Annotated in this window: 111 protein-coding genes (2 of these 111 only partly in view); 86 read left to right on the top strand and 25 right to left on the bottom strand. The window is 48.5% G+C overall.

The genetic code is table 11. The annotated features are described in order from the left end of the window. The 3 genes in view from dxs to xseB are tightly spaced (at most 21 nt apart) and all read right to left on the bottom strand, a layout consistent with a single transcriptional unit that may run on beyond the window. Positions 1-284 carry the 5' end (the start) of a 1-deoxy-D-xylulose-5-phosphate synthase gene (gene dxs / locus MTO69_RS09670; RefSeq protein WP_248328733.1) on the bottom strand. Its footprint begins 1582 nt before the window's first position, so only the first 284 of its 1866 coding nucleotides appear in the window; it begins with the start codon at positions 282-284; its stop codon lies beyond the left edge, outside the window. 20 nt (positions 285-304) lie between these two features. Then, positions 305-1189, bottom strand: coding sequence for a (2E,6E)-farnesyl diphosphate synthase (ispA, locus tag MTO69_RS09665; RefSeq protein ID WP_248334454.1), 885 nt, complete (start codon positions 1187-1189; stop codon positions 305-307). Between the two features lie 21 nt (positions 1190-1210). Continuing rightward, positions 1211-1453, bottom strand: coding sequence for an exodeoxyribonuclease VII small subunit (gene xseB, locus MTO69_RS09660; protein ID WP_248328731.1), 243 nt, complete (start codon positions 1451-1453; stop codon positions 1211-1213). Between the two features lie 262 nt (positions 1454-1715). Between xseB and pomA the strand changes: the two genes are divergently transcribed. The 7 genes from pomA to rlmM all read left to right on the top strand — a co-directional run bounded on the left by pomA (position 1716) and on the right by rlmM (position 8449). Beyond that, the gene (gene pomA / locus MTO69_RS09655) at positions 1716-2480 is read left to right on the top strand and encodes a flagellar motor protein PomA (protein ID WP_248328729.1); all 765 of its coding nucleotides are present in this window, start codon (positions 1716-1718) and stop codon (positions 2478-2480) included. A 9-nt stretch (positions 2481-2489) separates the two neighbouring features. After that, positions 2490-3440, top strand: a complete 951-nt coding sequence (locus tag MTO69_RS09650) for a flagellar motor protein MotB (protein ID WP_176287278.1) — start codon at positions 2490-2492, stop codon at positions 3438-3440. Positions 3441-3607: 167 nt separating this feature from the next. Then, a complete protein-coding gene (gene thiI, locus MTO69_RS09645) occupies positions 3608-5056 on the top strand; it encodes a tRNA uracil 4-sulfurtransferase ThiI (protein WP_248328727.1) in 1449 nt (482 codons plus the stop codon). Positions 5057-5442: 386 nt separating this feature from the next. Beyond that, positions 5443-6351 carry a transcriptional regulator GcvA gene (locus MTO69_RS09640; RefSeq protein ID WP_248328725.1) on the top strand — a complete coding sequence of 303 codons (909 nt, stop codon included), beginning with the start codon at positions 5443-5445 and terminating at the stop codon, positions 6349-6351. Beyond that, positions 6344-6973: an alpha/beta fold hydrolase gene (locus MTO69_RS09635; protein WP_248328723.1), complete on the top strand. Its 630-nt coding sequence runs from the start codon at positions 6344-6346 to the stop codon at positions 6971-6973. The genes MTO69_RS09640 and MTO69_RS09635 overlap by 8 nt, the downstream gene beginning before the upstream one ends. Beyond that, the gene (locus MTO69_RS09630) at positions 6963-7361 is read left to right on the top strand and encodes a DUF423 domain-containing protein (protein WP_248334453.1); all 399 of its coding nucleotides are present in this window, start codon (positions 6963-6965) and stop codon (positions 7359-7361) included. The genes MTO69_RS09635 and MTO69_RS09630 overlap by 11 nt, the downstream gene beginning before the upstream one ends. Continuing rightward, positions 7358-8449 carry a 23S rRNA (cytidine(2498)-2'-O)-methyltransferase RlmM gene (rlmM, locus tag MTO69_RS09625; RefSeq protein WP_248328721.1) on the top strand — a complete coding sequence of 364 codons (1092 nt, stop codon included), beginning with the start codon at positions 7358-7360 and terminating at the stop codon, positions 8447-8449. Before MTO69_RS09630 ends, rlmM begins: the two co-directional genes overlap by 4 nt. 196 nt (positions 8450-8645) lie before the next feature. Here rlmM and MTO69_RS18875 read toward each other — a convergent pair whose 3' ends face one another. From MTO69_RS18875 to queF, 6 genes are all read right to left on the bottom strand, one after another. Beyond that, positions 8646-8774 carry a hypothetical protein gene (locus tag MTO69_RS18875; RefSeq protein WP_282567521.1) on the bottom strand — a complete coding sequence of 43 codons (129 nt, stop codon included), beginning with the start codon at positions 8772-8774 and terminating at the stop codon, positions 8646-8648. Next, the gene (gene xni / locus MTO69_RS09620; protein ID WP_248328719.1) at positions 8767-9543 is read right to left on the bottom strand and encodes a flap endonuclease Xni; all 777 of its coding nucleotides are present in this window, start codon (positions 9541-9543) and stop codon (positions 8767-8769) included. The genes MTO69_RS18875 and xni overlap by 8 nt, the downstream gene beginning before the upstream one ends. Before the next feature lie 60 nt (positions 9544-9603). Continuing rightward, positions 9604-10962: a nucleotide 5'-monophosphate nucleosidase PpnN gene (gene ppnN, locus MTO69_RS09615; protein ID WP_248328717.1), complete on the bottom strand. Its 1359-nt coding sequence runs from the start codon at positions 10960-10962 to the stop codon at positions 9604-9606. Between the two features lie 193 nt (positions 10963-11155). Further along, a complete protein-coding gene (locus MTO69_RS09610; RefSeq protein WP_248328715.1) occupies positions 11156-12721 on the bottom strand; it encodes a GGDEF domain-containing protein in 1566 nt (521 codons plus the stop codon). Between the two features lie 99 nt (positions 12722-12820). Continuing rightward, positions 12821-15091, bottom strand: a complete 2271-nt coding sequence (locus tag MTO69_RS09605) for a tetratricopeptide repeat protein (protein ID WP_248328713.1) — start codon at positions 15089-15091, stop codon at positions 12821-12823. 12 nt (positions 15092-15103) lie between these two features. Further along, on the bottom strand, positions 15104-15949 hold the full coding sequence (gene queF / locus MTO69_RS09600) for an NADPH-dependent 7-cyano-7-deazaguanine reductase QueF (RefSeq protein ID WP_248328711.1): 846 nt from the start codon (positions 15947-15949) through the stop codon (positions 15104-15106). Between the two features lie 82 nt (positions 15950-16031). On the opposite strand from queF, the gene syd reads away from it, so the two are divergent. Together syd and MTO69_RS09590 are read left to right on the top strand one after the other, a co-directional pair. After that, on the top strand, positions 16032-16580 hold the full coding sequence (gene syd / locus MTO69_RS09595) for a SecY-interacting protein (RefSeq protein ID WP_248328709.1): 549 nt from the start codon (positions 16032-16034) through the stop codon (positions 16578-16580). Further along, entirely contained in the window at positions 16580-17356 is a 777-nt protein-coding gene (locus tag MTO69_RS09590; RefSeq protein WP_248328707.1) for a Zn-ribbon-containing protein, read from the top strand. The genes syd and MTO69_RS09590 overlap by 1 nt, the downstream gene beginning before the upstream one ends. A 29-nt stretch (positions 17357-17385) precedes the next feature. Here the strand turns inward: MTO69_RS09590 and MTO69_RS09585 are convergent, their stop codons facing one another. Genes MTO69_RS09585 through MTO69_RS09570 form a run of 4 tightly spaced genes read right to left on the bottom strand, consistent with a single transcriptional unit; the run spans position 17386 to position 19753 of the window. Beyond that, positions 17386-17565: a DUF2897 family protein gene (locus MTO69_RS09585; protein WP_248328705.1), complete on the bottom strand. Its 180-nt coding sequence runs from the start codon at positions 17563-17565 to the stop codon at positions 17386-17388. An 8-nt stretch (positions 17566-17573) separates the two neighbouring features. Further along, positions 17574-18248: a M15 family metallopeptidase gene (locus tag MTO69_RS09580; protein WP_248328703.1), complete on the bottom strand. Its 675-nt coding sequence runs from the start codon at positions 18246-18248 to the stop codon at positions 17574-17576. A 2-nt stretch (positions 18249-18250) separates the two neighbouring features. Beyond that, a complete protein-coding gene (dapE, locus tag MTO69_RS09575) occupies positions 18251-19384 on the bottom strand; it encodes a succinyl-diaminopimelate desuccinylase (RefSeq protein WP_248328701.1) in 1134 nt (377 codons plus the stop codon). Between the two features lie 21 nt (positions 19385-19405). After that, positions 19406-19753 (bottom strand): ArsC family reductase, encoded by a 348-nt coding sequence (locus tag MTO69_RS09570; protein ID WP_248328699.1) that lies wholly within the window; start codon positions 19751-19753, stop codon positions 19406-19408. A 205-nt stretch (positions 19754-19958) separates the two neighbouring features. Between MTO69_RS09570 and MTO69_RS09565 the strand changes: the two genes are divergently transcribed. Further along, entirely contained in the window at positions 19959-20246 is a 288-nt protein-coding gene (locus MTO69_RS09565; RefSeq protein ID WP_176287294.1) for a winged helix-turn-helix domain-containing protein, read from the top strand. A gap of 108 nt (positions 20247-20354) precedes the next feature. Here the strand turns inward: MTO69_RS09565 and MTO69_RS09560 are convergent, their stop codons facing one another. After that, complete coding sequence (locus MTO69_RS09560; protein WP_248328697.1) at positions 20355-20705, bottom strand: DUF2956 domain-containing protein; 351 nt, start codon at positions 20703-20705, stop codon at positions 20355-20357. 82 nt (positions 20706-20787) lie between these two features. On the opposite strand from MTO69_RS09560, the gene MTO69_RS09555 reads away from it, so the two are divergent. After that, positions 20788-21327, top strand: coding sequence for a tetratricopeptide repeat protein (locus MTO69_RS09555; protein WP_248328695.1), 540 nt, complete (start codon positions 20788-20790; stop codon positions 21325-21327). Positions 21328-21366: 39 nt separating this feature from the next. Here MTO69_RS09555 and nrfA read toward each other — a convergent pair whose 3' ends face one another. Continuing rightward, a complete protein-coding gene (gene nrfA, locus MTO69_RS09550) occupies positions 21367-22794 on the bottom strand; it encodes an ammonia-forming nitrite reductase cytochrome c552 subunit (RefSeq protein WP_248328694.1) in 1428 nt (475 codons plus the stop codon). A gap of 475 nt (positions 22795-23269) precedes the next feature. Here nrfA and nrfB point away from each other — a divergent pair, with 475 nt between their 5' ends. The 33 genes from nrfB to flhB all read left to right on the top strand — a co-directional run bounded on the left by nrfB (position 23270) and on the right by flhB (position 55049). Then, the gene (nrfB, locus tag MTO69_RS09545) at positions 23270-23857 is read left to right on the top strand and encodes a cytochrome c nitrite reductase pentaheme subunit (RefSeq protein ID WP_248328692.1); all 588 of its coding nucleotides are present in this window, start codon (positions 23270-23272) and stop codon (positions 23855-23857) included. Position 23858: 1 nt separating this feature from the next. Then, on the top strand, positions 23859-24545 hold the full coding sequence (gene nrfC / locus MTO69_RS09540; protein ID WP_248328690.1) for a cytochrome c nitrite reductase Fe-S protein: 687 nt from the start codon (positions 23859-23861) through the stop codon (positions 24543-24545). Positions 24546-24547: 2 nt separating this feature from the next. Then, entirely contained in the window at positions 24548-25519 is a 972-nt protein-coding gene (gene nrfD / locus MTO69_RS09535; protein ID WP_248328688.1) for a cytochrome c nitrite reductase subunit NrfD, read from the top strand. Positions 25520-25521: 2 nt separating this feature from the next. Then, complete coding sequence (locus MTO69_RS09530) at positions 25522-27417, top strand: heme lyase CcmF/NrfE family subunit (protein WP_248328686.1); 1896 nt, start codon at positions 25522-25524, stop codon at positions 27415-27417. Beyond that, positions 27395-27934, top strand: coding sequence for a DsbE family thiol:disulfide interchange protein (locus tag MTO69_RS09525; protein WP_248328684.1), 540 nt, complete (start codon positions 27395-27397; stop codon positions 27932-27934). The genes MTO69_RS09530 and MTO69_RS09525 overlap by 23 nt, the downstream gene beginning before the upstream one ends. Further along, a complete protein-coding gene (nrfF, locus tag MTO69_RS09520; RefSeq protein ID WP_248328682.1) occupies positions 27931-28374 on the top strand; it encodes a heme lyase NrfEFG subunit NrfF in 444 nt (147 codons plus the stop codon). Before MTO69_RS09525 ends, nrfF begins: the two co-directional genes overlap by 4 nt. Before the next feature lie 94 nt (positions 28375-28468). Next, positions 28469-28927 (top strand): DUF2919 domain-containing protein, encoded by a 459-nt coding sequence (locus MTO69_RS09515; protein WP_248328680.1) that lies wholly within the window; start codon positions 28469-28471, stop codon positions 28925-28927. An 80-nt stretch (positions 28928-29007) separates the two neighbouring features. Then, positions 29008-29910 carry a Dyp-type peroxidase gene (locus tag MTO69_RS09510; RefSeq protein WP_248328678.1) on the top strand — a complete coding sequence of 301 codons (903 nt, stop codon included), beginning with the start codon at positions 29008-29010 and terminating at the stop codon, positions 29908-29910. A gap of 124 nt (positions 29911-30034) precedes the next feature. Then, on the top strand, positions 30035-31168 hold the full coding sequence (locus MTO69_RS09505; protein WP_248328675.1) for a flagellin: 1134 nt from the start codon (positions 30035-30037) through the stop codon (positions 31166-31168). Positions 31169-31414: 246 nt separating this feature from the next. Continuing rightward, a complete protein-coding gene (locus MTO69_RS09500; protein WP_248328673.1) occupies positions 31415-32548 on the top strand; it encodes a flagellin in 1134 nt (377 codons plus the stop codon). Positions 32549-32776: 228 nt separating this feature from the next. Next, the gene (locus MTO69_RS09495; RefSeq protein ID WP_248328671.1) at positions 32777-33910 is read left to right on the top strand and encodes a flagellin; all 1134 of its coding nucleotides are present in this window, start codon (positions 32777-32779) and stop codon (positions 33908-33910) included. Positions 33911-33981: 71 nt separating this feature from the next. Continuing rightward, complete coding sequence (flaG, locus tag MTO69_RS09490; protein ID WP_248328669.1) at positions 33982-34410, top strand: flagellar protein FlaG; 429 nt, start codon at positions 33982-33984, stop codon at positions 34408-34410. A gap of 19 nt (positions 34411-34429) precedes the next feature. Beyond that, the gene (fliD, locus tag MTO69_RS09485; RefSeq protein WP_248328667.1) at positions 34430-36451 is read left to right on the top strand and encodes a flagellar filament capping protein FliD; all 2022 of its coding nucleotides are present in this window, start codon (positions 34430-34432) and stop codon (positions 36449-36451) included. Further along, positions 36438-36761 carry a flagellar protein FliT gene (locus tag MTO69_RS09480; protein ID WP_248328665.1) on the top strand — a complete coding sequence of 108 codons (324 nt, stop codon included), beginning with the start codon at positions 36438-36440 and terminating at the stop codon, positions 36759-36761. Before fliD ends, MTO69_RS09480 begins: the two co-directional genes overlap by 14 nt. Positions 36762-36776: 15 nt before the next feature. Next, positions 36777-37187, top strand: a complete 411-nt coding sequence (gene fliS, locus MTO69_RS09475) for a flagellar export chaperone FliS (protein ID WP_248328663.1) — start codon at positions 36777-36779, stop codon at positions 37185-37187. Positions 37188-37451: 264 nt separating this feature from the next. Continuing rightward, complete coding sequence (locus MTO69_RS09470) at positions 37452-38918, top strand: sigma-54 dependent transcriptional regulator (protein WP_248328661.1); 1467 nt, start codon at positions 37452-37454, stop codon at positions 38916-38918. A gap of 120 nt (positions 38919-39038) precedes the next feature. Then, entirely contained in the window at positions 39039-40097 is a 1059-nt protein-coding gene (locus MTO69_RS09465) for a sensor histidine kinase (RefSeq protein WP_248328659.1), read from the top strand. Positions 40098-40099: 2 nt separating this feature from the next. After that, the gene (locus MTO69_RS09460; protein ID WP_248328657.1) at positions 40100-41503 is read left to right on the top strand and encodes a sigma-54-dependent transcriptional regulator; all 1404 of its coding nucleotides are present in this window, start codon (positions 40100-40102) and stop codon (positions 41501-41503) included. A gap of 95 nt (positions 41504-41598) precedes the next feature. Beyond that, positions 41599-41910 (top strand): flagellar hook-basal body complex protein FliE, encoded by a 312-nt coding sequence (gene fliE / locus MTO69_RS09455; RefSeq protein ID WP_248328655.1) that lies wholly within the window; start codon positions 41599-41601, stop codon positions 41908-41910. Between the two features lie 17 nt (positions 41911-41927). Continuing rightward, a complete protein-coding gene (gene fliF / locus MTO69_RS09450; protein ID WP_248328653.1) occupies positions 41928-43673 on the top strand; it encodes a flagellar basal-body MS-ring/collar protein FliF in 1746 nt (581 codons plus the stop codon). Then, complete coding sequence (gene fliG / locus MTO69_RS09445) at positions 43666-44721, top strand: flagellar motor switch protein FliG (protein WP_248328651.1); 1056 nt, start codon at positions 43666-43668, stop codon at positions 44719-44721. Before fliF ends, fliG begins: the two co-directional genes overlap by 8 nt. Before the next feature lie 20 nt (positions 44722-44741). Then, on the top strand, positions 44742-45542 hold the full coding sequence (gene fliH, locus MTO69_RS09440) for a flagellar assembly protein FliH (protein ID WP_248328649.1): 801 nt from the start codon (positions 44742-44744) through the stop codon (positions 45540-45542). Continuing rightward, complete coding sequence (fliI, locus tag MTO69_RS09435) at positions 45542-46867, top strand: flagellar protein export ATPase FliI (protein ID WP_248328647.1); 1326 nt, start codon at positions 45542-45544, stop codon at positions 46865-46867. Before fliH ends, fliI begins: the two co-directional genes overlap by 1 nt. 3 nt (positions 46868-46870) lie before the next feature. Next, entirely contained in the window at positions 46871-47311 is a 441-nt protein-coding gene (gene fliJ / locus MTO69_RS09430; protein ID WP_248328645.1) for a flagellar export protein FliJ, read from the top strand. Positions 47312-47490: 179 nt separating this feature from the next. After that, positions 47491-49539, top strand: coding sequence for a flagellar hook-length control protein FliK (locus tag MTO69_RS09425; RefSeq protein ID WP_248328643.1), 2049 nt, complete (start codon positions 47491-47493; stop codon positions 49537-49539). A 34-nt stretch (positions 49540-49573) separates the two neighbouring features. Then, on the top strand, positions 49574-50071 hold the full coding sequence (gene fliL, locus MTO69_RS09420) for a flagellar basal body-associated protein FliL (RefSeq protein ID WP_248328641.1): 498 nt from the start codon (positions 49574-49576) through the stop codon (positions 50069-50071). A gap of 7 nt (positions 50072-50078) precedes the next feature. Then, positions 50079-51128, top strand: coding sequence for a flagellar motor switch protein FliM (gene fliM, locus MTO69_RS09415; RefSeq protein WP_248328639.1), 1050 nt, complete (start codon positions 50079-50081; stop codon positions 51126-51128). A gap of 20 nt (positions 51129-51148) precedes the next feature. After that, positions 51149-51559 (top strand): flagellar motor switch protein FliN, encoded by a 411-nt coding sequence (fliN, locus tag MTO69_RS09410; RefSeq protein WP_248328637.1) that lies wholly within the window; start codon positions 51149-51151, stop codon positions 51557-51559. Positions 51560-51572: 13 nt separating this feature from the next. Continuing rightward, on the top strand, positions 51573-51977 hold the full coding sequence (gene fliO / locus MTO69_RS09405) for a flagellar biosynthetic protein FliO (RefSeq protein ID WP_248328635.1): 405 nt from the start codon (positions 51573-51575) through the stop codon (positions 51975-51977). Continuing rightward, positions 51961-52836 carry a flagellar type III secretion system pore protein FliP gene (fliP, locus tag MTO69_RS09400; RefSeq protein WP_248328633.1) on the top strand — a complete coding sequence of 292 codons (876 nt, stop codon included), beginning with the start codon at positions 51961-51963 and terminating at the stop codon, positions 52834-52836. The genes fliO and fliP overlap by 17 nt, the downstream gene beginning before the upstream one ends. A 13-nt stretch (positions 52837-52849) precedes the next feature. Then, a complete protein-coding gene (fliQ, locus tag MTO69_RS09395; protein WP_248328631.1) occupies positions 52850-53119 on the top strand; it encodes a flagellar biosynthesis protein FliQ in 270 nt (89 codons plus the stop codon). Positions 53120-53127: 8 nt separating this feature from the next. Then, entirely contained in the window at positions 53128-53910 is a 783-nt protein-coding gene (gene fliR / locus MTO69_RS09390) for a flagellar biosynthetic protein FliR (RefSeq protein ID WP_248328629.1), read from the top strand. An 8-nt stretch (positions 53911-53918) separates the two neighbouring features. After that, on the top strand, positions 53919-55049 hold the full coding sequence (flhB, locus tag MTO69_RS09385) for a flagellar biosynthesis protein FlhB (protein WP_248328627.1): 1131 nt from the start codon (positions 53919-53921) through the stop codon (positions 55047-55049). 9 nt (positions 55050-55058) lie between these two features. Here flhB and smrB read toward each other — a convergent pair whose 3' ends face one another. Continuing rightward, positions 55059-55589 (bottom strand): endonuclease SmrB, encoded by a 531-nt coding sequence (gene smrB, locus MTO69_RS09380; protein ID WP_248328625.1) that lies wholly within the window; start codon positions 55587-55589, stop codon positions 55059-55061. 62 nt (positions 55590-55651) lie between these two features. Here smrB and prmB point away from each other — a divergent pair, with 62 nt between their 5' ends. Together prmB and aroC are read left to right on the top strand one after the other, a co-directional pair. After that, positions 55652-56584 (top strand): 50S ribosomal protein L3 N(5)-glutamine methyltransferase, encoded by a 933-nt coding sequence (prmB, locus tag MTO69_RS09375; protein WP_248328623.1) that lies wholly within the window; start codon positions 55652-55654, stop codon positions 56582-56584. Between the two features lie 191 nt (positions 56585-56775). Next, entirely contained in the window at positions 56776-57861 is a 1086-nt protein-coding gene (aroC, locus tag MTO69_RS09370) for a chorismate synthase (RefSeq protein WP_248328621.1), read from the top strand. 215 nt (positions 57862-58076) lie between these two features. On the opposite strand, the gene MTO69_RS09365 is transcribed toward aroC, so the two are convergent. Then, entirely contained in the window at positions 58077-58700 is a 624-nt protein-coding gene (locus MTO69_RS09365) for a trimeric intracellular cation channel family protein (protein ID WP_248328619.1), read from the bottom strand. A gap of 219 nt (positions 58701-58919) precedes the next feature. On the opposite strand from MTO69_RS09365, the gene MTO69_RS09360 reads away from it, so the two are divergent. Further along, the gene (locus MTO69_RS09360) at positions 58920-59450 is read left to right on the top strand and encodes an elongation factor P hydroxylase (protein WP_248328617.1); all 531 of its coding nucleotides are present in this window, start codon (positions 58920-58922) and stop codon (positions 59448-59450) included. A gap of 35 nt (positions 59451-59485) precedes the next feature. On the opposite strand, the gene MTO69_RS09355 is transcribed toward MTO69_RS09360, so the two are convergent. Together MTO69_RS09355 and MTO69_RS09350 are read right to left on the bottom strand one after the other, a co-directional pair. Then, a complete protein-coding gene (locus MTO69_RS09355) occupies positions 59486-59974 on the bottom strand; it encodes a hypothetical protein (RefSeq protein WP_248328615.1) in 489 nt (162 codons plus the stop codon). A gap of 13 nt (positions 59975-59987) precedes the next feature. Beyond that, complete coding sequence (locus tag MTO69_RS09350) at positions 59988-62123, bottom strand: LruC domain-containing protein (protein WP_432715635.1); 2136 nt, start codon at positions 62121-62123, stop codon at positions 59988-59990. A 158-nt stretch (positions 62124-62281) separates the two neighbouring features. Between MTO69_RS09350 and MTO69_RS09345 the strand changes: the two genes are divergently transcribed. Then, positions 62282-62545, top strand: coding sequence for a YfcL family protein (locus MTO69_RS09345; protein ID WP_248328613.1), 264 nt, complete (start codon positions 62282-62284; stop codon positions 62543-62545). 50 nt (positions 62546-62595) lie between these two features. Here the strand turns inward: MTO69_RS09345 and mnmC are convergent, their stop codons facing one another. Further along, positions 62596-64611 carry a bifunctional tRNA (5-methylaminomethyl-2-thiouridine)(34)-methyltransferase MnmD/FAD-dependent 5-carboxymethylaminomethyl-2-thiouridine(34) oxidoreductase MnmC gene (mnmC, locus tag MTO69_RS09340; protein ID WP_248328611.1) on the bottom strand — a complete coding sequence of 672 codons (2016 nt, stop codon included), beginning with the start codon at positions 64609-64611 and terminating at the stop codon, positions 62596-62598. Positions 64612-64739: 128 nt separating this feature from the next. Between mnmC and fabB the strand changes: the two genes are divergently transcribed. The 10 genes from fabB to purF all read left to right on the top strand — a co-directional run bounded on the left by fabB (position 64740) and on the right by purF (position 79702). Continuing rightward, entirely contained in the window at positions 64740-65951 is a 1212-nt protein-coding gene (gene fabB, locus MTO69_RS09335) for a beta-ketoacyl-ACP synthase I (protein ID WP_248328609.1), read from the top strand. Positions 65952-66198: 247 nt separating this feature from the next. Beyond that, a complete protein-coding gene (locus MTO69_RS09330; RefSeq protein WP_248328607.1) occupies positions 66199-67332 on the top strand; it encodes a 4-phosphoerythronate dehydrogenase in 1134 nt (377 codons plus the stop codon). Continuing rightward, positions 67329-68342, top strand: a complete 1014-nt coding sequence (locus tag MTO69_RS09325) for an aspartate-semialdehyde dehydrogenase (RefSeq protein WP_248328605.1) — start codon at positions 67329-67331, stop codon at positions 68340-68342. The genes MTO69_RS09330 and MTO69_RS09325 overlap by 4 nt, the downstream gene beginning before the upstream one ends. Before the next feature lie 204 nt (positions 68343-68546). Beyond that, positions 68547-73757, top strand: coding sequence for a FimV/HubP family polar landmark protein (locus tag MTO69_RS09320; protein ID WP_248328603.1), 5211 nt, complete (start codon positions 68547-68549; stop codon positions 73755-73757). Between the two features lie 101 nt (positions 73758-73858). After that, positions 73859-74653, top strand: coding sequence for a tRNA pseudouridine(38-40) synthase TruA (gene truA / locus MTO69_RS09315; RefSeq protein WP_248328601.1), 795 nt, complete (start codon positions 73859-73861; stop codon positions 74651-74653). A 175-nt stretch (positions 74654-74828) separates the two neighbouring features. After that, positions 74829-75755 carry an acetyl-CoA carboxylase, carboxyltransferase subunit beta gene (accD, locus tag MTO69_RS09310; protein ID WP_248328599.1) on the top strand — a complete coding sequence of 309 codons (927 nt, stop codon included), beginning with the start codon at positions 74829-74831 and terminating at the stop codon, positions 75753-75755. 44 nt (positions 75756-75799) lie between these two features. Continuing rightward, positions 75800-77065 carry a bifunctional tetrahydrofolate synthase/dihydrofolate synthase gene (gene folC, locus MTO69_RS09305; RefSeq protein ID WP_248328597.1) on the top strand — a complete coding sequence of 422 codons (1266 nt, stop codon included), beginning with the start codon at positions 75800-75802 and terminating at the stop codon, positions 77063-77065. Further along, positions 77066-77599, top strand: coding sequence for an SPOR domain-containing protein (locus tag MTO69_RS09300; protein WP_248328595.1), 534 nt, complete (start codon positions 77066-77068; stop codon positions 77597-77599). A gap of 63 nt (positions 77600-77662) precedes the next feature. Continuing rightward, positions 77663-78154, top strand: coding sequence for a CvpA family protein (locus tag MTO69_RS09295; RefSeq protein ID WP_248334451.1), 492 nt, complete (start codon positions 77663-77665; stop codon positions 78152-78154). Positions 78155-78187: 33 nt separating this feature from the next. Further along, on the top strand, positions 78188-79702 hold the full coding sequence (purF, locus tag MTO69_RS09290; RefSeq protein ID WP_248328593.1) for an amidophosphoribosyltransferase: 1515 nt from the start codon (positions 78188-78190) through the stop codon (positions 79700-79702). 248 nt (positions 79703-79950) lie between these two features. Here the strand turns inward: purF and znuB are convergent, their stop codons facing one another. After that, on the bottom strand, positions 79951-80736 hold the full coding sequence (gene znuB / locus MTO69_RS09285) for a zinc ABC transporter permease subunit ZnuB (RefSeq protein ID WP_248328591.1): 786 nt from the start codon (positions 80734-80736) through the stop codon (positions 79951-79953). Next, positions 80729-81514, bottom strand: coding sequence for a zinc ABC transporter ATP-binding protein ZnuC (gene znuC / locus MTO69_RS09280; protein ID WP_248328589.1), 786 nt, complete (start codon positions 81512-81514; stop codon positions 80729-80731). Before znuC ends, znuB begins: the two co-directional genes overlap by 8 nt. A gap of 78 nt (positions 81515-81592) precedes the next feature. On the opposite strand from znuC, the gene znuA reads away from it, so the two are divergent. From znuA to MTO69_RS09255, 5 genes are all read left to right on the top strand, one after another. Next, positions 81593-82474 (top strand): zinc ABC transporter substrate-binding protein ZnuA, encoded by an 882-nt coding sequence (znuA, locus tag MTO69_RS09275; protein ID WP_248328587.1) that lies wholly within the window; start codon positions 81593-81595, stop codon positions 82472-82474. Between the two features lie 199 nt (positions 82475-82673). After that, positions 82674-85979, top strand: coding sequence for an AraC family transcriptional regulator (locus MTO69_RS09270; RefSeq protein WP_348983332.1), 3306 nt, complete (start codon positions 82674-82676; stop codon positions 85977-85979). A 763-nt stretch (positions 85980-86742) separates the two neighbouring features. Beyond that, positions 86743-86970 carry a FeoA family protein gene (locus MTO69_RS09265; protein ID WP_248334449.1) on the top strand — a complete coding sequence of 76 codons (228 nt, stop codon included), beginning with the start codon at positions 86743-86745 and terminating at the stop codon, positions 86968-86970. Next, the gene (gene feoB / locus MTO69_RS09260) at positions 86970-89246 is read left to right on the top strand and encodes a Fe(2+) transporter permease subunit FeoB (protein ID WP_248328585.1); all 2277 of its coding nucleotides are present in this window, start codon (positions 86970-86972) and stop codon (positions 89244-89246) included. The genes MTO69_RS09265 and feoB overlap by 1 nt, the downstream gene beginning before the upstream one ends. After that, entirely contained in the window at positions 89243-89473 is a 231-nt protein-coding gene (locus MTO69_RS09255) for a FeoC-like transcriptional regulator (RefSeq protein ID WP_248328583.1), read from the top strand. The genes feoB and MTO69_RS09255 overlap by 4 nt, the downstream gene beginning before the upstream one ends. Positions 89474-89500: 27 nt before the next feature. Here the strand turns inward: MTO69_RS09255 and MTO69_RS09250 are convergent, their stop codons facing one another. Together MTO69_RS09250 and argS are read right to left on the bottom strand one after the other, a co-directional pair. Next, positions 89501-89929 carry an HIT family protein gene (locus MTO69_RS09250; protein ID WP_248328581.1) on the bottom strand — a complete coding sequence of 143 codons (429 nt, stop codon included), beginning with the start codon at positions 89927-89929 and terminating at the stop codon, positions 89501-89503. A 173-nt stretch (positions 89930-90102) separates the two neighbouring features. Beyond that, the gene (gene argS / locus MTO69_RS09245) at positions 90103-91836 is read right to left on the bottom strand and encodes an arginine--tRNA ligase (protein ID WP_248328579.1); all 1734 of its coding nucleotides are present in this window, start codon (positions 91834-91836) and stop codon (positions 90103-90105) included. A 245-nt stretch (positions 91837-92081) separates the two neighbouring features. On the opposite strand from argS, the gene MTO69_RS09240 reads away from it, so the two are divergent. Further along, positions 92082-92681, top strand: coding sequence for a VOC family protein (locus MTO69_RS09240; RefSeq protein WP_248328577.1), 600 nt, complete (start codon positions 92082-92084; stop codon positions 92679-92681). Here MTO69_RS09240 and MTO69_RS09235 read toward each other — a convergent pair. After that, positions 92673-95447 (bottom strand): insulinase family protein, encoded by a 2775-nt coding sequence (locus MTO69_RS09235; RefSeq protein ID WP_248328575.1) that lies wholly within the window; start codon positions 95445-95447, stop codon positions 92673-92675. The two genes, MTO69_RS09240 and MTO69_RS09235, sit on opposite strands and share 9 nt — an antisense overlap. A 361-nt stretch (positions 95448-95808) precedes the next feature. Between MTO69_RS09235 and sixA the strand changes: the two genes are divergently transcribed. The 22 genes from sixA to ccmI all read left to right on the top strand — a co-directional run. Beyond that, the gene (sixA, locus tag MTO69_RS09230) at positions 95809-96273 is read left to right on the top strand and encodes a phosphohistidine phosphatase SixA (protein ID WP_248328573.1); all 465 of its coding nucleotides are present in this window, start codon (positions 95809-95811) and stop codon (positions 96271-96273) included. Between the two features lie 171 nt (positions 96274-96444). Continuing rightward, positions 96445-98538: a flagellar biosynthesis protein FlhA gene (gene flhA, locus MTO69_RS09225; protein ID WP_248328571.1), complete on the top strand. Its 2094-nt coding sequence runs from the start codon at positions 96445-96447 to the stop codon at positions 98536-98538. 30 nt (positions 98539-98568) lie between these two features. Beyond that, positions 98569-100047 carry a flagellar biosynthesis protein FlhF gene (gene flhF / locus MTO69_RS09220; protein WP_248328569.1) on the top strand — a complete coding sequence of 493 codons (1479 nt, stop codon included), beginning with the start codon at positions 98569-98571 and terminating at the stop codon, positions 100045-100047. A gap of 13 nt (positions 100048-100060) precedes the next feature. After that, positions 100061-100948, top strand: a complete 888-nt coding sequence (locus MTO69_RS09215; protein WP_248328567.1) for a MinD/ParA family protein — start codon at positions 100061-100063, stop codon at positions 100946-100948. Further along, positions 100941-101669: an RNA polymerase sigma factor FliA gene (locus tag MTO69_RS09210; protein WP_248328565.1), complete on the top strand. Its 729-nt coding sequence runs from the start codon at positions 100941-100943 to the stop codon at positions 101667-101669. Before MTO69_RS09215 ends, MTO69_RS09210 begins: the two co-directional genes overlap by 8 nt. Before the next feature lie 52 nt (positions 101670-101721). After that, the gene (gene cheY / locus MTO69_RS09205) at positions 101722-102090 is read left to right on the top strand and encodes a chemotaxis response regulator CheY (protein WP_017635949.1); all 369 of its coding nucleotides are present in this window, start codon (positions 101722-101724) and stop codon (positions 102088-102090) included. Positions 102091-102129: 39 nt separating this feature from the next. Further along, the gene (locus MTO69_RS09200) at positions 102130-102849 is read left to right on the top strand and encodes a protein phosphatase CheZ (protein WP_248328563.1); all 720 of its coding nucleotides are present in this window, start codon (positions 102130-102132) and stop codon (positions 102847-102849) included. A 9-nt stretch (positions 102850-102858) separates the two neighbouring features. Continuing rightward, positions 102859-105066 (top strand): chemotaxis protein CheA, encoded by a 2208-nt coding sequence (locus MTO69_RS09195; RefSeq protein ID WP_248328561.1) that lies wholly within the window; start codon positions 102859-102861, stop codon positions 105064-105066. A gap of 24 nt (positions 105067-105090) precedes the next feature. After that, the gene (locus MTO69_RS09190; protein WP_248328559.1) at positions 105091-106206 is read left to right on the top strand and encodes a protein-glutamate methylesterase/protein-glutamine glutaminase; all 1116 of its coding nucleotides are present in this window, start codon (positions 105091-105093) and stop codon (positions 106204-106206) included. Between the two features lie 9 nt (positions 106207-106215). Next, on the top strand, positions 106216-106992 hold the full coding sequence (locus MTO69_RS09185; protein WP_248328557.1) for a ParA family protein: 777 nt from the start codon (positions 106216-106218) through the stop codon (positions 106990-106992). Beyond that, complete coding sequence (locus tag MTO69_RS09180; protein WP_248328555.1) at positions 106985-108007, top strand: chemotaxis protein CheW; 1023 nt, start codon at positions 106985-106987, stop codon at positions 108005-108007. Before MTO69_RS09185 ends, MTO69_RS09180 begins: the two co-directional genes overlap by 8 nt. 37 nt (positions 108008-108044) lie before the next feature. Continuing rightward, positions 108045-108539 (top strand): chemotaxis protein CheW, encoded by a 495-nt coding sequence (locus MTO69_RS09175; RefSeq protein WP_248328553.1) that lies wholly within the window; start codon positions 108045-108047, stop codon positions 108537-108539. After that, positions 108539-109033, top strand: a complete 495-nt coding sequence (locus tag MTO69_RS09170; RefSeq protein ID WP_248328551.1) for a DUF2802 domain-containing protein — start codon at positions 108539-108541, stop codon at positions 109031-109033. The genes MTO69_RS09175 and MTO69_RS09170 overlap by 1 nt, the downstream gene beginning before the upstream one ends. 183 nt (positions 109034-109216) lie before the next feature. Beyond that, positions 109217-109837 (top strand): cytochrome c biogenesis heme-transporting ATPase CcmA, encoded by a 621-nt coding sequence (gene ccmA, locus MTO69_RS09165; protein WP_248328549.1) that lies wholly within the window; start codon positions 109217-109219, stop codon positions 109835-109837. 1 nt (position 109838) lies between these two features. Then, positions 109839-110507 (top strand): heme exporter protein CcmB, encoded by a 669-nt coding sequence (ccmB, locus tag MTO69_RS09160; RefSeq protein ID WP_248328547.1) that lies wholly within the window; start codon positions 109839-109841, stop codon positions 110505-110507. Between the two features lie 101 nt (positions 110508-110608). Beyond that, positions 110609-111361 carry a heme ABC transporter permease gene (locus MTO69_RS09155; protein WP_248328545.1) on the top strand — a complete coding sequence of 251 codons (753 nt, stop codon included), beginning with the start codon at positions 110609-110611 and terminating at the stop codon, positions 111359-111361. Positions 111362-111363: 2 nt separating this feature from the next. Then, complete coding sequence (ccmD, locus tag MTO69_RS09150) at positions 111364-111570, top strand: heme exporter protein CcmD (RefSeq protein ID WP_248328543.1); 207 nt, start codon at positions 111364-111366, stop codon at positions 111568-111570. Next, positions 111567-112052 (top strand): cytochrome c maturation protein CcmE, encoded by a 486-nt coding sequence (ccmE, locus tag MTO69_RS09145; RefSeq protein WP_248328541.1) that lies wholly within the window; start codon positions 111567-111569, stop codon positions 112050-112052. The genes ccmD and ccmE overlap by 4 nt, the downstream gene beginning before the upstream one ends. After that, positions 112049-114007, top strand: a complete 1959-nt coding sequence (locus tag MTO69_RS09140; protein WP_248328539.1) for a heme lyase CcmF/NrfE family subunit — start codon at positions 112049-112051, stop codon at positions 114005-114007. Before ccmE ends, MTO69_RS09140 begins: the two co-directional genes overlap by 4 nt. Continuing rightward, positions 114007-114558 carry a DsbE family thiol:disulfide interchange protein gene (locus tag MTO69_RS09135; protein ID WP_248328537.1) on the top strand — a complete coding sequence of 184 codons (552 nt, stop codon included), beginning with the start codon at positions 114007-114009 and terminating at the stop codon, positions 114556-114558. The genes MTO69_RS09140 and MTO69_RS09135 overlap by 1 nt, the downstream gene beginning before the upstream one ends. Further along, positions 114558-115040, top strand: a complete 483-nt coding sequence (locus MTO69_RS09130; protein ID WP_248334448.1) for a cytochrome c-type biogenesis protein — start codon at positions 114558-114560, stop codon at positions 115038-115040. Before MTO69_RS09135 ends, MTO69_RS09130 begins: the two co-directional genes overlap by 1 nt. Then, positions 115040-115343, top strand: the beginning of a protein-coding gene (ccmI, locus tag MTO69_RS09125) for a c-type cytochrome biogenesis protein CcmI (protein ID WP_248328535.1). 914 nt of this gene lie beyond the right edge of the window; 304 of the gene's 1218 nt are visible here — the first part of the coding sequence; its start codon is at positions 115040-115042; the stop codon falls past the right edge of the window. Before MTO69_RS09130 ends, ccmI begins: the two co-directional genes overlap by 1 nt.

Genomic DNA, 115343 nt, shown 5'->3' with positions numbered 1-115343 from the left:
ATCTGATCGCGACGGCCAGTCAGAATCTTGTGTGGGTAAGCCTGATGACCGACATCCCAAACAAGTTGGTCGAACGGCGTGTTGTAGACGTAATGCAGAGCAACGGTGAGTTCAACGGTGCCTAAGCCTGACGCTAGGTGACCGCTGGACTGGCTAACAGAGTTGAGCAAATAGGTGCGTAATTCGTCACACAGTTTTGGCAGCACTTCCTTTGGAAGGCTGCGTAGCTCCTGCGGAGTGTCTGCTAGAGCCAGTGTTGGATACTTTGAAATATCAAGAGTCATAGTTTTGCGCGCTTATAGTGTTAGTTCTTGCGCTCGATGACATATCGGGCGAACTCTTCGAGTAACTCTGTATTGTATGGGATTGCTTGCAATGCTTGAAGCGCTTCATCTAACAGAGTGTGAGCTTTGTTAATCGCACCCTCTAAACCAAGTAGACTTGGGTAGGTGCTTTTGTTTAATTCTTGGTCAGAGCCTTGTGGCTTACCTAAAGTTTCGGTGTCACCGATGATATCCAGAATGTCATCTTGAACCTGGAATGCCAATCCGATGGCATCGGCGTACTTATCTAGGTGTGGCATCACTTCGACACCTTTTTCACCACTGGCCAACGCGCCGAGGCGAATTGCGGCTTTGATCAATGCACCGGTTTTATTGCGATGGATGAGCTTCAGCTCATCCAGTGTCACCTGACGATTTTCCGCAGCAAGGTCGAGCGCCTGACCCATACACATGCCGTTGGCACCCGATGCGTCTGCCAGTACCTTCACCATACTTATACGCTGGTTTTCGGCGCTTGAGTGCAATGGTCCTTCCGCCAAAATCGTAAAAGCGAGGGTCTGCAAAGCATCCCCAGTAAGGATCGCCGTTGCTTCGTCAAATTGAATATGACAAGTGGGTTGACCACGGCGCAGCTCATCATCATCCATAGCGGGCAGGTCGTCATGGATTAACGAGTAGGCGTGAATGCATTCTACGGCAGAGGCGGGGGTGTCGAGATCATCCAGCGTGCAGCCAAGCATTTGCCCAGTGATATAGACCAGAAAAGGGCGAGCGCGCTTCCCACCCAACAACAAGCCATAACGCATAGCCTCGACCAGCGGTAGATGTTGGTGTGGTAGTGATTGTAGCCACAGCTCTAACTGAGCGTTGTTTCGTTGTTGAAGTGAGGTCAGTGCCTCATGCATAACAGACATAGGTGCGATCCGTTAATCCGTCGTAGTGTCAAAGCTGCTAAGAGGGGCGTCATCATCATTTTGCAACAGAATACTGACACGCTGTTCCGCATCACTTAGCTTTGCTTGACCAGCACGTGCGAGTGAAATGCCTCGCTCAAATTTCTTCAGTGCATCATCTAGCGCTAAATCACCATTTTCGAGGTTTTCGACAATCTTATCGAGTTCTTCGATGGTCGCCTCAAAAGTCATGTTTTCTGGTTTTTTGCTCGCCATAGCTGTTCTACCTAGATAAAGATGGACGAAAGTTACCTTAGCGGATAATGATGGTCAAATTTAACCGAGTAAATTTGTCAGAAAAATCGAGATAAAGCGGTCTGGAATAGGACATAACCAACAGGTAACGCTAAAGTCTAGTAATGTGTCTTGTGCCAAACATCTATATTTATGTGAATGTGGTATCAATAAAATACTAAAGATCTGAAGATGTTGCCGATATAATTTGAGAGAAGCTTATAGATAGCATGAGGAGTGCTTTGTGGATTTAGCGACGCTGCTAGGACTGATTGGCGGAATGGCTTTCGTTATCATGGCGATGATACTTGGCGGAAGCATCATGATGTTTGTCGACGTAACGTCGATACTTATCGTGGTTGGCGGCTCGACGTTCGTGGTGCTGATGAAGTTCACAATGGGGCAATTTTTTGGTGCCGCCAAAATCGCCGGCAAAGCCTTTATGTTCAAGTCTGATGAGCCGGAAGATTTAATCGCCAAAGTGGTTGAAATGGCGGATGCCGCGCGTAAAGGCGGTTTCCTCGCCCTAGAGGAGATGGAAATCTCCAACAGTTTTATGCAAAAAGGCATTGATTTGCTGGTGGACGGTCACGACGCAGACGTAGTACGTGCCGCGCTGCAAAAAGATATCGCCTTGACCGACGAGCGCCATGAGTTTGGTGGTGCGGTTTTTCGCGCCTTTGGTGACGTAGCCCCAGCGATGGGGATGATAGGTACCCTAGTGGGTCTTGTTGCCATGCTTTCTAACATGGACGATCCTAAAGCCATCGGTCCGGCCATGGCGGTAGCACTTTTGACCACCTTATATGGTGCCATTCTATCAAACATGGTGTTTTTCCCGATTGCGGACAAACTATCGCTGCGCCGTGAGCAAGAAAAACTGAATCGTCGTCTGATTATGGACGGTGTACTGGCGATTCAAGATGGCCAGAACCCTCGCGTTATCGACAGCTATCTGAAGAACTACCTCAATGAAGGTAAACGCGCCCTCGATGTAGATAACGAGTAAGGAAGCGAGATGGAAGAAGAGAACGATTGCAAATGTCCACCACCAGGGCTGCCCTTGTGGATGGGGACGTTTGCTGACTTGATGTCTCTACTGATGTGTTTCTTCGTGTTGCTGCTGTCGTTTTCTGAGATGGACGTGCTTAAGTTTAAGCAGATTGCCGGCTCGATGAAGTTTGCCTTCGGTGTGCAAAATCGATTGGAAGTCAAAGATATCCCCAAAGGGACCAGTATCATCGCCCAAGAGTTCAGACCTGGGCGCCCTGAGCCAACTCCGATCGATGTGATCATGCAGCAAACCATAGATATCACCCAGCAAACGCTTGAGTTTCATGAAGGTGAATCAGACCGTGCTGGGGGGACTCAGCGCGACCAAGGTAAGTTGACCGGCGGTCAATCACCAGAAACGTCAACCCAAAACAACCAAAACTCCGAATCCGACAATCAGCAGCAACAGGCCGCACAAATGTCTGAAGAGCTTGAAACTGTGATGGAGAGTATTAAAAAGGCGTTGGAGCGAGAGATCGAACAAGGTGCGGTTGAGGTCGAGAATCTTGGCCAGCAAATTGACATTCGGATTCGCGAAAAAGGCGCTTTCCCAGAAGGCTCGGCATTCTTACAACCTAAGTTCCGTCCCTTGGTTCGTCAAATCGCAGACTTGGTTAAAGACATTCCTGGCATCGTGCGTGTATCGGGCCATACGGATAACCAACGACTAGACTCACAGCTCTATCGCTCCAATTGGGATCTATCCGCCCAACGTGCGGTCTCGGTGGCACAAGAGATGGAGAAGGTACGCGGCTTTAATCATGAGCGTCTTCGTGTACGTGGTATGGCCGATACCGAACCACTCGGCCCGAATGACACCGAAGCGCAGCGCTCGCGTAACCGTCGAGTCGAGATAAGCATTATGCAAGGTGAGCCACTACTGAGCGACGAAGTGCCGGTGTTGCCATCGCCTTAACCTCAGTGAAAACGACCCACAAAAAAGACGAGCTTAAACGCTCGTCTTTTTTATGGTCATTGCTTCATGTATAATCTTGCGCCCTTAGAGGCAGCTTAACTTCAGCGCAAGCTGCTAAGCTCAATAATGTAGTGACATCTGCCAAACTGTAACTTGTGAAGTGAATTATGAAATTTATCGTCAAGCCCCATCCAGAAATTTTTGTAAAAAGTGAGTCTGTGCGTAAGCGCTTCACAAAGATTCTTGAATGTAATATCCGCAACATCATTAAGAGTCGTGCAGAGTCTGTCGCTGTATTTAACCGTCGCGATCATATTGAGGTCACCTCTGAGTCCGATCAATATCGCGAAGCCGTGCTTGAGGTGCTGACGCACACTCCAGGTATACACCACGTACTGGAAGTGCAGCAATCTCAGTTCACTGACTTGCACGACATCTTTGAGCAAGTTCTTGAGCTTAACCGAGCTCGTCTTGAGGGTAAGACCTTTGTTGTGCGCGCTAAGCGCCGCGGAAAGCACGACTTTACCTCGATTGAGCTCGAGCGTTACGTCGGTGGTGGTATCAATCAAGCGATTGAGAGTGCTCGTGTTAAACTGCGCAACCCAGATGAAACCGTCGCGCTAGAGGTGGTTAACGAAACGCTGAACCTAGTGATCGCTCGCCATAAAGGCCTTGGTGGTTTTCCTCTGGGAACTCAAGAAGATGTGCTTAGCCTTATTTCTGGCGGGTTTGACTCAGGCGTTTCCAGCTACCTGCACATTAAACGCGGCTCAAAAGTGCATTACTGTTTCTTTAACCTAGGTGGCCCTGCTCATGAGATCGGAGTTAAGCAGGTGTCTTACTATTTATGGAACAAGTACGGCTCGTCAGCCAAAGTTCGCTTCATTTCGGTCGACTTTGAACCTGTAGTGGCTGAGATCTTAGAGAAGATCGATGATGGGCAAATGGGCGTTGTGCTCAAGCGTATGTTTATGCGCGCAGCGGGTATGATTGCCGAGAAATTTGGTATTCAAGCGTTGGTGACGGGTGAGGCATTAGGCCAGGTCTCTAGCCAGACGCTGACCAATTTGCGTCACATTGACGGTGTGACTGACACACTTATCCTGCGTCCGCTGATTAACTGGGACAAAGAAGACATCATTAACTTAGCGCGTGATATTGGTACCGAAGACTTTGCTAAGACCATGCCTGAGTACTGCGGTGTCATTTCGAAAAAGCCGACCGTGAAGGCGGTGAAGGCCAAACTTGAAGCAGAAGAAGAGAAGTTCGATTTCTCCGTTCTTGAGCAAGTGGTTTACGATGCGCGTTTAATGGATATTCGTGACATTGCCAAAGAGACCGAACAGGCTGCCCCTGAAGTCGAACAGGTGCAAGCGGTTGAAGAGCATGCGGTGGTCCTCGATATTCGCAGTGCCGAAGAAGAAGATGAAAACCCACTTGAGATAGAAGGCGTGGAAGTGAAGCACATTCCTTTCTTCAAGCTTGGGACTCAGTTCGGCGACCTAGATCAGTCAAAAACTTATCTACTCTATTGTGACCGTGGTGTGATGAGCCGCCTGCAGGCGCTGTATCTGCAAGAACAAGGCTTTAATAATGTTAAGGTTTATCGCCCTTAACTTAGGATAATTTATCCACTTTGGTATAAAGCGCAAATCGTTGGTTCGGTTTGCGCTTTTTTATTGCACTAGATTCTGCTGAACGCGGAACATAAAAAAACACCGCCTATTAAGGCGGTGCTAAAAAATTTGACAGACAGGTCAAAATAAATACAGGAAGTATATGTTTCGTTTCTTCATGAAACAAAACTGGTAGAAACCTACCGAACTCGAAATACGAGTTTGCAAACACAACATCGCAAAGAGTGGTCAATTGATTCCAACGGAATCAAGCCGTTCTGACTTCTCTTTGCGGGGTGAAATATAGAATTTCTCTGGTCCTCAAGCAACGGACATTTTATAATGTTTCAGATAAAAAAAACTAATCCAATGTATAGAGGGCGACTATGTCCAGAAGATTGCCTCCGTTGAACTCTTTAAAAGTGTTCGAAGCCGCGGCGCGTCATTTGAGCTTTACTCGTGCAGCTGAGGAGTTATTTGTCACTCAAGCTGCTGTTAGCCATCAGATCAAAGCACTCGAAGAATTTCTCGGTTTGAAGCTGTTTAGGCGCCGAAATCGTTCTTTATTACTGACCGAGGAGGGGCAAAGCTACTTTCTCGATATCAAAGATATTTTCTCTTCACTAGCAGAAGCCACTGACAAAGTTCTAGAACGTAGTGAAAAAGGCGCGTTAACCATCAGTTTGCCGCCTAGTTTTGCTATCCAGTGGTTAGTGCCACGTTTGGCCGACTTTAATCAGCAAGAGCCTGATATTGATGTGCGAATTAAAGCCGTTGATATGGATGAAGGTTCGTTGACCGATGATGTCGATGTGGCTATTTACTATGGTCGCGGAAACTGGCCAGGGCTAAGAGCCGATAAACTCTACCAAGAATTTTTAATTCCACTTTGTTCACCCTCGTTACTTTTAGGTAACAAACCATTAGAAACTCTAAGTGACCTCAAGCAGCACACTTTGCTGCATGACACCTCGCGCAAAGATTGGAAGCAGTTTGCCAAACAAAATGGCATCGACGGCCTCAACGTGAATCACGGCCCTATTTTTAGCCACTCCACCATGGTGTTACAAGCCGCCGCCCACGGACAAGGCGTAGCATTAGGTAATAACGTTCTTGCCCAGCCAGAGCTGGAAGCAGGGCGATTGATTGCGCCATTTGATGAAGTGTTGCTATCGAAAAATGCGTTCTACGTGGTGTGTCATGAAAAGCAAGCGGATATGGGGCGTATTGCCACTTTCCGTGATTGGATGTTAGCCAAAGCGCAAAGTGAGCAAGAGGAGTTACTCGATGAGTGATTACTTAATTGATGGTCAGCCTGATCAACCGGTATTTGTCTTTGCGCATGGCGCCGGAGCGGGGATGGATCATGCGTTTATGCAGGCGGTCGCGTCTGGGCTGGCGAACAAGGGGATTCAAGTCGTGCGCTTTAATTTCCCTTACATGGTGAAACGCAGCGAAGATGGCAAAAAGCGACCACCAGATCGCGCGCCGAAACTACTCGAAGCTTACACTGAGGTGATTGAGCACTTCGCTCAGCGCGGTCCGATTGTGATCGGTGGTAAGTCAATGGGCGGACGGATGGCGAGCTTGCTTGCCGACCACCCAAGTGTGGCGGGCGTGGCGTGTTTGGGCTTCCCTTTCCACCCGCCGGGTAAGCCTGAAAACTACAAAGGCGACCATTTAGCTCGGTTGACCAAACCTTGCCTTATTCTCCAGGGCGAGCGAGATACATTCGGCAAGCGTGAGGAGTTCACCGAGTTTGAGCTCTCGCAGCAGGTCACTACGTCGTTTTTACCTGACGGCGACCACAGCTTCAAACCACGTAAAGCTTCGGGGCACACCGAGGCGGAGAATATTGAACGAGCCGTCGAGCAGTTAGCCGCGTTCATTGATGAGGTTTACCATGGTGCAAAGTAAAACCCTGTTAGCCATGGGCGGGGTTTTCGCCGCTACTGGCGTTGCGCTCGGTGCTTTTGCCGCTCACGGACTAAAGAAAGTCTTGTCGCCTTACTTCATTGAGGTATTTAACACCGCGGTTTTGTATCAAATGCTGCATGCTATTGCGTTGGTCTTGTGTGGCATAGTGCTGCTAATAAAACTGCCGGCTAAGGCGGAAAAATATTTCGCCCTCGCGGCAATTTGCTTTATCATCGGCATCCTTTGTTTTAGCGGCAGCCTCTACGCACTTGCGTTAACCGGAATTAAGTGGTTTGGACCCATCACGCCATTGGGCGGTGTGAGTTTTATGGCGGGTTGGGGGCTGTTTGTCTATGCAGCATTGCAAGTTAAAGAGGTGAAACAGTGAAACAGTTAATGCTCTACTGCCGTAGCGGATTTGAAAAAGAGTGTGCAGGAGAAATTCAAGATCGCGCCACTCAACTCGAAGTGTTTGGTTTCCCTCGTCTCAAAAAGAACAGTGGCTTCGTCATTTTCGAATGTTACCAAGACGGTGATGCTGAAAAGCTGGTCAAGGATCTTGACTTCAAATCGCTGATATTTGCTCGCCAGATGTTTGCTGTTGCAACCGAAATCGAGGAACTGCCACGCGAAGACCGAATCTCGCCGATTTTGCAGCAGTTGTCGCAAGTAGAGGCGATGCCGCGCTGTGGTGATTTGCGTATTGAAACGCCAGACACCAACGAAGCTAAAGAGTTGCTCAAGTTCTGTCGCAAGTTCACTGTGCCTATGCGTCAAGCCCTGCGTGGCAAAGGCATTTTGTTTGCCAAAGAGAGCCCGAAAAAACCGGTGCTGCATATCTGTTTTGTTGCGCCTGGTCACTGCTTTATAGGTTACTCGCTCACCAGTAATAACTCACAGTTCTTCATGGGTATCCCACGCCTGAAGTTCCCTGCCGATGCGCCGAGCCGATCGACGCTAAAGCTCGAAGAAGCCTTTCATGTGTTCATTCCACGTGAAGAGTGGGACCAACGTTTGGCTCCGGGAATGTGGGGCGTTGACCTAGGGGCGTGTCCTGGTGGTTGGACGTACCAATTGGTGAAACGTTCGATGTTTGTTCACTCGGTGGACAATGGACTGATGGCCGACAGCTTGATGGAGACGGGCCAGGTAAAGCATCATCAAGAAGATGGCTTTAAGTTTGAGCCTGCGCGCAAAAACGTCACTTGGTTGGTGTGCGATATGATTGAAAAGCCTTCTCGCGTTGCTCAGTTAATGGGCGAGTGGATTATCAGTGGCTGGGCCAAAGAGGCGATTTTTAACCTTAAGCTGCCGATGAAAGGTCGCTACGATGAAGTGTTAGAAGATATTGAAAACCTCAAAATTTTCCTTCGTGAGCACGATGTAAAGTTTAAGCTGCAAGCGAAGCATCTTTATCATGACCGCGAAGAGATAACGGTACATATTCAGTGCTTATCGAACATCTCACCGAGATAACAATCGAGACCGGACTTCGTCCTGCGAGAGTTCAGAACGGACTGCGTCCTTGGAGATGCTAGTGCGCTTCGCTCCGAGATCGGACTTCGAGAGGAGTTTGTGATGAGCGAGTCGAAAGTTGCTGGCAGTATTGGCTAATATTTAAGTTTAATTGTTTGAATTTAAAAGAAAAGGATTGACGCCCTGTGTCAATCCTTTAAGAATTTCTCGCTTCTCGCTTCTCGCTTCTCGCTTCTCGCTTCTCGCTTCTCGCTTCTCGCTTCTCGCTTCTCGCTTCTCGCTTCTCGCTTCTCGCTTCTCGCTTCTCGCTTCTCGCTCTACTCATTCGCCCCGGTAAAGCGGATATCTTGCAGGTTAAATCCGAGCTCGATATCGGTTTTGAGCGCCGCAATTTGCTTGCAACGTCTTGCTGAGTCGATATGCTCGTCCAACTTGGTTCGATATTTGGTCGGCAAATTGTCACTGGAGTAAGCCTGTTCAATATCCTCAAACTGATTGAGGATCTCCTTGGCCGCTTTTGGCCCTATACCGGGAACCCCGGGCACTTGGCTCGAACTGACTCCGGTTAACCCCCAATAGTCTGCTAGCTGGCTCGGTTTTACCCCAAACTCCTTGTCAATAAAAGGCTCATCTAACCAACGGTGCTGAAAGTAGTCGCGGATCTGCAAAGTGGGCGACAACAGTTGGCAATAGCCTTTGTCGGTAGAAACTATGGTGACCTTTTGGTTGTGGCTAGCGACTTTCATAGCCAGAGTGGCCACTAAATCATCCGCTTCATCGCCATCTGAAAGCAGGGAGTCGATGCCCATCTTCCACCACGCATCTTGAATTGCATCGAGCCCATTTAACAAAGGCTCTGGCATTGGCTTACGGTTTTGTTTGTATTCGGGCAAGATCTCAGCCCGCCAGCCTCTCTCCTGCAAGTGGTGATCAAACACCGCGATAATATGGGTCGGCTGCGCTTCATTAATGATGCGATTTAGAGTGCGTGAAGTGGTAGCGATGGTACGGTCTATATCGGTTGGATCAGGCTGCGCGGAGTGGACTCGGCGAATCAAATTTAACGCGTCAATAATGACCAAGTGAATAGACATAACAAGCAAAAAAATAAGGGCATCAAGCCCTTATTGTATCGAATGAACAGCGTTTTATCACTAGGTTTTGATTTGATAACAAGGCTCGTAAGCGGTACCACCTGGTAACTTCATACGATCTTGAGCAACAAAGTCTTTGAGTAACTTGTCCATTTTCGCCATTAAGCTGCGATCACCATCGAGTTGGTATGGACCGTGTTTTTCGATCTCGCAAATTCCTTCCGACTTCACATTACCAGCGACGATACCTGAAAAGGCTCGGCGCAGTGCAGCGGCCAGTGCTTCTGGTGGCTGATCTAAATGCAAGTCTAAGCTAGCCATATTCTCGTGCGTTGGTTCAAACGGCATTTGGAACTCAGGCTCAATATTGAGCGACCAGCTAAAGCTGTAGGCATCGCCATTTTCTTTGCGATGTTGACGAATATCGACCATGCCTTGCTTCATGATTTGCGCCACTTTCGCTGGGTCATCAATGACGATTTGGTAATGCTGCTGGGCTTGTTCACCCAAGGTGTCTGCGATAAATCGGTCAATCGAGCGGAAGTACTCTTCACTCTCTTTCGGACCGGTCAAAACGATTTTAAGCGGCTGATCTCTGTTTTCTGGGTGCATCATGATGCCGAGAATATACAACAGCTCTTCGGCCGTCCCAGCGCCGCCAGGGAAAATAACAATGCCATGAGCCATGCGCACGAAGGCCTCCAAACGTTTTTCGATGTCGGGCATGATGACCAGCTCGTTGACGATTGGGTTAGGCGGCTCAGCGGCAATAATGGATGGCTCTGTTAAGCCAAGGTAACGTTGGTCATAGTAGCGCTGCTTGGCATGACCGATGGCCGCGCCTTTCATTGGCCCTTCCATCGCACCCGGTCCACAGCCAGTACAGATGTTCATTTCGCGCAGACCCAGTTCATTGCCAACTTCTCGAGTGTACTGATACTCAGTGGCATTGATAGAGTGTCCGCCCCAGCAGACCACGAGGTTAGGTTCTATTCCTGGGGTGAGGGCACCCGCATTGCGTAAAATGCCGAATACTAGGTTAGTGATATGGGCAGGGTTAGTTAAATTTAAGCGCTGGTTGTCAGCGAGATGCATGTTGACGTACACGATGTCACGCAGTACCGAGAACAGGTGCTCTTGAATCCCTTTGATGATTTCGCCATCGACAAAAGCGTGTTCGGGGGCATTGATCAATTCAAGCTTAATTCCGCGCTCGCGGCGCATGACATTGACGTCGAAGTCTTGATATTTATCGAGTAGCTCTTTGGAGTTATCGGTATGTGCGCCTGAGTTGAGCACGGCGAGGGTACAATTTCGGTAAAGCTGATACAAGTCGCTGGTAGCGGTTTTCTTAAGACGCTCAACTTCAAGTTGAGAGAGTAAGTCCATACTACCAGCCGGACTGATATGAGTGATCATAAAGACCTCCTAGGCGATGTGCATAAGCTTGGCTCACCGCTGTGATTATTATCGTTATACGTCGCTCTTGGCTGTTTAGCTTTGAGTTAACATAACTCAAGTTTAGCAGTTGTTACGAGATAATAAAGGTAACTGATTGATATATATAGATCAATAAGCAAGATTGAGTGATAACAAGGGGAGGTGTGAGAGCTTAGCGCCAAACCAGTTGGCTGCTACCGAGCGCTTTGGCTTCGTTTAGGCACAGATTGAGGCGTTCAAGGATCTCTTCTGGTGTGTCGGAGTCTTTAAATGCGGTACTGGCAGCGGATAAAGTGATGCTCAGATGGCGGTCGCGGAACTTAAATGGCAATTGGGCCACTTGCTTCTGGATAGTCTGAATCACATTGAACGCGTCGTTGTCACTGATTTCTGGAAGCAGCAGAATAAATTCTTCACCAGAGAAGCGGGCGACGGTATCGGTTTCTTGCAGCTGTTTCTTGATCGTGCGAGCAATAATTTTAAGCGCCTTATCTCCGGCAGTATAGCCAAAGCTATCGTTAATGGATTTAAAACCATCAATATCAAGAATCACCACTCGAAGCGTGTGTTGGGCACGAATCCAACGCCTGTACTCGAGTTCGAGACGGTCGCCAAATGCGGCGCGATTGTACACTTTAGTCAGTGGGTCGAGCAGCATTCGCTGGGCTTGATCTTCCAAGCGGCGTCGATAGTCTTGCGTCACTTCATACAGGGCTTCGAGCTGGTTTTTGCCGTAGCTCATGCGATCGAGCAAAGCTTGTTCACGCTGTTCGGCATGCTTTAGCCGCTCGGAAAGAGAACTGATCTGACTGAGAAGAGGATTGACTTGCTGTTTCAGTTCATCGAGTGATTTGGCGTTCGAAACTTTATTTTGTGTGCTATCAAGTAGCTCAACCAACTCACCATTCATCTCTTGTCGATGTTCAAAATAGCTTTGTGATTGCTGGACGTTTTGCGCTGAACTCTTAAGCGATGACGAAAGGCTGGCATTGACTTGCTCAAGGAACTGCTCTGAGGTTTTACGCTCATAGTTGGTCCCCTCGATAACCAGTTTGAGTGTTTGTAAAGTCAGTTCGAGTAGCACATGGCTATTGACGCCAATCAGCAGTTTGGCACGAATATCAGCCAGCAACTCACCCGATTCGCCTTCGAAGTCGAGTTCAGTAATTAAGTGTTGCAGTTCATCGGACAGTCTCAGTAGCAGTTCTCGGTCAGAGCTATTGGCGATTTGATTGATGGTGTGTTCGGGGTTGGAGGTGATAATTTTAACAGAACGTTCATAAAGGCTGAGAAGGCGCATCGCTTGTTCGGCTTTAGGATGCTTTAAGCCATTAGAATAGCTCAGCAAATCACGCAGATCGCGTTTGATTTTTGCTGGCAATCCCGTCAGCCGCAATAAGGTTTCGCCGCTGTGCTTGATTTGAGAATCGAGATGTTCTGTTTGTTTATCCATAGCCAAGCCTTGTTGTTTAAGCAAACGCTCCAATACCGCAAGTTTTGGTATGAGAGTACTGACGTCTTGTTGCTGCTCGATAGCTTGCTTTAGTTCTATTAACCCTGCGTTTAATCTTGGGTTTTCGCTTTTATAGGCGCTACTTAGCGACGCAATGATGCGCTGTAGGACCTTCTGTTCTCTTTTAAATTTGAACGAGGTATCCCGCTGTGTCAATCGAACTTGTTCCAATTGAGATTTCAGCTTGTGAAGCTGTGACTGAAGATCTTGCTCAAGAACGCCCATGAATAAACTTAAGGAGGAATCTACTGCTACTTAGTAATCTGTCGATAATATCAAATAAATCGAGGCCGTCACGAGTTTGTGAGTTCGATTGCCGAGCTTTTACTCATCTTTTAATAGTTTTTTGATGCTGTCCTCATTCTTGAAAGAAGAGTGAACTTTAATTAAGCCCTGATTAATCGAGTGTTTGCATGCTTTGCGGATATTTCCGGTTGCCAAACTAGCGGCCGGGGCGTTCTCAATCGCACGTAAATAGACCCATTGGCTCGAATGCTCTTTCATACTCAGTGTTCGAGCTGTACTGGTCGACATTAGGAGTACATCGATCAGTTCTTTGTCATTGACCGCGGTATAGGCGCGTGGCAAAAACGGATAATCGGCCATGCCAATGCGAATGATGCGATTAATACGTCGATCCGGTTCGAACTCCAAGATCCATTGTTGGATTTTTTCGAACAACTGCTCGGGCTGCGTGTTTTGCTCACTATTGGGTTCAATATAGAGCAAGTTGGCATCGGAGAAGTGGTAAATACGCGCAGGGTGTTGAACACGTTGTTTGAGAAAATCGCCGAACGCACGCTCAAGTTTAAGTCCCTCTTGATAACCATGTTGCAGATACATGTTACGCAAGAAGGGCACATCAATCATGACGAAACGTAGCCGATCGTTGAGTGGTTCGTGGATAAGCTCACCCACATGCCACTTTTCAAACTTGTGATTGCTCTCTTCCAATGAGGCTGGCAGCCGGGCATTTAGCATGCGTAAGTTCTTTAACCCTGAGCGAGAATGGGTATAGAGATCTTCATTGAGTGCATCCAGCTCTTCATTTTGCAGGCCGATGACGTGCCCTCGGCGCAGCAGGAACAAAAAAAGAATCGCACATAAAATGAACAGAGTCAGAGTGATATTCTGAAACTTACGATAGTCGGTTTGCGTCTGATCCAGTTCTTGTTTCTGGCTATTTAGATGTAGAGTCTGTTCGACAAACTCTTTTTGCTGACGAAACGCATCTTCACTGAGTAAGTCGGTTTGTTGCTGTTCAATGGCGGCCAACGAGTTGTAGTGCTTTAAGCTCTCTAAAGCTCGTTGGTATTGGTTGTCCATTTCATAGCCTAAATAGAGCAGTTGATAAGCGAACTTTTCTATATTGATGTCTTGCTGGTTTTGCGCGATCTCCAGCGCCCGTTCAGCCGCCGCAATGGCTTGTTTGGGGCGGCGCTGAAAACGGGCCAGTTCAGCTTCCAGTAATAGGGCGTGGGATTGCGAACGTGGAATGTCTGCGTATTGCAGCAGCTCTTGCGCGCGCTCTAGGTATTGTTCAGCCAGCGGGTAGTTGACCAGTTTAAGGTAGGTAGAAGCTAGTGCAATGTGCAGATCGATAATATTTTCGATGTTGTTGTGCAGCCGATCATGGTCCATGGCATTGAAGTAATGAACCAAGGCTAAATTGTACTTACCCTGTTGGTAGTAGATGTCGCCCATGCTTTTTAGAATCGGAGGAAGGGCGGGCGAACCTTGATAATTATCGTAGTAGTCCGCCGCTTGAGAGTAATGGTTGTTGGCTTTATCAAGAACCTTACGCTCAAAAAAGAGCTGACCTAACAAGCGGTTTACCTGAGCCAGTTGGTTGGCGGAGTCTTTTTCTATCGCTTTCCAATAGCTGATCAGAAGCTCTGACAGGGCGCGATTGTACTGTTTATTGGCCAGTAGATGCTGGCCTACTGTGGTGTGATAGTCGATAAATATCGCGGTCGATTCTGTGCTATCGACATACGCTTTGGCCTCTGCATATAACTGGTCGGCACGGCTGATATCGCCTTCGCGAGAGGCGATTTGCGCTTGAAACATCAAGATTCGATAGCCAAGGCCACGAACCAATTGTTGTGGATTGTCTATGGCAGCAAAGCGCTGTTCTAACTGGCTGAGTTTAGTTCGCGCTTTGCTGTGGTCTTGGTCTATCAGCCAGATCAGCTGCGTCTCTTCCAACACGACACTAATCAGCAGGTAAGGAAGATTGTAGCGTTCAGCGATACTGCGTGCGTCACGCAAGTGCTTAAGGGCTTGTGGTGTGTTGCCCAAGTTGTACTCGGCTTGAGCAAGAATACGCAAAGCGTCTATGGTGCTACCGGGAGTGCGAATACGGCTGTCTGCATCATCGCGCGACATCGCTGCCGGACTTTGCTCTGTATTGTCAGACAGGGTGCGCTGTTCTAAGTAGTCGTTGACTAACTGTTTCGCCTGATGGGGAACCACATCGACCAAATTGTTGGCTTCATTTAAACTTGCAGAGGCGTAGATGGTATTGGCCATCGACGGCAAAGCAAGCAATAATAGCCAAGCGCACAGCCATCGCTTCCAGCATACATTCACCATAGACCGCTTTCCTTATTGTCGTGCCATACGTTGATTATGGTTTGGCTGGTGGTTGATGTTCGAGCGGTAAGGGTTGATGTCTAGCCCGCCACGTCGGGTGTATCTGGCATATACAGTCAACGACTGAGGTTGGCAGAAATGCATCAGGTCAGTGAAAATGCGCTCCACGCACTGTTCGTGAAATTCATTATGCTCACGGAATGAGACCAAATAGCGCAGCAGGGCTTCACGATCTATTTGCTGGCCCGTGTATTGGATTTCGACGCTGCCCCAGTCCGGTTGGTTGGTGATTAAGCAGTTTGATTTCAATAAATGGCTGTGCAGACTTTCGCTCACCACCTCGCCTTTGGCCGCACCAGACAATAGATTGCGGTCAAAATCGTAGCTGGTGATCTCGATATCTTGATTGTCGATACACTCACCTTCCATCGAGACAATCACCGTATCTGTGTAATCCTCTACGCCACGAAGCGTAACATCAACACTCTCTCCAGCGCAGCGAGACAGATCTTTGATTAAAGTTTGCTCAACTTGGTCCCAGCTTGCAAAACGGGTTTGGTTGAAGCTGTTTAAGTAGAGCTTGAATGACTTCGATTCGATCAGGTTGGCGCTGGTGGCTGGGATAGAGACTTCGCCGACGGCCACTTGCGGCAGTCCTTTTTTATTCAGCCACGATAGCTCATACAGAGTCCAAATATCACAACCGTTAAAAGGCAGCGTCTCACCCAGCTCTAAGTCGTCTCGATTTAGGCTGCGTGGTACAGGTTGCAGTAAGCTCGGGTCGTATTGATTGGCGTATTCAGTCTTCTGTCCAAGGGTTAGGCCAGTTAGCTCTTTCGCATCAGAATATTTGCTCATACTTTTGTTCGTTTTCTATTAGAATGGCGAGAATTTTACGCAATCCTGCGGTCAAAAGCGAATATTGATGTTGGAGAATCTAATGGCTGATAATGCCTTACAAGCGTTGCGATCATTCAGTGAAAAATACCGTCAAGCCCATCTTGAAGCGTTAGGGCACTTACCAACCAGCACAGAGTTGGTCGACTTGGTCTCGCCATGTGTGGAGCGAAAAACTGCGCAACATGTTGAGTGGCAAGCGTGCCCGCGAGAGGTGTTTGCAGATTTTACCAATGTTGAAAACGGTATTGAGCTGACTTTGCACGACGACATCAAAACCTTTTACGGTGCCCAATACAGTGCGGATATGGAAGCCACTTGGCAAGGTAATCCGTTGACTCTTCTGCAAGTGTGGAGCGATGAAGATTTTGTCCGTTTACAAGAAAATATCTTAGGGCATCTAGTGACTCAGCGCCGTTTGAAGTTAAAGCCAACGGTGTTTATTGCCGCCACCGATACTGAGCTGGATGTCATTTCGATTTGTAACCTCACTGGCAACGTGATTCTAGAGCGTCTGGGTACCGATAAGCGCGACATTCTGGCTCAAGATCTGGCCGAGTTTTTAACACAAATTGAAGTTGTGGTTGAGTAATGCACGTCGTTGAATTGCAGTTTGAATGCTTTGACAACACCACTGTCTCGGCGGTAGACAAAGCGATTAATGGCTTGATGGATGCTTTACGGTATAACGGCCAAGTGCTCGGGCGTGAGTTCCCGATTGTGATGGGAGAAGGCGAGTTTTTTGTGCGGGTCGTGTGCCCTGAGCAAGACAGCTTGCATCCCAATTATCACTCCGATTTTGTCAAAGTATGTTTGAACCGTCTCTCTGATGCCAGTTTACTCGCGCCGAAAATGCGTCTGTTGGGCCGTGATTTGAACTCTGAGCAAGCAGCAGAAGAGGAGTCACCAAGCTGGCAAGTGCTTTATACCACCTATGTGCATACTTGTTCTCCACTGCGAAGTGGCGATACCCTGTTACCTATCCCCCTGTATCGCAATCAACCGACGTTAAACGGCGACCACAAGGCAGTGATCAAATGGCAAACTGAGTGGCAAGCGTGTGATGAAATCCAGATGGCGGGCGGATGTCGCGCCGAACATGCCGCGCTGCATGAAATATGTGATGCGGACAGTGTGCTGTTTAAGCGTGGTTGGGATTTGCGTGGCCGAATTGAGTATCTGACCAAGATTCCGACTTACTATTATCAGTACCGAGTGGGCGGTCAGAGCCTTGCGGATGAGAGAGCCCGAAAGTGCCCTAAGTGCGGTGGAGAGTGGCTACTCGATCAGCCACTACATGATATCTTTCACTTTAAATGCGACACCTGCCGACTGGTGTCCAACATTTCTTGGGATCACTTAAAGTGATCTGAGCCAGGCAAACGCAAAAGACCCGCTCAATGCAGGTCTTTATCTTTCTGGTTTTGTTCGTCTTTTTCACTGTTTTCAGTGGGAGGGGACTTTTTATCCATCTGACCAAATTTCATATTGGCCGTGTACTTAAGCGCGGCGATGTTACCGATGACAACGCTGAGTACAATAAAACTAATCACCCACGGGTTTGTCAGTAGTTCCATCACAGCCCTTATCGAGAGATATTGCTAATAAACTGATTGTAGATCTTTTCTAGCAGGACTGACACTGTTTGCTTGCCTAAAATAGGCAGAGTCGTCAGTTGTTGCTGGAGAATGTCGAGATTCAGTTGCTGCAAACAGCGCTCGGCCGTGATGCGATGGCTAATGTGCCAAGGCTCCACCGCGACACCGCCTAAATCTTCGGCGTAAGGACAGAAAAAGCCAAACTGACCAAGATTTGCCTTTAACCAGTCATAGAACTCGCGTTGATGGCCAGTGAGATATTCCCATGGTTCGAGTTTCAGTGAGGTATCGTGCGGTAGGCGGTCGCGGGCAAACACATCAAAGTCAGTACCCCAGTGATGGCGACTTGCGCCAGGGAGCGCAGACCAGCGCAATACGGCAAACACCAGCTGCTCTTCACTCAATGAGTGAATGTCTAACGGCTGGCTGTCATTATCGAGAACCGCGCTTTGTCCTGATAGTTTATTGTTCCAGATCCGCAGCTGACGCTCGAAATCACGAAAGCCACTGGCGATGTTTAAATCAAACCCCGCTTGGGCTGCTGCCTGCTTGAGCGCCAACAACTCTTGGCTCACTTGAGGGTGAACCAAGAAGCTTTTTTGTCCGACCATGGTCTCGATTAAGTGGTCGGTCCTTTGTCCGGTCAGTTGCTCGGGTGTCATGGTTAAACCAGCAGGTTTTCCAACGTCTGTTGGTACATTTGGGTGAGCTTTTCCAAGTCAGCAACACTGACACATTCGTTAACTTTGTGAATGGTGGCGTTGACTGGCCCCAGCTCAACGACTTGCCCTCCCATTCGAGCGATAAAACGACCGTCTGAGGTGCCACCCGTGGTGAGCAGGGCGGGCTTGGTTTGGTTGACTCTATCAACCGCGTCTACCACTGCATCTAACAGCGCGCCAGTGTCGGTTAAGAATGGGTCGCCGTTGAATGTCCACTTGAGCTGGTAATCTAAGTCGTGTTTGTCGAGCGTCTCTGTTACGCGTTGAACAATCACTTCGTTGTTTAACTCAGTACTAAAACGAAGATTGAACTGGACGTTAAACTCACCTGGGATCACATTGGACGCGCCGGTACCCGCATGAAGGTTAGGAATTTGGAAACTGGTCGGTGGAAAATAGTCGTTGCCTTGGTCCCATTCGGTGGTCGCCAACTCGTGAATGGCCAGCAGCGATTGGTGGACTGGGTTTTTCGCCAAGTGCGGATACGCCACATGACCTTGAATGCCCTTAACCGTAAGATCGCCGGTGATTGAGCCACGGCGACCGTTTTTTACCACGTCACCGACCACTTCGGTACTCGATGGCTCACCGACAATACACATGTCGATGTTCTCTCCGCGCGCCATCAAGGTTTCAACCACACGCACAGTCCCATTGATAAATGGGCCTTCCTCATCGGAGGTAATTAAGAAGCCAATAGAGCCTTTGTGATCAGGATGCGCCGCAATAAACTGCTCGACGGCCACCACCATACTGGCCAGTGAACCTTTCATGTCTGCGGCGCCGCGACCATACAACAGGCCATCTTTTATCGTTGGCTCGAATGGGGCTGTATGCCAATGATCTAGGTTGCCCGCAGGAACAACGTCAGTGTGGCCAGCAAACGCAAACAGCGGCGATTCTGTACCACGGCGGGCCCAGAAGTTAGTGGTATCTTCAAATACCATGACTTCCACTTCAAAGCCGAGCGCTTTAAGTCGGTCAATCATCACCTCTTGGCAACCGGCATCTTCAGGTGTCACTGATTGACGGCTGATTAAATCTTTTGCGAGAGCCAGAGTAGGGCTGTCTGTCATCCTTGAAATCCTTACTAAATATTATGAAAAAATGGTGGCGTATTGGTCGGCCTTAAAGCCGATGTGGTAGTCATCGCCGACAACCAAAATAGGGCGTTTTATCATGGCTGGTTGTTCCACCAACAGTGCAATGGCATTGGTTTCATTGAGCGCTTCTTTTTGCTCTGCGCTCAATTGACGATAGGTGGTGCCACGTTTGTTGAGTACATTCTCCCAACCAAGTTGCTGACAGAACTGCTTGACCAAGGCGGTGTCGATTCCTTGCTTGCGGTAATCGTGAAATTGGTATTCCACTCCCTCTGCTTCGAGCCACTTTTTGGCCTTTTTAATCGTGTCGCAGTTAGCAATGCCATACATGGTGATTGTCATAGTAAAACCTTTGGAAGTGACTTTTGTAATGTTGTTTGACGCATCCTAGCAGGAAGTGTACGGCGAGACAAAAGTGTGATGGATATATTTCAATGAGTAAAAAAAAGCCGCTTTGGTGGTGAGCGATCGTAGAGTTTTTGATCAAACGCAACACATGACAGTGCAAAACAGAAATAATGACTCTAGAAATTTATAGGAGGTATCAATGGAGTTGAGTCCTGTTTTTGCGAGGCGCTTGTATCTTGCCCTGCTAGTGGAAAACTTAGACAGGCCAAATGTGCCTAAACTCATCGAGCAAACAGGTTGGCCACGCCGCACTATTCAAGACGTGATTAAAGCCCTGCCCGGTATTGGCATTGAGCTAATGTTTGTTCAAGATGGACGCCGCCATAATGACGGTTATTATCAACTGTCAGATTGGGGACCGTTCGACAGCCAATGGGTCATAGAGAGGCAATCTGACATTGCCGCCAGTTTGGGCTTTCAGGCATAAAAATGGAATCCAAATTCAAAAAACCTAGCACCTGGTGGCTAGGTTTTTTTGTATCTTTAGTCTGCGTCGGTACAAGAATAGGCGCTGATGTGCAGCAAACACAGTGATTTATTGTTGGCTGACATAGGCGATAAATCCCAGCCAACTTATCATGAGTAATCCCCAGGCGATTTTGGCGCTATTCGACGACGTTGGAGTGACGGATTCTGACGATGTCGATGGGGGAGAGGGCTCTCCTACCGTTGACGGCGCTTGTTTGGCTTTCTGCGCTTTTTTCTTGGCTTTATCTGCTGCTCGAGCGCGCTCTTTTTGTTGCTTCTTATACAGTGCGATGCCTTTTTCAATCCCTTGAGCGATTAAGCGAGTTTGTTCTTTGGTTTGTCCTGGCTTTTGTGTTGCCTTGGCGATTTTAAGCGCCTCTTGTTGAGTCTCTAAGGAGGGAACGTTTTTATTCTTCATTGAGATAGGTCTGGCTGGATCAAAGATACGCTTATCGTAACACGTTATAGTAAAGTGGAAAGGGAGTGCATAAGGGATAGCAATGAAACGAGCGTTTATCGCAAGCGTGTTGGTTATGTTGCCGACGTACGTGTGGTTGCAAGGGGACAAACCGCCAGCGTTACAAACCGACGTGGCACCGACCCACCATGAGTGGATGAACTCAATCCAGCAGCAGCTAACTCAAGATCCGAATCAAGCCGAGTTATGGTTTCAACTCGGGCACGGGTATCTCAATCAACAAGATTTCTCTTCTGCGTTGACTTGCTTTGATTATGCGCTGCGCTTGAGTGACACACCAACCGCCAATCAGCTGGCAGCAAAAGCAACGTCGCTCTACTATCTAAGTAATCAAACCATGACAACTGAGGTTCAGCAACTGTTAAAACAGGCATTGGATAGAGACCCCTATAACTGGACAGCTCTGGCCTTGATCGCCGGTGATCATTTTATCAGTTTGCGGTATCAAGAGGCGATTGATGCTTGGACCTTGATGTTAGATAACGCTGGCCCCAGTCAGGATAGAGTCGGGGTAATTCAATCTCTAAATCAAGCTAAGTCGCTGGTTTCAAATGCCCAATAACAAACCGGCGCATTGAGCGCCGGTTTGGGTTTGTGGTGATTAGTAGTTTGACTCCCGTTGCTTCGCTTGCTCTTCCCAGTCTGGGACCACGGTTTTTAGGAACTCTGCTTTTTCGGCCTTCATTTGCTCCATGTCCATACCAAGCGCTTGCTGTGCGGCTGCTTTGGTTGAAATATCAGGTAGCTCAATTGGGTCAGTGATACCTTTTTTCGCCAATAGGCGCACGAGTTTTGTTCTCGCGTCGGCTGCTTTATCGACAGCGGTTCCTAGTACTTCAAGCGCGACTTCTGGTGCGTGCATATGAACACCGTGCGAAGCGATTGCGTAGTCCCAGCGCCATTGAGCGTGACGAATATCCTGTAAAATATCGCTCATCTCCTCTTGTGTAGCGCCTGCGTCCCAAGCGGCGCCAGCTTCAAAATGGGCTGCAACGATTTGTTTTTCCGCGGTCAGTTTCATGTTGAGCACCTGAGCCTTACGGGTTGAGACGACTTCTCTTAACTGGTCTTTGGACTGGGTATGACAGTTGGCACAGGTATCTTCAAAACGGTCGAAAGGATTGCCGACTTTGTGGTCTGTATATACGCTGCCGTCTTCCTTGGTGACTTTAGGCATGTGACAATCGACACAGACCACTTTGTTTTTTCCATGGATGCCATCACGCCACGTTTCGTACCCCGGGTGCTGGGCTTTGAGCATCGGGGCTTTAGAGACTTTGTGCGTCCAGTCTGCGAAGCCTAGCGCATCATAGTATTTCTCCATGTCATCGACAGTGGTCCCCATATCCCAAGGAAATTTGACCGACTTGTTTGGTCCAGTGAAGTAATACTCAACATGACACTGACCACAGACAGACGCTTGTTGATCAAGTCGAGATTGTTGGTCAAATGGCTTGTTAATCGCTTTAAAAGCTCGGTCTACATAGGGTTTGGCAAGTGCCAAGGCTGGCTCGCCATTTTTAAAGGCTTGGCTTCGAGTATCGTGACAGTCTGCACAGCCAATAGGATTCGCAATTTCAGCCCCTAGTCGCGCCCACTTGCCTTGAAAGTATCCATCTTCACCACGTTCATCGATCACGCGGCCTACATCCGGGCTTTTACAGCTCCAGCAAGCCATCGGCATTGGGCCTGAGTTTTCGTCTTGCGGTGCACCTGTACGCAACGTTTGACGAACATCGTCAAGCGCATAAAAGTGGCCGCGAGCCTTGTTGTAATCCTTGGCGAAACCATAGCCAGCCCACATGATGACCATGTTAGGGTCTTCCGCTAATGCGTCTTCGATGTGTTCACTTTCAGAGGTCGCCTTCCAAGAATGGTATTGATCGGGGTGCTGCTGCTGGTACGCGTCATTGCGTGGGTCGATCAGTGTATTTGGCTCAGTTGCAGCAAAGCTCAGTGCGCTGGCTAGGGCGCCTGCTACTATTGCTAACACTGCGGTGGACTTTGTTATCCAATGCAATTTGTTCACAGTGATATCTCCATATTCTGTTTTTATTAGCAGCGTTGTGAACTGGCTAGATTCCAAACTAAGAATTGGAGAAACTGAATCCAATTGTAGTAAATAGAAACAAATAGAGTAGCGTTGTGGTTAGCCTTTATTGTTCTAGATCAATTTTGAATAGTGATCGAGTTCATGTTGATTTATATATACCCCTTAAGGGGTAGGGTTGGGCTCTAAATTAAATAATGAAACTTATTATCATCAGAGGCTTAGCGGATTTTTATCGTTTTTATTTAGGGTGACAGAGGTCGAAAAATAATCACAATTCTCTACCTATATGGGACGAGGGGAGTACTATTTAATCGATAGCGTTGTGGCTTTTCCAAAATAAGAATTGATCTCGTTTGATCGGATTATACCGATCAATGGGTTTTAATTTTTCCCGTCAAAATCATTTATTGTTAAAACCAGTAAATTAGGGCGGGTACAAGGAAGGAATAATATGGGCAATATTAAGTTGGCCATAGTCATAATGCTAAAATCCCTTTTTGCGTTGTGCCTCTATGGTTATTCTCTTCATGCCGTTGCCGATACTTCAACATTGCAGTCTGAAGGCACATCAGCTCGCCATGAAGTTACGCTTTTCCGTGACAAGGACTACAAGTGTATCCAGTGTCATAAAGACGCCAAAAAAACATTGATGGGGTCTCATGGGGAAGAAGCACACAAGATACTCGGCCGTGAAGTCAACTGTACCGAATGTCACAACAACATAGGTCCGGATCACCGCGAAGGTGCGCCATTAGTGACTAAGTACTCAAGTGCACAGTCACAACCGGGTACTGAAAAACAGTTCCTCGATCCACAAGCCATTCTCAAAGCGAACAGTCAATGTACGGATTGCCATCAACCCAAGTATCTGCGAGATGATAGTTGGACCCACGATGTGCATGCCAAAAACCTAACCTGTTCGAACTGTCATGACGTTCACGCTAGTAAAACCAAGGTGTTAGGGCTTGAGCGTAAACAACGGATCAAGATGTGCGTCGACTGCCATTCAGATTTCAACCAGCAAAAAGAGGAGAAGTAGTATGAGTTGCTCGAGACGAAACTTCTTAACTGGTGCAGGGGCGGTCATTTTCACCACAGGAACCGCAGGTGTCTCGGTGTTTAACAGCCGAAAAACGCTCGCCAATGTCGAGGCAGATGGGACCAAGTTATATGGTATGGTCCACGACGAAACCGCCTGTATAGGATGTACTGCTTGTACTGATGCCTGTCGCGAAGTGAACAAGGTGCCGCAAGGGGTATCGCGCCTAGAGATCATTCGCAGTGAACCTCAAGGAGAGTTTCCCAATGTTGATTACCGTTTTACTCGCAAATCTTGCCAACATTGTGAAAACCCACCCTGTGTCTATGTCTGTCCAACAGGCGCGGCCTACAAAGATGAAAAAACAGGCATTGTTGACGTCCACAAAGAGAAATGTGTTGGTTGTGGCTACTGTTTAGCTGCTTGCCCATACCAAGTACGATTCTTCAACCCAGAAGACCATTCGGCCGACAAGTGTAATTTTTGTCGCGATACTAATTTGGCCGCTGGCAAGCAACCTGCTTGTGTCGAATCTTGTCCAACAAAAGCGCTGATTTTTGGCGATCTTAATGATCCAAACGGCGAGATAAACCAGGTTCTGCAAACGGAAGTGGTTTATCGCGACAAAGTGCATTTAGGTACTAAACCTAAATTGTACAAAGTGCCTCATCAAAAAGGGGAGATCTAATCATGACTGGTTTTGAAAACGCTTTTCAGTTTGACTCTTTGGTGTGGGACTGGATTATCGCTGTTTATCTATTTCTCGCCGGTATGTCCGCTGGAGCGGTGATGATTGCTTTGTATCTAAAGCGTAATGTCATTCAAGGCGATCCCGCAACTAATGGCATTATCAAAGCGATGGCTTGGCTTGCCCCGTTTGGCATTGTGTCTGGTTTAACGATCTTGATTTTCCATCTCACTAAACCACTAGAGTTTTGGAAAATCATGATTTATTACAACCCAAGTTCAGTCATGTCGATGGGGGTGATTTTATTCCAAGTGTATATGCTAGTGCTGTTTGTTTGGATTGGTGTGCTATTCCGTCACGCGATCATTCAGTTCTGTGAAGGGTTATTGCCGAACAAACTGTTGGATTTTGTAGATGGTTTGTTACTCAAATCGGGTAAGTTTACCAATGCGATTGAACTGTTCTTGGGTTTCCTAGCGATTGTGCTCGCTGCCTACACAGGGTTTCTACTTTCGGCATTGAAAACCTATCCAATGCTCAACAACCCAGTACTACCGATACTATTTTTATTCTCAAGCCTCTCTTCTGGCGCCGCCGCATGTTTAATGTTCGGTATTTTGCTGTTTAAAGAGTCCGCGTCTAGTCCGAGTGTGGCGTGGGTGCACAAGTTCGAGCGACCGGTAGTGATGTTTGAGTTGTTCGTGCTGGTGACCTTCTTCACTGGGTTGATTTTTAGCGGTGGTCAGAATGAAGCGGCTGCTTGGAACGCGATAGGTGGCGGATTTTGGTCTAACTGGTTTTGGTTTGGTGTTGTACTGATTGGCATGATATTACCGCTCACGTTGAACGCGGTGACTCCTCAACAGACGCGTCACAATAGTGGCTATATTCTAGTCGTAACCACGTTGAGCTTGGTCGGAGTGTTAATGCTGCGTACCTTCATTCTTTATGCTGGACAGATGACGGTCGTTTAACCATGGTTGGGGAGTTAGGCCATCTTGCTTTAATTTGGGTTGCGGTTTCGAGCACGATCACAAGCGTGATCTACGCATGGCAAAAGTGGCACCAGCAGCAATATCCTGGCTCTCTATCCATTGTGGCAAAACTCAACGCAGTCGCTGCACTGCTGAGTTTAGTGGCATTGGGCTACTTGTTTACTTTCGATCAGTTTCATTTTTATTACGTAGCGGCGCATTCCAATTCTGCGTTGCCTCTATTATTTAAAGTCGCGGCAGTATGGGGTGGCCATGAAGGCTCGATGCTGTTTTGGGTCTTTACCTTGGCTCTTTGGTCGGCTTTGATCAGCCAGATAGGAAACATGCCGTGCGCATATCGACAAGACGTGTTATGGCTGATGGGCCTGCTGGTAGCCGCTTTTGCTTGGTTTACACTCCTCACTTCTAATCCGTTTCTCTATTCAGAACAATGGTTGGAACAGGGCAGGGATCTCAATCCGATGTTGCAAGATATCGGCTTGATCTTTCATCCTCCGCTTCTCTATCTCGGATACATTGGCTTTTCGACCGTGTTGACTTTTGCCATAGCCGCCTTGATGCAATCTGAAGTAGAGGAGGCTTGGGTGGCGTTGGCAAGACCATGGGCCACCTTAGCGTGGATGTTTTTGACGCTCGGCATCTTGGTTGGGTCTTGGTGGGCATACAATGAACTCGGTTGGGGTGGCTGGTGGTTTTGGGATCCGGTTGAAAATGCTTCACTGTTGCCATGGCTCACCGGTACCGCGCTCATGCACAGTCTATTGGCTGCCGACAAACATAAACAACAAACGCACACGGCTCTGGCTTTGGCATTGGTGACGTTTAGTTTGAGTATTCTTGGCACTTTTGTTGTTCGCTCGGGCGTGCTGACATCTGTCCATGCGTTTGCAGTAGATCCTGGCAAAGGTGTGGCCCTGCTAGCCATTTTAGCCGTGGTGTTGCTAACGGGTTTTGGTCTGCTACTTGTTCGCTCCGAAAGCGTGCTATCTCATCGTGTTCAGTCGCTCTTTGGAAGGGGTTACTTGGCAGTGTTGGCCGTTGGTCTGCTTTCGATTGCCAGCTTTACTGTGATTCTTGGTACTTTCTATCCCATGGGGTACCAACTGATTACGAGAGGATCGATTTCGGTCGGCGCCCCCTACTTTAACACCCTATTTATGCCGCTTTCGATTATCGCGTTAATGCTACTTGGAATCGCTCCTGTGTTGAAATGGCATCAGGGGAGTGAGGTCAACAGGAACAAAGCTTTGCTCGGTTTTGTTATCAGTACTCTGCTTGGTGTTGTGTGTTATTGGCTTCAAGTTGAGGTCATCTCTTTGGCTGTGGCAGCAGTGTGGGCGTTGGCAATGTGGGTGGCACTGAGTCATTTATGGTTGTCGTTTAGAGTCGGCAAGCTGACCTTTATGATCGCCGCGCATATCGGCTTTGCGATAAGCTGTGTGGGTGCAGTGATGAACGCAGAACACTCATACGAATTGAACAAAAAAATGGCCGCGGGTACACGAGTTGAAATCCCCGATGGCTGGTTAACTTACCGCACTACCGATTGGGTGATTGGCCCCAATTACACTGCTGAGCAAGGCGTGATTGATTTAGTACATCAGGGTCGTCACTACCAACTCACTCCAGAACGCCGCTATTATCCAGTACGTGTGATGAACATGAGTGAGCCTGCGATCAAATCATTTTGGCATGGCGACTACTATCTGACTTTGGCTAGTAAGGTCGACCAGCACTCCTATGCAGTCAAGATACAATATAAGTCGTATATCAGTTGGATATGGGGAGGAGGTCTACTGGCAATGATCGGTGGTCTGCTTTCATTCACGTTCAGACCACGAGAAAAGGTAAGGCATGGTGCTTGCGAGCAAGTTTAGATTGGTGTTACTCATGGTCGGCGTGCTGTGTTTTGTTGCCTTGTTGGTTGCAGGCTTGAACTCGCAAACCAGTGAGGCAGGCGCGATACCTGTGGTGCGCCAGTTTCCTAGCATGGCTGTTGAACAGCTGGAACCTGCACGTGAGGTTAACAGCCTGCAGCTGTTTGATGCTCCATATCAACTGGTTAATGTTTGGGCATCGTGGTGTTCAGTCTGCCGTCAAGAGCATGCTTTTCTGATTCAACTTGCACAAAATAACGTGCCTATCATTGGTTTGAACTATCGAGACCGGGCATCAAGCGCACGTCAGTATCTGGCCAAACTAGGTACGCCTTATCATCGGACCTTGTTTGACCCGGATGGTCGTTTGGCCTTGGACTTGGGGGTGGTGGGGACACCTGAAACCTATCTTGTTAGTCAATCTGGACAGATTGTCTATAAGCATCTTGGTGTGATGAATGAGACGGTATGGCAAAAGCACTTCGCGCGATATTTTTCGCTAGGAGAGAAAAGATGACCTCAAGTCGAGTCAAACGTTATTGGGTATGTTGGTTGTTGTGTATTTGGTCATCATACTCTGTTGCCAATGAGCCATCATTGTTTGTTGCTGCCAGTGCCGAGCCGCAAGTTCGTGTTGAATTATTTGAGTTTCAATCCCTCGATAAGCAAAAACAGGCGATTGAGCTTGCGAAATCCCTCCGTTGTCCTCAGTGTCAAAATCAAAACTTAGTTGAGTCCAACTCACCCATCGCAAAAGATTTGCGCTTAATTGTTTACCAAATGATTGACCAAGGCAGCAGCGAGAAACAAGTCATCGATTTTATGACACAACGTTATGGTGAGTTTGTCCGCTACAAGCCTGAATTTAATCCAAGCAATGCGTTACTTTGGCTATTACCGCTCGCATTGCTGCTAGTGTTCGTTGTGCTTTCTGCCCGTCGAATCAGGCGCAACTAATCCCTCTATTTTGTTGACCACCAAGCTAAAAATTTGATCAACAATTGCGTATTTAGGGTAAAGTGACCAGACCCTAACGAGTAAAGAAAGTTTAATGCGCTACGCAATCGAACAATATGACAAGCATGGTTATTTGAAAGCGCCAAAGCTATTGTGGTTAGGATGGCTGTTACTGGCCAAAGCTTGGGTGGTGTTTGTGGTCGCAGGAGCCAGCCGCGAAAGTGGCAGCAAAATACTGGCGATCATCTATCCCGACCAGAGCATGCTTTACTTGGGCTTAGCCATGGGCGTACCAAGCATACTATTAATGTGGTTATTTGGTCTGCGCGGGCCTGAGCGGCGTGCAATTAATCGTCTTGTTGAGTGGGGCCGTCCGATTACACTCGTCACTGCCTGTGCGCAACTGTCGCAATCGGCCTATCATGTCTACTTGACCCATGGCGCTTTCAGCTGGGCCAATGGTGTGGTGATGTTGCTGCTGCTGTGGTTTATTCTCTACACCATGAATAGTCGCAGTGTCAGAGACAGTTTTATTTCACCGCCAATCGAGTGACAACGCAAGCGATGATCGGCATCAATATACGGATTGCCAAACCTAATACACTGAGCCAAAACAATAAATGAGGAGTAATCATGTCACAGTTTCAAAGCGCCATTCTCCCAGAAGCTGGCCCTTTTGCGCACTATACCTTGCTCAAGGTGACTCAAAACCCACATCAGGTTCTAGAACAACTGCAGGCACTGCCTGCCTTAGTGGATGAGCTGAATGGTCAGCAGCCAGGAGCAGAGTTGACGGTATCTATCGCCTTTAGCAAAGCGTTTTGGCAACAGTTCGAACAAGCCATGCCCAGTGAGTTGATTGATTTCCCTACCTTAGGTGATGGCGAGGTCGTGGCTCCGAGCACTGAGGTAGATGTGCTCATTCATTGTCACTCGAATCGTCACGATTTACATTTTTATTTGCTGCGCAAGTTGATGGAAAGCGTCAGTGAGAGCGTAGCAGTGGTGGATGAAACTTACGGCTACCGCTACCTAGACTCTCGTGACTTAACCGACTTTGTCGATGGTACCGAGAACCCTAAAGCCGAGCAGAGACAGCAGGTGGCGATGGTAGCTGAAGGAGAGTTTGCCGGAGGCAGCTATGTTATGGTGCAGCGTTTTGTGCACAATTTGCCTGCCTGGAATCGCCTTAACGTCTCTGCACAAGAGAAAGTCATTGGCCGCACTAAGCCAGACTCGATTGAACTTGACGATGTACCTGCCGCGTCGCACGTTGGGCGCGTAGATATTAAACAAGAAGGCAAAGGGCTCAAGATTGTTCGCCACAGTTTGCCATACGGCAGTGTCTCTGGAGAGCATGGTCTGCTGTTTATTGCGTATTGCCACACCCTGCACAACTTCACCGCGATGCTCGAGAGTATGTATGGTGTGACCGATGGCAAAACCGATCAGTTACTGCGTTTCACTAAAGCGGTGACAGGGGCCTACTTCTTTGCCCCTTCAGCGCCGATGTTGCAGGCATTAAAACTGAAATAACGAACGCATTGTTAGTCATTTATATTTATGCCGAGCCTGAGTGCTCGGCTTTTTTGTATTTGTGATTAAAGTAATCGCGTTGATGCCGATAAAGAGGGTAACCCTTTGGAGGATCGTTTTATCTATGGCTATTACTGTAAATACCAATGTTTCGGCAATGACTGCGCAGCGACACTTGAGCAATGCGACCGACTTGTTGAATCAATCTCTGGAGAGACTCTCTTCTGGGAATCGGATTAACAGCGCCAAAGATGATGCAGCGGGGCTGCAGATCTCGAATCGTCTTGAGTCGCAAATGAGTGGTCTTGATGTCGCCATGAGAAATGCAAACGACGGCATTTCAATCATGCAGACTGCGGAAGGGGCGATGCAAGAGAGTACTAATATTCTTCAACGAATGCGCGATCTCTCCTTGCAGTCTGCCAATGGTGCCAATAGCCGGGCAGAGCGTGATGCATTACAAGAAGAAATGGCGGCTTTAAACGATGAATTGAACAGAATTGCCGAAACCACCTCTTTTGGTGGTCGAAAACTGCTCAATGGTTCGTTTGCATCCTCTTCTTTTCAGATTGGCGCGAGCTCAGGCGAAGCGGTGCAAGTGTCATTGAAAAACATGCGTTCAGACAGTCTGGATATGGGTGGCTTTAGCTATGTGGCAGCAAACGCGGCAGACAGCGATTGGCAAGTGAGCCAAGACAACCGGATGCTGATGATGCAGTACACCAATGCTCAAGGCCAGCAAGAGACGATCAAGATTGAAGCTAAAGTTGGGGACGACATCGAAGAGTTGGCGACCTACATCAATGGCCAAACCGATAAGGTCTCAGCTTCGGTCAATCAAGATGGCCAGCTGCAAATCTTTATGGCCGGTAAGGAAACGTCGGGGACACTCTCTTTTTCTGGCAGCTTGGCCAATGCGCTGAATATGAATCTAGAGGGGTACGAAGCGGTTGATAATCTGAACATTTCAGATGTTGGCGGTGCGCAGCGAGCAGTGTCTGTTATCGATACTGCACTTAAGTATGTCGACAGTCACCGCGCCGAGCTTGGGGCGATGCAAAACCGCTTTAACCATGCGATCACCAACCTGTCTAATGTCAATGAGAACTTGTCTGCTTCCAATAGCCGTATCAAAGACACCGACTACGCCAAAGAGACGACGCAACTGGTCAAACAGCAAATTCTACAGCAAGTCAGCACTTCGATTTTGGCTCAAGCCAAGCAACAGCCGAACCTGGCCTTAACTTTATTAGGTTAATTCTCAAAAAAGAGAAAGGTATCGACAAGCGTCGGCAAAGCTTTAGCAAAAAAATCGCTTTTTTAATGATTTTTATTTGTTGGTCACGCTTTCTCTTCTAAACCAATTTTTTTCAAAAAATTCTCAAAAAAATACTCAAGGTTTCGAAAATCGTGCCGTTAATAAAAGTAACTTTTGAGAGAACTAGCTTGGTTTTCCGAGACGTCGGAAACCGGAAACATCGGAAAATCAAACGGAGAAATCACCATGGCAGTGAATGTAAATACTAACGTAGCAGCAATGACAGCACAGCGTTACCTAAACAGCGCGAGCAACGCTCAACAAGCTTCAATGGAGCGTTTGTCATCTGGCTTTAAGATCAACAGTGCAAAAGACGATGCAGCGGGTCTACAAATTTCGAACCGCTTGAACGTGCAAAGCCGCGGTCTTGACGTTGCAGTGCGTAACGCGAACGACGGTATCTCTATCGCGCAGACTGCTGAAGGTGCGATGAACGAGACAACTAACATTCTTCAACGTATGCGTGACCTATCGCTACAATCCGCAAACGGTTCAAACTCTAAGTCTGAGCGTGTGGCGATTCAAGAAGAAGTGACAGCACTGAACGATGAACTGAACCGTATCGCAGAAACAACCTCTTTCGGTGGTAACAAACTGCTTAACGGTACGTTCTCGACTAAGTCTTTCCAAATCGGTGCAGACAATGGTGAGGCGGTAATGCTTTCACTTAACGATATGCGCTCTGACAACGTAGGCATGGGTGGTACAAGCTACCAAGCAGCGGAAGGCAAAGACAAAAACTGGACAGTGTCTGCAGGTTCTAACGACCTAGCGATCACTTTGACTGACAAAAACGGTCAAGAGCAAACCATCAATATCAATGCTAAAGAAGGCGACGACATTGAAGAGCTAGCCACTTACATCAACGGTCAAACAGATATGGTGAAAGCCTCTGTCAACGAAGATGGTCAGCTACAAGTGTTTGCTGGTGCGAACAAAGTTGATGGCGCAGTCTCATTCGCTGGTGGTCTAGCAGGTGAGTTGAACATGGGTGAAGGTAAAGCAGTCACTGTAGATACCATCGATGTCACGTCTGTGGGTGGTGCTCAAGAGTCTGTGGCTATCGTTGATGCAGCGCTACAATACGTAGACAGCCACCGCGCGGAGCTGGGTGCATTCCAAAACCGCTTCAACCACGCAATCAACAACTTAGACAACATCAACGAGAATGTGAACGCATCGAAGAGCCGTATCAAAGATACCGACTTCGCGAAAGAGACAACGGCATTGACCAAGTCGCAAATCCTTTCTCAAGCGTCAAGTTCTATCCTTGCGCAAGCCAAACAGGCGCCAAACTCAGCATTGAGCCTACTTGGTTAATCAAAACCCTAAGAAAAAAATCCAGCTTCGGCTGGATTTTTTTGTTTTTAATAACTGATTGATTTTTATTGCAATATTGAGGCTTGAGTAAAAAAGTTGCGAAAAAGTTTAATTTTTCTCTAAAGGTATTTCTCTAGGGGCCGTTACAGGACTGAGAGAAATGAGATGTGTTGATGCGAGGTGAGAGACGCAGAGGCACATCGCCCCAAATGCCTAAGGAGATCAAATATGGCAATTAACGTAAACACGAACGTGTCTGCGATGACTGCTCAGCGCTACCTTAACGGTGCGACTGATGGCATGCAGAAATCGATGGAGCGTCTATCTTCGGGTTACAAAATCAACAGTGCCCGAGATGATGCTGCAGGCCTCCAAATCTCGAATCGCTTAAACTCACAAAGCCGTGGTTTAGACATGGCGGTAAAAAATGCCAACGATGGTATTTCTATCGCTCAAACCGCTGAGGGTGCGATGAATGAAACCACCAACATCCTGCAACGTATGCGCGACTTGGCGTTGCAATCTTCTAACGGCTCTAACTCTCGTTCCGAACGTATTGCTATCCAAGAGGAAGTGACTGCGTTAAATGACGAGCTCAACCGTATTGCTGAAACCACATCGTTTGGTGGTAACAAACTACTTAACGGCACCTTCGGCAGCCAATCTTTCCAAATTGGTGCCAGTTCGGGTGAGGCGGTTCAGCTTTCTATGGGGAACATGCGTTCTGACACCATGGAGATGGGCGGTAAGGCGTACATTGCGCAAGAAGGCAAATCACCAGACTGGACAGTCTCTGAAGGCACGACAGACCTGACTCTAAGCTATACTGATGTACATGGTGAGGCGAAAGAGTTAACGATCAATGCCAAAGCTGGCGACGATATGGAGCAGCTTGCTACCTACATTAACGGTCAAAGTGATGACGTTAAGGCTTCTGTTGGCGAAGAGGGCAAACTTCAGCTGTTTGCAGCCTCAAACAAGGTTGCGACAGAGGTGGCGATCGGTGGTGGACTTGGCGGTGAAATCGGTTTCGGTGCAGCGCAAGATAGAACCGTGGCAGATGTTGATGTGACATCGGTAGCAGGCTCGCAACTTGCAGTGTCTGTCATTGATGGTGCGTTAAAAACGGTCGACAGTCAGCGCGCTGAGTTAGGTGCATTCCAAAACCGTTTTGGGCACGCAATCAGCAACCTGGACAACATCAACGAGAACGTGAATGCGTCTCGTAGCCGAATCGTGGATACTGACTACGCGAAAGAAACCACCGCGATGACTAAATCGCAGATTCTTCAGCAGGCCAGTACCTCTGTTCTAGCGCAAGCTAAGCAGTCTCCGTCGGCAGCTCTTAGCTTATTAGGTTAATCGATAGGTTCGATTGGAGCTTATTGGTACAACGTTATGTTGTGACCTGCTAAGGTGGAAGGGAGATCGTTATGGAAATACCATCCTACACATCGAACATCCAGCCTTATGGCTCAGAAAGTGGCACTAAACTTGCTTCAAAGTACGATGGTGTACAGCAAGTTTCCTCACCAAAGGAACAGGTCTCTACTGCGGAGATAAGCGAGAAAGCAACTCAGACCGTTGAAAAAGCGATAGAAGCCTCGAAAGAGCGTGAAAAGCTAAATCGGGAAGAGCGCGAAAGGATCGTACAACAGATGAATGATTTCATCTCGTCGATCAACAAGGGCTTATCATTTCGCGTCGACGAAGAGTCGGGCAGAGATGTTGTGACAATTTATGAGGCGGATACTGGCGATATTATTCGACAGATTCCCGATGAGGAAATGTTGGAGATCCTAAGACGACTGCGAGAGCAAACGGCTCGTTACTCGTCTGGACTGGTCAACCAAATGGTGTAATCGTACTTGGAGTGAATGAATGAGTTTTGGGCCAATAGGCATGAATTCTGGCATGGATATCAATTCTATGGTCAGCAAAATTGTTGATGCGGAGCGTGTTCCTAAACAGCAACGCATTGACAATGAGCGGACTGAAATTGATTCCAGTATCAGTGCCTATGGACGACTCAGAGAGTCGCTGGATACGATGAAAAACTTAATGGCAAGCTTTCGACAAGAGAAAGCTTTTGCCGCGAGAACCGTGGAATCTACCGATGAAGCGGTCGTGTCCGCGACAGCAACCACTGAAGCTATCGCTGGTCGATATGCTATCGATGTGTTGCAGCTTGCCCAAAGTCATAAAATTGCGTCTGATGTTCTACCAGAAGACGCGAAATTTGGCCCGGGCAAGCTGCAGATTTCACTTGGCAGCAAAGACTTTTCCGTCAATATTCAAGATAACTCGAAACTGATCGACATTGTTCGAGGTATCAATAACAGCAAATCAAATCCAGGGGTTCGCGCCGCTGTCATCAATGACGTCGACGGCCCTCGTCTCATCGTTGCTTCTAATGTGTCAGGGTCAGACAACGACATCTCTGTGCGTGTTGAGGCTCAGCCAGGCGACGCACTCAAAAATCTAGAATACAAAACACTGGAGCAACGAGTAAAAGATCTCGAGCGCGCGCGCGCCGCGGCTCAAGAACTGATCGCTCCTTTAAATCCCGCTGAGAAAAAAGTTGCCGATAAGATCGCGCAGAAAATCATCGATGCGGCAAAGGTTGTCGATCAAGAAATCGCTCAAACGTCAAAACAGGCGGCAATGGATGTCGATCCGAATGCCGCTAAAGACGCAACGCCGGGCAACGATATTTCAAATGCCGCTACCGCGGCCGCCGCGAAAGCGGGTATTGAAGCCAACAAATACCTTAAACCTTCAGAAAGAATTCCTGGCTGGACCGAGACGGCATCGGGCACCTTGTTAGACTCGTACTGGGAACCAGAACCGGAGCTTGACGGGAAAGCGCTGGAAAAAGCGCCGGATGTGCCGGGGTGGACCAATACAGCGTCGGGTACATTAACGGACTCTTATGTCACGCCAAAAGAAGCGCAAGCTAAGCTAGAGGCTGCTAAAGCCCGTCTCGAACAGCAAGTGGCAAAAGAGCAGGAGATACTCGCTAAGCGTGTTGAATCTGGTGAGCTGACTCCTGAGCAAGCGAAACAGCTTGAGCGGGCAAAACTGCCGCCCGAGGAGCGAGAGTACCTGGATCGAATCGATCAAGCTCAACGCGATCTCGAAGCGGCGCAGCAGTCGTTTGACACATATCGCGGCATGACTGAAGTGCAATCGGCGCAAGATGCCAAAGTGTTGCTCGATGGCGTCGCGCAGCTTTCCAGTAGCAACAATATTATTGAAGACGCCATTGATGGCGTTGACTTAACTCTCAAAGGCCGTTCCGAACCAGGTAAAGCCCCGTCTGAGATTGATATCGAATATGACCGTCAAGGTGTACGTGAAGACATTGAACAGTTTGTCGCAGCGTACAATCAGTTCTATCGAGTCAGTAAAGAGCTGTCTGGGGTCGACCCTCGCACCGGGATGGCGGGGCCATTGGCGGGTGATAGTATCGTCCGCAGCGCAGACTCCCGACTAAAAGCGGTGTTTTCTCAACGAGTAGAGCCCGCACCGGAAGATCTTAAAACCTTGACTGAGTTTGGTATTACTACGACTCGTCAAGGGGATCTGGAAATCAACTACGATATGCTCGATAAGCAGCTCAACAACAACTTCAATAAGCTGGCCGATTTCTTTGGCGGCAACCAAGGCTTTGCGAAAAAGGTTGAGGATGCGATACAGGGTTTAACCGGCGTCACCGGGTCGATTCGAAACCGCGAGCGTAGTATGGTGGAGCGTAACTACCGTCTTCAAGATGATCAGGCGGCACTGGATCGCCGTATGGACAACTTAGAAAAGCGTACTCACGCCAAATTTACGGCGATGCAGGATGCAACGAGTAAAATGCAATCACAGCTGGCGGGAATGATGAATGCCCTTGGATAAGGAGATTGCGGGTCAACTTGATGCTTTGAGTGATGTAGATCACGAAATTGAGCTCGCTTTGGCCGCAACGGAGCTAAGCGTTGAAGATATCGCGCGCCTAGTCGATATAAGGGAACAGATATTGCAAAGTTTACTGGAAGCGCTACAGGCGCATCCAGAGCTGAGTTGCTCACAACAGTGGCAAGATGCCGTTCAACGAACGCAAACTGTTGTGGCGACGATGCAGGATAAGACTGCTGAATTTGGTCAAGCGTTACAGAAATACCGTCATGGTAAACGTTCGGTTCAGCAGTATCAGAAGTTTTTATAAATTAAGAGGTTTGTTATGCGTGGTTCACTACAGGCTTACAAGAAGGTATCGGTTGATAGCCAGCTCAGTGCGGCCTCCCCGCATAAAATTGTTCAAATGCTAATGGCTGGGGCCATCGAACGTTTGATTCAAGGCAAAGCGGCGATGCTTGCAGGGAACATTCCTGTCAAAGGTGAGCGTCTTGGCAAAGCGCTCGATATTGTGATCAGTCTTCGCAGCTGCCTGTCGATGGATGATGGTGGTGATATCGCTCAAAATCTTGATCAGTTATACGAGTTCATGATTACTCAAATTACCGAAGCGAATCACCAAAATGATCCACAACCGATCGACGACGTGATAGAAATTATTCGTGAAATAAAATCTGCATGGGATCAAATTCCAAGCGAATACCATAATTTGACCGCCGCGGATGTGGGCTTATAAGTAAAACCTAATAAAGTGGTTAATTATTGAACTGTGGGGCTTTTTAGTCACGGATCGCTTTTGGGCTAACATCACATCAAGCAATCGCTTGGTTGCCATATTTTTTTTATCAAATAGAATAGAAGCCACTAACTAGCCTAGTGGCTTTTTTTGTTGCTGAATTTTTATCCATTGTCTAGCGAGCTTTCTCAACTATAGTTATCTGTAACGCTAGAAACATAAACCAGCCACAACGTTGAATAATAAAGGCAAACTATCTCACCTATGCAAGGTTTAGCAAAACTACTTGTGATTGAAGATGATGCACAAGCTCGTACCAATCTCAGTACTATTTTAGAATTTGTTGGAGAACAATGTGAGGCGGTCTGCTCGGATCAGCTGGCCAGTATCGATTGGTCGCAAGTATGGGCTGGATGTATCCTGGGTTCCCTTAATGGCGAGCAGCTTCCTGTCGAATTGAGCCAACAACTCGCCCAAGCCAACCATATTCCTTTGTTGATTGCGGGTAAGCATTCTTATCCTGTTGAAGAGCTGACAAACTATGTCGGTGATCTTGAGTACCCTCTTAACTATCCGCAATTAAGTGAAGCGCTCCGTCATTGTAAGGATTTCCTTGGCCGCAAAGGGGTCAATGTCCTTTCCTCTTCACGTAAAAATACCCTGTTTCGCAGTTTGGTGGGGCAGAGTCTTGGCATTAAAGATGTTCGCCATCTTATCGAACAGGTGTCTGGTACCGAAGCCAATGTTCTTATCCTTGGTGAATCAGGAACGGGTAAAGAGGTTGTGGCACGCAATATCCATTATCATTCCGCGCGCCGCAATGGTCCATTTGTACCAATCAACTGTGGAGCGATACCTGCGGATTTGCTTGAAAGTGAACTGTTTGGTCACGAAAAAGGGGCGTTTACTGGGGCGATCACCTCGCGTAAAGGGCGCTTTGAGTTGGCCGAAGGTGGCACACTGTTTTTGGATGAAATTGGCGATATGCCAATGCCGATGCAAGTGAAGCTGCTGCGTGTGTTGCAAGAGCGCTGTTTTGAACGCGTCGGGGGTAATACCACTATTCGTGTCAACGTACGCGTGATTGCGGCGACTCACCGAAATCTTGAGTCTATGATTGACGACGAATCATTCCGTGAAGACTTATACTACCGACTGAATGTGTTCCCGATAGAGATGCCGGCACTGCGTGAGCGTAAAGAAGACATTCCGCTGCTGCTTCAAGAGTTGATGACCAGAATGGAGTCGGAAGGGGCACAGCCAATCTGCTTTACACCTCGCTCGATAAACTCCCTAATGGAGCACGAGTGGCCGGGCAACGTCCGTGAACTGGCCAACCTAGTTGAGCGGATGATCATTCTTTATCCCAACAGTCTGGTTGATGTGAATCATTTACCGACTAAGTATCGTTATAGTGATATTCCTGAATTCCAGCCTGAGTATCACAGCCGCGAATCGGTTGAAGAACAAGAGCGTGACGCTCTGCAAGACATCTTCTCTGAGGATTTCAGTTTTGAGTCGAATGACGTATTTGAGCAACATGAAAATGCGCCGCAAAGCCTGCCTCCTGAAGGGGTTAACTTGAAAGAGATGTTAGCCGAGTTGGAAGTGAATATGATCAATCAAGCATTAGACGCCCAAGGGGGCGTGGTGGCGCGGGCCGCTGATATGTTGGGTATGCGTCGTACCACTTTGGTTGAGAAGATGCGCAAGTACAATTTGCAGCGGTAAGTGTTCAAATATTGACTGTCAATTTACCGACTTAAGATTAAGTGATTGAAAAATAACAACAATAGCCTGGCGTGCTTTTTGCATTACAGGCTATTGTAGTTTTTAAGGCAGAAATACGTCATGCATTCAACACCACCTACAGATAACCCAACACCACTCGGTACTCTGGAGCAACAAGTCGAACGTTACCAACAGGTATTGGATGTGATGCCTGCTGGCGTTATTTTGCTTGATACTCAGGGCACGGTGCAGGAAGCTAACCCAGAAGCACAGCGTTTGTTGGAGTTGCCTCTGGTGGGAGACAAATGGTTTGAAGTCATTCAACAAGCGTTTGCGCCGCGTGAAGACGATGGCCATGAGATTTCCCTGCGCAATGGGCGAAAAGTTCGTTTGGCTATCTCTGCATCAACCACAGGGCAGTTAATTCTGATCACTGACCTGACAGAAACTCGATTGTTGCAATCTCGGATCAGTGACTTGCAGCGCTTGTCTTCGCTCGGACGTATGGTAGCGTCACTCGCTCACCAAGTGCGCACCCCTTTGTCGAGTGCGATGTTGTATGCCTCAAACCTCGCTGCGCCCAATTTGCCCGCCGCAACCAAAGACCGCTTTCAAACCAAGTTGATGGATCGCTTGCACGATCTTGAAAAACAGGTCAACGACATGCTGTTGTTTGCCAAAGGAGGCGATAACAAAGTGGTTAAGCCTTTCACCGTCGAGGCGTTGATTGCTGAGTTCTCTCCGATGATTGAAACCGCCTTAAAAACCAACCAAATTGATTATCACCTCGAAGTCGAACAGGAGCAGACACAACTGCTTGGTAATGCCAATGCGATTGCTTCTGCACTGAGCAATTTGGTGATGAATGCAATTCAAATCGCCGGTAAAGGGTCGCAACTGGACGTGTTTTGTCGTCCGGTCAATGGCGAGCTGCGAATTTCGGTCCAAGATAGCGGACCTGGCGTACCACCTGAGTTGCAAAACAAAATTATGGAACCTTTCTTCACCACTCGTTCTCAAGGCACGGGGCTGGGACTCGCGGTCGTACAAATGGTATGTCGCGCCCATGAAGGTAGGTTAGAACTGATTTCAGAACAGGGAGAAGGGGCGTGCTTTACTATGTGCCTACCGCTAGAACGTCGCCCTGATGTTGAACAAGAACCAATCACTGGAGAATGACAATGGCTCAAAGTAAGGTCCTAATAGTAGAAGATGATGAAGGTCTACGTGAGGCTCTGGTCGATACATTAGCGCTGGCGGGTTACGAGTGGCTCGAAGCTGATAGCGCTGAAGATGCCTTAGTCAAACTCAAATCAAACAGTGTCGACATTGTTGTTTCTGACGTGCAAATGGCAGGTATGGGCGGCTTAGCTCTGCTGCGCAGCATTAAGCAACATTGGCCTAACTTACCTGTATTGCTGATGACGGCGTACGCCAACATCGAAGATGCGGTATCAGCGATGAAAGATGGAGCGATTGACTACATGGCCAAGCCGTTTGCGCCAGAAGTGTTGCTTAATATGGTCAGCCGCTATGCCCCAGTAAAATCCGATGATAACGGCGACGCGGTCGTGGCCGATGAAAAAAGTATTAAGTTATTGGCGCTGGCCGACAAAGTTGCCAAAACCGATGCCAGTGTGATGGTGTTGGGTCCAAGCGGTTCGGGAAAAGAGGTGATGTCTCGCTACATCCACAACGCATCGAATCGCAAAGATGGACCATTTGTGGCGATCAACTGTGCTGCCATTCCTGACAACATGCTCGAAGCGACCCTGTTTGGCTACGAAAAAGGGGCGTTCACGGGAGCGGTACAAGCGTGCCCAGGTAAGTTCGAGCAAGCGCAAGGGGGGACCATTTTGTTGGACGAAATCAGCGAAATGGACCTGAACCTACAAGCAAAATTATTGCGCGTTTTGCAAGAGCGTGAGGTTGAGCGCTTAGGCAGTAGAAAAAGCGTTAAGCTTGATGTGCGGGTATTGGCGACCAGTAACCGCGATCTTAAGCAGTACGTTCAAGAAGGCAATTTCCGCGAAGATTTATACTACCGACTCAATGTTTTCCCAATTACATGGCCGGCGCTGAGTGAGCGTCAGGGTGATATCGAACCATTGGCTAATCACTTAGTTGAGCGCCATTGCCAAAAACTGGGTCTACCCGTTCCGACGCTATCACCACAAGCGGTGGCTAAACTTTTGGCGTATCCATGGCCAGGTAACGTTCGCGAGCTCGACAATGTGGTACAGCGCGCGTTGATCCTCAGTGAAAATGGCCACATTGAGGCCGGACATATCCTACTTGAAGGACTGGATTGGCAAGACGCCTCAGGCTTACAAGTGGCGGTAGAAAACAGCGACAGCGCCGTGGCGCCTGACGTTAAGCCAATCGCAGAAGCGACAAAAAATGTGACCTCAGGCAGTGGCCTTGGCGGTGAGCTCAGAGACCAAGAATTTGCCATCATCCTCGAAACGCTAGAGGAGTGTAATGGTCGCCGCAAAGAGATGGCCGAAAAACTCGGCATAAGTCCACGAACTTTGCGCTACAAGTTAGCAAAAATGCGTGATGCTGGGATTGATATTCCAAACTAACGTGTTATTTTCCCTATCAACCGACGTGGCACGAGGATTGCAGCGTCATAAGTCCAGCACATGAATATGTCAAAGAGTTGACAACCGAGGTTTTGATGAGAGTTGATGGTTTTCAAAGTGAAATGCAAGCAATGATGTTCGAAGCAAGCGGTACTAAACCAGCGGCGACAGGACAAGCTGTCGGTGCCGACTTTGGTCAGCTGCTCAACAATGCCATCAATAACGTCAATAGTCTTTCAAAAACCTCGAGTGATCTGCAAATGCGTTTTGATCGCGGTGATGCCGATGTCTCTCTTTCTGACGTGATGATCGCGAGAAACAAATCCAGTGTCGCTTTTGAAGCAACAATTCAAGTACGCAACAAGCTGGTGGAAGCGTACAAAGAATTGATGAACATGCCGGTTTAAGTAGTTAGGTAAAGTCTGTGGCAGAGCAAAATCAATCAACGGATCTGGCAGTTGCCGATGGCGGCGCAGATAGCGCAATGCTGGCAACAACCGATCTCGACACCAATGTCCAGAATCCTGATCTGGACGAAAAGAGCAGTTCGAAGTTTGACATGGCCGTCGGTGATCTCGACTTGCTGCGTCAAGTGGTATTGGTTCTGTCTATCTCCATCTGTGTTGCGCTTATTGTAATGCTGTTTTTCTGGGTTAAAGAGCCAGAGATGCGCCCATTGGGTGCCTATGAAACAGAAGAGCTGATCCCTATTCTTGACTACCTTGACCAGCAAAAACTCGAATACAAACTTGATGGCAACACCATTTTGGTCCCTGCCAGTGATTACAACAGCCTGAAACTCGACATGGTGCGTGCAGGCTTGAATCAGGAGCGACAAGCCGGCGACGAAATTCTGTTGCAAGATATGGGATTCGGTGTGTCTCAGCGTCTAGAGCAAGAACGCTTGAAGTTGAGCCGTGAGCGCCAGTTGTCGAAAGCAATTGAAGAGATGAAGCAAGTGCGTAAAGCGCGCGTGCTGCTTGCGCTACCTAAACAGAGTGTGTTCGTTCGTCATAACCAAGAAGCGTCTGCTTCGGTATTTTTAACCCTCAAAACTGGCACTAACTTAAAGCAAGAAGAAGTCGACTCTGTGGTTGATATGGTGGCCAGTGCGGTGCCGGGCATGAAACCCAATCGCATCACAGTGACTGACCAACACGGTCGTTTACTCAGCTCAGGCTCGCAAGACCCAGCCTCTGCGGCTCGCCGCAAAGAGCACGAATTGGAGCGCAAACAAGAGCAAGCGCTGCGTGAAAAAATCGACTCAGTATTGATTCCTATTTTGGGCTTTGGCAACTATACCGCGCAAGTGGACATTGAGCTTGATTTCAGTGCGGTCGAGCAAACACGCAAAAGCTTTGACCCAAATACCCCTGCCACACGTAGTGAATACACGCTCGAAGACTACAACAACGGCAATGTGGTTGCAGGTGTGCCAGGCGCGCTGAGTAACCAGCCGCCAGCGGATGCGTCTATCCCTCAAGATGTGGCGCAAATGAAAGATGGAAGTCTTCTCGGGCAAGGTTCGGTGCACAAAGAGGCAACGCGTAACTTTGAACTCGACACCACCATCAGTCATGAACGTCGACAAACCGGTATCGTCAATCGTCAAACTGTTGCTGTAGCGGTGAAGAACCGTGCCATGGTTAACCCTGATACCGGCGAAACCAGCTATGAGCCGATTTCTGATGCTGAGCTAAACTCTATTAAACAGCTGTTGGTGGGTACTGTCGGTTTCAATGAAGCTCGTGGCGATTTGCTCAACGTGCTTAGCATGCAGTTCGCAGAGCCGGAAGTTGAGGTTCTGGCGGATGTGCCAATTTGGGAACATCCAAACTTCAACGATTGGATTCGTTGGTTTGCGAGTGCGCTAGTGATTATCGTGGTGGTGTTAGTCTTGGTTCGCCCAGCAATGAAGAAACTGCTCAACCCTGCTTCAGATGAAGACGAGCAGCTGTACGGCCCTGATGGCTTGCCAATCGGTGTTGATGGTGAAACAAGCTTAATCGGCGGTGATTTAGATGGTGGCGAGTTGTTTGAGTTTGGCTCAAGTATTGACTTGCCTAATTTACACAAAGATGAAGACGTGCTGAAAGCGGTTCGTGCGCTGGTTGCTAATGAACCAGAACTTGCAGCACAAGTTGTGAAGAATTGGATGCAAGATGCCTAACGAAATAGTCCCCCAGGGTGAAGGCGGTGAAGTGATCGAAAACACCGTCGATATTGCCAGTATTCCGGGCGAAGAGCGCGCGGCGATCTTATTATTGAGTCTCAACGAAGAAGATGCAGCGGGCATTATTCGTCACCTAGAGCCGAAACAGGTGCAACGTGTGGGTAGTGCCATGGCACGTGCGGCGGATTTGAGCCAAGAGAAAGTGGGCGCTGTCCACCGTGCCTTTTTGGAAGATATCCAGAAATACACCAACATCGGTATGGGTAGCGAAGACTTTATGCGTAATGCCCTAGTCGCGGCGTTAGGTGAAGATAAAGCCAACAACCTGGTTGACCAAATCCTACTGGGTACTGGCTCGAAAGGTCTGGACTCTTTGAAATGGATGGACCCACGTCAGGTGGCGAGTATCATCATTAACGAGCACCCACAGATTCAAACCATCGTGCTTTCCTACTTGGAGCCCGATCAATCCGCAGAAATTCTCTCGCAGTTTGCTGAGCGTGATCGTTTAGACCTGATGATGCGTATCGCCAACCTTGAAGAAGTTCAACCGTCAGCACTGGCTGAGCTGAACGAGATCATGGAGAAGCAGTTCGCCGGTCAAGCGGGTGCTCAAGCAGCGAAAATTGGTGGCCTGAAAGCGGCCGCCGAGATCATGAACTATATGGACAACAACGTCGAAGGCATCTTGATGGAGCAAATCCGCGATCAAGACGAAGACATGGCGACCCAGATTCAGGATCTGATGTTCGTGTTCGAAAACTTGATCGAGGTCGACGACCAAGGTATCCAGAAGCTGCTGCGCGATGTGCCACAAGACGCCTTGCAGCGTGCACTGAAAGGCGCGGACGATGCACTGCGCGACAAGATCTTCAAGAACATGTCCAAGCGTGCAGCTGAGATGATGCGTGATGACCTAGAAGCCATGCCGCCAATTAAAGTATCGGACGTTGAAGCAGCGCAGAAAGAAGTATTGGCTGTGGCACGTCGTATGGCGGATTCTGGTGAAATCATGCTGGGCGGCGGCGCAGATGAATTCCTGTAAGCTAAGTAACTAAGGTCTGTATGTCTTTGGAAAGAAAGCGCGGTTTTTTACGATTAGACAATGACGAGCAGGTCGAAAAACCTGAGCGTTGGGGTATGCCTGACTATACGGCGCAAACCCACGGTCAAGCCAAAGAAACGGCGATGAACTATGACCCGAGCTGGATGCCAATTGCCGAGCCGGCCCAAGAAGAAGCCCCTAAAGCGCTGAGCGAAGATGAAATTGAACTGATCAAGCAACAAGCTTATCAGGAGGGGCTTCATCAAGGACAAGAAGCGGGTTTCAAGCAAGGTTACGACAAAGGTAAACAGCAAGGTTTTGACGAAGGCAAGCAAGAGGGCGTAGAAGCAGGCAAAGTTGAAGGCGTTGCGGCTGGGCAAGAGTTTATTCAGCAGCAAGTGAAAACCTTTGTCAATCTCGCCAATCAGTTTGCACAACCCCTTGAGCTAATGAATGCTCAAGTCGAAAAACAGCTGGTCGATATGGTACTGACTTTGGTGAAAGAGGTGGTCCATGTTGAAGTGCAAACCAATCCTCAGGTGGTACTCGATACCATCAAACAATCGGTAGAGTCTCTGCCGATCTCGGGCCATGCTATTACCCTCAAACTCCATCCTGACGATGTGGAAATTATTCGTTCTTCCTACGGTGAGGAACAACTTGAGTTCCGCAATTGGACGTTAATGAGCGAACCTGCGCTTAACCGCGGTGATGTGCAAATCGAAGCGGGTGAGTCGAGTGTCAACTACCGGATGGAAGATCGAATTCGTAGCGTTATTCAAAGCTTTTGTGGAGTCAATCGTCACCAAGGTGGTGAGTAATGCTGGCGCTGGCGGAACGTCTCTCTCAATACAAAACCCAAGGTTTAACTTGCCGACCTGTTGCGTCCGGTAAATTAGTGCGTGTGGTCGGCTTGACGTTGGAAGCGACTGGCTGCCGCGCGCCTATCGGCAGCTTGTGCAAGGTTGAAACCATGCATGGCGAGATGGAAGCGGAAGTGGTCGGTTTTTCTGGTGACAATCTCTATCTGATGCCAAGCGAGCAGATCACTGGGGTACTACCGGGGGCCAAAGTAACGCCGATGACCAGTGAATCTGGACTGCCGGTCGGAATGGAGCTGCTTGGCCGTGTTATTGATGGGGTCGGCAATCCTCTCGATGGTCTTGGCCCTATTTATACTGAGCAGCGCGCCTCGTTCAACGCCGAGCCGATTAACCCGCTAGCACGCAAACCCATTTCTGAACCTTTGGATGTCGGTATCAAAGCCATCAACGGCTTATTAACGGTGGGCAAAGGCCAGCGTATTGGCCTATTTGCCGGCTCCGGTGTCGGTAAGTCGGTCACTTTAGGCATGATGACTCGTGGTACCACCGCTCAGGTGGTGGTGGTTGGACTGATCGGTGAACGTGGCCGAGAGGTTAAAGAGTTTATCGAAGAGATCTTAGGTGTCGATGGTCGTCAGCGTTCGGTAGTGGTCGCGGCGCCAGCAGACTCCTCGCCGCTGATGCGTTTGAAAGGTTGTCAAACCGCACTCACGATTGCCGAATATTTTCGCGACCAAGGTTTGGACGTGTTACTACTCATGGACTCACTAACACGTTTTGCTCAAGCTCAACGTGAGATTGCGCTTTCAGTGGGTGAGCCGCCAGCCACCAAAGGTTATCCACCTTCGGTTTTTGCCAAGCTACCGGCTTTGGTCGAGCGCGCCGGCAACGGTAACCCCGATCAAGGTTCGATTACCGCTTTTTTCACCGTATTGACCGAAGGTGACGATCTGCAAGACCCAATCGCGGATGCCTCGCGAGCGATACTCGACGGTCACGTCGTGCTATCGCGTGAAATGGCCGACGCAGGCCACTATCCTGCAATTGATGTAGAAAAATCGGTCAGCCGTGTCATGCCACAGATTACCTCTGAAGAGCACATATTGATGTCTAAAGCGGTGAGACAGGTACTGTCGATTTGCCGCAAGAATCAAGACTTGGTTTCAATCGGTGCCTACAAACCCGGTACCGATCCGGCGATTGATGGGGCGTTTACCCTCAAGCCGAAACTCGACAGCTACTTACAGCAAAGCATGAAAGAGACCGTTCCGTACGACATGTGTGTCAACATGTTGCGCAACCTGCTGCATGGGGAAGGGTAATCGATGGACAACGCACTTGAGTTTTTGCTTGAGCAAGCCAAAGAGCGCGAAAATCAGGCCGCGTTGGCGCTTAGTCAAGCGCGCACTGAGCTGGAAGGCTACTACCAGCAGTTAGAGCAGATCGAAAAATATCGCCTCGACTATTGTCAGCAATTGGTCGACCGTGGTCAGCAAGGATTGACTGCCAGCCAATACTCCCATTTAAATCGCTTCTTATCTACGCTCGATGAAACGCTCTCTAAACAGAAACTGGCGGAGTCGCACTTCAAGGATCAAGTCAATAACTGTGAACAGAACTGGCTAGAGTGTCGTAAGAAGCGTCGTTCCTACGAGTGGTTGATCGAGAAAAAGCAAAACGAAAAGCAGCGCTTACAAAACCGCCGCGAACAGCAACAAATGGATGAGTTTTCTACTCTTCAATTTGGCCGCCGCAGTTTGAACTAACCTCACATCGATGATAATACATCCGCCTAAGCCTTTATTTGGCGTACTTTTTGCAAAATAACTCTGGTAACACGTACGTTAACGTAACCTAACAAACTCGGATTCAACCTGAATTAGGCTGTTTACCGTGTCTGTGCCAGATAGCGCCACCTGCGCGCACTACAGTGAGTGAAGCTCGTATGAATATTAACTTGTCATCGGTATCAGAGAGTCCCAAAGCGACTGTTGCCGCCTCAGAAGGTGGCGAGGCGACAACGGAAACATCCGAGTCTGGAGGCTTTTTTGCCAAGTTGGCGGCTTTAATCAAAGGTGAGAGCAGCCAAGAAACCAGTGAGGCTAGTGTATCTGCGGAAAAAGTCGCAGCAGAGGCTGAGGTAACGGCTGATGGTGAAGCAAGCAAAACTAAAGTGTCTAGCGAGAAAGATCAGTCGACCGAGGTGTTACTGGAGCAGAGTAACGAAGCCGATGAAACGCAGTCGGTGAAAGCCGCGAAAGACTCACCTGAAGAAAAGAGCGATGCCGCTAAGATAGTGTCAGATAACGACCAAGTCTTGCAGCGCTTAGATGAGTCGAATCGAGCGCTTAAGGCTCAAGACGGCAAAGAGTTGCCACCACAATCTAGCCGTGCAGCAGCACAAAGCGAGGCTCAGCAACCAGGCAACGAGCCAGTGGAAGCGAGCATCGATGAAGAAACCAAGCTATCGGTGTCAAGCCAAGAAGCAAAAACCAATCTCAACCAGCAGGCAACGGCAGATGCAGAGGTTGTTGACACTAATAAGTCAGTGCTTAAGGAGAACCATACACAAGCAGTGGCAGCGATTGATGGTGAAGAGGCCGACGCGTCAAGCGTGAATCAACAGCAAACCGCGACGATTCCCGCGTCTGCGCAGCGATTCATTGAACCTTCGGCAGATGAGACTCAGGTGGCGCAGCCAGCTGAAGATGATCAGGAGAATCTTACGGGTAACGGAGCAGCGGCCGCGGCTGCTGTTAGCGTAGCCGCAGTGGCTCAAAGCCAAGTTAATACAGGCGCGGAACAGATCGAGATTGAACCTCAGCAGCAAGATTCACTAAAACCCGAGCAACAAGCCGATGCTGTCGCAGAGCAGCCAGATAAAGTCGTAACAGGCTCAGCAACGGCGGTAGTAAGTGAGGCGCCAAGTGACGTGCAGGCGAGTACACTCACTTCTGCGTCGCTAGTAGCCGCTGGTGAGACAGCGACAATAGCGAAAGCGCCGCAAAGTATGGGTGCTGTGGCTGCGGGGGCTGTGTTGACGGGCGCTGCCAGCAGCGATGGCGACAGTGAGCAACAGATTTCCCCAGAGCTAGCGGCAGCATCGACTGCAGCGGCCATTCCTTGGGCGTCAGCCGAGCAAGTCAGTAGTGATGAACTGAAGCTAAAATCAGAGCTATCAGCCAAGCCTCAACAAGCCGCAGTGGCTCAGTCGGTGCACCATGCGATTGTTAATCAGCAAGCTCAAGCGCAATTCGCACAGCAAGCACTTCAGGCCAGCGCAGCTCAGGCAGTGCCATTGCCCAACGATATTGCCGCGAGTCAGTTACAACAGCTTGCTGCAGCGCCAACCGCAGCAGTAAGTCAGGACCAAATGCTGTTGAAAGCGGCGCTTGGCGCTAAAGTAGGAGCGGGCCAGCTTACAACAGGTAAAACCGAAGGCGCCCAAGCGGGCAGTGAAAGCAGCAGCGGTTTTGCCCAGCAATTAGCACAAGCGGCAGGGCAACCGGGCAGCAATGCGCTGACACAAGCCAGAGCGGATCAAGTAGCTCAAGCGCCACTGCAGCTCAATCGTGACTTGGCGGGTGAGCAAGTAGCTGAGCGGATGCAGATGATGATGTCGAAGAATCTTAAGAATATCGATATTCGACTCGATCCACCTGAATTAGGTCGCATGCAAATTCGGATGAACATGAACGGAGACGCGGCAACAGTTCACTTTACCGTGGCCAACCAGCAAGCACGCGATGTGATTGAACAGTCGATGCCAAGGCTGCGAGAGATGCTCGCGCAGCAGGGGGTTCAGCTCGGTGATACCTCAGTGCAACAGCAAGCCTCTGGACAGCAGCAAAAGCGTTATGCAGAGGGTGGACAAGGCAATCCTGGTCAAGGAGGCAGCAGTCAGGGCTTCCAAGGTGAAGAAAACCTTGAACCAGACATCAATCTTGATTTGAATGTCGCTGCAAAGCGTGATGGAATTAGTTATTACGCTTAAACTATAAAAAATGAACAAATAGAGAACGTTAAGCATGGCAGTTGAAGAAGTCGAAACAGAAGCCCCCAAGGGAAAAAGCAAGCTCCTGATCATTATTATCGCAGTGGTTGTCTTGCTTGTGGGTGGCGGTGGCGCAGCGTTTTTCTTATTGGGCTCTGACGAGGGGGGGGAAAGCCAGCAAGCGGCAGCCCAACAGGCAGTGGCGCCGGTTGATCCCGTGGCCTATGTCAATATCCCCCAACCGTTTTTGTTTAATGTGACCGGCGATAAGAGAGATCGCTTGGTGCAGATTAAGGTCCAGTTGATGGTTCGCGGCAGCGAAAACGAAAACCTTGCTCGTTACCATTCGCCGTTGATTGAAAGCTCTCTGCTGAGTACTTTTGCCTCAGCGACGCTTGAGCAACTGCGAACCACCAATGGTCGGGTCGAACTTCGCGACAAAGCCACGGATGATATCAAAGCGAGTTTGAATCGCGCCGTTGGCCAGCCGGTCATCGAACGTGTTTTGTTTACTGATTTTGTAATGCAATAGGTGACCAGTGACTGATTTACTAAGCCAAGACGAGATCGATGCGCTTCTTCACGGTGTTGACGATGTCGATGAGGTAGAAGAGGAAGAAGTTGCCTCGGACACGAGTGCCGTTGACTTTGACTTTTCATCTCAAGACCGCATTGTACGTGGTCGAATGCCGACGCTCGAGCTTATCAACGAGCGTTTCGCACGTCATATGCGAATCAGTCTATTTAACATGCTGCGCAAGACCGCCGAAGTCTCGATTAATGGCGTACAAATGATGAAGTTTGGTGAGTACCAAAATACTTTGTACGTCCCGACCAGCTTGAACATGGTGCGTTTTAGACCGCTGAAAGGCACAGCATTGATTACCATGGAAGCGCGCTTGGTCTTTATCCTAGTAGAAAACTTCTTTGGTGGTGACGGCCGTTTCCATGCTCGTATTGAAGGGCGAGAATTTACCCCGACTGAGCGTCGCATCGTACAGCTGCTGCTAAAAATTGTCTTCGAGGACTACAAGGAAGCCTGGTCACCAGTGATGGGTGTCGAGTTTGAATACCTGGATTCAGAAGTAAACCCAAGTATGGCCAATATTGTTAGCCCAACCGAGGTGATTGTTGTCAGCTCCTTCCACATTGAAGTCGATGGTGGTGGCGGTGATTTCCATGTGGTGATGCCTTACTCCATGGTTGAACCGATTCGCGAGTTGCTAGATGCCGGTGTCCAATCTGACAAAATGGAAACCGACGTACGTTGGAGCACGGCGCTACGCGAAGAGATCATGGATGTTCCGGTTAACTTCCGAGTTGATTTACTTGAACAAGATATTTCCTTACGCGATCTAATGGAGCTGCGACCGGGAGACATTATCCCAATCGACATGCCCGAGCATGCGGTGATGTTTGTTGAAGAACTGCCGACATTTCGGGTGAAAATGGGTCGTTCTGGTGAGAAGCTCGCGGTGCAAGTCTCTGAGAAGATCAAACGTCCAGATGTAGTTAAAACCGATATTGCTTTCCTCGGCAAAGATGTGATTTCTGAGCTAGAAGAAGATGAAGGTGATATGGATGAATAAAACAGAAATAGGTAACAGGTATGGAACCAAGTGACGACCAAAAATTGGCGGATGAGTGGGCTGCGGCTCTTGGTGAGGATCCATCTGCGCCAGAGATTGATGTCGATGAAGTGATGTCAGCTCAGCTTGATGAGCTCGAAGATACAGCGCCCCCGATCTCGGAAGATGAGCGACGTAAACTCGATACGATTCTCGACATTCCCGTCACCATCTCAATGGAAGTCGGGCGCTCACAAATTAGTATCCGCAACTTACTGCAACTCAACCAAGGTTCAGTAGTCGAGCTTGAGCGTTTGGCAGGCGAGTCCCTTGATGTTTTGGTAAATGGAACCTTGATTGCACACGGTGAAGTGGTGGTGGTCAACGATAAGTTCGGTATTCGTTTAACCGATGTGATTAGCCAGACTGAGCGTATTAAAAAACTCAGATAGAGTAAGGTTACTTATGAGGTTAGAAGTTAGGAAGCGCTTACTTTTTTCGCTTCTTCTACTTTCACCAACGGCGATGGCTACCACCACAGGTAGCCAACTTGACTGGGCGACCACTTTTGGGTCGCTCTTGTTCGTTATTGCCTTTATTTTGCTTTTGGCTTGGTTGCTGAAACGGATGCGTGTGCCTGCGTTGGTCAATCAAAAGGGCCTTAGTGTCGTGCGGCAAATTGCAGTCGGTCACCGAGAACGAATCATGATCGTCCAGGCCGGAGAGGAGCAATTTTTGGTCGGTGCTACGGCGCAGTCGATTCAACTCATCGCGAAGTTGGATAAGCCACTGTCTCAGGAGGAGCTAGCGGTCAGTTCGTTTTCCAATCAACTGACTCAGCTGTTAAAGAAGAATGATCACAAAGACTAAGTTATTCACGCTATTACTGGCTTGCGTCCTGTCACTGGTCACCTGGGTGGCATCAGCAGAGGAAGAGCTAGCCACTTCTGTTCCTGCGAATGTTGCGGCCACGGACTCGGTCACTGTGTCAGCGATGGAGCGTGAACAGGGCGCCTCGCGCACTATATCGACTGGGACATTTGCTGGCAGCGGTGCTGGAATACCTGCGTTCACCATGACCACTAACCCCGATGGCACCGAAGACTATTCCATCAACCTGCAAATCTTAGCCCTGATGACCATGCTCGGGTTCTTACCCGCCATGGTTATCCTGATGACCTCATTTACCCGGATCGTGGTGGTGATGTCGATATTGCGTCAAGCCATGGGTTTACAACAGACTCCGTCAAACCAAGTGATTATTGGTATTGCGATATTCCTAACGTTTTTCATCATGTCGCCGGTGCTAAGTAAGATTAATGATGATGCGATCCAGCCATACATTAACGAGCAGATCAGTGCACGCCAGGCGTTTGACTTAGCCCAAGTGCCAATGAAAGACTTCATGCTCAAGCAGACGCGAGTCAAAGACTTGGAGACATTCGTTAACATCTCTGGTTCTACCGCAACCGCACCTGAAGAGGTGTCGATGGCGGTATTGATCCCGGCCTTTATCACCTCAGAGTTAAAAACTGCATTCCAAATCGGCTTTATGCTGTTTTTGCCGTTCTTAGTGATTGACTTGGTTGTCGCCTCAGTGCTGATGGCAATGGGTATGATGATGCTGTCACCGATGATTGTCTCGCTGCCGTTCAAACTGATGCTGTTTGTATTGGTCGACGGTTGGAACCTGATTCTATCCACGCTCGCTGGCAGCTTCGCGTTGTGACGGGAGGAAGATTATGACTCCTGAAATGTTCGTCGAGCTGTTTCGTGAAGCACTGTGGATGGTGCTTATCATGGTGTCTGCGATCATCATTCCCAGTCTATTGATTGGTTTGGTGGTGGCGATTTTCCAAGCCGCGACCTCTATCAACGAACAGACGTTAAGCTTTTTACCGCGTTTGATCGTCACCCTTCTGGCGCTGATGTTATTTGGCCATTGGATGACGCAGATGTTGATGGAGTTTTTCTTTGGTCTGATTGAACGCTTACCTCAAGTTCTCTACTAGGTCCGGTTATGGAGTATCCTGCTAGCGTTGTACTTGACTGGATTGCCAACTACTTTTGGCCTTACACCCGTATTGCGGCGATGTTGATGGTCATGTCGGTGACTGGCGCTCGCTTTGTCTCGACAAGGGTCAGGCTCTACTTGGGGCTAGCGATTACGTTTGCCGTGATGCCAGCGGTTCCGGCGGTACCCGACAATATCGAACTGCTCTCTTTTGCCGGGTTTATGACCCTACTTGAGCAGATCATCATCGGTGTCGCGATGGGCACGGTGACTCAGTTTATGATTCAAACCTTTGTTATCTTAGGTCAAATCTTGGGTATGCAATCGAGTTTGGGTTTCGCTTCTATGGTTGACCCGGCGAATGGACAAAACACGCCGCTGCTTGGTCAGCTATTCATGTTCCTCTCGACCATGTTTTTTCTGGCCACAGATGGTCACTTAAAGATGATTATGCTGGTTGTGATGAGCTTTAAATCCTTGCCGATTGGCACCGGCTCTCTCACCACGGTTGATTTTCGCGAACTGGCATTGTGGCTGGGTATCATGTTTAAGGTGGCGCTGAGTATGTCGCTATCGGGCATTATCGCCTTGCTGACCATCAACTTGTCGTTTGGCGTGATGACTCGTGCTGCACCGCAGCTTAATATTTTCTCACTCGGTTTCGCGTTCGCGTTGATGGTGGGCTTGCTGCTCTGTTGGTACATTATTGCCGGCTTGTACAACCACTATGAGCTATTCTGGTTACAGGGTGAGCAGCAAATCTGTCGTTTTATTCGGCTCAACTGTTAGGAGACTAGATGGCAGAATCCGACGGTCAAGAACGTACCGAAGACGCCACGCCCAGGCGCTTGCAACAGGCTCGAGAAAAAGGGCAGGTTGCAAGGTCAAAAGAGTTAGCGTCGGTATCGGTATTAGTGGTAGGCGCCATTGCCCTGATGTGGTTTGGCGAGGGGTTGGCACGCGCTCTGTTTTCTAATATGGAGCGAATGTTTAGCCTATCGCGTGAAGAAGTTTTTGATCAGGTAAAGCTGTTCGATATCGTTTTGGGCTCACTGGGTATGCTCATTATGCCCTTGGTCCTAATTCTAGTGACGCTGTTTATTGCGGCTCTAGTCGGCGCCGCTGGTGTCGGCGGCATCAGTTTCTCCGCTCAAGCGGCAATGCCAAAGTGGTCGAAAATGAACCCACTGAGTGGGCTTAAGCGGATGGTCGGGCTGCAAAGCTGGGTCGAATTAATCAAGTCTATTTTGAAAGTCGCGCTGGTGTCAGGGATGGCTTTCTATCTCATTAACGCCGCTCAAGTTGACCTGTTTCAACTGAGCTTGGATGTCTACCCACAAAACATCTTTCATGCGCTCGATATTTTGCTCGATTTTATCTTGTTGATCAGTTGCACTTTGCTGATTGTGGTCGCGATTGATATTCCGTTTCAGATTTGGCAACACGCCAACCAACTGAAAATGACCAAACAAGAGGTCAAAGATGAGTATAAAGATACCGAAGGTAAACCTGAGGTCAAAGGCCGAATTCGAATGTTACAGCGTGAGGCTGCCCAGCGGCGCATGATGGCAGAAGTGCCGCAGGCCGACGTGATTGTGACCAACCCCGAGCACTTCTCTGTGGCACTACGCTATAAGCAAGACACGGATCGAGCGCCAATTGTGGTGGCCAAAGGGACTGACCATATGGCGCTGAAAATTCGTGAAATAGCGCGCGAGCACGATATCTACGTAGTCCCAGCGCCGCCTTTAGCGCGAGCACTCTACCATTCAACCGAGCTTGAACAAGAAATTCCAGACGGCTTGTTTACCGCCGTCGCGCAGATCCTCGCTTACGTGTTCCAGTTGAAACAGTATCGCAAGCGCGGTGGTCAGCGACCTAACTTGAAAACCGCCGACTTGCCTATTCCTCCAGAGTTAAGGCAGTAGCACTTTTCATTACTTTTCTGGAACGGACAGTAGCACCAAGAGCGCACCATCTCCGCCAAACTCCAGCGGCGCTTGATGAAACGCCATCACATCCGGATGCTGTGCGAGCCATAGTGGCGTCTTTTGCTTGAGAATGTGTTTACCGATGCCGTGTTGTACACAGGCACAAGAGATTTCATTTTTGATGCAGTAGGCAATCATTGCCCCCAGTTCTCGTTTGGCCTCCTGCTGAGTCATGCCATGCATGTCGAGAAACACATCAGGCACATACACCCCCCGACGTAGTCGCTTGACTTCATATTGTGAGACATCATCACGAGCGTAGCGAGTCGGCCCTTCTTCGCTGAGTAAGGGCACAAATTCATCAGAGAAGTAGAACTCGGTATCGCTGGCTTCACGGGCGACACGACGAATTTCTTTTTGCTTACTGTTTCTTTTTGGTTGGCGGACTATGGTATCCTGTGACAACTTTTTTACGCCTTGTACTGCATCCCTAAAAAGGGCGAAGTCGTCATCCATCTCGGTGTCTTTTTTGCTCATGGGAGTTTTATTACTATCGAACAATGCAATGTGCAGTATTGTAGCGCTTTTCGGAGGCAATTTTGGATAAGATTTTTGTAGAAGAAGCGGTTTCAGAACTTCATTCGCTTCAAGATATGATTCGTTGGACTGTGAGCCGTTTCAACGCCGCCAACCTCTTTTATGGTCATGGTACGGACAACGCGTGGGATGAAGCAGTGCAATTAATCCTACCGACTCTCTACTTGCCGATTGATGTGCCTCCTCATGTTCTCAATTCTCGACTAACCACCAGTGAGCGTATGCGTATTGTGGAGCGTGTGGTTAAGCGTATTAATGAGCGCACGCCGGTGGCTTACTTGACCAACCGCGCTTGGTTCTGCGGCCTCGAGTTCTTCGTCGACGAGCGTGTTTTGGTGCCTCGTTCGCCAATCGGTGAACTTATCCAAGCAGAGTTTCAACCTTGGTTAGTGGAGCAGCCAACCCGAATCATGGACCTTTGTACCGGCAGCGGTTGTATCGCTATTGCATGTGCGCATGCTTTCCCTGAAGCCGAAGTGGACGCGATTGATATCTCGACCGATGCGCTGCAAGTGGCGGAGCAGAACGTTCAAGACCACGGAATGGAACAGCAAGTTTTCCCTATTCGTTCCGATCTATTCCGCGATTTGCCAAAAGAGAAGTACAACCTGATTGTGTCGAACCCACCTTATGTGGATCAAGAAGACATGAACAGTTTGCCTGATGAGTTTACCCATGAGCCAGAGTTGGGTTTGGCCGCTGGCACTGACGGACTTAAGTTAGTGCGCCGCATACTGGCTAACGCCCCAGATTATCTCACCGACAATGGTATTCTTATCTGTGAAGTGGGTAACTCTATGGTGCATATGATGGAGCAGTACCCACAAATTCCATTTACTTGGTTGGAGTTTGAAAATGGGGGGCATGGCGTGTTTATGTTGACCCGCGAACAGTTGGTCGAACACAAAGATGAGTTCGCGCTTTACATCGACTAATTCTGTCTCAAATAGATAACCGAAACGCCAAGTGAGAGATCGTCTCACTTGGCGTTTTTTATGCGAGCAAAATAGCGTTTGGGGGTTTACATCAAACCGCAATAAGGCGACTATGAATTTACCAAGAATTGAAGTGTAAAGCTGTGTATACAAGCAAACGTGGTCACAGCGAATAAAGTGTTGAGGAAGTAATGGCAGGAAACAGTATCGGACAACATTTCCGAGTGACAACATTCGGAGAGAGTCATGGTATCGCACTAGGATGTATTGTCGACGGATGTCCCCCGGGTCTTGAGATCACTGAAACCGATATTCAAATCGACCTAGATCGCCGTCGTCCGGGGACTTCTCGTTATACCACTGCTCGCCGCGAACCGGATGAAGTGAAGATCTTATCAGGGGTATTTGAAGGCAAGACCACTGGAACCTCGATTGGTCTGTTAATTGAAAATACAGACCAGCGCTCAAAAGACTATTCAGAAATCAAAGACAAATTCCGCCCAGGTCATGCCGATTACACTTACCACCAAAAGTATGGTGTGCGTGATTACCGAGGGGGTGGCCGTTCGTCAGCTCGTGAAACGGCGATGCGTGTTGCGGCTGGCTCTATCGCCAAGAAATACCTCAAGCAGGAATTTGGCGTTGAGATCCGAGCTTACCTATCACAAATGGGCGACGTTGCTATCGATAAAGTGGATTGGGATGAAATAGAAAATAACCCATTTTTCTGCCCAGATGTCGACAAAGTTGCTGCATTTGACCAATTGATTCGTGATTTGAAAAAGCAAGGCGACTCGATTGGTGCCAAGCTGCAAGTGGTCGCGACCAATGTACCGGTTGGTCTTGGTGAACCCGTGTTTGACCGACTAGACGCCGATATTGCCCATGCACTAATGAGCATTAACGCAGTTAAAGGGGTAGAGATTGGCGACGGCTTTGATGTAGTCAGTCAAAAAGGCAGTGAGCACCGCGATGAACTCACGCCGAATGGCTTTGCCAGTAACCATGCTGGGGGCATCTTAGGCGGGATCTCTACAGGTCAAGACATTGTGGCCAATATCGCGCTTAAGCCAACGTCTAGTATTACGGTTCCCGGTGAAACCATTACTAAGCAAGGTGAGTCGACTCAGTTGATCACCAAAGGTCGTCACGACCCTTGTGTTGGCATCCGCGCTGTACCGATTGCTGAAGCAATGCTGGCGATTGTTGTGCTAGACCACCTGCTGCGCCATCGTGGACAAAACCATGGTGTGACTACAGAAACACCGAAAATCTAAGCGCAGACAGAACAATGAATAACGGCTTCCTCGGGAAGCCGTTTTGGTTATACCAGACGGGATAAATAGGTGATCAGATAATTGCGCAGGAAAAATCGCTGAGAGCAAGGCATAGATTGCAGCTAGCTAGTTGACCTACCTACAAAATCTATAACGACGCTATCAGCGATTTTAACCAGCAAGAATGACCAGATATTTATGCTGTTTGGTATTAGTTAGTGGATTGAGCCTTCTGCCTCTAGATGGAACGAGGGCAGGCGCCACTTAAATCGAACCGCGGCCATGCGGAAGAGATAACCAGCCACTAAAGTAGTGAGGGTGGCGGTAACATCGTTGACCCCTAACTCAAGTAGGCTTAGGTACAAGCCCGAGGCCAGTAAAGCGACCGATGCGTACAGCTCTTGATGCAGTACCAGAGGCGTTTGACGACAGATTAAATCACGCAGCAAACCCCCGAATACGCCAGTAACAAGGGCTGATACCATGCAGATCAGTGCGTGATGTCCCATCGCCATCGCGACTTTGGTCCCTATGATGCTAAACACGATTAAGCCGAGTGCGTCGAGGCGAATAAATAGCCCTTTAAGTTTGATTACCCACTTCGCAAGTCCTGTTGTTAACACCCCTGCAATGCAGGTAATCGCCAGAAATTCTGGGTTTTTCACCCACCCAAGCGGATAATGACCGAGTAAAATATCGCGCACCGTACCACCGCCAATCGCCGTCGCACTCGCAACCAACATCACGCCAAACCAATCCATCTTGCGTCGACCGGCGCTAAGTGCACCTGTCATCGCTTCTGCGGTAATACCAATAACATACAAAACACTGAGCAGCATGATGACCTCTAATACAAACAGTGAGTAGAGACTGACTTGAGCCAAAAATTAAGCGCTGAGTGTAGTGGTAAACATTGGCGCTGACGAGTGAGATTTTGTGAGCACGAAAACGTTTGTTGGATAACTATTTCTAATGTCGCCATTAACGGTGTGGATTTGCAAAACGGCGCAAAAATGCGAGAATGCCGGGCGCTAATTATTGACGCTATCAAGACTGCTATGAGCCACGACTATCGAGATCTAATTCGAATCTTTAATCATACTTTTTACTCTGACTACAACACCAAGTTGGAACTCGGAGACGATGAGCCTATTTATCTTCCGGCGGATAAGGAGGTGGGCTATCACCGAATTATTTTTGCTCACGGCTATTATGCTTCGGCAATGCACGAAATCGCTCATTGGTGTGTCGCTGGCCCTGAGCGCAGACTGCTAGAAGATTTTGGTTACTGGTATGAGCCAGATGGCCGCACTGAAGCGGTGCAAGCGGAATTTGAAAAAGTCGAGATACGTCCTCAAGCCTATGAGTGGATCTTATCGATGAGTGCTGGATTTCCATTTACCGTCAGTTGCGACAATCTCAACGGAGATTTTGAGCCAGATCGCTTGGCATTTATGCATAAAGTCCATGCTGAGGTGGGCAAGATTTTTGAGCAAGGGCTACCACTGCGGGTGAAGATGTTATCGGATGCGCTACGCAGTGACTATCAGATTGCCGAGCTTGATTACGCTATGTTTGCAGTCAAATAGCGACAAGCCGCCGAGAGCGGCTTGTGAGTGCTAGATTACTGGATAAACCATTGGGTTTCGGCTTGGTTGTTGTGATTGAGGGTGTACACAAGCGGCTGGGTATTGGGTTCCATCACCGACACGATGGCGATGAGTGAGTCACAATGATTGGGCACTTGTAACTGATAGCGACCGATGCCAGATTGCAGCGCCGCTTTCACCAAACACTTGTTGTAGTCCACTGACTCTAGGTTGCCGCCCGCATTGTCACAAATCGAAATGTAAACCTGCGATGCAGCTAAGTGGGGCAAGCTGACATCTACATCCACTTTGTAAACAGAAGTCAGATTATTGGCCGGGTCAATCTGTAGTGTGCTGAGAGAAACCGGCGTTTTACTACTCGCGGGCGCAGGTGTTGAAGAGCCCGTAGCGCCAGACCCCGATGAACCTGCAGAGTCTCCTTCTCCACCCCCGCCACCACCGCAACCGGAGAGAACAAAGATAATGGCCAGCCCAAGTCGCTTGGTTGATTGTAATTTCCACATCGTTTTATCTCCTCTAGTCGACATAAATCTTGTTGCTGTTTGGAACGGTATACCAGGTCGGTTCTGTCAAACCGCTGGCATCTTGGGCAAATTCAGCAAACCTTGAATAGGCATTAAGAATGTTTTGTTGCTCAAGTGGGTGCCGCCAAGTGGTCGGAATCTCAATCGCCCATGGCAAACCATTAGCGTTGTGGAAATGAGTTTCGCCAGTCGAGGCATCTACCCCATAGGTTTTGTATCTAGCATCAAACTTACTGGTTGGCGCCTGGTTTTTAAGGTGGATTTCAAGGGCACGTCCAGGATAGCCTCCGCTCAGTTGATTGCCCACGTCGCCGTAATAATGACCGGGTGAAGCAAAGATAAATGGGTCATAAGGGAAACTTGGCATAATGTCGGTATCCACCGCGTTTTCTAGGGCAAAGGTCAAATGCCAGGTAGGGCGATAACTGGTACCACAGCTCTCTTGAGTTCTAAACATGGTGCAGCCTTCGGCTTCGCCAGGTTCAGTGATATCCCAAAGATCCTCATGGATGATAAACACAGCATCTGTGGTATCCGTTTCTAAGCTGTCAGTTTGAAGCGTATTGTTGACATACAGCTCGACAGAGTCCGCTTTAATATCCTCACGAGCGATCCCTGGCAGACGAATCGCAAAACCAGAATGATAGTCACCGCCTAACGCTGCCACCTTTCCCTCAAGTTTGACGCGTATCACCTGATTGTTGAGTTGGTATTCGGTGAATTTGACGTTCATTAGCACGTCATTCATATCGTAATCACCCACCATAGGGTACTGATCTTCGTAGGCAAAGGTGGTGAAGCCGCCTGCACTTGGGTAAACCTCTGTAACCACGCCACTTTCAGTGACATCAATCAGGTAGTCTTCCACTTCCCCGGCTGGTACACCACCACTGGGGCCTATCCCCGATGTATTGGATAGGCGAAAACGAGCCCAGGTTTCGCCTGCCACCGCCCAAGTGGGTACCGAAAAGAAGATATCGCCAGTATTGCTGTCTACCGACTGGTCGCTGATGATAATTTCGCTCGCTTCAAATTCACCATCACGATCGAAGTCTATCCAAGCATTGAGTACCGAGCTATCTGTGGCCCCTGAGACGGTCGCGATGATTTTGCTTGTTTGACCAACCTGAATAGGCACGGGGAACTGAATCCCGTCATCGTCGTTGCTGCCATCAGAGGCGTCGTCGCTATAGGGATATGGGTTAGCGTCGGTCTCGCCATCGACCAAAGTACCAAGTTTCAGATCAGACATCCCATGCCGAGCTCCCGATGACGCAAAGGTGGTTTTATAGGAGTCAGGGGCGTCGCCAAAGTCGGTATACTCACTGGGTTCGACAGGCGCTAACGCACAGCGAGCGCCATCATTCGAGTTGCTGGATGGACCATAAGCAAAGAACTCCGCGGTTGAACCTGTGCCATCGATTGTCACTTTAAACACATAGCCGTTGCTGTTGTTGCTGGCGTAAAAGTTACCATCAACGTCGAAGTAAACCGCACCGAAAGTCAGGCGATAACCGAGCACATTCTTATCCAACAGTTGGTTAAGCCGGGTTGAAGTCCCTGCCAATACATCAATCTGCCATAGGTAGCCGTTGGCATCGATAGAATAGGCAAAGCTGTTGTCAGGGTGGAAAGCGAGGTCGTAGATGGCAGGATTGCCAAACTGGTTGGATGGAGAAGCAAGCTCCATAACCAAACTATCGAGGTCGACTTTATACAAACCGTAGTTTGGTCGGTAGCCATACCAGGCGTTTTCATCGAGTGACACATCACCAACATAAATCGCAGTGGGGGCGCCAACTGGCTTGGTAATGTCCAACAAGGTTTTGCTAAACGTGGCGTCAATACGAGAGAGTGAAGCGCTGCCGTAATCCCATCCATAGATAAAGTCATCGTGCTTGCTGTAACCGACACCGTTAAGCTTATCTAAGCCTAAATTGGAATCTAAAGTGATGTAGCTGCCGACATCGATGTTCACACCATAAGCCACGGGGGTTCCGGTTGGGTTTTGGATCAAGAAGGCTTGTGTCGGGCACTGCGAAAAAGGCATTTGTGCGAAAACCGCCGGCGAGCCAGTTAAAGCGATGGTAACCATAGCGGCTTGATAAGCGGTGGGGGTGATTCTCATTGGTGCTTCCTCGCTAGTTTATGATCAACATATGAGAAAGTGCACAGGGTGTGCCATAGGTGTCAGCCCCGCTATCACAGGGGTTTGCGTTGCAATTCTCAATGTGAGAAGCTTGGCGTTCTTTTTTGAGATGCAAACTGACTAGGCGTTAACGCACCATGATTATTGAATTTGAAGAGAAGCTACTTGAGTTAATTGATGCTCGGATTGAATCGGCATCGGATGACGAATTATTTGCTGGTGGCTATCTACGTGGGCATATTTCTCTCTCTGCAGCCACATGTGAGGAACAGGGCATTAATGATGTCGAGCAACTGAAAGTGCTGATTCAACAAAGTTTAGATACCGCTCGCTCCGAGTTAACGCCAGCTGACCGCACCATAGTCAACGATCTTTGGCTTGAGCTGGTCAATCAAATCTAATTTACGATTTAGTTATAAAGGGTTGCACAGGCAACCCTTTTTCATTCCATTTATTCAGTTATCGCTTTTCCTTTGCGCAGTTTTCTTACCCACATTCGGCTTGGGTGTAGTGTCTCTAGCACATCGACGGGGAGAGGAAGCGGATCTGCACAGATCTGCGATGCCAATACTTCGGCGGCGAGTGGGGCCGAACTTAATCCTCTTGACCCTAAGCCCAGCAGGCAGAAAAGGTTCGGGTAGTGAGCGACAGACGGTGCTTGTTCGACTGTTTGGTTAGGTAAGTCTTGATACTGCTGTTTAATCTTGGCTAGGTGCCCAACATCGCCGACGAAGGGTAAGTGATCGCGACTGACGCAGCGCACGCCCTGACGTGATTGATTATCTGAGGTATCGACCTGTTGTGGCCAAGTTTGATTGGCAATACAGCGGGTGAGGCGCTCAGCATTCTCCTGTTGAGCATCAGGATCAAACTCGGTATCGATATGGCTTCTGTCGTAGCTAGCACCAATACAATGATGACCGTTGTTTGGGTTGACTGGCGTCATATAACCATCATAACAAAGTACGGTTTTGAGTTGACTCAGCTCGCTGGTGGTCGGAACGTGACTGACTTGGCCTTTTACCTGACCAAGAGGAATATCAGCACACTGAGCGATCTCGGCAAACTGATGGCCATTGGCGACAATCACGCTATCGTGGACAAATTGCTCACTATCGCTAATTAGAGTCCAACATTGCTGTGACTCATCCCAAGTTAGTTGGTTGATCTTGCACTGGTAGTGAACGCGTAATTGACCGCTATTGGTGAGGCTGTCGATGATTCCCTGAGTCAATTGTGCCGGGCACAGCCAGCCCCCAAGTGGGTAGTGAACACTTTCCAAATCGATAGGCAGCCCGATAGTCTTGCTGGTTTGATCCTGAGTTAAACGCTCGATGAGCAGTGGGTCGAAGTTGCCCTCGAGCACTTTATCGAGTTTCTGCTGCGATTTTTCATCCCACATTAGTTGGGTAACGCCGCACCATTGATGGTCAAAGTTACACTCTTGCGCGCTTTGCTCTACAAATTGACGGGCAAACAAAAAAGCGGGCGCAAACACGCGCGACACGCCGCTGTGATCGCCATTCAATAGCGGATACACGGCCCCTTGCCTGTTGCCAGACGCCCCTTGAGCGGGTTTTGCGTCTTGGCAGTAGAGTGTGACCTGCTTACCACGACGTGTGAGGGCTTTTGCTAATGTGGCACTGGCAATCCCGCCGCCAATAATGGCCACGGAATTGGCTGATGCACTCGAGTAACGATGAAACCAAGGTTTGATATTGGTATAGGGCTGCTTGTGGTTGAGCGCACCAGCGAGCATCTCCCGCTTGGTACCAAAACCTTTAACTTTGTTCATCTCAAAACCGGCGTCAATCAAGCCACGACGAACAAACCCAGCGGCGGTAAACGTGGCGCAAGTGCAGTCTTGTTTGGCCAGTTTTGCCATGCCATCGAAAAGCGTTTGGCTCCACATATCTGGGTTTTTGCTGGGCGCAAAGCCATCTAAGAACCAGGCATCGACTAGGCCTTGATCTGGAACTGGGACTTGAGGCAGACACTGTTTGATATCACCAAACCATAAATCTAAAGTAATGGCGCCATCATCAAGGACAATGCGATGACACTCAGGCACGGCAATCGGGTAGTATTGTTGCAGCTTGGCGGCAAACTCAGCCAATTCAGGCCAGGCTTGGTGCGCTTTTTCCAAGTCGTTTTTGCTGAGCGGGTATTTCTCAAAGCTCACGAAATGAAGCTCTTTTAGTGGCGAATCGGGATGTTGCTGCCTAAATTGTGTAAACCATTGCCAAACAGCAAGGAAGTTAAGACCGGTGCCAAAGCCAGTTTCTGCGATAACAAAGCGTCGCTGGTCATATTCTTGCCACCTTTGTGGAAGATGATTTTGTTGCAGGAATACGTAGCGGGTCTCTTCGAGGCCATTGACGTTAGAGAAGTACACGTCATCGAACTGGTCGGAAACGGGAGTGCCCGCCTCATTCCAGCCTAACTGGGCATGGGTAATCGAGGTCATAGTGTCGAATTTATCAAGAAAGAAGCGATATTATGATTGCAATTGTACGGATTTAAAGGAAAGCTGACCACTTTTCCCGAATAACTTCGTTATCATCTAGCGGATTTTTGAATTATAGGAATGTCATAATGAAACGAGTCGTAATCACCGGTATGGGTATTGTTTCAAGTATCGGTAACAACGTCGAAGAAGTTTTAGCGTCTCTAAAAGCAGGTAAATCTGGTATTACTGCCTCTGAGCAGTTTAAAGAACACGGTCTTCGTTCACAGGTTTGGGGTGATCTAAAGATTAACCCTGCCGAGCACATTGACCGCAAACAGATGCGCTTTATGGGTGATGCGGCTGCTTATGCATACCTATCAATGCAGCAAGCAATCGAAGACGCTGGCCTAACTGATGAGCAAGTTTCGAACGACCGTACTGGTATCGTAGCCGGCTCTGGCGGTGCGTCAGCGCTTAACCAAACTCTAGCGACTGACACTATGCGCGCGAAAGGCGTTAAACGTGTTGGTCCTTACATGGTGCCACGTACCATGTCTTCAACAGTATCTGCGTGTCTGGCGACACCATTTAAAATCCGCGGTGTGAACTACTCTATGAGTTCAGCGTGTGCAACCTCTGCACACTGTATCGGTCACGCGATGGAGCTTATCCAATTGGGTAAACAAGACATCGTATTCGCGGGCGGCGGTGAAGAGCTCGACTGGTCACAAACTATGATGTTTGATGCGATGGGCGCACTGTCGACTAAGTACAACGATACGCCAGACAAGGCATCTCGTACTTATGACGCTGACCGTGACGGTTTTGTTATCTCTGGCGGCGGCGGCATGATGGTTATCGAAGAACTTGAGCATGCCTTGGCACGCGGTGCAAAAATCTACGGTGAAATCGTAGGTTACGGCGCAACATCTGACGGCTACGACATGGTGGCTCCATCGGGTGAAGGCGCAGTGCGTTGTATGAAGATGGCGATGCAAAACGTCGAAGGCGTTGATTATGTTAACACTCACGGTACATCAACACCGGTTGGTGATGTGAAAGAACTTGGCGCAATCCAAGAGTTATTCGGTGATAACAGCCCAGCTATCTCAGCAACTAAAGCGATGACAGGTCACGCCCTAGGTGCGGCTGGTGTTCATGAAGCGATCTACTCAACACTGATGCTAGAAAACAGCTTTATTGCTCCAAGCATCAACGTTGAAAACCTCGATGAAGCGGCTCAGGGCTTAGATATCGTGACTGAAAAGCGCGATGCTGAGCTGACTACCGTGATGTCAAACAGCTTTGGTTTTGGTGGCACCAACGCCACATTGGTTATCAAGAAATACCAAGCGTAATCAATAGCAAGGGTTTAATGCCCAACTGCCCGATTTTCCAGAGCGGATTCACCGTTTAACCGCGGTGAATCTAACAGACGCAGACTTTAGCCCATGGAGAGCGGGTTAAGATCCTTTTGTTCTGGACCATTGCCCGACAATATGTCGGGCATTTTTCTTTCTAAACCTCTGTGTCCAGATTAACACTCGACACCCAGAGAGCTTTTCTGCACAATCGAATCCATTCAAATTCTATCCGGCGAAAACAATGAAAATCCTGATCGATGAAAACATGCCTTACGCTGAGTCGCTTTTTAGCCAGCTCGGTGAAGTAGTCTTAAAATCTGGTCGCAACTTGACGGCGGACGATCTGATTGATGTCGATGCTTTGATGATTCGCTCAGTGACTAAAGTCAATGCTGAGCTGATTGCAAAAGCCAATAAACTCAAGTTCGTTGGCACCGCAACGGCGGGGATGGATCATGTAGACCAAGCACTGCTGCGTGAGAGGGGCATTCATTTTACCGCTGCGCCAGGCTGCAACAAGGTTGGCGTGGCAGAGTATGCATTTAGCGTGATGATGGTACTCGCCCAGCAACACGGTTTTTCTGTATTTGATAAAACCGTCGGTATCATAGGGGCAGGGCAAGTGGGCAGTTATTTGCAGCAATGCTTACAAGGTATTGGCATTAAGGTGCTGATAAACGATCCGCTCAAGCAAGCCGCCGGTGACCAACGTGAGTTTACCTCGCTTGACACCTTGCTCGCCCAGTCAGACATCATCACTCTGCATACCCCGATCACCCGTGATGGAGAGTATCCGACCCATCATCTGATAGACGAAGCGGTGTTAGAAACGTTACGCGGTGACCAAATCTTAATCAATGCAGCTCGCGGTCCTGTGGTCGACAATCAGGCGCTGAAGGCTCGTTTGCAGAAAAACGACGGCTTTACAGCAGCATTGGATGTGTTTGAGTTTGAGCCAGAGGTTGATATGGAGCTTCTGCCTCTGCTAGCATTCGCCACCCCGCATGTCGCGGGCTATGGACTAGAAGGCAAAGCCCGCGGGACGACGATGATTTTCAATAGTTACTGCGAGTTTTTGGGCAAAGATTTATGCGCACATGCTAGCAGTCTGCTTCCTGTCGCGCCGATTCCTCGGTTACAGCTCGACAGAGACTGGGATGAAGCGACACTGCATAACATCACACAACTGGTTTATGATGTACGTAAAGATGATGCCTTGTTTCGCCGCGAGATAGTCAACCCAGGTGCGTTTGACCTGATGAGGAAGAACTACTGGGATCGCCGCGAGTACAGTGCAGTCACATTAGTCGGTGATACAAAGTGTCGTTTATCACCACTAGAAAAATTAGGTTTTCAGGTTGAGGTAAGTCAATGAGCCAACAATATAATGTCGCGATTTTAGGTGCCACTGGTGCGGTCGGTGAGACGATTCTAGAAGTACTACAAGAGCGCAAGTTCCCGGTCGGTGAACTCTACTTACTGGCAAGTGAACGCAGTGAAGGTAAGACTTATCGCTTTAATGGTAAAACCGTCAAAGTGCAAAACGTTGAAGATTTTGATTGGTCACAAGCTCACATTGCGCTGTTTTCTGCCGGCGGAGAACTATCGGCCAAGTGGGCGCCGATTGCAGCGGATGAAGGTGTGATTGTTATCGACAATACCTCCCAGTTCCGTTACGAATACGATATTCCGCTGGTGGTGCCAGAGGTAAACCCAGAAGCGATTGCTGAGTTCCGTAATCGTAATATTATTGCCAACCCAAATTGTTCGACCATTCAAATGCTAGTGGCACTAAAGCCTATTCATGATGCGGTTGGCATTGAACGTATTAACGTTTCGACTTACCAATCTGTCTCTGGTGCAGGTAAAGCGGGTATCGATGAACTGGCAGGTCAAACGGCTAAGTTGCTTAACGGCATGCCAGCAGAAAATAATGAGTTCTCCCAGCAAATCGCTTTTAACTGTATTCCACAAATCGATCAATTTATGGAAAACGGTTATACCCGCGAAGAGATGAAAATGGTGTGGGAAACGCAGAAAATCTTCAATGATCCGGGTATCACAGTGAACCCGACTTGCGTTCGAGTGCCGGTTTTCTATGGCCATGCCGAGGCAATTCACTTAGAAACCTGTGCGCCGATTGACGCGCAAGAGGTGATCAACTTGCTTGAGCAAACGGAAGGCGTTGAAGTGTTCCAAGGTGAAGACTTCCCAACTCAAGTTCGTGACGCAGGTGGCAAGGACCATGTGATGGTCGGACGCATTCGAAACGATATCAGCCATCATAGCGGTGTAAACCTTTGGGTAGTGGCGGACAACGTTCGCAAAGGGGCCGCTACCAATGCAGTGCAAATTGCCGAAGTGCTGATTCGCGATTACTACTAAGTAAGGTTAAATCGACAGCAATACAAAGCCTCGCCTTAGTGTGAGGCTTTTTTAATCGAATCCAGAAAAATTGTGTGAGATTAATGCGAATATGGCGTCGGACACACATTTTTTAGCTCTACACCTATAGTTTTGGTGGGTTTATCCGATATATTTAACAGATCATTGTATTTTTAATTAATTGAGCACATAGCTGAGCCTTATATGCGTCGAATTCTACAGCGTCTACTATTGCCTTTAGCAATGGTTGCCGTGACTCAAACATCTATCGTTAATGCGGAGAGCATTCGCCTTAAAGGCCCTAATGGTGAGATTCAAACTTCTCCCCAATTCTCAGAGCCAGTCTCCCGTAACGCACGTGCCACAGCAGAGCCTTTCCGTTTTTACGGCCCGACGACAGAACAAGAGACCTTGTGGTCAATCGCCACCCGGCTTAGACCCGCTAACTCAGTGACGGTGCAGCAAACGCTTTACGCCATTTTCCAACTTAACCCTCAAGCGTTTGACAACCAAAACATTCACGAACTCATTCCTCAAAGTACGTTGCGTATTCCCTCTTTGGATCAAGTGCGCGGTGTTTCGACGCAAGACGCCGTCAATGTTATGGCGGCGCATCAGGCGCGTTTAGACAAGCGACCTGAGCCAGCGCCATCTGTCAATCCAACTTCGCCACCGGCATCAGTTCCCTCTAACCAGCCAGCGCCAGATGCCGCGAATAACGCTCAAGCAGAAGCAACATCAAGCCCAGCACCAGCCGAGGATGATTTAAAGGCCTTAGCCGAAGGTGAGAAGCGTCAGCAGGTATCCATGTTGGAGAACCAGCTGCAGGACTCCGAAAGTGAGTTGATGGCACTGGAAGAGAAGAACCACAAATTACGCTTAATGCTGGCTGAAGTTCAATCTGAAGTCGATGTGTTGAAAGATGAGCTAAGCGATGAGGATCGTATTCGTTTAGAGGTTGAAAAACTGCTGGAAGAGGAACGACGTCGTCTAGCTGAAGAGCAAAAGATGGCCCCATCGTCCTTGGATAAGCTGTTTTCCAATACTTGGCTTGTGGCAGCACTGGCGATTATTCCAGGACTACTGATCGGTCTATTGGTGATGATGCTGCTTGGTCGTCGCTCGAAACAGACCGAGCCACAAGCGCCAGTTGAGCAAGCGCCTGTTCAGCCAGTTGCTCCTGCGACCCCTGAAACGCTCAACGACGATATTGATGATGATCTGCTGTTGGACGATGACCTATTCGGTGAGTCGAGTGACAGTGAGGAACTGTTTGGTGATGACACCGAGCTTGAACTGAGCGAGGCAGACCAAGACGATGTCTTTGCCGATTTGGATGACAGTGATCTGGACTTCAACCTAGAAGGTGAAGATGGTGACGATCCATTTGCCGGTATCGGTGATGATGGCGATCTTGATGAATCTCTGGCAGAAGGTGAACTTAGCTCGAATGGCATTAGCGTTAACAGTGAAGATAAAGCGCTGGGTCTTGAGGAGATGGAGCGCGCGCTGGATGAAGTGGTCATCGAAGACAATGATGACGACGAAGGCTTTGATCTTTCTGATGAAGGTGGATTCTCGCAAGATGACTTCGATGCACTGTTGGCCGGTGATGACGAGAGTGAAGAGCTAGGCAGTGACGAGCTGGATCAATCACTACTCGACGACCTGTTTAACGAAACTCAAGACGACCAAGATGATGATGATTCATTCGATCTAAGCGATGACACCAGCGAGCCTCTGGCTGAGCCGAATCTGGCCTCGGACAGTGAAATAGACGACATCTTTGCTCAAATGGAAGCGCAGGCCGACCTGGAAAGTTTGGAAGCCAATGCGATCGACGATACCGCGCTTCTCGATGAAATGCTTGAGGAAGACAGTGTTGAGATCAGTTCAGACAGCACCGACTTACTCGATGAATTGATTGATGACGATAGTGACCAGCAGTCATCGGAGACGCCTGAAGCGGATGTGTTTGACGAACTGATTGCGGTTGATCAGGAATTAGAAGAGTCAAGCACTGAGCTACTCGATGAGGTCATCGAAGAAGACGACGAGTTTGATTTAGACGCTGAACTGGATGAATTAATAAGCACTGAGCCATCCAATGAGCCAGAGGTGTCGCTGGAGCAAAGCACGGATCTGCTCGACGAGGTAGTGGATGTCGATGGTCAACAAGACCTCGGTGACGATGCAACCGACCTCTTCGAAGAACTACTGGAAATCGAAAGTCAAAGCGAAGAACCGGAGCAACCAGATGCTCTAGCAGTGGACGAGCCACAAGTTGAAGAAGATAAAGATTTCGTCAGCGAAGACTTTATCGACGATATGATCAGTGCAGCTCCTGAAGGTGACCCGCTGTTAGATGAGTTGGATCTTGACGATTTATTAGAACAAGATTCTGAACAAGAAGGACTTGCCTCACCAGCGCAACAGGCCGACACTCAGCTTGCAGAGCCAGAGCCAGAGCCAGAGCCAGAGCCAGAGCCAGAGCCAGAGCCAGAGCCAGAGCCAGAGCCAGAGCCAGAGCCAGAGCCAGAGCCAGAGCCAGAGCCAGAGTCGCAAGACTCAGAACTTGACGATGACGAAGATGACTGGCTCAGCAGCGCGATAGAAGAGGTCGAAAATCCGCAGTTCAATCTTGAGGCAGAGGATGATGACACCGATCTGGCGTCACAACTCCAACCTGAGTCGAGTGAAGCACAACCAGAGGCCCAAAGCTCGTCGGATATTGACGAAGAAGAGGATTGGTTGCAATCGGCGATTGATGAAGTCGAGAGCCCTGAATCGCAATCAGAGCCTTTGGTGCAAGTGTCCGTGCAAGAGGAATTCGAACCTTCTCAACCGCTATCGGGATCAGAGCAGCCAGAGGTAGTGGAAGAAGACTTGCTTGCTCAACAAGAGCAGCAACAGACTGTAGAAGAGACTCCAGAGACTCCAGAGACTCCAGAGACTCCAGAGACTCCAGAGACTCCAGAGACTCCAGAGACTCCAGAGACTCCAGAGACTCCAGAGACTCCAGAGACTCCAGAGACTCCAGAGACTCCAGAGACTCCAAAAGACTCCGAGAATCAACCGCCAATGCCAGAGCCGATTCCAAACGAATTCGGTATACCTCAAGATGACGATTGGTTGGTTGATGAGCCGCAAAACGAAACAACGCAGCAAGAAGATGTATTGGCAAGTGAAGCACTCGCCGAACCTGAATCCGAGCCCGAGCTGCAAGAGCCTGTCGCGGAAGCTCAAGATGAGCCAGTAGCGCTGGATGAACTTGACCTGCCTGAGTACGGTGAAGAAGATGCGCTCGCCGATTCTGAGCCACTGCAAGAGCCTGTCGCGGAAGCTCAAGAACAGCCGGTCGAGCTGGATGATCTGGACTTGCCTGAGTACGGTGAAGAGGAAGCATTAGCCGATTCTGAGCCACAGCAAGAGCCTGTTGCTGAAGCGGAAGATGCGCCAGTAGAGCTTGATGATCTGGACTTGCCTGAGTACGGCGAAGAAGACGCACTAGCAGATTCTGAATCTGAGTCAGAGCAAGAGCCTGTTGCTGAAGCGGAAGATGAGCCAGTCGAGTTGGATGATCTGGACTTGCCTGAGTTTGGTGAAGAAGAAGCGCTCGCCGATTCTGAACCACAGCAAGAGCCTGTCGCGGAAGCTCAAGAAGAGCCAGTCGAGTTGGATGATCTGGACTTGCCTGAGTACGGTGAAGAAGATGCGCTCGCCGATTCTGAGCCAGAGCAAGAGCCTGTCGCAGAAGCGGAAGATGAGCCAGTCGAGCTGGATGATCTTGACCTGCCTGAGTACGGCGAAGAAGACGCTTTGGCTGATTCAGAACTTGAGCCAGAGCAAGAGCCTGTCGCCGAAGCGGAAGATGAGCCAGTCGAGCTGGATGATCTGGACTTGCCTGAGTTTGGTGAAGAGGAAGCACTCGCCGATTCTGAATCTGAGTCAGAGCAAGAGCAAGAGCCTGTCACGGAAGCGGAAGAACAGCCAGTAGCACTGGATGATCTTGAATTGCCTGAGTACGGTGAAGAAGAAGCGCTCGCCGATTCTGAGCCAGAGCAAGAACCTGTCGCGGAAGCGGAAGAACAGCCAGTCGCACTGGATGATCTTGAATTGCCTGAGTACGGCGAAGAGGAAGCGCTCGCCGATTCTGAGCCACTGCAAGAGCCTGTCGCGGAAGCTCAAGAACAGCCGGTCGAGCTGGATGATCTGGACTTGCCTGAGTACGGCGAAGAGGAAGCGCTCGCCGATTCTGAGCCACTGCAAGAGCCTGTCGCGGAAGCTCAAGAACAGCCGGTCGAGCTTGATGATCTGGACTTGCCTGAGTACGGCGAAGAAGACGCACTAGCAGATTCTGAATCTGAGTCAGAGCAAGAGCCTGTTGCTGAAGCGGAAGATGAGCCAGTCGCACTGGATGATCTTGAATTGCCTGAGTTTGGTGAAGAAGAAGCGCTCGCCGATTCTGAGCCACAGCAAGAGCCTGTCGCGGAAGCTGAAGAAGAGCCAGTCGAGTTGGATGATCTGGACTTGCCTGAGTTTGGTGAAGAAGACGCGCTCGCCGATTCTGAGCCACAGCAAGAGCCTGTCGCTGAAGCTCAAGAAGAGCCAGTAGAGCTCGATGATCTTGACCTGCCTGAGTACGGTGAAGATGAAGCGCTCGCTGACCTAGAGCCATCAATGGATGATGAGCTATCAGGCGATGAAAATTTTGGTCTTGATGATATTGAACTTCCACAGCTTGATGAGATCCCTGCTGAAAGTCGAGTGAGCTCAGATGCAATAGACATGGCCAATCAGCAGTTTGATGAACAAGCATTCGACGAACTGCTTGCAGAAGATGCCTCAGATTCGAGCGGATTTTCGTTTGATGGTCCGATAGACAGCGTGACCTCTGATAGTGCTGGATTAGACATCGAGGCAATGCTTGAAATGGGAGAGGACTGGAATGGCTTCAGTTTGTCCCCAGAGCAACAAGCGCAGATCTCAGATGATATTCCAGAAGATGAGCAGGCCATCTGGTCTCAAGACAATTTGCCTGAGCAAGCGCAAGTACTCGATGAGAACTGGGAAAATCAGCCAGACCTGGAAGAGTTTGATCCGAAGAAAAGCCAATACCGAACCATTGATGAGTTGATGGCGGAAGTGGAATCGGAAGAGCAGCAAGAGATTGACGACGAGTTAAAACTTGATGTTGGACTGAATGATTTCCCTGATGTCATCGGTGATATTGGAGATGCTGCCGATATTGACGCTAACTCGGAAGCGGCAGGAAAACTCGACCTAGCTAAAATCTATATGGAAATGAATGACACTCAAGGAGCCATCAAGCTACTTGAAGAAGCGATCGTTGATGGTAGCGATGAAATTCGTCGCGAGGCAAAAAATCTGATTGATACCATTAATCGTAGCTGAACATTTCGGCGATGAACCAAGGGGGCAGTTTAGCCCCCTTGTTTTTTGGTATATACTTCTCGGCCGATTTCTAGGTCAACCAATCCAGTGAGAACATATCGATGAGAATAGCTTTAGGTATCGAATACAATGGTACTCAATACTATGGCTGGCAACGCCAAAAAGAGGTCAAGAGCGTTCAAGAAAAGTTAGAGCGCGCATTGAGTGTTGTTGCAAACCATCCAATCGAAGTTCAGTGTGCTGGCCGTACTGATGCAGGGGTACACGGTACCGGACAAGTTGTACATTTTGATACCCATGCATCACGCAAGATGGTGGCTTGGACGATGGGAGCGAACGCTAATTTGCCCCATGACATTGCGGTTCGTTGGGCAAAAGAGGTACCAGACGAATTTCATGCCCGTTTTTCTGCTACTGCACGCCGTTATCGCTACATCATTTTCAACAGTGCGCTGCGCCCGGGCATTCTCTCTTCGGGTGTTAGTCACTATCATGGTGAGCTGGATGAAAAGAAAATGCATCAAGCGGGTCAGTACCTGTTAGGTGAAAATGACTTTACTTCGTTCCGTGCAACGCATTGTCAATCACGAAGTCCGTGGCGTAATTTGATGCATTTGAATGTCAGCCGTCACGGTCAATACGTGGTGATTGATATAAAGGCGAATGCGTTCGTGCATCATATGGTGCGCAATATTACTGGTAGCCTCATTTGTGTCGGTCGCGGTGAGCAACAACCAGAGTGGATTAAATGGCTGCTAGAAGCGAAAGATCGCAAGCTAGCGGGGGCTACAGCGAAAGCAGAAGGGCTCTATTTAGTGGATGTCGATTACCCACAAGAGTTTGAATTGCCAAGAGTGCCGATTGGGCCACTGTTTTTGCCCGACAATCTGAACTAAACCGTGATAAATTGTCGAAACAATCAGAGCTTTAGTGTGTGAGAGCTGTAGTCAGGAAATAGGTACAACCAGTTTTTTGTCTACACTTGGCATTTAATATGCTTTAATCCTCACGCGTAAATTCAGAATTTGTATCCTGTGCATTGAGCGCAGGAGTAGAGAGAAAAGGTCTTCCATGAGTTGGCTTGAAAAGATTTTAGAAAAAAGCAACATAGTTAGTTCTCGTAAAGCGTCTATCCCAGAAGGGGTTTGGACTAAATGTACGTCTTGTGAGCAGGTTCTTTACCACGCTGAGTTAGAGCGTAACCTAGAAGTGTGTCCTAAGTGTGACCACCACATGCGTATGAAGGCTCGTCGTCGCCTCGAGACGTTTTTAGATGAAGACAACCGTGTCGAAATTGCTGATGAGCTTGAGCCGCAAGACAAACTTAAGTTCCGAGATTCAAAGAAATACAAAGATCGACTGTCTGCTGCGCAAAAGAGCAGTGGAGAAAAAGACGCTCTGATCGTAATGAAGGGCGAACTGCTAGGCCAACCTATTGTTGCTTGTGCGTTTGAGTTTTCATTTATGGGCGGCTCAATGGGTTCTGTGGTTGGTGCTCGATTCGTGCGTGCGGTTGAAGCGGCAATCGAAAATGAGTGTGGCCTTGTGTGTTTCTCTGCCAGTGGCGGTGCACGTATGCAAGAAGCACTGATGTCACTTATGCAAATGGCAAAAACCAGTGCAGCTCTTGAGCGTCTTTCAGCGAAAGGCCTGCCATTTATCTCGGTGATGACCGATCCAACGATGGGCGGTGTGTCAGCGAGTTTAGCGATGTTGGGCGACATCAACATCGGTGAGCCTAAAGCTCTGATCGGCTTTGCGGGTCGTCGTGTTATCGAGCAAACCGTGCGTGAAGACTTACCAGAAGGTTTCCAACGCAGTGAGTTCCTGCTTGAACATGGCGCGATTGACATGATTGTCGATCGCCGCGAAATGCGTCAGCGCATCGGTAGCTTAATGGCGAAGATGAACAATAAACCATCACCATTAGTGGTTTCTGTTAACGATTCGCCAAATGAAGCCGCTTATTCTGTACCAGAAGCGGACGAAAAAGGGTAAAGTAACTCACTAACAAGCAACCACAATCAATTGGTTTAAGTTAGATGAGTCACAACCAAATTCCACAAGCCACATCGTCTCTGTCGATGTGGCTTGATTATTTAGCTAACATCCACACCTCTGCAATTGACCTCGGCCTTGAGCGAGTACAAGCCGTTGCTCAAACCGCCAAACTGACCAAACCCGCCTCGACAGTCATTACCGTTGCTGGCACAAACGGCAAAGGCTCAACCTGTGCTTTGATGGAAGCCATCTTGTTGGACGCTGGATATTCAGTCGGTGTTTACAGTTCCCCACACCTAATTCGTTACAATGAACGTGTCCGAATCAATGGACAAGATGCGTCCGATGAGAAAATCGTTCAATCATTCGCCTTTATTGAGCAACAGCGTGGCGACATCAGCTTAAGTTTCTTTGAATACGGCACGCTAGCAGCGTTGAGACTGTTTCAAACTGAACAGGTTGATATTGTGCTGCTAGAAGTGGGTTTAGGCGGGCGCTTAGATGCGACCAATGTGGTTGACCATGATGTCTCTGTGATTACCAGTTTGGCCCTAGATCATGTCGATTGGCTGGGTGACGACATCAATGTCATCGGTTTTGAAAAGGCGGGCATCTATCGCAGTGGCAAGCCTGCGATTTGTGGTCAACCCAAAGCGCCTTCAACCGTGGCTGCCCATGCCGATGATATCGGTGCTGAGCTATATCAGGTTGGGATTCAATACCAATATCAGCAAATCAGTGAACATGAGTGGCAATGGAGCCACGGTGGTTACACCTTAGATAATTTGCCTGTTCCGGGTCTGCCTTTACCCAATGCGGCGACAGCATTGATGGCGTTAGCGACTGCGCATCTTGATTTGTCCGATGTCAACATCGTCAACGGCCTAAAGCAAGCTACGCTACCAGGGCGCATGCAACACCTAAGCAGCGAGCCGACGGTGTTGTTAGACGTCGCGCACAATCCGCACTCTGCGCAATATCTAGTGGAGCGAGTTCAGCAAAGCTATCCGAATCGTGTGGTTCGCACTGTGGTTGCGATGCTGCATGACAAAGACATTGCTGCGACCTTGTCGGCATTGGCTCCCATTTCACAATATTGGTATCCGGCTTCCTTAACTGGGCCTCGCGCTGCACAAGCGAGTGAGTTAGCAAAGCATATCCCGTTGGATACTGAGCAGTACAATGACCCAGTGAGTGCTTTTAAAGCTGCGATGACACAAGCTGAGCCACAAGACGTCATTCTAGTTGTAGGTTCGTTCCACACTGTGGGTGAAGTGCTCGAATACTGGCAGAGCAAAGGAGAATAAATGGCAAGCAAGTTTCAAAACCGTTTAGTAGGTACGGTTATTTTGGTCGCAATTGGAGTGATTGTGTTACCCGATGTACTGGACGGCAAAAAGACCCACTATCAAGAAGAGATAGCGAGTATCCCATTAAAGCCGGAACTTGATAGCGACTTAGAAAGCTTCGAGGTTCTTGACCCTATCGATGACTCGCACAGCTTACCGGACTCGCCAGTCGACTTAGCCGAGCCGATAGAAACTGCTGATGACCAACCTTTGGAGGTGGTTGTTAAGCAGGTGCCTGAGCGCAACGAGTATCAAGAGAGCGGCTGGATTATTCAGCTTATGGCGCTAAAAAATGCAGAGAATGCCAACAACCTGGTTAATGATCTGCAGAAGCGCGGTTATCAGGCTCATACCAAACCAGAAAATGGTTTTACCCGGGTGATTATCGGCCCAGATGTTTCAAAGAGTAAACTTGAGCGCCAAATCATTGAACTGGAAAAAATCACTGGCTCGAAAGGTCAGTTGCTCAAATTTAAACCACTAAATCCATAAGAAAACGTTTGCGTCAGCGTTTTTTCTGTTAAAATGCGCGCCAACTTAAGATGTAAGTTCATGATGAATGCATTAGATATTGTCATTTTGGGTGTGATCGGCTTGTCAGCGTTGATCAGTTTAGTTCGTGGCTTCGCCAAAGAAGCATTGTCACTGGTGATTTGGTTTGGGGCGTTTTTTATCGCCAGCCAGTATTACGCAAAACTCGCGGTGTATTTTACGCGACTTGAAGATGACATGATTCGTAACGGAGCCGCGATTGCAGCTTTGTTTATTGCCACCTTAATTGTCGGCGCGTTGGTTAATTACGTGATCGCTCAATTGGTGCAGAAAACAGGGTTATCGGGAACAGACAGAGTACTGGGTATCGTATTTGGCGGTTTACGCGGTGTTTTGATTGTCTCAGCTGCACTTTTTTTTATGGACGCGTTTACTACGTTTCCAGACTCGCAGTGGTGGAAAGGGTCGCAATTGGTACCGGAGTTTAGCCGAGTGATTGCCCCTTTCTTTGAACACTTGCAAGCAACATCAAGTTTCTTATCTGGCGCGATTTAGCGCCAGCTATTGTCGAAAATCGAGGGTTAAGACATGTGTGGTATTGTTGGAATCGTGGGCACTTCGCCTGTAAACCAGTCTATCTATGATGCATTGACGGTATTGCAGCACCGTGGCCAAGATGCCGCGGGTATTTGTACCATAGAAAGCAATCGTTTTCGTCTGCGTAAGGCGAATGGTTTAGTCAAGGATGTATTCGAAGCAAAGCACATGCAGCGCCTGCAGGGTAACGTAGGTATCGGTCATGTTCGCTATCCGACAGCAGGCAGCTCAAGTGCCTCAGAAGCGCAACCCTTCTATGTTAACTCTCCGTTTGGTATCACGCTTGCACACAATGGTAATCTGACCAACGCAGCAGAAGTGCGTGATAAGTTGTTTGAGAAAGACCGTCGTCATATCAACACGACATCGGACTCTGAAGTGTTGCTCAACGTGTTGGCTCACGAAATTGATTCGGTAAAAGGCAATGTGACTACGGACGACGTGTTTCGCGCCGTGACCAATGTTCACCGCACCATTCGTGGAGCGTACGCCGTCACAGCGATGATTATCGGTCATGGCATGGTGGCGTTCCGTGACCCGCATGGTATTCGTCCTCTGTGCTTGGGTAAGCGCGAAGTGAATGGCGTCACAGAGTATATGGTGGCATCTGAGTCGGTAGCCCTTGATGCGGTCGGTTTCGACTTTATCCGTGATGTTGCCCCTGGAGAAGCGATCTACGCGACTTTTGACGGCCAACTACATACTAAACAGTGCGCTGATAACCCAACACTTAACCCATGTATTTTTGAGTTTGTTTACTTCGCTCGTCCTGACTCGTTTATCGACAAAATCTCGGTTTACAGTGCACGTGTGGAGATGGGTAAAAAACTGGGTGAGCGTATTCGTGACGAATACAGTCACTTGGATATCGACGTGGTGATTCCTATTCCCGAAACATCGTGTGATATTGCTTTGCAGATTGCTCAAGCGATTGATAAACCTTATCGCCAAGGTTTTGTGAAAAACCGCTACGTAGGTCGTACCTTTATCATGCCAGGCCAACAGCAGCGCAAGAAATCTGTGCGCCGCAAGCTGAACGCCATTCGCTCTGAGTTCAAGGACAAAAATGTCTTGCTTGTCGACGACTCAATTGTGCGCGGTACTACATCTGAGCAGATTATTGAGATGGCACGCGACTCAGGCGCTAAAAAGGTGTTTATGGTCTCTGCTGCGCCTGAAATTCGCTTCCCAAATGTGTATGGTATCGATATGCCAAGCGCGAGCGAATTGATTGCTCATGGTCGTGATACTGACTCTATCTGTAAGCAAATTGGCGCAGATGAATTGATTTTCCAAACACTGCAAGATTTGGTTGAAGCCGTCGGTTTAGGCAATACAGACATTGCCAAGTTTGAAACCTCGGTTTTCAATGGCGAGTATGTGACCGGTGATATCGATCAGAGCTATCTGGATTTTCTTGAGTCACTGCGTAGTGACGATGCCAAAGTGCAGCGCGAAATTCAACAAGACCTAGCGAACCTTGAACTGCACAACGAGGGTGCGTAGCTTCGAGAGGCTTGTAATGACCGCCGAAAGTTTCAGGTAGTGCTGTCTAGTATTTGGATTTAAATGCCTGAATTCAAAAGAAAAGGGTTGACATTAACTGTCAACCCTTCAAATTTTTCTCGCTTCTCGCTTCTCGCTTCTCGCTTCTCGCTTCTCGCTTCTCGCTTCTCGCTTCTCGCTTCTCGCTTCTCGCTTCTCGCTTCTCGCTTCTCGCTTCTCGCTTCTCGCTTCTCGCTTCTCGCTTCTCGCTAGCTGCGAACTCGATAGAATTGACTCAGCATAAACATCATGGTCGCACTGATCACGACAGAAGGGCCTGCTGGGGTGTCGTAATGCCAAGAGAGTGCCAGGCCAAGCAATACCGCGATAGCGCCGATAAGTGCAGCAAACAGAGCCATTTGCTCGGGAGCTTTGGCAAATCGACGCGCCGTTGCAGCGGGAATGATCAATAGCGAGGTCATGATCAGCGCCCCAACAAACTTCATACCGATTGCAATGACTAGCCCTACCAATAGCATCAAAATTAACCGCATCAAGTCAACGTTGTAACCTTCCACCGCAGCCAGTTCTTCATTGACTGTGGTTGCGAGGAGCGGACGCCAAAATATCATCAGTACCGCACCCACGAGCACAACGCCTGAGTAGATGTACATTAAGTCAGTCGGTGACACCGCTAGCAGATCGCCAAACAGATAGCTCATTAAATCTATACGTACATTATCCAGAAAGCTCACCGCAACAAGGCCGAGTGACAGTGAACTGTGGGCGAGGATCCCAAGTAGGGTATCGGTCGCCACCAATTGCTGCTTTTGTAACGTGACCAGTAGCACCGCCAGCGCTAGACAACAAACCGTCAGCGCGAGATAGAGATTAATCTCCAGCAAAAAGCCCAAGGCTAGCCCCATTAGAGAAGCGTGGGCTAAAGTATCACCAAAATAGGCCATACGGCGCCACACGACAAAAGATCCCAAAGGTCCGGCAATCGCAGCGATACCTAGCCCCGCAAAAATGGAAGGGATTAAAAACTCAATCATGATGGTGTCCGTGTGAATGATGGGAGCAACTCAGAGCCTCTCCTTTAACAGGTTCACCGGCCAAATCATGATGGTGATGCTGGTGTTGGTGATGATAAAACGCTAGTGACTGCTGGTGGTTTTGACCAAACAGCGCAATGTAGCTTGGGTGCTGGGCGATATCTGCGGGCGCACCAGAGCAGCAAATATGATGCTGCAGGCAGATGACATTGCTGGTTTTGGCCATCACTAAGTGCAGATCGTGTGAAACCATAAATACGGCGCAGTTAAAACGGTGGCGAATCGTGTCAATCAGATCATATAAGTCAATCTGACCTTGCACGTCAACGCCTTGTGCCGGCTCGTCTAACACGAGTAAGTCTGGGCGTTGCAGCAAAGCTCGAGCTAGCAGCACACGCTGATTTTCTCCTCCGGAGAGGGAGTGCATATTACTCGCGATGAGGTGTTCGGCACCAACCAGTTTGAGCGCATCATTGATTTCTTGTCGGCTGTAGCGGCCAGCCAAACGTAAAAAACGCTCAACATTGAGTGGGAGAGTATCGTTGAGCTTGAGTTTTTGCGGCACGTAGCCAACTTTTAGTCCTTTGGCTCGATGAACAGTGCCACTGAACTGGCGTTGCAGGCCGAGCAGTACTTTTACCAGCGTTGATTTTCCTGCACCGTTTGGGCCAATCAGTGTGGTTATCTCACCTCGGTTAAGGCGCAGACTGACCTTATCGAGTACTTTTCGCTGATCGAAGGCCACACTGATATCAATTAGTTCGACGAGAGTCGACATGAATAGAACTCATTTGCAATTGTTTAATGTTATAATGTAACATTTGTTTCCCAGTTAAACCAGTCAGATTCACACAACATGAAACGTTTTATCACTTTGCTGATGTTGCTTGTCGCGTCCATCGGCGCAGCTCATGCGACCAATATCCTCACTAGCATTAAACCTATTCAATTGATCAGTTTAGAAATTGCTCATGGTGTCACTACACCAGATGTGCTGCTAGCATCCAACGCATCACCGCACGATTATGCGCTGCGACCGTCAGACGTCAAGCGTATCCGACGTGCTGATCTTGTTATCTGGTATGGACATGACTTGGAACCTTTTTTAGGCAAGATATTGGAAGCACAAAACAAGGTACTGACTTTAAGTGACATTCCAAATTTGTCATTACGAGAGTTTGAAAGCGATCATCACGATCATGATGGCCACGACCACGGTAGTTACGACCCTCATTTCTGGCTCGGCTATCAACCGACACTGCAAGTGGCAGAAGCGATTGCCAACAAACTGAGCGAGATTGACCCACAAAATGCGGCTCAGTACCAAGCAAACTATGCGTCATTTAAGCAACAGTTAGCCGCGCAACAACAATCGATAAAGCAACAACTTGAGCCTGTTAAGCAACGTGGTTACTACGTGTTTCATGATGCCTACGGCTATTTTGAGCAGGATTTCGCTTTGAATCATATAGGCGCGTTTACGATTAACCCGGATAGAAAACCAGGGGCCAAGACACTGATCTCAATCCGTCAAGCATTGTCCAGTGATGAGGTCTACTGTTTGTTCACTGAGCCTCAGTTTACGCCTGCCGTGGTTCAATCGGTGACCCGAGGCAGTGACGTTGCTATGGGTGAACTGGACCCGATCGGCAGTGATATTGAAGCAAAACAGGGCGGTTACTTTACTTTTAAACAAACGATGGCTGATAACTTTGCTCAATGTCTATCGGCTAAATAATATGCTCTTTATATGCATAAGAGCGATGTGTTGTCAGCTTATCTGTGAAGTCACCGATAAACTGACGACGAAATAGCGTCACTTAGCTTGTTAATATACTTATTTATTAGATAATTATTATCACAAAATAATAACTGGGTCGCAGTGCGGCTCATGTTTATCTAAATGATAAACCCTTGCTGCTTCGGGATTGAAATAAGTGAACAAGCTAATACTGATCTTGTGCGTTATGCTATTTAGCGCCACTGTTCAGTCTTTTAACTCATCGCCAAAAGTTTTTTACCCTCTACCTAGTCTGGCGGAGGGGAAGAATATTGCGGCGAAAAGCTTGTTTCATGGCGGTGAAGGCGGGATTTGGTTGCAAGATGTACGCAACCAAGTTTTATTTTTTGATGGTGAACATATCATGCCAAGGCTTGGTTCGGCGCTGGAGCATGACGCTGAGCAACTGGCATTTGTTGATAATGCGTTTTGGACCTATTTCCGCAACGAACTGTATCGTACGGTGCCGAATCAAGAAAAACAGCTCATGTTGAGCTTGACGCCTGGCACTGAAATCCAATCTATAGGCGCATCGCAGCGATTCATCTGGTTGTCAGATCAGGACTCCTTTTACACCTATCATATCGATACCCAGCAGCTTGAACGGTACTCACTCGCTGAACTTTACCAATACAATCAATCGCCAAATATCAGCATTACCGATGCAAAGTTTGTTTACTCGAAATGGGTGTTAGCGACAAGCTCCGGGGCCTTTTTATCCGACCAACAGACGTTTCAGCATGTGACGAGCTCAGGGAAAAACTACATTGAAACCCTGTATTTCTCTCCATCGCGCAATGAGCTGGTTATTGGTAGCCTAAGCGGCGCGTTTGTGGTTGATATTTATCAGCCCAATCAGCCTGTTATAAAGATCTCCAACAGTCATGTGCTCAGTGTCGCTGAGACTGAGCAAGCTTATTGGATTGGCACCGAATTAGGGCTATACGTGTATACTTTTTCGAGCGGGAAAACCAGCCGGTTTGATCAAGGTATATGGGCGGGAGATGCGCTCGGCGGTGAAAAGATCTATGCACTGCTGAACGATCAGCAGGGTGGGATGTGGATCGCAACCGACCGCGGAGTGCGCTATTTTTCTACTTTTTCACGCCACTTTGTTCGTCATGACAACCTATTTGCTGGGCCTGGGAGAAATAGCGAGGTCGCGATAAAGATAGAGCCAAACTTAACCCAAGATGGCTATTGGATGCTGACCAACCGCCGACTCTATCGCTTGGGTGCTAACGCTTTAGATCGTCGCGAGCTTGTTTATTGGGGAGAGGTGAACGATTTTGAGCAAGGCGATGGCGTGCTATGGCTAGCGACTAAGCAGGGCATAGTCTGTATCGATGAGGTGACGGGAGAAGTCATTCAAGATGACTTGCCAAACGCCTTGAAGCAAACAAATGTGCGGTTTATCGAATTGGATCAGCAAGGGTTGCTGTGGGGAGCGGGCGATAGCCAGTTGTGGAGTTATCATCTTGGCAGCCGAAGTTACACCTCGTTGGGCTCTGATTGGATGATAGACCAATACTTGCCAGCAAAACTTACCGATCTTTCACTCATTTCTCACGGTTCTTTAGCACTGGGCACTGACCATGGCATCTATTTGCTCCAAGATGGTGAGGTCCGTTTTGTTGGTGAAAGCACTCGTTACGGTGAGGTGGTGGATATCGAGCCTGTGTCATCGAAACAGCTCTGGATTGCAGGTCGCTATGGTGCTTATCAGCTCAACATATCCCAGCTGCAAACCCAGCCGTTAACTATGATGGATGGCCATGTTACCCCGCAATGTATTTTGAACAATGACAATGGTATCTGGCTAACGTCCTCCAGTGGTTTGTCTCGATACGCCAGCTCCGGTGAGCTTTTAGCCCACTATGGCGAACCGTTGGGACTGATAAACAATGAGTTTATTGCAGGACTTTGCAGTTTTAGCAGTGGAAATTTATCCCGGTTAGTTCTTGGGGCACGTCAGAGTTTTATCGAGGTGGATACCGAGCAACTGATCGACTCGGCAATGCCGCAAGTTGAAGTGATCTTCAGTCAAATACAGCGTAACCAACAACTGTTTTCATTAGGCAACACGGTGCGGCAGCGTTTACGTGCTAACTATGGGGATTCACTGTTTTTCCAGTTTGGCACTATTCCCAGCTCCAGCAATCTCAACCTTGAGTTTCGTTTAAATCATGATGATAAGTGGCAGCTGCTTGACGGAGCGACGCTATCGATCGAACACCTCAAGGCTGGCGACTATACACTGGAAGTACGCGCAGTACGCAATGGGATGGAGCGCAGCGCGATCAAGCGCTTTGACTTTGCTGTCAGTGAACCTTGGTATCTCACCTCTTATGCTTTAGTTATTTATGTGTTGATAGTGACGCTTGCCTTAGCATTGGTTGTTTATTGGCGCTCGCGAATCATGGCCAATTCAAACCGAGAGCTGCGCGCTCAAGTCGCTCTCAAAACCAATCAACTTAGGCACCAAAGTCGGATCTTAGTCAGCAACAATCAGCAATTGCGTAAACAGTTGCAAGTTAGGCGACTCATTTTCATTGAGTCAGTTCATGCATTACGAAATAAACTTCTCAACCAAACCGAACAGCTACAAAGCGGGCGTTCGGCGGTGGAATATTTGGTCAACGAGCTCGAACTGTTGCTTAACACGCGCTCAACCAATGGCCAAGCCCGTCCGGTTTATAATTTAAGTTTGATTCTTCAGTCTGTCACACGTGGCTGGCAAGAGGATCTCGATAAAGCGGCGATCCACATTGAGATTGAAACTCCACAGGATTTTTATGTCAGTCTGGAGCGTTTCAACCTTGATGAAGTATTCAACCTGATATTCGCCAGTATCGTAAAGCGCTGCTATCGCAATCAAACCGTGATGATCCAGTTGCAGCAGCGTGACGACTGGGTGACGGTTGCGATACTCGACCAAGGCAATCCAGTGATGGATGGCGAAGGGGACAACAGCGACGAGTTTGCCCAGTTGGTCGAACAGAGTGGCGGTAGGGTGTATCGTCATGCATCGAATGAACGTAATCTGATTGAGCTGTCATGGCCCAATAGCGAGGCGTTTGAAGAGCAAACCACCGCCACCACGCCGAGTGATGATGTCTCTCTTCAGAAACATGAGCATGACCCGTGGCTCGAAAAACTGACTTATTTGGTTGAGAAGCACTACAGTGACCCGGAATTTAGTACTTCAGCGGCCGCTAAACACTTGTTTGTGTCAGAACGCAGCCTTCAGCGCCGAGTGAAGTCCGCTTTCGATAAAACGTTTACTGAATATTTGACTGACGTTCGTTTGGACAATGCTTGTCGACGGCTACTAGCGGGTGGCAAGGTGTCTGACGTCGCCTTTGAGTGCGGTTTCAATGACCCTTCCTACTTCAGCCAGCGATTCAAACATCGTTTCGGCTTGTCCCCCACCCAGTTCGTAGAACAGCAAGAAGCGCTGTAGCGATTCAATCAGTATCAATACCTAGAGTCATTGTGGCTGTTTGATGTAATCGTTGGTCTGTGCTGCTAACTATTGTTCTACCCACCTAATCTTTAGCGCAGCTATCTGCGTTTTTAACCAGCCACAAGCATCAGCCAATCGATTCGATTGGTATGGGAGCAAAGCCGTGTTGCCACAGCCACTATCGCGTAGCGATATTCCGAGAATCAATAGATGACAGTGAGCTAGTAGTTACTTTGTTTTGCTACTTTGTGTGAGAAATCGCGTGACACGTTTCTATGAGGGCTGGTAGGGGAGTGACAATCGGGACAAAAGAAAAAAAATATCGTGGTACGGCCGGGGGGACCATACCACGGGTGCCAATGACACCTTCGCTTGCTGCCGGAGTGGCGCGCTAGGCACCACCTCTGGAATTCAATGTTGTTGTCTAAAGGGTGCTCCCTCTCGACGTAATTAACTATATCCTCACCCACTTATTTTACTTATAAAATTAACGCCAAGGTGACATAAGAAAAACGACACTATTTTAAGTGGTTGATAATATGGGAAATTGCTCGTCTGTCATGATGTGGAGTTAAAGGCCGATGTGACTGAAAGTGGCGTTTTTTGCTTGTTTTGACGAATTTAACGGAGTCGCTTTTAACGATTTTTACTCTGCTATAGCTGCAAACTTTGATTTCAAACAAGACTATCGATAAATGGTATGGATACTATTGCAATCGTTAATAACAATAGTTCTCATTTTAATCTAAATGGCTTGTCTATGAAACTGTCACAACTCCAGCAGGGGCAAAAAGCAACAATTACTGGCTTTGAGCACCTTTCAAATGATGTAAGAAAAAAGCTAATGGTAATGGGGTTGTTGCCTCAAACCCCCGTGACCTTAATAAGACGTGCGCCAATGGGCGACCCGCTTCAAGTTGAGGTGCGTGGTGTTTCACTCGCCGTTCGCAGCAAGATTGCAGAATCAGTGAACGTGGAGATCAATTAATGCAGTATTCGATTCTTACCGTTGGTAACCCCAATAGCGGCAAAACCACACTTTTTAATGGCTTAACGGGTGCAAAGCAGCAGGTCGGCAACTGGGCAGGCGTCACTGTTGAAAAGAAAACGGGTCGATACAGTCACTCTGGAGATGAGTTTCTGTTGACTGATTTGCCGGGCATCTACGCGTTAGACAGTGGTAACGATGGCAACAGCATTGACGAGTCCATTGCATCGCGTGCGGTACTCACTCATCCTGCGGATCTGATCATTAATGTCGTTGACGCCACGTGTCTGGAGCGAAGCTTGTATATGACGCTGCAGTTGCGTGAGCTTGGTCGACCTATGATTGTGGTGCTCAACAAAATGGACGCTCTCAAGCGTGAAAGGCAGAACATCAACATTAAAGCGCTTGAGAAAACCATAGGTTGCCCGGTGATGGCTATCTCCGCCAACAACAGCGCGCAAGTTAAAGCATTCAAACAGCGGTTACACAAAGCCCTAGTGCTTGGGGTGACGTTGAACGAACTGTGCCTCGACTATGGCGAACCATTTGAGCGGGCGATCGAGCATGTCGAGGGGCTGTTTGAGTCTCAGTCGGAGGTATCTAAGCGTGCCCTCGCTATTCGTGTGCTGGAACAAGACTTACTGGTTTTAAATGGGCTCCACCAACAGCAGCGTGAAGAGATTAACGCATTGCATCAACGCATCGAACTGGATGTTGACCTGTTGGTGGCCGATGTGAAATATACGTTTTTACATCAGTTGTGCCAACGAGTTCGTCGTTCGGAAGGTAAGCTCAGCCACAGCTTCACCGAGAAGGTCGATACTGTCATTTTGAATAAATGGGTCGGTGTTCCGTTCTTTTTTGTGGTGATGTACCTGATGTTTATGTTCTCCATCAACATCGGTAGCGCTTTTATCGACTTCTTTGACATTGGGGTTGGGGCCTTATTGGTGGATGGCGGCCACTATCTGTTGGATGATCATTTACCTGTGTGGTTAGTCACGATTGTTACTGATGGCGTCGGTGGAGGGATTCAAACGGTTGCGACTTTTATTCCGGTAATCGCCTGTCTTTACCTGTTTTTGGCGCTACTTGAAAGCTCTGGCTACATGTCGCGCGCTGCGTTTGTTTTAGACAAGGTCATGCAGAAAATCGGCTTACCGGGGAAAGCATTTGTGCCTTTGGTGTTGGGTTTTGGCTGTAACGTTCCCTCTATCATGGCGACGCGAACGCTAGACCAAGAGCGCGAACGTAAGCTGGCTGCCTCAATGGCCCCATTTATGTCATGTGGTGCACGCTTGCCCGTTTACGCGCTGTTCGCCGCCGCATTCTTTCCTGATAATGGTCAGAACGTGGTGTTTGCTCTGTACATTCTGGGCATAGTGGCGGCGGTGCTAACCGGATTGGTACTGAAGCACACCCTGTATCCAGGCTCGAGTGACACGCTAGTGATGGAAATGCCAGACTACGAGTTGCCAACGATGCGCAATGTGGTGATAAAAACATGGCAAAAGTTGAAGCGCTTTGTCCTCGGGGCAGGAAAAACGATCGTCATTGTGGTCACTATTCTAAGTTTCCTTAACTCTGTCGGCACTGATGGCACCTTTGGCCATGAGGATAGTGAAAGCTCGCTATTGTCTAAGGCTGCGCAAGTAGTCACGCCAGTGTTTGCGCCGATGGGGATCCAACAAGATAACTGGCCAGCTACCGTTGGTATCATTACCGGAATTTTTGCCAAAGAAGCAGTCGTCGGCACCTTGAATAGTTTATATGCGCCAAGTGAAGGGGAAACGGAGCAATTTGACCTAAAGGCAAGCCTTGAAGAGGCGTTGATGTCCATTCCTGATAATTTCGCCAGCCTTAGTTATTCTGATCCGCTCGGCATTGAAGTGGGGGATTTATCAGACAGCCAAGCTGTTGCTCAAGAGCAAGAGGTAGACTCGGCAATCTTTGGTAACTTAAAAGCCTTCTTTGCCTCAAGTAGTGCCGCCATGGCGTACTTAGTGTTTATCTTGCTCTACACGCCTTGTGTCGCTGCAATGGGTGCTTATGTGCGTGAGTTTGGCGTTCACTACGCACGCTTTATTGCGACCTGGACCATGGGTCTCGCGTACGCAAGCGCAACCTTGTACTACCAAGCCTCTCACTTTGTTGAGCATCCGCTACAAAGTACCACTTGGATTGTGGCCATCATTTTGGTGGGCTTTATCGCTTATCGAATGTTGAAGCGATTTGGACAAAAACAGATCCAGTTAGTGGAGTCGCCAGCACTATGATCTTGACTCAACTGAAACAGCACATAGAGCAACATGGCTGCGTTAGCCGCAAAGATCTCGCCAAGCAGTTTCACCTTAGTGAAGATGGCGTAGATGCGATGCTATCGATTTGGATAAGCAAAGGGAAAGTATCGCGCTTGGTTGATACCAATGATAAGCAACGAGTGACTCGTATTAGGTACCGCTATCTTGCTCACCACCAATTACCAATGGCTGTCACCATGTAACCATAGCCGCTCTTTGGAGCGGCTTTATTATTGGCGCTGAAACAAGCTACTTAGAGAGAGGACATTGGCGATTCGTCTCTGTATCTCTTCCTGCTGCTGGTCGTCGCGAAATTGCCCCTCAGTATTGCCCCAGATTGGACCTGGCCAAGCAATATCGTCACTAAATCTTGCAATGTGATGAATATGCAGCTGTGGCACCATATTCCCGAGCGCGCCGAGGTTAAGTTTATCTGGGCGGAAGGTGGCTTCAAGTGCTTGACTGACTGCTTGCGATTCCAGCAAAAACTGCTGTTGCTCTTGCATCGGTAAATGGTGAAGCTCTTTTAGCTGCGCTCGCTTTGGGACTAAAATAACCCAAGGCACTGCATTGTCGCGGTGTAGTAGCGCGACACAAAGCGGAAAGTGACCGATCACTGTCGTGTCTTGCGCCAGTCGAGGGTGAAGTTCAAAACTCATAATCGTGTTCCAATGGGGAATGATGACCAGAGTATACGCCAAATAAAACAAAAGGTTGACGTTCTCACGTCAACCTTTCAAATTTACTCGAAACTCGAAACTCGAAACTCGAAACTCGAAACTCGAAACTCGAAACTCGAAACTCGAAACTCGAAACTCGAAACTCGAAACTCTTACATGCGCTCTAGCGTCTCGATGCCTAGTAGTGCTAGACCCTGCTTGATGGTCTTAGCCGTTAACGCTGCCAGTTTTAGACGACTCAATTTCACTGATTCGTCTTCGCTGCTCAAGATTGGGCATGCTTCATAGAAGCTTGAGAACTGACCTGCGAGTTCGAACAGGTAGCTACACATAATGTGCGGTTGACCTTCACGAGCAACAGATTGCACCGCTTCTTCAAACTGAAGCAATTTAGCAATCAGCGCTTTTTCTTTCTCATCAGTGACTTTGATATCGCCTTCAAGCTGATCCATAGCAATGCCAGCTTTGGCAAAAATAGAGGCAACACGTGTGTAAGCATACTGCATGTAAGGAGCCGTATTGCCTTCAAACGCCAGCATGTTGTCCCAGTCAAACACGTAGTCTGTCGTACGATGCTTAGAGAGGTCGGCGTATTTCACCGCTGCCATTGCGACTGTGTTAGCAATGTTCTTTTTCTCTTGTGCATCGAGCTGAGGGTTTTTCGACTCAATGAGCTTGATCGCGCGCTCTTCAGCTTCATCAAGTAGGTCAGCAAGGCGAACAGTACCACCAGCGCGAGTCTTAAATGGACGACCATCTTTACCCAGCATCATGCCAAATGCATGGTGTTCTAGAGTGACTTCTTCAGGAACGTAGCCTGCTTTGCGAACAATAGTCCAAGCTTGCATTAGGTGCTGGTGTTGGCGTGAATCAATGAAATAAAGCACACGGTCAGCACCTAAGGTTTCGTAGCGGTACTTAGCACAAGCAATGTCTGTGGTGGTGTACAAGAAGCCGCCGTCGCGTTTTTGGATGATGACACCCATCGCTTCACCGTCTTTGTTTTTGTATTCATCTAGGAATACCACTTGCGCACCATCGTCTTCTTGGGCGATACCCTTCTCTTTCAGATCGGCAACGATACCTGGCAGCATGTCGTTGTACATGCTCTCGCCCATCACGTCATCACGGGTCAGCGAGACATTTAGGCGGTCGTAGTTGCGCTGGTTTTGTACCATAGTGACATCGACCAGTTTCTTCCACATCTCCGCACAATACTCATCACCGCTCTGTAGCTTAACAACGTAGTTACGCGCTTTTACGGCGAATTCTTCGTCTTCATCATAAAGCTTTTTCGATTCGCGATAGAAGGCTTCAAGATCAGACAACTCCATTGACACTTCGCCTGATTCTTGCTGAACACGCTCTAGGTTGGCGATCAACATACCAAACTGAGTGCCCCAGTCACCGATGTGGTTGGCGCGAATGACCTTGTGGCCAAGAAACTCTAGCGTGCGAACCACGGCGTCACCAATGATGGTTGAGCGAAGGTGTCCAACGTGCATTTCTTTGGCAACGTTTGGTGCTGAGTAATCAGCAACAATCGTTTGCTGCTCGGCTGGGCTTACGCCAAGACGAGCGTCTTGTAGAGCTGCTTCGGCTTGTTTCGCAAGGAACTCTTCACTTAAGAAAATATTGATAAAGCCTGGGCCTGCAATTTCGGTTTTGCTTGCAATCCCATCAAGGTCAAGAACATCCAGAACTTTTTGGGCAAACTCACGTGGGTTAGTACCTAGTTTTTTTGCAACGCCCATTACACCGTTCGCTTGGTAATCACCAAACTGAGGTTTTGCAGATTGGCGAACTGCCGCAGGACTGCCTGCCGGTGCGCCAGCGGCTTCTAGAGCCTGAGATACTTTGTCGTTAATAAGTGCTTGGATATTCACACGCGCTTCCTTCAATTCTTGGGAATTGGTTAGGTATACATTCTTTTCTTTTCAGCCCTAGTAAGGAAAATGCTGAATAATATCCACCTGGTGGAGTGAATGTATATCTTGATCTGGTTCATAAATTTGGCGCACATAATAGCAACTTTATCGGCGCGCATATAGGGAGTTAATTGGGAAATTTTCCACTTTTACTAATGATGTTGTTAGTATTGCGGAAAAATCAACATTCTAGGTCGATAAAAATGGGTGAAACACTGACAAACGCTGAGTTAATGCCAGAGCAATTGCTGGCAAAGCTTGATGACTTTATGCATAAAATTCAGACTTTAAGCGAGATTTTGCATATTAATCTCAGTGACTTTCAAGCCGATCACATCGCTTTGCGAATCAACGATACGGAACTGGCACAACTGGCTCATCAGGAGTGGCAAAAGCATGGTCAAGTGATCTCTCAAGCGAAAATTAATGGCCGCCCGATTGTCGTCATACTGTTCGACAACCCACTGACTGCCTTGCATTGGCAAATCGAGAGTCTAGAGCTGCCATATCCAGCACCCGGAAAACAGTATCCACAGCAAAGTTGGGAGCACGTAGAGTTTGTCATTCCCTCATCGGCACAAACCGCTCAAGCCTATTTAGAGGACCTCAAAGTACGCTTTCCAGGCTTAGCAACACAGTGGCAACAACTCGAGCGTTTGGGCATTAAGGTGAAGCTATCCAGCCCTAAAGGCGAAGGGGAAAGACTCAATAACCCCACCGTGGCCTTTAAATATCAGGGAGTGTGTATCAAACTGCACCCGCACTCATTGAAGCGTATCGTTGAATCGGAACAATCAGCCTAATTCAGTGTCTTTTGGCCTCAATTGAAACTCTTCAATTGAGCCAATCTCTTGTCCCAAATCCAGCGGTTGCGACTCGTGATGCGCGTTCCCTTGGGCATGCATAATTAGTCGATTGGCCATGCGCGGTTTGAGTTCATTGACCACAAAACGAATCATGTCGGTGCGAGTCAGTTTTTTAAGCTCGGCCAGTACCACTTCTTTTTGATTGAACTCGATATCCTTGTTACCAATCGCGACCCACAACCGCTGGGCTCTTCCTCTTAGCGTGGTGTCAGGTGTCGCAATTTGATTCCAAAGACCGCGCTTACTGCTGTGCCATTGATACTCGTTAAGTTCGAGCAATACCATGTAGAACGCGTTGAGAAACTCGTCGATGGAACGGATTAAATCGACAGGCGCGGCATTGGGTGACTGAACATAGAGTACGATGCCAGGGTGGCGATTGAGCGGCAGGTTGCCGGTTCCCACCATATAACCCAGCTGCTGCTTGGTTCGAATTTCATGAAAAAAGGTCGCCGACATCAGGTGATTAGCGAGTGAGTAAAGTGCGATGCTTTTCGCGCTGGTATCATCGCATTGATAGTAAACCAGAATTGCAGAGTCTTCTTGATCACACACCACTTCACGCTGGAAGGTGCCATTCTCACCGAGCATCACCAATGGGCGCAATGCCTCTTCGTATTGCTGGTTTTTCACCCGCAGCGCATCTTTGAGCGTATTGCCCAGGGAGAGGGCATCAGCTTTGGTCCAGTCTCCATAGACAAACATCTCAACATGCAACTCGGCTAAAATCGCATCCACAAAGCTGGCGAGCTCATCGACCTGTATGGATTCCAGTGCCTCTAGTAGTACCTGATAGGGAGGGTTGTTGGGCTGTAGAATGCCTGTTAGCGCATTGAAAAGCTGTGAAATTGGACGATCTTGGGCTGAATTGCGCCAATTTCTCATTAGTTGCTGCTTAATTGACGCAAAGCGTTGCTGGCTGAAATCACGCTGGGCAAAACGGGTCAGGATCAGTTTCATCAACTCTGGCTGATGCTGGCTAAACCCTGATAAGGTCAAGGTGACGCCACCTTGATGGGCATACATGTTGTAGCCCATTCCGGCGATTTCTGCTTGGTAGGTATCGGTGGCCAAGCTATCAAGAAACATCTCCACGCAAAGTCGGGTTTTGACTATGTTACGCGGATTGGCTACCGCATGTGGGCTGTCTATGGCGACATAAACGACCCCCTTCGGAACGCGGAATTCGGTATCTTGCAAGTGCCATAGCTTGAATCCAGGTAACTCTTCCAATACTTGCGGAGTATCGTGGCTAATTTCTAGCTCTTTAGGATCAAGATCGTAGCAAATAAACGGGTTCTTATCGGGTAGCGAAAAAGAAAGGGGACTGGGTTGACGGTACAGCTCCAGTTGCTCAGAAGAAAAGCGCGTCACCGAATAAGGGGTAAAGTACCACTTGGCGTGGCGGTCATAGGCATAGCCGTGGGCAATTAAGGTCGTGCGCAAATTATCTGGGGTGAAATAACTCAACAGTTGCTTAAGCAGCGACTCATCGTAGTGACTCATCATGAAATCACCGTAGATGACATCCGCTGGCTGGTAATGCTGCATGTTGACCACTAAATGACTGACCATATCGAGCGGACGTGTCGGCTCTTGGAAACGAAACGCAGATTCTAAGACAGCTTGTTTTTCCAAGTATCGCCACTCGTCGAGGCCCTGGCTTTTTATCAACTCTAGATAACTAAATACAGACTGAGTGATTTCATCGACATGATCGAGGCCGCTTGGTGTTAAAGCACAGCTGACAGTGAACTCGCGATAGTTGCTGCCACTGGTACCGCCGCCAGCCGACAGTGACGTAATCCATCCTTGCTCTTTGAGCGCGAGCATTAAACTGCCGCTGCCTTCATAGCCGAGCAGGTGGGCAAAATAAGAGAGAGGTTTAGACTGATAATACTCATCCACGCTAGGCATGGGAAAGGTGAGGATAAGCTTTCGTATCTCTTTGACTGGCTCGACATTCACCAAGATCGAAGTGGAGTTTTGATCACAATAGGGGACCAACACAGATTTTCCCGCCAGGCGATGATTGGGAATCGATGAAAACATCTCATGACACCAAGCTTCCATTTCATCGAGAGATTGGGGTCCGGCCAAGCTGAGAGTCATTAAATCCGCAGAGTAGGTTTGGTAGTGAAAATCGACGATTTCGCCGCGAATCGACTCTCCATCTCTGTCACTCAATGTTTCGAGGTTGCCCACCGAAAACTTGCTGAACGGATGGGCTGGGTTGACCAACTCTTTGTGCACTTGGAACAAGCGTCTTGAGTCATCATTGAGCTTGAGCTTGTATTCAGACTCCACAGCCTGACGCTCTTTGTCGAGCGCTTCTGAATTAAATAACGGTGCGGTAAAAAACTGGCTAAAGCGATCTAAGCTTTGCTCGAAAACATTAGGCGTCACATCAAAGAAGAAACAAGTATGCTCCGTGCCTGTCCAAGCGTTGTTCCCGCCACCATGTTGACTGATATAGCTTTGAAACTCGCCCACTTTAGGATACTTTTCCGTGCCGAGAAACAGCATATGTTCGAGATAGTGTGCCATGCCTTGGCGATCAATAGGATCGTCAAAGTGACCCACATTGACAGCAAGTGCCGCCGCGGATTTTTGTGCGTCAGGGATGTGAATCAACAGAACACGAACACCGTTACTAAGGGTGAGATAGCGGTATTGATTGGTGTCATTAGGGCTGATGTGCACGACTGACTACTCCAAAAGTGATCAAAGACCAACGGCTAAAGGCGAATGTGATCACACTGGCTCGATACCGTTGCGAGTTATCTTATAGACAATAGAGTAATTATGACTCGGAACGCGCTGACTGCAAACTATCTGTTTGAGAAATATGAGCAAAACACACCTGTCTGCGGATTGTTAGCGGCGCTTCAAAGAGTGTTAACAAAGTCTGAGTCTTTCAGGCAAGAGTTGATATAATTATTGATAAATGAAAGTCAGGTATGACTGCCAATCAAAGTTATTGCTCAGTCGAGCGGCCTTCAAGCCAAAATAAAAACAAAAAGCCACTCATCGATTAGGGTGGGGATAGTATCAGGAATACGCCATGAATATTTTTATCATGCGCCATGGGGAAGCGGAACATTTTGCTCACAGCGATGCTGAACGAGCATTGACCGACCATGGCCACAGTGCATCGATCGCGGTCGCGCGAGCTTGTGCAGAAAAAGGGTTTGCCAAGTTCGACAAAGTATTGGTCAGCCCTTATGTCCGCGCGCAGCAAACCTGGAAGGCCATCTCTAAGCATTTTGCCGCTGAGCTAGTAGAAACCTGCGAGGAGATTACCCCGTACGGAGATTCAGAGCAGGTTGCTGACTATGTCAATGCCCTGATTGATGTGCATCATTACCAGAATGTGTTGATCGTGTCTCATCTGCCATTAGTCGGCTACCTGACAGCCGAGTTTGTGACCGATATGATCCCGCCTATGTTTCCAACTTCCGGTTTGATTTGTATTGATTTCTCAACCGAGAAGCGCACCGGAGAGGTGCGGTTCAATATCCATCCATGATGAAGCTGAAAATGGCATGTCAGCTGGCATGCCATTTTTTTGCCGATGATGACGCTAAGTCAAGCTTGTCGAACGTCAAACCAAAGCCATAAAATTGACATAGTTGCTGGACTGGATATTGCATGTGCTAGCCAAGTTATTCATTTTTCCCGATATTGTAGCTGACCAACCATGAAGTTCTCTCTGCCATTTGCACACAAATTGCCCCCAATACCACAGCGTGCGATGCCAGCGATCGGCGCGCCGATTATGGTATTGGCCACCTTGGCCATGGTCATATTGCCGATTCCGGCGTTTCTGCTCGACCTATTTTTCACCTTTAATATCGCCCTTGCTATGGTGGTGTTGCTGGTGACTGTCTACACTCGACGTCCACTCGACTTCGCTGCATTCCCAACGGTACTGCTTATTGCGACCTTGCTACGCTTGGCGTTGAACGTCGCCTCGACCCGTGTGGTATTACTCTACGGTCACGAAGGGCCGGGAGCGGCGGGTAGCGTTATTGAGGCCTTTGGTAGCGTGGTTATTGGTGGTAACTACGCGGTAGGTCTCGTGGTGTTTCTCATCTTGATGATCATCAACTTCATGGTGGTGACCAAAGGTGCAGGCCGTATTTCAGAGGTCAGTGCGCGTTTCACCCTAGATGCATTACCTGGTAAGCAGATGGCGATTGATGCGGACTTAAACGCAGGCCTGATTGATCAAGACCAAGCGCGAACGCGTCGCCAAGAAGTGACCAAAGAAGCGGATTTCTACGGTTCGATGGATGGTGCGTCAAAGTTCGTTAAAGGGGACGCTATCGCCGGTATTTTGATCTTATTCATCAACATCATTGGTGGTCTTTCCATCGGTATGGCCCAGTACGGCTTGGGTTTTGGCGAGGCAGTCGAAATCTATACCTTGCTAACCATAGGTGATGGCTTGGTCGCACAGATACCATCATTGCTACTCTCGATCGGTGCCGCGATCATGGTGACGCGTCAAAACGCTGATGAAGATATGGGACAACAAGTTGTCTTCCAGATGTTTGACAACCCGAAAGCCTTGATGATTACAGCGGCGATTCTGGGTGTCATGGGTGTCGTGCCTGGGATGCCTCACTTTGCGTTTTTGCTGCTGGCGATCATTGCTGCGGGCTCAGCGTACTTGATTCAGCGCAAACAGAAGAAAGCGGCAGAGCAAACCAATCTTCCAGCCACCACAGAGCAAGACTCGCCAACACCAAAAGAGCTCTCTTGGGATGATGTACAACCGGTTGATATCGTAGGTCTTGAGGTGGGTTATCGCCTGATCCCGCTGGTGGACAAAGACCAAGGTGGCGAGCTTTTAGAGCGCGTGAAAGGGGTTCGGAAAAAGTTATCTCAGGACTTTGGCTTCCTTATCCCTGCGGTGCATATTCGTGACAACTTGGAGCTAACCCCTAACAGCTATCGAATTACCTTAATGGGGGTAGCAGTCGGCGAAGCTGAGATTAGACCCGATATGGAGTTGGCCATTAACCCAGGCCAAGTCTACGGCATGATAGAAGGCGAACCGACCATAGATCCGGCCTTTGGTCTGGAAGCGGTGTGGATTCGCGAAGAGCAGCGAGAGCATGCGCAAGCATTGGGTTATACCGTGGTTGATTCTTCAACCGTTCTCGCGACCCACTTAAGCCAACTGTTAACCAACAACGCATCCCAGTTGATCGGCCATGAAGAGGTACAAAACCTATTGGAAATGCTGGGTCGCAGCACGCCTAAATTGGTTGAGAACTTTGTGCCTGACCAACTGCCATTGGGCGCGGTGGTCAAAGTTCTGCAAAATCTACTCAACGAAGCGGTACCGATTCGTGACATTCGAACCATTGTTCAAACCTTGTCCGAATACTCAAGCAAGAGTCAAGAACCTGACATTTTAACCGCTGCGGTACGTATCTCGCTCAAACGACTAATTGTCCAAGAAATCAATGGGATAGAGCCAGAATTGCCGGTAATTACCCTGATCCCTGAGCTGGAACAAATATTGCATCAGACCATGCAGGCGTCGGGTGGTGAATCTGCGGGAATCGAGCCGGGCTTAGCGGAGAGGCTACAATCATCATTGAGCCAAGCCACTCAAGAGCAAGAGCTGAAAGGTGAACCAGCAGTGTTACTGACATCCGGAGTGTTGCGCTCGACGCTAGCAAAATTTGTTAAGAACACGATTCCTTCGTTAAGAGTGCTCTCTTACCAAGAAATCCCTGACGAGAAACAAATTCGCATTGTGCAAGCTGTTGGCAACTAGTTTTCAATGCGTTGATATACGGTACCCAATTTGAAGATAAAACGATTTTTTGCAAAGGACATGCGCACCGCCTTGCTGCAGGTTAAATCTGAGCTAGGTGATGATGCCGTTATCATGTCCAACAAGAAGGTCGCGGGTGGGGTTGAGATTGTGGCGGCTGTAGACGGCGAAGGTGCAAACCGAACCGCTAACAGTTACAACTCAAGTCCACGCCAAACTCCGCCTCGTCAGGTGCAAAGTGCCCAGCTAAGCAGTCAAAAACGTGCTCTAGACGAGGACCGCGTTAGCCTACAATCTCAGGCCGATTCAGGCCGTTCGATGACCAAGCGTTTTGCCAATATGCTCAAGCAGTACAGCCATGGTAAAGACGACGTGGATACGCACCACCAAGATGAGAATCCAGACTCCCTTTCTGCGTTGCTAAAACGCCAATCCTCTTCGCGTGGCAATTCAAATGAAAATGTGCGCGTGAAAGAAGATTCACCGCTTGCGCGCCTGATTGCGGAAGACCGCCGCTTTGAGAAACCACCGGCCAAACTAGATCCAACCCGCTATGAGCGAGCTCGTCACAACGAGCCAAGTGTTTCCAACGAAGACCTTGAAGAGATGAAAGAGGAGATGACCTCAATTCGTCGCCTGCTAGAGCATCAAGTGTCCGGCTTAATGTGGCAAGAGGTTGAGCGCCGTGAACCACTTCGAGCTATGCTTATCAAACGTTTGGAGCGAATGGGCGTATCGTCTGACCTTGCTGATCAATTGGCTTGCTATATTCCTGAAGACACCCCACCGACTAAAGCGTGGAAGGCGCTGTTAGGTCTGGTGTCAGACCAAATTCCTATCTCTAAGCAAGACATATTAAAGCGCGGTGGTGTGGTCGCGCTACTTGGGCCAACGGGGGTGGGCAAAACTACGACAGTGGCTAAGCTTGCCGCGCGAGCTGCGATGGAGTTTGGCGCAGACAATGTGGCCCTAGTTTCTACCGACACTTACCGTATCGGAGCACACGAGCAGTTGGCAATTTATGGACGAATTATGGGATGTCCTGTAAAAGTCGCTAAAGATTCCAATGAGTTAGCCGATGTAATATATCAGTTACGCAATCGTCGCCTAATTCTTGTTGATACAGCAGGCATGGGCCAGCGTGATGTTAGGCTCTCTGAGCAGTTAGATACGCTGATGCATGAGAGCGGAGAAGTGATTCACAGTTACCTAGTTTTGCCTGCCACTGCGCAGCGCAAAGTACTGCAAGAGACCATCGATCACTTTAAGCGTATACCCCTGTCAGGATGCATTATGACCAAGCTCGATGAATCCCTTAGTTTGGGTGAATTTGTCAGCGTGGTTGTGCAAAACGCACTCCCAGTAGCCTACATTGCGAATGGACAACGAGTTCCTGAAGACATTGTGATAGCGCAGCCAAAGTATATGGTCGCTAAAGCAAACGAATTACTTGAGAAGTCGACAGATGATGAACCTCACTACTGGAATAGTGAAGCGGAGAGGTTCTAGGCGGCGGACGATTATGACAAAGAATATGATACAAGACCAAGCAAGCGGACTACGCCGCTTAACACAGCCTTCTTTAACCAAAGTCATTTCTGTGACGGGTGGCAAAGGTGGTGTTGGTAAATCAAACGTAACCTTGGGAATGGCCATTTCGATGGCACGTCAGGGCAAAAAAGTAATGGTGCTTGATGCTGACTTAGGTTTAGCCAATGTCGACGTCATGTTGGGAATTCGACCAAAGCGCAACCTAGGCCATGTTCTCGCGGGTGAATGCGATTTAAAAGATGCGATTGTCGAAGGTCCTCACGGCATCCGTATCATTCCGGCCACGTCGGGTACGCAAGCGATGACCGAGCTGTCACATGCTCAGCACGTCGGGCTTATTCGAGCGTTTGGTAGCTTGGAAGATGAGATGGACGTCTTGCTCATTGATACCGCTGCCGGTATCTCTGACATGGTGGTGAGCTTTTCTCGCGCAGCTCAAGACGTGGTGGTGGTCGTGTGTGATGAACCAACATCGATTACTGATGCATATGCTTTAATCAAGTTGTTGAGTAAAGACCATCAGGTGCAACGTTTTAAAATCGTTGCAAATATGGTCAGAAGCTATCGCGAAGGCAGAGAATTGTTCGCAAAGTTGACCTTGGTCACAGAGCGATTCTTGAATGTGAGCCTTGAGCTCGTAGCATGTATTCCGTTGGATGATAAAGTTAGGCAAGCGGTCAAAAAACAAAAAATTGTTGTTGACGCATTTCCGAGATCTCCCGCGGCATTAGCGATTGGTTCTTTGGCAAGTAAAGCACTGACTTGGCCAATACCTAAGACCCCGAGTGGACATCTTGAGTTTTTTGTTGAACGCTTACTGAATAGACCAGAGATGTTAGAGGAACCATTTGGTGAATAAGGCCTTGACCTATGACCAATACGCAAACCAAAACAGTCAGCGAGCGTTTTTAGAAAAATACTCGGTGCTAGTGAAGCGTATTGCTCACCATTTGCTAGGGCGATTGCCCCCGAGTGTGCAAGTGGAAGATCTTATTCAGGCGGGCATGATCGGTCTACTTGAAGCTCAAAAGAACTACGATGGTAGTAAAGGAGCGAGCTTCGAAACCTACGCAGGCATCCGAATTCGTGGTGCTATGCTAGATGATATTCGCCGTGGTGACTGGGTTCCGCGCTCGGTGCATAAATACAACCGCGAGGTTAGCCAGGCGATATCTGCGCTCGAAGGTGAGTTGAATCGAGACCCAACTGATGCAGAAGTTGCGCAGCATATGGGCATTAGCCTAGAGCAATACCATACGATTTTAACCGATATTAACTGTTCACGTTTGGTTGGAATTGAAGATCTCGGAGTCTCCGAGGACGTCATTTCTCCCGACGATAGCGAAGAAGAGAATTTACCCTTTCAAGGGGTCGCTGATGAATATTTTCGTCAAGCTTTAGTCGATTCGATCAAATCTCTTCCAGAACGAGAGTCACTAGTACTTTCGCTTTATTACGATGAAGAGTTAAACTTAAAGGAAATCGGCGAGGTAATTGGTGTTAGCGAGTCACGCGTTAGCCAAATATTAAGCCAGTCAATGCAGCGTCTACGCACTAAGTTGAGTGCTTGGACAAAATAATGAGTAAACATCACTGATCTCGAACTCAGTGGAGGCAATTTTGAATAAAAACATGAAGATCCTTATTGTTGATGACTTCTCAACAATGCGCCGTATCGTTAAGAACCTACTTCGTGATTTGGGCTTTAATAACACCCAAGAAGCGGATGATGGCTTAACGGCGTTACCTATGCTTAAGAAAGGTGATTTTGACTTTGTCGTGACAGACTGGAATATGCCAGGTATGCAAGGTATTGACCTACTCAAGCATATTCGTGCTGACGCCGAGTTGAAGCACTTGCCAGTACTAATGATTACTGCAGAAGCAAAGCGTGAGCAAATCATCGAAGCCGCTCAAGCAGGTGTAAACGGCTATATCGTTAAGCCTTTCACTGCGGCGACACTAAAAGAAAAATTAGACAAAATTTTTGAGCGCTTATAGTCAAGGAATTGACCGAAAGCGTTAAAAGGCCAATTCAGAATGATTTCATTAGAACAGGCAAAGCAACTCGTAGAGCTGTTGGAAAACGACCAGCAACAAGAGGCGGATTCTCTTGTTAAAGGCATCTACGAGAACCAAAAAAATCCAATGCTACAAGAGATTGGTGAGTTGACTCGTGATTTGCATGAGTCAATCAAGCACTTTAGCGTGGATGAGCGCATGAGTGAGATCGCCAATGACGAAATCCCAGATGCAAGGGATCGCCTCCAATACGTCATTGACAAGACTGAAGTCGCTGCCAACAAAACCATGGATGCGGTGGATCGGTGTATGCCCATTGCAGACAACCTTCACGAAGGACTGCTTAAGGTCCGTCCTCAGTGGAATGAGTTGATGCACGGTCGTATTGATCTGGCGGAGTTTAAAGCGCTGTGTCATCGAATCGATGATCTACTTGGGGAAGTAGAAGGCGACAGCTCTGAGCTGAGAGGTCAACTGACCGAGATTCTCATGGCTCAAGATTTCCAAGATTTAACTGGGCAAATCATTCGTCGAGTGATCACCTTGGTCAACGAAGTCGAAGGCAGACTAGTCGAAATTCTGACAGCGTTTGGCGCTAGCCAGTTGGAAGAAAATACAGATAAAAAGAACAAAGCAGCAACGGATCCGGAAGGTCCTATTCTTAACCCTCAAGAAAGGGAAGATGCCGTTTCATCACAAGACGAAGTTGACGACTTACTCTCGAGTCTTGGGTTTTAGAGGTAACATATGAGCTACGATTTAGACGAAGATATTCTTCAGGACTTTTTAGTTGAAGCAGGAGAGATATTGGAACTTCTCTCTGAGCAGTTAGTAGAGCTAGAAAACAACCCTGACGATAGAGATCTATTAAATGCTATTTTCCGTGGTTTCCACACCGTAAAAGGTGGTGCGGGCTTCCTAGCGTTGACTGAATTAGTTGACACCTGTCACGGTGCCGAGAACGTTTTCGATATTCTGCGTAATGGCCAGCGTCAAGTTAGCTCTGGTCTGATGGATACGATGCTAAAAGCACTCGATACCGTCAATGAGCAGTTCCAAGCGGTTCAAGACCGTGAGCCCCTGCCGAAAGCGGAACAAGCATTATTGGATGAGCTTCATCGACTCAGTAACCCTGAATCTGCTGATGAAGCGGTCGTAGCTGAAGAACAACCACCTGTTGTAGAAGAGACACCAGTCGAACCACCACAGGTTGAAGAAACTGCCCAGGAGTCTTCCCAGATCTCTGCTGGTTCGATTGATGAAATAACTCAAGACGAGTTTGAAAAGCTGCTAGATGAATTGCACGGTGCAGGAAGTGCACCGGGTGCTTCGAGCACCGCCTCAGCCGCTCCAGCGTCGTCAGCTCCAACTTCGGCACCAAGTTCACAAGACAGTGGCGACATTACCGACGATGAGTTTGAGAAGCTGCTCGATGAGCTTCATGGCTCAGGTAAAGCGCCCGGTAAGAGTGAACAAGCCGCACCCGCAGCCTCGGCACCTGCCGCGCCTGCGACACCTTCAGTGGCAGCAGGCGATAGTGACTTGATGACCGATGAAGAGTTTGAAAAACTTTTGGATGAACTTCATGGTTCAGGCAAAGGACCATCTCCAGAAGAACTTGATGCGGCGACTAAACCCGCCGCTACGCCGCCACCGGCTGCCAAGCCAGTAGAGCCAGCGAAACCTGCAGCCGCGCCAGCTGCGCAATCCGCACCACCACCACCACCGGCCAAAAAAGAGGCAGCGCCACCGGCTACACAAGCGAAGAAGCCGCAAGCTGAAGCGACAGTTCGTGTTGATACCTCAACGCTAGATACCATTATGAACATGGTCGGTGAGCTGGTACTGGTACGAAATCGTTTATTGAGCCTTGGTCTCAACAGTAATGACGAAGAGATGTCTAAGGCCGTGTCGAATCTTGATGTGGTGACGGCTGATTTACAAGGCGCGGTCATGAAGACGCGTATGCAGCCGATTAAGAAAGTTTTCGGCCGATTCCCTCGCGTAGTACGAGACCTTGCACGTAGCTTGAACAAAGACATTACCCTGGAAATGCGTGGTGAAGACACCGACCTAGATAAAAACTTGGTTGAAGCACTTGCAGACCCATTGATCCACTTGGTGCGAAACTCTGTTGACCACGGTATTGAAATGCCAGATGACCGTGTCGCTTCAGGTAAGCCTCGCACCGGTAAAGTTATTCTGTCAGCCTCACAAGAGGGTGACCATATCGAACTTGCCATTGTCGATGATGGCGGTGGTATGGATCCAGACAAGCTACGCGCAATTGCGGTTAAGCGTGGCATGATGGACGAAGATGCCGCTTCACGCTTAACAGATAAAGAGTGTTTTAACCTTATCTTTATGCCTGGCTTCTCCAGTAAAGAGAAGATCTCAGATATCTCAGGCCGTGGTGTTGGTATGGACGTGGTGAAAACCGCCATCAATACCTTAAATGGTCAGATTGATATCGACTCAGAACTCGGCAAGGGGACAAAAATTACCATCAAAGTCCCACTGACGTTGGCTATTTTGCCAACCCTAATGGTCGGTGTGGCAGGCAACCCATTTGCACTGCCACTAGCCAGTGTGAGTGAGATTTTCCACCTAGATCTGAGCAGAACCAACGTGGTTGACGGTCAGCTGACCATCATTGTCCGTGATAAGTCTATCCCACTATTCTATCTCCAAAACTGGTTAGCACCGCATATGGGACATGTTGAACGAGGCAAAGGCCACGGTCATGTTGTCATCGTACAAATCGGTAACCAGCGTGTTGGTTTTGTAGTGGATACCTTGATTGGACAAGAAGAAGTGGTGATCAAACCATTGGACAACTTGCTACAAGGTACCCCAGGTATGGCAGGCGCAACCATCACAAGTGACGGTCATATTGCACTTATTTTGGATGTTCCTGATTTGCTTAAGCAGTATGCCGCTGCTTCGCGAATCTAAGTCGCGAATTAAAGAAGGACAAGTATGGCGATCAAAGTATTAGTGGTTGATGATTCGAGTTTTTTCCGCCGCCGTGTGAGTGAAATTATAAACTCCGAGGCCCGTTTAGAAGTTATAGATGTAGCGACTAACGGTAAAGAAGCGGTAGAGAAAGCGCTGCGAATCAAACCTGACGTCATAACAATGGACATTGAAATGCCAGTGATGGACGGCATCACTGCGGTACGCGAGATTATGGCGAAAAGCCCAGTACCTATTTTGATGTTCTCTTCATTGACTCACGATGGAGCCAAAGCCACTCTAGACGCGCTCGAAGCGGGCGCGCTGGACTTCCTACCGAAAAAGTTTGAAGACATCGCGCGTAATCGCGACGAAGCGGTAACTCTGCTGCAACAGCGTGTGATTCAGATTGCGTCTAGACGCGCCTTTATGCGCCGCGCTATCACTCGACCTACGAGTACCACCCGCACGAGTGCTGATACGTCAAGCGCGTTGCGACCAGCAGCTCGGACGGCGCCAGCCGCCAAACCCGCAGTTGCTACGCGATTCAAACCATCCGGTAAAAAGTATCAACTGACGGCGATCGGTACTTCGACCGGTGGGCCGGTTGCACTGCAAAAGATTCTAACTAAGTTACCTGCGAACTATCCGCACCCGATTGTGTTGATCCAGCATATGCCTGCGACGTTCACAGCGGCCTTTGCTAGTCGCCTAAACTCACTTTGCAAGATTCAAGTCAAAGAAGCAGAAGATGGCGATGTATTGAAGCCGGGCGTTGCGTATTTAGCGCCAGGTGGCAAACAGATGATGATCGATGGTCGTCCTGGCTCGGCAAAATTGCGCGTCATTGATGGTGGCGAACGCATGAACTACAAACCATGTGTCGATGTCACCTTTGGTAGCGCGGCTAAAATTTACGCAAACCAAGTCCTCTCTATGGTTTTAACGGGCATGGGGGCAGACGGACGTGAAGGCGCGCGTATGCTGAAAAATGCGGGTGCGACGATTTGGGCACAAGACGAAGAAAGTTGTGTTGTCTACGGCATGCCGCAAGCTGTCGCCAAAGCAGGGATATCAAGTGAAGATCTACCACTTGATCGCATCGCTGAGCGTATGCTAGTCGAAGTTGGTCTGGCATAGAGGGTTCGTATGATTGTATGGAGCATAGCAAACCAGAAAGGCGGTGTCGGTAAAACAACGACGACGATCACTTTGGCAGGTTTGTTAAGTAAACAAGGAAAGCGCGTACTTCTCGTTGATACCGACCCTCACGCGTCGCTGACGACCTATCTCGGTTACGATTCAGATAGTGTTCCTTTTAGCCTGTTTGATCTGTTTCAGCTCAAAGAATATACCGCCCAGACGGTGATGCCTTTGGTGATGAAATCCGATATCGAAGGTATTGACCTTATTCCTGCTCATATGTCCCTCGCCACATTAGATAGAGTGATGGGTAACCGAAGTGGCATGGGGTTGATCCTAAAACGCGCATTGTTGGCCATTCGCGAACGCTACGATTACGTACTGATTGATTGTCCACCTATTTTAGGTGTGATGATGGTCAACGCCTTGGCCGCCAGTGACCGAATTTTGATTCCGGTTCAAACCGAGTTTTTGGCGATGAAAGGGTTAGAGCGTATGGTTCGAACTCTCGCTATTATGCAGAAATCGCGCAATAAGTCGTTTAAAGTGACGATCGTACCAACCATGTACGACAAACGCACCCGTGCATCGTTACAGACCTTGCAGCAATTGAAGAAAGACTACCCAGATCAGGTTTGGTCGTCGGCGATTCCAATCGATACCAAATTTCGTGATGCGAGCTTAAAGAATCTACCGGTTTCTCATTTCGCAGCCGGAAGCCGCGGAGTTTTTGCTTACAAGCAGTTGCTGATTCATTTAGAGAGGTTAGCCATCGATGACTAGCCAATCTTCTTTATCTAGTGAGCAAGCACTTGATGATTACTTTTCAGCACTACTCGAAGAGGTGATTGAAGAGTTCGAGCCTTTGGAAAGTACCCAAGAGCCAGAGCCTGTTACAGCGGCACCTAGTGAAACACTTGAGCTTGCGCCAATGATGCAGTCGGTCGAAGAGAAAAGCTACTTTCATTTGCCGACCGAAGAAGTTGAAGTCCCTGATCTTGAAGATGTCGAGCGCTTACTCAAACAACTAGAGACCACCAATCCTGTCGCAGACCTTGAGCTTGAACATGTGATGGAGCAGAACACGGTTGAGATAGCTCAGGCTCAGCCAGAGGTAGTGGTTGATGAGATTCAAGATTGGCAGATTGATGAACCAGCGGTAGACGTCGCCGTTGAGGTTGAGTCTAAGGTCGAGCCCGAGCCAGTTGCTACGGTAGAGACCCAGGTTGAGCAGCAAGTGGTTGAGCCCGAAGTCAGTGTGGTCGAAGAGCAGCAGCTTGACGTTGAACCAACCGTCGAGACGCAAACCGGCGGCAGCGGATTTAGTCAATGGCAGTCGACCCAGCGCGATGTTGAGTTTCAAGTGTTGTATTTCGATGTCAACGGCGTCACCTTCGCCGTACCACTGGATGAGCTCGGTGGCATACATCGTACCGCTGAGATGAACCACCTCATCGGTCGCCCGGATTGGTACCTTGGTTTGCAAACCAGCCGCGAAGCCCAGTTGGATGTTGTCGATACCGCAAAATGGGTGATGAGTGAAAAACTCAAAGACGACTCACACAAAGAAAATTATCAATACATTGTGATGCTTGGTGAAAGTATGTGGGGCTTGGCCTCTACCAAGTTGATGGGAACGGAAGCATTGGATCCCGCAATGGTTCGATGGCGAGAAACGGCAGGAAAAAGACCGTGGCTTGCCGGGATGGTAAAAGAAAAAATGTGCGCTTTGATCCACGTTGAAGCATTGATAGCTATGCTTAATGCAGGACTTGATGTTAAAGCATTAGATAATTAGAACATTTATGCCGATTTGGGCTTAGAGAGGATAAGGTATGTCTCAAACTAATGAAGTAGAAGTAAGAAAAGAGCAGTCAAACGACGAAGTGCTTCAGTGGGTGACGTTCCAGTTAGAAGAAGAAACCTACGGCATCAACGTGATGCAAGTACGTGAAGTATTGCGTTATACCGAAATTGCTCCCGTGCCAGGTGCTCCTGACTATGTACTGGGTATTATCAATCTTCGTGGTAATGTTGTGACGGTCATCGACACTCGCTCACGCTTTGGCTTGATGGAAGGCGAAATCACTGATAACACGCGTATCATCGTGATTGAGTCTGAGCACCAAGTGATTGGTATTCTGGTTGATAGCGTTGCAGAAGTCGTTTACCTACGTGCATCAGAAATCGACACCACGCCAAGTGTGGGTACGGACGAAAGCGCCAAGTTCATTCAAGGTGTCAGCAACCGTGATGGCAAGCTATTAATCCTTGTTGACTTGAACAAGCTACTCACTGACGAAGAGTGGGATGAGATGGCTCACCTATAATGGACACGAGTTGGATGACACAGGCTCCGGTACTTGCTGGAGCAGTTGTTTTAGTTGTATTGCTGTTATTGTTGGTCATGTTTCGGCTCAAAAAGAGTCAAACTCGCTCTGCAGAGCATTTACGCCAACAAAATCGTCATCTAGACAAAGAGTTACAGAAAGCTAATAAACAGTTGCTTGAAGTACGTTCTGTCGTGGTTGGTTTAGGGCAAAAGGTCAGTGAGCAGCATGACTTGATCCAACATCTCGGAGAGCGCATCACTGAGCTAGAGCAAGCCGATAGCGACGGTCGTCTCTATTCCCGAGCCAGCAAGATGGTCCAGTTGGGCGCCGATCTCGACGAACTTATCGAAGAGTGTGAGCTTCCTAAAGCGGAAGCAGAGCTGATGCTGTCATTGCAAAACAAGATTACCGGCAAGGAAAAAATCCCTCCTCTTGAAAGCGGCCTTGAACGCCGCAAGCTCGCCAGCCGCAAGAGCGGCGGAAAACGTTAGTGAAAAAGTGCCTCAGGGCACTTTTTTATTTTTAGTTGTAACCATTTAGTGGTAGTTACTAAAGTTTATGATTAATTATTAACAGATTCTTACTTAGTTTCGTGATTCGTATAGGTCTATTTCTGTTTTGAGTTCAATAGGCTGTGTTAAGATAGCCACTCGAAATTTATCTAGTGACCCCAAATGTTAGAAGTATCCCAATTGACAGCGATTAGAGATGAAAGAGTTCTATTCGAATCTCTGTCTTTTACCATAGATTCTGGTGAGTTAGTTCAGATCGAAGGAAGAAATGGTACCGGAAAAACCACCTTGTTACGCATCATTACCGGTTTAGGTGATCGTGATGAAGGGGAAATTGCTTGGAATGGGGAAACGATAGAGTCCAATCGCGATGCCTTCCACCAAGACCTATTGTTTCTTGGTCATCAAACGGGCGTAAAGCGCGAGCTCACCGCTTACGAAAATTTGCGCTTTTACCTAAGCATCCACGCAAAAAGTCGCATCGATAAACAAACTATCTACCAAGCTCTCACCAAAGTCGGCTTAGCGGGACGTGAAGACGTACCCGTAGCTCAACTTTCCGCAGGCCAACAGCGAAGAGTTGCGTTAGCGCGTTTATGGCTGAGCGATCACAAGCTTTGGATTCTTGACGAGCCATTGACCGCGATTGATAAACAAGGTGTCAAAGTGTTGGAGTCACTGTTCTTGCAACACGCTGAGCAAGGTGGAATCGTGATGTTAACGACGCACCAAGACATGTTTGCTGACAATCCAAAACTACGCAAAATCAAATTGGGTGATTAAAATGTTGGGCACGATGAGCAGTATTATCCGACGCGAGCTATTGATCGCCTTTCGCCGCCAGGCAGATATTTTTAACCCGTTGTGGTTTTTTATTATCGTCATTACTTTGTTCCCGCTCAGTATAGGTCCCGAGCCGAACTTATTAGCGAGAATTGCGGCAGGAATTGTATGGGTAGCCGCTTTGCTCTCCGCGCTGTTGTCACTTGAACGACTGTTTCGGGATGATTTCCAAGACGGCGCCCTTGAACAGATGATGCTGATGCCAGTACCACTACCCGTCGTGGTGATTTCAAAAGTGATTGCACACTGGTTGCTAACCGGGCTACCACTGATTTTGATAAGCCCGCTGCTTTCGATTTTGCTGTCGCTTGATTTTAACACCTGGCTTGGCGTGGTATTGACCTTAATGGTAGGCACACCAACACTCAGTTTCATCGGAGCGATTGGCGTGGCCTTAACCGTAGGGCTGCAAAAAGGTGGCGTGCTACTGAGCTTATTGGTGTTGCCGTTGTATATCCCAATTTTGATCTTTGCGACGTCGGCGATTGATGCCGCTTCACTGGGTATGGCGTATAACGGCCAGTTAGCCATTTTAGGTGCGATGTTAATGGGCGCTATCACGCTAACGCCATTCGCAATTAGTGCAGCGTTGCGAGTCAGTGTCAATTAGTCAGCTGCCGTCAGGCAGCCAGTGACTTTTTATAGATATTACAACAACAATAATCTGCTTAGCCCAAGCTAAACGAAACTGAAGTAAGAGTGAGAACGACAATGTGGAAATGGCTCCATCCTTATGCCAAACCAGAATCCGCTTATCAACTGTGTGGAAAGCTACTCCCATGGTTTTCCATTCTAGCCTTATTGTGCCTGTCGGTAGGCACTGTGTGGGGCCTCGCCTTTGCGCCCTCCGATTATCAGCAAGGTGATAGTTTCCGCATCATCTATATCCATGTGCCGTCTGCGATCTGGTCTATGGGCGTTTATATGTCGATGGCGATCGCCGCTTTCATTGGAATTGTATGGCAAATTCGCCTGTCCGATATGGCTGCGTCGGCGATGGCGCCTATTGGTGCGGTATATACATTTATTGCCCTGCTCACCGGTGCGGTGTGGGGTAAGCCTATGTGGGGGACTTGGTGGGTTTGGGATGCACGCTTGACCTCTGAGCTGATCCTTCTGTTTCTTTACTTGGGCGTTATCGCGCTCTACCACGCGTTCGATGACCAAAAGACAGCTTCAAAAGCGGCGGGAATTCTCGCCATCGTCGGTGTGGTCAACCTGCCTATCATCCATTTTTCGGTTGAGTGGTGGAATACGCTGCATCAAGGGGCAACCATCACCAAGTTTGAGAAACCGTCGATTTCAAGTGACATGTTATGGCCACTACTGCTCAATATTCTCGGCTTTGCCTTCTTCTTTGGCGCGGTCACTATGATTCGCTTACGCAACGAAATTATAAACAAAGAGAGTCATCGTCCATGGGTATTGAAACTGGCACAAGCGACATCTCAGAGAGGTAATTGATCATGCATTTTGATTCTTTGAGTGATTTTTTAGCCATGGGCGGCTATGCGGGATATGTATGGAGTGCATTTGGTATTACTTTTGCCGCAATGATTACTTTGCTGTGGGTGAGTGTCAGGCGCGGACGACGCTTACTGAGTGAAGTACAAGCAAAAGTTGATCGACAAGCGCGTATTGATGCGGCGAAAAATTTGGAGAACACATTATGAACCCAAGACGTAAAAAGAGGCTCGGCATTGTTCTTGCGGTCTTTATCGGTATAAGTAGCACGATAGGCCTAATGCTTTACGCTCTGAATCAGAATATGGACTTGTTTTACACCCCTACAGAACTGGTAAACGGTAAACCGGACGGAACCAAACCTGAGGTTGGTCAGCGCTTGAGAATTGGTGGCATGGTGGTGGTTGGCTCGGTGAAACGTGATTCTGAGTCGCTGCGTGTCTCTTTTGATCTCCATGATGTCGGCCCGACAGTCACGATCGTTTACGATGGGATTCTTCCGGATCTGTTTCGTGAAGGGCAGGGCATCGTTGCTCAAGGTGTACTAAAAGATGCAACCACGGTTGAAGCATTCGAAGTGTTAGCAAAACACGATGAAGAGTACATGCCGCCTGAGATTGCAGAAGCAATGAAAAAGACTCACGAACCTCTTCAATACACAGAACAACAGATACAAGGAAGTGGTCAATGATTGCAGAAATCGGTCACTTTGCGCTGATCATCTCTTTGGCATTTGCCGTGCTATTGAGCTTATTGCCTTTGATCGGCGCCTCTAAAAACAATACCTTGTTAATGAACAGCGCTAGACCTCTTTCTTGGGGAATGTTTCTACTGCTCGCATTGTCATTCTTCATCCTGTTATGGGCCTTTTACGTCAATGACTTTACATTGACGTATGTTGCCAGTAACTCAAACAGCCAATTGCCTTGGTACTATCGCTTGACCGCTGTTTGGGGGGCGCATGAAGGCTCACTGCTACTTTGGGTTTTGATCCAAGCAGGTTGGACAGTGGCAGTGGCGACCTTTAGCCGTGGCATGCCACAAGAGTCAGTGGCACGGGTGTTGGCCGTGATGGGTATGATCACGGTTGGTTTCTTACTGTTCATCATCCTGACTTCTAACCCGTTTTTGCGTACATTGCCTTTCTTCCCAGTGGATGGCCGTGACTTGAATCCGCTGCTACAAGATCCGGGTTTGATCATCCACCCACCGATGCTTTACATGGGCTATGTTGGATTCTCGGTGGCGTTTTCGTTTGCGATAGCCTCATTGATGACTGGGCGTTTAGATACAGCATGGGCACGTTGGTCTCGACCTTGGACCACGGCTGCGTGGCTGTTTCTAACACTGGGTATCGCGCTTGGTTCATGGTGGGCCTACTATGAACTCGGCTGGGGCGGCTGGTGGTTCTGGGATCCGGTCGAAAATGCCTCATTTATGCCTTGGCTTGCGGGTACCGCATTGATGCACTCGCTCGCAGTGACCGAAAAGCGCGGTACATTCAAAGCTTGGACAGTACTGCTGGCTATCTCGGCCTTCTCGTTGAGCTTGCTGGGTACTTTCTTAGTGCGCTCAGGTATTTTGGTTTCGGTGCATGCTTTTGCCTCCGATCCGTCTCGCGGCATGTTTATCTTGGGCTTCTTGGTGTTCGTAATCGGTGGTTCGTTACTGCTATTTGCACTCAAAGGTGCGTCAGTGCGTGTGCGGGGTAACTTTGACCTGGTATCTCGCGAAAACGCACTGCTTGGAAACAACGTGCTGTTGATAGCCGCGCTGGTGGTCGTGCTAGTAGGTACTTTGCTACCGCTGGTTCACAAGCAGTTGGGTCTCGGCTCGGTCTCCATCGGTGCGCCTTTCTTTGACATGCTGTTTGCTTGGTTGATGATCCCATTTGCTTTCCTATTGGGTATTGGCCCACTGATTCGTTGGAAACGCGATAATTTGGCAAAACTCGCCAAACCTATGCTGCTGTCCGGTGTACTTTCACTGTCACTTGCCGCTGTGTGCGTGTGGGCGTTCTCTGATCATTTCCTCTTTATGGCCTACTTGGGTTGGGTCATGGCGTGGTGGATCATTTTGTTGCACGGCTACGAGCTGCATCAACGAGCGACCCACCGACATGCCTTTGTAGAAGGGGTGAAAAAGCTGCAGAGAAGTCACTGGGCGATGATGTTAGGTCACTTAGGTTTGGCGGTGAGCATTATCGGTATCGCTATGGTGCAAAACTACAGCATCGAGCGTGATGTTCGTTTGGCTCCGGGAGAGCACTTCCAGATCCAAGGCTACGATTTCTACTTCCAAGGTGTGCGAGACAAAGATGGTCCAAACTACGATGGTTATATCGCAGATTTTGAAGTCACTCTGGATGGCCGTTATATCAATACGCTCCATGCGGAGAAACGCTTTTACACTACAGCTCGCTCCATGATGACTGAAGCCGCCATCGACCGCGGTGTCACTCGCGATTTGTACATTGCCTTAGGTGAGCGTTTGGACGACAACAAATCATGGGCAGTGCGTATTTATCACAAACCATTCGTTCGTTGGATTTGGGCGGGTTCATTGTTGATGGCCTTGGGTGGTGCGATTGCGATCAGCGATAAGCGTTACCGTTTTAGAAAAAGTGCTAACGCTCAGGAGGCATAATGAATAAGAAGTTATTGTTTATTCCACTGCTGGCGTTTTTGGGGTTGGTGGTTGTGTTTGCCACCCAACTTGTCAAGAATCAGCACGGTGATGACCCAACCAAACTCGAATCGGTGTTAGTCGGAAAACCTGTGCCTAGCTTTCGTCTAGAAGACTTAGCAGAGCCGGGCAAACTCTATGACCAAGCGATTTTCAAAGGCGAACCTTTGCTGTTGAACGTTTGGGCTACTTGGTGTCCTACCTGTTACGCTGAGCATCAATACCTCAATGAACTTGCCGCTGATGGGGTGAAGATCATTGGTATGAACTACAAGGATGACCGAGAAAAAGCGGTCGGATGGCTGAATGACTTAGGCAATCCGTATCTAATTAGCTTGTTCGATGGCAACGGTATGCTTGGTCTCGATTTGGGTGTCTATGGCGCGCCAGAGACATTTCTAATTGATGCCAATGGCATTATTCGCTACCGCCACGTAGGTGACGTCAATCCGCGCAATTGGAATGACAAACTGAAACCTATGTATCAGGCCATGCTTGAGGAGGTGAGATGATGAAAAAGTGGCTATTAGCGCTAACAACCAGCTTACTACTGGCACTTTCTGCTCACGCAGCCATCGAAGTGTATGAATTTGAAAACTTAGAGCAAGAGCAGCAGTTTAAAGAACTCGGCAATACCTTGCGTTGTCCTAAGTGTCAAAACAATACTATTGCCGACTCTAACGCAGAACTGGCGGTCGATTTGCGTCACAAAGTGTATGAGATGACCAAAGAAGGCAAGTCGAAGCAAGAGATTGTCGATTACATGATTGCCCGATACGGTAACTTTGTCACTTACAATCCTCCTTTTACTTTAGCCACCTCAATTCTTTGGCTTGGTCCTTTAGCTGTGGTGCTATTTGGCTTTGGTTTGATCGTAATGCGCAGCCGTAAATCGAGTGCTCAAAAGAACGAAACAACGCAACAGTGGGACGAAGAGAAAGAGGCTCGTCTTAAAGCCTTGCTTGACGAACAGAATGATGGAGATAAGCAGTAATGACGTTATTTTGGATAGCTTCGGTCATTCTGGTGGTGATCAGCGTGCTGGTGATTGCGCTGCCGTTTATTAAACAGAAAGCCAACAATGATGCTGCACTGCGCGATGAGCTTAATAAGGCGTTTTATAAAGATCGCTTAGAAGAGCTGGAAGAGGAAAGCGATGAAGGCTTGGTCGACAACCAGCAAGAGCTTATCGAAGACTTAAAGCAGTCTCTGCTGGATGATATTCCGGCTGACGATAACAAGGCGACGGAAAACACCTTATCACCGCTTGCGGTTATTGTGCCTTCTGCTGTGTTGG

This window comes from Vibrio sinaloensis (assembly GCF_023195835.1).
GTDB classification, from domain to species: Bacteria; Pseudomonadota; Gammaproteobacteria; order Enterobacterales; family Vibrionaceae; genus Vibrio; species Vibrio sinaloensis_C.
This window is presented reverse-complemented; position numbering and strand designations above follow the sequence as displayed.

What these genes read in the sequence shown, in the direction of transcription:
- truA (WP_248328601.1), top strand. Translation starts at nt 73,859, where the DNA reads ATGAGAATAGCTTTAGGTATCGAATACAATGGTACTCAATACTATGGC.
- MTO69_RS09175 (WP_248328553.1), top strand. Translation starts at nt 108,045, where the DNA reads ATGTCTCAAACTAATGAAGTAGAAGTAAGAAAAGAGCAGTCAAACGAC.
- nrfC (WP_248328690.1), top strand. Translation starts at nt 23,859, where the DNA reads ATGAGTTGCTCGAGACGAAACTTCTTAACTGGTGCAGGGGCGGTCATT.
- MTO69_RS09190 (WP_248328559.1), top strand. Translation starts at nt 105,091, where the DNA reads ATGGCGATCAAAGTATTAGTGGTTGATGATTCGAGTTTTTTCCGCCGC.
- MTO69_RS09140 (WP_248328539.1), top strand. Translation starts at nt 112,049, where the DNA reads ATGATTGCAGAAATCGGTCACTTTGCGCTGATCATCTCTTTGGCATTT.
- fliP (WP_248328633.1), top strand. Translation starts at nt 51,961, where the DNA reads ATGATCACAAAGACTAAGTTATTCACGCTATTACTGGCTTGCGTCCTG.
- fliR (WP_248328629.1), top strand. Translation starts at nt 53,128, where the DNA reads ATGGAGTATCCTGCTAGCGTTGTACTTGACTGGATTGCCAACTACTTT.
- MTO69_RS09350 (WP_432715635.1), bottom strand. Translation starts at nt 62,123, where the DNA reads ATGAGAATCACCCCCACCGCTTATCAAGCCGCTATGGTTACCATCGCT.
- fliN (WP_248328637.1), top strand. Translation starts at nt 51,149, where the DNA reads ATGGAACCAAGTGACGACCAAAAATTGGCGGATGAGTGGGCTGCGGCT.
- MTO69_RS09585 (WP_248328705.1), bottom strand. Translation starts at nt 17,565, where the DNA reads ATGGAACTACTGACAAACCCGTGGGTGATTAGTTTTATTGTACTCAGC.
- MTO69_RS09570 (WP_248328699.1), bottom strand. Translation starts at nt 19,753, where the DNA reads ATGACAATCACCATGTATGGCATTGCTAACTGCGACACGATTAAAAAG.
- nrfD (WP_248328688.1), top strand. Translation starts at nt 24,548, where the DNA reads ATGACTGGTTTTGAAAACGCTTTTCAGTTTGACTCTTTGGTGTGGGAC.
- MTO69_RS09425 (WP_248328643.1), top strand. Translation starts at nt 47,491, where the DNA reads ATGAATATTAACTTGTCATCGGTATCAGAGAGTCCCAAAGCGACTGTT.
- MTO69_RS09555 (WP_248328695.1), top strand. Translation starts at nt 20,788, where the DNA reads ATGAAACGAGCGTTTATCGCAAGCGTGTTGGTTATGTTGCCGACGTAC.
- ccmB (WP_248328547.1), top strand. Translation starts at nt 109,839, where the DNA reads ATGTTGGGCACGATGAGCAGTATTATCCGACGCGAGCTATTGATCGCC.
- MTO69_RS09470 (WP_248328661.1), top strand. Translation starts at nt 37,452, where the DNA reads ATGCAAGGTTTAGCAAAACTACTTGTGATTGAAGATGATGCACAAGCT.
- fliG (WP_248328651.1), top strand. Translation starts at nt 43,666, where the DNA reads ATGCCTAACGAAATAGTCCCCCAGGGTGAAGGCGGTGAAGTGATCGAA.
- nrfF (WP_248328682.1), top strand. Translation starts at nt 27,931, where the DNA reads ATGACCTCAAGTCGAGTCAAACGTTATTGGGTATGTTGGTTGTTGTGT.
- fliI (WP_248328647.1), top strand. Translation starts at nt 45,542, where the DNA reads ATGCTGGCGCTGGCGGAACGTCTCTCTCAATACAAAACCCAAGGTTTA.
- mnmC (WP_248328611.1), bottom strand. Translation starts at nt 64,611, where the DNA reads ATGACCTCGATTACCCATGCCCAGTTAGGCTGGAATGAGGCGGGCACT.
- MTO69_RS09365 (WP_248328619.1), bottom strand. Translation starts at nt 58,700, where the DNA reads ATGCTGCTCAGTGTTTTGTATGTTATTGGTATTACCGCAGAAGCGATG.
- MTO69_RS09265 (WP_248334449.1), top strand. Translation starts at nt 86,743, where the DNA reads ATGAAACTGTCACAACTCCAGCAGGGGCAAAAAGCAACAATTACTGGC.
- queF (WP_248328711.1), bottom strand. Translation starts at nt 15,949, where the DNA reads ATGAGCAAATATTCTGATGCGAAAGAGCTAACTGGCCTAACCCTTGGA.
- MTO69_RS09500 (WP_248328673.1), top strand. Translation starts at nt 31,415, where the DNA reads ATGGCAGTGAATGTAAATACTAACGTAGCAGCAATGACAGCACAGCGT.
- smrB (WP_248328625.1), bottom strand. Translation starts at nt 55,589, where the DNA reads ATGAGCAAAAAAGACACCGAGATGGATGACGACTTCGCCCTTTTTAGG.
- MTO69_RS09295 (WP_248334451.1), top strand. Translation starts at nt 77,663, where the DNA reads ATGAATGCATTAGATATTGTCATTTTGGGTGTGATCGGCTTGTCAGCG.
- MTO69_RS09255 (WP_248328583.1), top strand. Translation starts at nt 89,243, where the DNA reads ATGATCTTGACTCAACTGAAACAGCACATAGAGCAACATGGCTGCGTT.
- sixA (WP_248328573.1), top strand. Translation starts at nt 95,809, where the DNA reads ATGAATATTTTTATCATGCGCCATGGGGAAGCGGAACATTTTGCTCAC.
- MTO69_RS09610 (WP_248328715.1), bottom strand. Translation starts at nt 12,721, where the DNA reads ATGGGCGTTCTTGAGCAAGATCTTCAGTCACAGCTTCACAAGCTGAAA.
- nrfB (WP_248328692.1), top strand. Translation starts at nt 23,270, where the DNA reads ATGGGCAATATTAAGTTGGCCATAGTCATAATGCTAAAATCCCTTTTT.
- fliS (WP_248328663.1), top strand. Translation starts at nt 36,777, where the DNA reads ATGCGTGGTTCACTACAGGCTTACAAGAAGGTATCGGTTGATAGCCAG.
- dapE (WP_248328701.1), bottom strand. Translation starts at nt 19,384, where the DNA reads ATGACAGACAGCCCTACTCTGGCTCTCGCAAAAGATTTAATCAGCCGT.
- cheY (WP_017635949.1), top strand. Translation starts at nt 101,722, where the DNA reads ATGAAGATCCTTATTGTTGATGACTTCTCAACAATGCGCCGTATCGTT.
- MTO69_RS09650 (WP_176287278.1), top strand. Translation starts at nt 2,490, where the DNA reads ATGGAAGAAGAGAACGATTGCAAATGTCCACCACCAGGGCTGCCCTTG.
- znuB (WP_248328591.1), bottom strand. Translation starts at nt 80,736, where the DNA reads ATGATTGAGTTTTTAATCCCTTCCATTTTTGCGGGGCTAGGTATCGCT.
- MTO69_RS09635 (WP_248328723.1), top strand. Translation starts at nt 6,344, where the DNA reads ATGAGTGATTACTTAATTGATGGTCAGCCTGATCAACCGGTATTTGTC.
- MTO69_RS09525 (WP_248328684.1), top strand. Translation starts at nt 27,395, where the DNA reads ATGGTGCTTGCGAGCAAGTTTAGATTGGTGTTACTCATGGTCGGCGTG.
- MTO69_RS09300 (WP_248328595.1), top strand. Translation starts at nt 77,066, where the DNA reads ATGGCAAGCAAGTTTCAAAACCGTTTAGTAGGTACGGTTATTTTGGTC.
- ispA (WP_248334454.1), bottom strand. Translation starts at nt 1,189, where the DNA reads ATGCATGAGGCACTGACCTCACTTCAACAACGAAACAACGCTCAGTTA.
- folC (WP_248328597.1), top strand. Translation starts at nt 75,800, where the DNA reads ATGAGTCACAACCAAATTCCACAAGCCACATCGTCTCTGTCGATGTGG.
- MTO69_RS09460 (WP_248328657.1), top strand. Translation starts at nt 40,100, where the DNA reads ATGGCTCAAAGTAAGGTCCTAATAGTAGAAGATGATGAAGGTCTACGT.
- znuC (WP_248328589.1), bottom strand. Translation starts at nt 81,514, where the DNA reads ATGTCGACTCTCGTCGAACTAATTGATATCAGTGTGGCCTTCGATCAG.
- MTO69_RS18875 (WP_282567521.1), bottom strand. Translation starts at nt 8,774, where the DNA reads ATGAGTAGAGCGAGAAGCGAGAAGCGAGAAGCGAGAAGCGAGAAGCGA.
- MTO69_RS09510 (WP_248328678.1), top strand. Translation starts at nt 29,008, where the DNA reads ATGTCACAGTTTCAAAGCGCCATTCTCCCAGAAGCTGGCCCTTTTGCG.
- MTO69_RS09240 (WP_248328577.1), top strand. Translation starts at nt 92,082, where the DNA reads ATGGGTGAAACACTGACAAACGCTGAGTTAATGCCAGAGCAATTGCTG.
- fabB (WP_248328609.1), top strand. Translation starts at nt 64,740, where the DNA reads ATGAAACGAGTCGTAATCACCGGTATGGGTATTGTTTCAAGTATCGGT.
- MTO69_RS09640 (WP_248328725.1), top strand. Translation starts at nt 5,443, where the DNA reads ATGTCCAGAAGATTGCCTCCGTTGAACTCTTTAAAAGTGTTCGAAGCC.
- MTO69_RS09355 (WP_248328615.1), bottom strand. Translation starts at nt 59,974, where the DNA reads ATGTGGAAATTACAATCAACCAAGCGACTTGGGCTGGCCATTATCTTT.
- fliQ (WP_248328631.1), top strand. Translation starts at nt 52,850, where the DNA reads ATGACTCCTGAAATGTTCGTCGAGCTGTTTCGTGAAGCACTGTGGATG.
- ppnN (WP_248328717.1), bottom strand. Translation starts at nt 10,962, where the DNA reads ATGATCACTCATATCAGTCCGGCTGGTAGTATGGACTTACTCTCTCAA.
- flhB (WP_248328627.1), top strand. Translation starts at nt 53,919, where the DNA reads ATGGCAGAATCCGACGGTCAAGAACGTACCGAAGACGCCACGCCCAGG.
- MTO69_RS09565 (WP_176287294.1), top strand. Translation starts at nt 19,959, where the DNA reads ATGGAGTTGAGTCCTGTTTTTGCGAGGCGCTTGTATCTTGCCCTGCTA.
- MTO69_RS09185 (WP_248328557.1), top strand. Translation starts at nt 106,216, where the DNA reads ATGATTGTATGGAGCATAGCAAACCAGAAAGGCGGTGTCGGTAAAACA.
- MTO69_RS09325 (WP_248328605.1), top strand. Translation starts at nt 67,329, where the DNA reads ATGAGCCAACAATATAATGTCGCGATTTTAGGTGCCACTGGTGCGGTC.
- MTO69_RS09170 (WP_248328551.1), top strand. Translation starts at nt 108,539, where the DNA reads ATGGACACGAGTTGGATGACACAGGCTCCGGTACTTGCTGGAGCAGTT.
- fliE (WP_248328655.1), top strand. Translation starts at nt 41,599, where the DNA reads ATGAGAGTTGATGGTTTTCAAAGTGAAATGCAAGCAATGATGTTCGAA.
- znuA (WP_248328587.1), top strand. Translation starts at nt 81,593, where the DNA reads ATGAAACGTTTTATCACTTTGCTGATGTTGCTTGTCGCGTCCATCGGC.
- MTO69_RS09130 (WP_248334448.1), top strand. Translation starts at nt 114,558, where the DNA reads ATGAAAAAGTGGCTATTAGCGCTAACAACCAGCTTACTACTGGCACTT.
- MTO69_RS09580 (WP_248328703.1), bottom strand. Translation starts at nt 18,248, where the DNA reads ATGACACCCGAGCAACTGACCGGACAAAGGACCGACCACTTAATCGAG.
- MTO69_RS09320 (WP_248328603.1), top strand. Translation starts at nt 68,547, where the DNA reads ATGCGTCGAATTCTACAGCGTCTACTATTGCCTTTAGCAATGGTTGCC.
- MTO69_RS09505 (WP_248328675.1), top strand. Translation starts at nt 30,035, where the DNA reads ATGGCTATTACTGTAAATACCAATGTTTCGGCAATGACTGCGCAGCGA.
- aroC (WP_248328621.1), top strand. Translation starts at nt 56,776, where the DNA reads ATGGCAGGAAACAGTATCGGACAACATTTCCGAGTGACAACATTCGGA.
- MTO69_RS09560 (WP_248328697.1), bottom strand. Translation starts at nt 20,705, where the DNA reads ATGAAGAATAAAAACGTTCCCTCCTTAGAGACTCAACAAGAGGCGCTT.
- flhA (WP_248328571.1), top strand. Translation starts at nt 96,445, where the DNA reads ATGAAGTTCTCTCTGCCATTTGCACACAAATTGCCCCCAATACCACAG.
- MTO69_RS09480 (WP_248328665.1), top strand. Translation starts at nt 36,438, where the DNA reads ATGCCCTTGGATAAGGAGATTGCGGGTCAACTTGATGCTTTGAGTGAT.
- MTO69_RS09155 (WP_248328545.1), top strand. Translation starts at nt 110,609, where the DNA reads ATGTGGAAATGGCTCCATCCTTATGCCAAACCAGAATCCGCTTATCAA.
- ccmA (WP_248328549.1), top strand. Translation starts at nt 109,217, where the DNA reads ATGTTAGAAGTATCCCAATTGACAGCGATTAGAGATGAAAGAGTTCTA.
- accD (WP_248328599.1), top strand. Translation starts at nt 74,829, where the DNA reads ATGAGTTGGCTTGAAAAGATTTTAGAAAAAAGCAACATAGTTAGTTCT.
- xni (WP_248328719.1), bottom strand. Translation starts at nt 9,543, where the DNA reads ATGTCTATTCACTTGGTCATTATTGACGCGTTAAATTTGATTCGCCGA.
- fliD (WP_248328667.1), top strand. Translation starts at nt 34,430, where the DNA reads ATGAGTTTTGGGCCAATAGGCATGAATTCTGGCATGGATATCAATTCT.
- MTO69_RS09465 (WP_248328659.1), top strand. Translation starts at nt 39,039, where the DNA reads ATGCATTCAACACCACCTACAGATAACCCAACACCACTCGGTACTCTG.
- MTO69_RS09180 (WP_248328555.1), top strand. Translation starts at nt 106,985, where the DNA reads ATGACTAGCCAATCTTCTTTATCTAGTGAGCAAGCACTTGATGATTAC.
- MTO69_RS09250 (WP_248328581.1), bottom strand. Translation starts at nt 89,929, where the DNA reads ATGAGTTTTGAACTTCACCCTCGACTGGCGCAAGACACGACAGTGATC.
- MTO69_RS09345 (WP_248328613.1), top strand. Translation starts at nt 62,282, where the DNA reads ATGATTATTGAATTTGAAGAGAAGCTACTTGAGTTAATTGATGCTCGG.
- MTO69_RS09135 (WP_248328537.1), top strand. Translation starts at nt 114,007, where the DNA reads ATGAATAAGAAGTTATTGTTTATTCCACTGCTGGCGTTTTTGGGGTTG.
- syd (WP_248328709.1), top strand. Translation starts at nt 16,032, where the DNA reads ATGGCTGATAATGCCTTACAAGCGTTGCGATCATTCAGTGAAAAATAC.
- MTO69_RS09590 (WP_248328707.1), top strand. Translation starts at nt 16,580, where the DNA reads ATGCACGTCGTTGAATTGCAGTTTGAATGCTTTGACAACACCACTGTC.
- MTO69_RS09215 (WP_248328567.1), top strand. Translation starts at nt 100,061, where the DNA reads ATGACAAAGAATATGATACAAGACCAAGCAAGCGGACTACGCCGCTTA.
- fliH (WP_248328649.1), top strand. Translation starts at nt 44,742, where the DNA reads ATGTCTTTGGAAAGAAAGCGCGGTTTTTTACGATTAGACAATGACGAG.
- MTO69_RS09195 (WP_248328561.1), top strand. Translation starts at nt 102,859, where the DNA reads ATGAGCTACGATTTAGACGAAGATATTCTTCAGGACTTTTTAGTTGAA.
- MTO69_RS09330 (WP_248328607.1), top strand. Translation starts at nt 66,199, where the DNA reads ATGAAAATCCTGATCGATGAAAACATGCCTTACGCTGAGTCGCTTTTT.
- ccmE (WP_248328541.1), top strand. Translation starts at nt 111,567, where the DNA reads ATGAACCCAAGACGTAAAAAGAGGCTCGGCATTGTTCTTGCGGTCTTT.
- fliO (WP_248328635.1), top strand. Translation starts at nt 51,573, where the DNA reads ATGAGGTTAGAAGTTAGGAAGCGCTTACTTTTTTCGCTTCTTCTACTT.
- MTO69_RS09605 (WP_248328713.1), bottom strand. Translation starts at nt 15,091, where the DNA reads ATGGTGAATGTATGCTGGAAGCGATGGCTGTGCGCTTGGCTATTATTG.
- MTO69_RS09200 (WP_248328563.1), top strand. Translation starts at nt 102,130, where the DNA reads ATGATTTCATTAGAACAGGCAAAGCAACTCGTAGAGCTGTTGGAAAAC.
- MTO69_RS09495 (WP_248328671.1), top strand. Translation starts at nt 32,777, where the DNA reads ATGGCAATTAACGTAAACACGAACGTGTCTGCGATGACTGCTCAGCGC.
- MTO69_RS09515 (WP_248328680.1), top strand. Translation starts at nt 28,469, where the DNA reads ATGCGCTACGCAATCGAACAATATGACAAGCATGGTTATTTGAAAGCG.
- fliJ (WP_248328645.1), top strand. Translation starts at nt 46,871, where the DNA reads ATGGACAACGCACTTGAGTTTTTGCTTGAGCAAGCCAAAGAGCGCGAA.
- flaG (WP_248328669.1), top strand. Translation starts at nt 33,982, where the DNA reads ATGGAAATACCATCCTACACATCGAACATCCAGCCTTATGGCTCAGAA.
- purF (WP_248328593.1), top strand. Translation starts at nt 78,188, where the DNA reads ATGTGTGGTATTGTTGGAATCGTGGGCACTTCGCCTGTAAACCAGTCT.
- thiI (WP_248328727.1), top strand. Translation starts at nt 3,608, where the DNA reads ATGAAATTTATCGTCAAGCCCCATCCAGAAATTTTTGTAAAAAGTGAG.
- feoB (WP_248328585.1), top strand. Translation starts at nt 86,970, where the DNA reads ATGCAGTATTCGATTCTTACCGTTGGTAACCCCAATAGCGGCAAAACC.
- MTO69_RS09530 (WP_248328686.1), top strand. Translation starts at nt 25,522, where the DNA reads ATGGTTGGGGAGTTAGGCCATCTTGCTTTAATTTGGGTTGCGGTTTCG.
- ccmD (WP_248328543.1), top strand. Translation starts at nt 111,364, where the DNA reads ATGCATTTTGATTCTTTGAGTGATTTTTTAGCCATGGGCGGCTATGCG.
- fliL (WP_248328641.1), top strand. Translation starts at nt 49,574, where the DNA reads ATGGCAGTTGAAGAAGTCGAAACAGAAGCCCCCAAGGGAAAAAGCAAG.
- MTO69_RS09360 (WP_248328617.1), top strand. Translation starts at nt 58,920, where the DNA reads ATGAGCCACGACTATCGAGATCTAATTCGAATCTTTAATCATACTTTT.
- xseB (WP_248328731.1), bottom strand. Translation starts at nt 1,453, where the DNA reads ATGGCGAGCAAAAAACCAGAAAACATGACTTTTGAGGCGACCATCGAA.